The following is a 115,343-nucleotide window of genomic DNA, read 5'->3' as shown; positions in this document are numbered from 1 at the left end:
TCGTCCGGGGTGCCCGGCGCGACGCGGTGGAACGCGACCTTGTGGAAGTGGCCCGGGTAGTCGCGCGCCTCGAGCTCGGCCTGCGCGACGGCGGTCTGGAACGTCACGTCCCACAGGCCGGGGGCCTCGGCCTGGTACGCCTCGCCGCGCGCGAGGTTGCGCAGGAACGCACGCTGCGCCGCGGTGCGGGACCGCGCGTCGATCGTCTGGTAGTGCTGCGCCCAGTCGACCGAGAGCCCGAGCCGGCGCCACAGCGCCTCGAACTGCTTCTCGTCCTCGGCCGTGAGCCGCTCGCACAGCTCGATGAAGTTGCGGCGGCTCACCGGCACCTGGTCGGCGGCCTTGACGGACTTGCCCTCGCCGCCCTCGTGCGGGGGCTCGAAGCCCTCGACGTAGGGGAGCGTGGGGTCGCAGCGGACGCCGTAGTAGTTCTGGACGCGCCGCTCGGTGGGCAGGCCGTTGTCGTCCCAGCCCATGGGGTAGAACACCTCGAGGCCGCGCATGCGCTGGAACCGCGCGACGACGTCGGTGTGCGTGTAGGAGAACACGTGGCCCACGTGCAGCGAGCCCGAGACGGTCGGCGGCGGGGTGTCGATGGAGAAGACCTGCTCGCGGGTCTTCGAACGGTCGAACGCGTACGTCCCCTGCTCGGCCCAGCGCGCGTCGTAGGTGTCCTCGAGCCCGTCGAGGCTCACCCGGTCGGGTACTCCCGCGACCACCGCGCGGACGACGTCACCGGCTACGTGCCCGGCGGAGGAGGTCGTTGCTGCAGCGGGTTCGGCCGCGCCCGTCGGCGCGTTCGTCGGGAAGTCGCTCATGGTCGCCCATTCTCCCAGATCCCGGGGCCGTGCCGGACGCCGTCTCGGCGTCCGGCGGCGTCGGCGAGGGCCGTCCGCGGCGTGCGGACCGAGACGGGCCGAAGGTCCCTGGGTCGAATGGTCATCGAGTCGTAATCTGCACGCAAAGCGACAGGTGCTCGTGGGCGCACCTCGACCCGATCCCCGCGCCGACCCCTGGAGCACCCATGACCGCCACGACCACCGACCGCACGCGCGCCGACGGGGCGCTCCCGCCCGGCGTCGTCCTGCCGCCCGCCCTCGCCGCCGCGCTCGCGGCGTGCCCGCGCCTCGTCGTCCCGGCCTCGCGCGAGGAGCTCTACCGCCTCGCGCTCGGCCCCGACGGCGGCCCGCGGTTCGCCGTCGAGTACGACGCCGGGGGCGAGCGCGTCGTCGAGGCGGAGGTCGTGCGGTGCCGCAACGGGATCGCCGTGAACTACCCCGAGGACTACATGCGCCGCCGGGACCCGGACTGCATGCGGATCGCCGACGACCTGCCGACCGACAAGCCGCGCTACCGGGACGTCTTCGGTGCGGAGTTCGGCCCGGTCAAGGACGAGACCCTCGCGTGGCTCGCCGCGCAGGAGCTCGTCGTCGTGCCGTTCCGCGCCGGCGGGCGCACGCACGGCTACCCGTCGCTCGCCGTCTGCCCCGTCAACGCGGCGTTCTTCGCGCTCGCCCTCGTCGACCTCCAGGGCTGGGCCACGTTCGACGAGCTCGGCCCGTTCGCGCCGCGCTCGATCCTCTACGTCGCGCCGCCGCTGCGCCACACCCGGTTCGACGGGCGCCAGGTCGTCGTGCACGACCGCTCTGAGACGCTCCACGAGGTGTTCGCCTACAACCTCTACCCGGGGCCGAGCGCCAAGAAGGGCGTGTTCTCGGTCCTGCTCGACGTCGGCGAGCGGGAGGGCTGGGTCACCGCGCACGCGTCGTCGGTCCGCGTCACCACGCCGTACGAGAACGAGACCGTCATCATGCACGAGGGCGCCTCGGGCGGCGGCAAGTCGGAGATGTGCCAGGACCTGCGCCGCCAGGAGGACGGCAGGATCCTGCTCGGCACGAACGTCGTCACGCGCGAGCCGTACGTCATCACGCTGGGGGAGACGAGCGCGCTCGCCCCGGTCACCGACGACATGACCCTGTGCCACTCCGCGCTCCAGACCGGCGACGGCCGCCTCGTGGTGACCGACGCCGAGGAGGGCTGGTTCGTGCGTGTCGACAACCTCACCGGGTACGGGCAGGACGCGCACCTCGAGCGCGCGTGCATCCACCCCGACGTGCCGCTCGTGTTCTTCAACATCGACGGCGTCCCCGACGCGACCGTGCTGCCCTGGGAGCACTCGCTCGACGCCGACGGCCGGCGGTGCCCCAACCCGCGCGTCGTCGTGCCGCGGCACCTGCTCACCGACGTCGCCGGGCCGGCCGAGGTCGACGTGCGCACGTTCGGCGCCCGGATGCCCGCCTGCACGCGCGACCACCCCACCTACGGGATCATGGGCATGACCCACGTGGTGCCCGCGGCGCTCGCCTGGATCTGGCGGCTCGTCGCGCCGCGCGGCGACAAGAACCCGTCGATCGGCGAGTCGCGCACGGCGACGGAGGCGCTCGCCCACGGGGGCATGGTCGCCGAGGGCGTCGGGTCGTACTGGCCGTTCGCGACGGGGACGAAGGTCGCGGCGGCGAACCTCCTGCTGCGCCAGCTGGTGGAGACTCGCCGGACGCGCTACGTACTCACGCCCAACCAGCACATCGGCGCCTACCGGGTGGACTTCGCGGCCGAGTGGCTCACGCGCGAGTACCTCGCGCGCCGCGGCGGGGGCCGGCTGCGGCCGGACGAGCTGACGCCCGCCCGCTGCCCCCTGTTCGGCTACACGCTCACGGAGATGAAGATCGACGGCCAGCTCGTGCGCCCGACCTTCCTGCGGCCCGAGCTGCAGTCCCAGGTGGGGGTCGAGGCCTACGACGCCGGGGCGCGGATCATCACCGACTTCTTCGCGAGCGAGCTCCGGCAGTTCCTCACCGACGACCTCGACCCGCTGGGTCGGCGGATCATCGAGGTCTGCCTGCGCGGCGGCTCGGTCGAGGAATACGCGGACCTGACGCCGCTGTACGTCTGACGCGCCCGGTCCGGTCCTCTTCCCGCGAGGACCGGACCGGTGCGGGACGGGCGCCGGCGCCCGCTCGCCCAGGACGGTCCGCGGAGGGTTAAGGTCGGCCCATGGGTCTGACGATCGGCTACGCCGCCATGCTCGAGCAGTTCCACCCGACCGAGGCCGTCGCGCTCTCGGCCTACGCGGAGGAGCACGGCTTCTCCGGGACCATGGCGGCCGACCACTTCCAGCCGTGGGTCCCGGCGCAGGGCGAGTCGTCGTTCGTGTGGAACGTGCTCACGGCGCTCGGCGAGCGGACCCGGGGCGACCTGGGCCCCGGGGTCACCGCGCCGACGTTCCGCTGGCACCCCGCGATGGTCGCCCAGGCGTCGGCGACGCTCGCCGCGATGTACCCCGGCCGGCACTGGCTCGGGCTCGGCTCGGGCGAGGCGCTCAACGAGCACGTCGTCGCGGGCTACTGGCCCGAGGCGCCCGAGCGCATCAACCGCATGTTCGAGGCGATCGACGTCATCAAGAAGCTGTTCCAGTCCGGGCTCGACAACAAGGACGTCAAGCACTCCGGGCAGTTCTACAAGATGGAGTCCACGCGGCTGTGGACCATGCCCGAGGTCGCGCCCGAGATCCTCGTCGCGACCGCCGGCCCCGTGACCGCGAAGCGCGCGGGCCGCCACGCCGACGGCCTCATCACCGTGGGGGCGCCGCTCGAGAAGATCTCCATGCTGTTCGGCAAGTTCGACGACGGCGTGCGCGAGTCCGGCCGCGACCCCGAGGCGATGCCCAAGGTGCTCCAGCTCCACCTCTCCTGGGCCGCGACCGACGAGGAGGCGCTTGCGAACGCGATGACCGAGTGGCCCAACGGCGGCATGAAGTTCCCCAAGGCGGACATCCGCTCGCCGCACGACTTCGAGCAGATGGCCAAGCTCGTGCGCCCGGAGGACTTCGAGGGCCGCATGGTCATCTCCGCCGACCCGGACGAGCACCGCGCGTACATCCAGAAGTTCGTCGACCTCGGGTTCGACCGCATCTACCTGCACAACGTCGGCCGCAACCAGCGCGAGTGGATCGAGGTCTTCGGCCGCGAGGTGCTCCCGAAGCTCACGCGATGAGCGAGCACGACGCCGCACCCGGCGGGCCCGACGGCGGCGCGGGCCCCGACCGGTCCGCGCGCCTCACGGTGTGGGCGCCCGAGGGCCTCGGCGAGGTCCGTCCGGGCGACGACCTCACCGCGCTCGTGGGCGACCTGCTCGCGAGCGAGGCGCTCGCGGACGGCGACGTCGTCGTCGTGACGAGCAAGATCGTCTCGAAGGCCGAGGGACGCGTCGTCGCCGCGGCGGACCGCGAGCAGGCGATCACGGACGAGACGGTGCGCGTCGTCGCGACGCGCGAGCGTCCCGGCCAGCCGCCGCTGCGCATCGTCGAGAACCGGCTCGGCCTCGTCATGGCCGCGGCGGGCGTCGACGCCTCGAACACCCCGGAGGGCACGGTCCTGCTGCTCCCGCTCGACCCCGACGCCTCCGCGCGGGCGCTGCGCGGCGCGCTCCGCGAGCGGTTCGGCCTCGACCGGCTGGGCGTCGTCGTGACGGACACCTCCGGCCGGGCGTGGCGCGACGGCCTCGTCGACATCGGCATCGGGGCCGCCGGGGTCGTCGTCGCGGAGGACCTGCGCGGCGGCGTGGACTCCCACGGGCGGCCGCTGTCGGTCACCGTGACCGCCGTCGTCGACGAGGTGGCGGCCGCGAGCGAGCTCGTGCGCGGCAAGGCGGCGGGGCGGCCCGTCGCCGTGGTGCGCGGGCTCGGGCGGTACGTCGGGAGCGAGGACGGTCCGGGCGCCCGCGTGCTCGTGCGCGGCTCGGGCGACGACCTGTTCCGCGAGGGCAGCGCCGAGGCGTACGCCCGCGGGCAGGCCGACGCCCGCCGCGACCAGGAGGGCGACGCCGCGCGGGAGGCCGCGTACGCCGACGGCTACCGCGCCGGGTTCGCCGAGGGGTACCGCGAGGGCTCCGGGAACGAGCCGGTCGCGGACTGAGGCGGGGTGCGCCCCGCGGCGGCGAATCCCCTGGCGTGCGCCCCGTCGTCGTCGCTAGCCTGCCCGGATGCTCCCCTCCGACTGGATCGCGCACCGCCGCCCCGACGACCGCGAGCACGTGGGCTGGATCCGCCCCGAGGGCGACGCCTGGGTGGCCGTGTCGCTGCTCGGGCACGAGCTCACCGGACCGGTCGACTGGCTCGAGGCCGAGGAGGCGCTCGACGCGAGCAGCCTCGCGTGGCTCGCCGACGTCTGGATGCTCGAGCAGGACGACGCGCCGCCGCTGCGGGTCCGGCTCGTCGAGGTCACGCCGGACGGCGTCGTCGTGCAGACGGACGACTTCGGGGCGATCGACGTCCCCGTCGAGCGCTACGACCTCCCGTGGCCGCCCCCGCCCACGCTGCGACCGCGCCGGCCCGACGACCCGGACGGCCGCGTCCTGTCGTCCCGACCCTGACGGCCGTGCGGCTGAGCGCCGCGCGCGGTCAGCCCGCGTCCGTCGTGCCTTCGTAGAGGCCGATCTGGTTCCCGTCGGCGTCCTCGAACGCGGCCCACCACGAGGTGGGGCTGATCTGCGACTTCTCCAGCACGACGCGCCCGCCGAGCTCACGGACCTTGGCGAGCGTCTCCTCGATGGAGTCGACCTCGACGTAGCTGCGCGGGCTCGTGAAGCCCTCGGAGCGTGGGGCGAGGCCGCCGCCGCTGATCTTGTTCGGGGCCTGCCACATGGGGTAGCCCTCGAAGCCGGGAACCTCCGCGATCTGCCAGCCGAAGAGCTCGCCGTAGAACTGCGTGGCCCTGCCGTTGTCGCTCACCGGGATGTCGATGTGCGTGATGTCTCCGTGCGCCATGGTTCCTCCCCGTGCCGGTGACGGGCGGACACCCGCCGAGCACCAGCCTAGGGACGGCGGTGCCGCGCGCACCAGGGCCCGGCCGGACCGTGCGACCGGGGTCAGCGCTCGTCCGGCGCCGGGGAGCGCTCGACGGCGGAACCCTCAGGCTCCACCTGAGGGTCGGCCTCGGGGTCCGCGGGCTCCGACGGAGCGGCGTCGTCCCCGTCCGGCACGGCGTCGGCGGCGGGAAGGGAGTCCGTGCCGCGCAGGTCCTCGGCGGGCCGCGGCGCGTCGTCGCCGGAGAGCCACCGCAGCCAGCCCGAGCCCGGGTCGGGCTCCAGCACGAGCGCACGGACGAGCAGCGTGAGCGGGATCGCGAGGATCGCCCCGAGCGGCCCGATGACGAACGTCCAGAAGACGACGGACACGAAGCTCAACGTGAGGCTGAGGTTCACCGCGTCGGCGACGAACTTCGGCTGGACGAGCACCTGGAGCACGACGTTCACCACGCAGTAGACCGCGACGACGGCGAGCGCGAGCTGCCAGCCCCCGACCACGAACGCCATGACGACGGGCGGCACGAGCCCCAGGACGAAGCCGATGTTCGGGATGAAGTTCGTGACGAACGCGAGGATCGCCCACACGGTCGGGGCCGGCACCGACAGGAGCCACAGGGCGACGCCGTCGATCACGGCGACGACCGCGCCGAACGACGCGTTGACCACGAAGTAGCGCCGCACCCCGCCGCTGAACCGGGTCGCCCGGTCGACCGTCGCGGCGCGCTCGGCGCCGAACACCGAGCCGGCGGTGGAGTACCGCGCGGCGTCGGCGGCCATGAAGATCGCGTAGGCGAGCACGAAGAAGAACGCGGTCGCGATGCCCAGGGCCATGCCGGACACGTTGCCCGCGAGGCTGACGACGCGTCCCGGGTCGAGCCACGACGTGGCCGCCTCGGCGATGTCCGTGTCGATGCCGACCGCGGCGAGCTGGTCCACCACGTCGTCGACCGCGCGCACGAGGGCGGGGAGATACTCGCGGACGAGATCCACGAACCGGACGCCCGCGAACGCGAGCATCGCGACGAGCGCCGCGAGGATGAGGTACGCGACCGTGACGACGGCGGACGTCGCGGCCCACCGCGGCCAGCCCCGACGCTCCAGGGGGTAGCGCACGGGGTGGCAGATGATGACGATGACTGCCGCGAGGAACATCGGGGCGAGGACCTCGCGGGCGGCGTGGACCCCGGCGAGGACGACGACGCCGGCGGCGAGGGCCAGGAGCGTGCGCGTGGCGGGAGGGAGCCCCGGGGCGGGAGGCGTCGTCGTGGTCACGCGCCGACGATAACCGCCGGGGTGCGTCGCGCACCCGGGCGTCCGCGCGCGGCGCGGCGGGTCAGCCCTTCGCGGCCTTGGCGGCGGCCTTCTGGGCCTTCTTGAACGTGCGCACCTCGGCGAGCGACTCGGGGCTCGTGACGTCGGCGATGGACCGGCGGGAGCCCTCGTCCCCGTAGTGGCCGGCGGCCTCGCGCCACCCCGCGGGCCGCACGCCCCGCTGCTTGCCCAGGAGCGCGAGGAAGATGCGCGCCTTCTGGTCGCCGAACCCGGGCAGCGCCCGCAGGCGCGCGAGCACCTCCTCGCCCGTCGGCTCGCCGTCCGCGCCCGGCGCGGTCCAGATCCGGGTCGCGTCGCCGTCGTACTCGTCGACGACGACGCGCGCGAGCTCCTGCACCCGGCCCGCCATCGACCGCCCGTAGCGGTGGATCGCGGGCGGCGTCGTGGCGAGCGTGACGAACGCGTCGGGGTCGGTGTCCGCGACGGTGCGCGGGTCGATCGAGCCGAGGCGGTCGCGGATCTTGCGGGGCCCGGCGAACGCGTGCTCCATCGGGTACTGCTGGTCGAGCAGCATCCCCACGAGGAGCGCGAACGCGTCGTCGCTGAGCAGCGCGTCCGCGTCGGGGTCGCCGGTGATCCAGAGCTGGTCGGTCATGCCCCCATCATGGCAGCCGGCCGCCGGGTGCCCGGCGCGGCCGTCCGGTCCGGAACTCGTCGACGCCCGCGCGCCGGAGGATCGCGCTCGTCCAGCCGGGCAGGAGCCGCAGGCCGTCCGCGCCGGTCACGCGACGCACGTCGTCGACGACGTACTCCACGCCGCGCCGCTCGAGGACGAGCTCCCCGGCCGCCTCGACGTTGCGGACCCAGTCCACGTCGGGGCCGTACGTGAGGGCGAACGCGACGCGGACCGGACCGGTCGGGTCGTCGCGGTAGGCGAACGCGAAGACCGGGGTGCGGTACTCCCGCCCGCTGCGCCGCCCGACGTGGCGGACGACGGCCATCGGCCCGACGCCCGTCGCGACGCGAAGCATGACGGGGTTGAGGAAGCGCCTGTTGCTGCGGGTCACCCAGCGCGGGATCGGCATGGGCCCATCGTCACCCGGCGTGCCCCCGGACCGCGACCTATCGTGGCGGCGTGCCCACCCGACTCCTCCTGCTCAGCGACACGCACGTCCCGGTCCGCGCCCGGGCGCTCCCGGACCAGGTGTGGCGCGCGGTCGACGACGCGGACGTCGTCGTGCACGCGGGCGACTGGGTGAGCGCCGACCTGCTCGACGCGCTCGAGGCCCGCGCGGCGCGCCTCGTCGGGGTCGCGGGGAACAACGACGGCCCCGACCTGCACGCGCGCCTGCCCGAGGTGGCGCGCACCACGGTCGAGGGGCTGCGGCTCGCCGTCGTGCACGAGACGGGCGGGAAGGACGGGCGCGAGCGTCGCGCCGACGCCGCGTTCCCCGACGTGGACGTGCTCGTGTTCGGGCACAGCCACATCCCCTGGGACACCACGTCGCCGGGCGGCCTGCGCCTGCTCAACCCCGGCTCGCCGACGGACCGCCGTCGGCAGCCGGTCGGGACGTTCCTCACGGCTGTCGTCGACGACGGCGCGCTGCGGGACGTCGAGCTCGTGCCCGTCCCGCGCTGAGTGCTCACGCCGCGCCGGCGCGCGCCCGGTGCTCCGCCGGGCTCACGCCGCGCACGCGCTTGAACGCGGCGCTCAGCGCGAACGGCGTCGCGTACCCGACGGCGCGCGCGACCGCGGAGAGCGTCGCGTCCGGCTCGAGGAGGAGGTCGGCGGCCAGGTCGAGCCGCCAGCCGGTGAGGTAGCCCATCGGCGGCTCGCCGACGAGCGCCGCGAAGCGGCGCGAGAACGCCGCGCGCGACAGCCCCACCTCCCGCGCCAGCGCGTCGAGGGTCCAGGCGCGCGCCGGGTCGTGGTGGATGAGCCGCAGCGCGGCCCCGACGACGGGGTCGGCGTCGGCGCGGTACCAGCCCGGCGCGTCGTCGCGCGAGAGCCACGTGCGCAGGCACGAGATGAGGAGGAGGTCGAGGAGGCGGTCGAGCACCGCCTCCTGCCCCGGGAGGTCCTGCACGACCTCCCGGGCGAGCATCTCGACGAGCGTCCCGTCCACGTCCCCGCGGCGCAGGACCACGCGCTGGGGCAGCACGCGCAGCACCCGGCGCCCGACCTCGCCGTCGAGCGGGTACGTGCCCGTGACGATGACGGTCTCGCCGTCCGGGTCGTTCCCCCACGACCGCACGCCGAGCACGGTCATGGGGGAGGGGCCGCCGTCGACCGCCCGGCACATGTCGGACGCCGGGCCGACGACGACCTGGGGCGCCGTGGTCGGCGCGTCGGCGACGACGTAGTGGTCCGGGCCGCGCAGGAGCACGACGTCGCCCGCGGCGACGTGCTCGCCCGGGTCGGACGACGTGCCGCCGGCCCCGGGGCCGACCCACCCGGACCCCCGCAGGACGGGCACGATCGTCAGCGGCGCCTCGTCCTCGATGCGCATGCCCCACGGCGCGCGCAGGTGGCTCCGCAGGAGGAAGGCGCCGCGGGCGCGCGGCCCGTCGAGCAGCCCGGCGACGACGTCCATCGCGCCAGCGTACGCCGGGGCGTGGCGAGACGATCGCGTATGCGCGCGAGCCGGTCGGCCATGGAACGTCTCGCGGCGGGGCGGTTGGGTGGGACCCGTACCGCTCCACCACTCGCACCTCGGGAGACACCATGCCTGCCTCGACCCCGCCCACCGCCACCCCGTCGGCGGCGCCCGCCCGTACGTCGACGCCGACCGCCGCACCGGCACCGGCACCGGCACCTGCGCCCGGGACCGTGCTCGTGCTCGGTGCGACCGGCAAGACCGGCCGCCGCGTCGCCGACCGGCTCGACGCGGCCGGCGTCCCCGTGCGCCGGGCGTCGCGCTCGGGCGACGTGCGCTTCGACTGGGACGACGACACGACGTGGGAGCCCGCGCTCGCGGGGGCCGCGGCCGTGTACGTCGCGTACGCGCCCGACCTCGCGGTCCCCGGCGCCCCGGAGACCGTGGCCCGGCTCGCGGCCCGCGCGCACGACGCCGGTGCGCGCCGCCTCGTGCTGCTCTCGGGGCGCGGCGAGGACGAGGCGCAGCGCGCGGAGGAGCTCGTCGGCGCGGCGTTCCCGGCGCGCACGGTCGTGCGGTGCGCGTTCTTCGACCAGAACTTCAGCGAGAGCTTCCTCCTCGAGCCCGTGCTCGACGGCGTCCTCGCGCTCCCGGTCGACGACGTCGCGGAGCCGTTCGTCGACCTCGAGGACGTGGCCGACGTCGCGGTCGCGGCCCTCACGGACGATGCCCTCGCGGGGCGCGTCCTCGAGCTCACCGGGCCGCGCGCGCTGACGTTCCACGAGGCGGTCGCGGAGATCGCCGCCGCGAGCGGGCGCGGCGTCCGCTACGAGCCCGTCCCTATGGAGGCGTTCGTCGCGGGCCTCGCCGCGGCCGGTCTGCCCGACGACGTCGTCGGCCTCATGCGGTACCTCTTCACCGAGGTCCTCGACGGGCGCGGGACCCCCGTGGCCGACGGCGTCCGCGCCGCGCTCGGCCGCGAGCCGCGGGACTTCCACGAGTACGCGGCGCGCGAGGCGGGCGCGTGGGTCGCGGGCACCGGCGCCGGCACACGCACGGTGGGGACCGCGCCGTGACCGCGTTCGCGACCCTCGTCGTGGCGGCCGCCGTCGCGACGGGGCTCGCGGGCGGCGTGCTCTTCGCGTTCTCGACGTTCGTGATGGGCGGGCTGCGCCGCCTCCCGCCGGGCGAGGGCGGAGCCGCGATGGTCGCGATCAACCGCGACGCGCTCCGGCCGCCGCTGGTGCTCCTGCTCGCCGCGAGCGTCCTGCTCCCCGCGGCGGCGGCCGTCGTCGGTCTCGTCGCTGGCGCGGCCGGGGCGGGGTGGGCCCTCGCGGGCGCGGTCGTCGCGCTCGTCGGGATCCTCGGCGTGACGGCCGTGGGCAACGTCCCGCTCAACGAGCGCCTCGACGCCGCAGCGCGCGAGGGCGACCTGGCGGCGGCGTGGACGGCGTTCCTGCCGCGCTGGCTCGCGTGGAACCACGTGCGGACGGCGGCCGGCGCGGCGTCCAGCGCGCTGCTCGCCCTCGCGCTCGTCTGAGGCGTGGCTCCAGGTGCGCGCGTGCGAGCGCCGGGTCCCGCCGCGGAATAGCCGGGGCCGGGACCCGGTTGCGCACGACATGAGCGACGTCACAGCGGCCGTGCCGGCCGACGAGCAGGACACCGTCCGTCGGGTCCTGGAGGGCACCGAGACCTGGGCCGTCGTCGGCCTGTCGAACAACACCGCGCGCGCCGCGTACGGGGTCGCGCGCGTGCTGCAGCAGCACGGCAAGCGGGTCGTGCCCGTGCACCCGTCGGCGGAGACCGTCCACGGCGAGCAGGGGTACGCGAGCCTCGCGGACGTCCCGTTCCCCGTCGACGTCGTCGACGTGTTCGTGCGGTCCGAGCTCGCGGGCGACGTCGCCGACCAGGCGATCGCGATCGGCGCGAAGGCGGTGTGGTTCCAGCTCGACGTGATCGACGAGGACGCCGCGCGGCGCGTGCGCGACGCGGGCCTCGACATGGTGATGGACCGCTGCCCCGCGATCGAGCTGCCGCGCCTCGCCGCGGCCGAGGAGGCCTGACCGTGCCCGCGGTCGACACCACGACGCGCCTCGGCTCACGCGCTGCGGCGCGGCTCGCCGACGAGCAGGTCGTGTGGCTCGTCACCGTGGACCCGCACGGCACGCCGCAGCCGACGCCGGTCTGGTTCCGCTGGGACGGTGCCGACGAGATCGTCGTGAAGTCCCAGCCGCGCACGGCCAAGCTGCGCAACGTCCGCGCGAACCCCCGCGTCGCGGTGCACCTCAACAGCACCCCGTCGGGCGGCGACGTCGTCGTGCTCACCGGCACGGCGTCGGTCGACGACGACGGTCTCTCGGCCGCGGAGCGCGCGGCGTACGACGCGAAGTACGACGACGGCATCCGCGGCCTCGGCACGACGCCCGACGGCTTCCACGACGACTACGCCGTGACGCTGCGCGTGCGCCTCGAACGGCTGCGCGGCTTCTGAGGGTCCCTCAGGCCGGGGGCTCGAAGGTCAGCACCGGCCTGCCGGTGCGCGGGTGCCTGAGGACCTCGCACCGCACGCCGTAGACGGGGTCCAGCACGTCGGGCACGAGCACGTCGTGGACGTCGCCCGCCGCCACGACGCGGCCGTCCGCCAGCACGACGACGTGGTCGCACGTCTGGGCCGCGAGGTTGAGGTCGTGGAGCGCGGCGAGCACGGTGACGCCGTCGTCCGCGAGGTCGCGCAGGACGCGCATCGTGTCGAGCTGCGCGGCGATGTCGAGGTGGTTGGTCGGCTCGTCGAGCAGCAGGAGCGCGGGCTCCTGCGCGAGGGCGCGCGCGAGGTGCACGCGCTGGCGCTCGCCGCCGGAGAGCGTCGCGACCTCACGGTCCGCGAACCCCGCCATCCCGACGCGGGCGAGCGCTGCGCGGGCGAGGTCGCGGTCGGTCGCGGAGTCGCCCGCGAGGAGCGAGCGGTGCGGGATGCGGCCGAGCAGCACGGCGTCGAGCACGGAGAGCGGGAGGTCGGTCGTCGCGTCCTGCTCGACGAGCGCGAGCACCCGCGCCCGCTGCCGGCGCGGCAGCGCGAGCAGGTCGGCGCCGTCGAACCGCACGCGGGCGCCGTCCCGGCCCGGGTCCGCCGACGGCGCCCGGACGCCCGCGAGCACGCGCAGGAGCGTGGACTTCCCGGAGCCGTTCGGGCCGAGCAGCCCGCTCACCGCCCCCGCGGGCGCGGTGCAGTCGACGCCGTCGAGGACGAGGCGACCGTCGACCGACCACGACACGCGCTCCGCGTCGAGCCCGGTCGTGCCCACGACGGCGGGGGCGCTCACGCGGTCCTCCGTCCGCGCCACAGCAGCAGGGCGAACACCGGAGCGCCGATCGCGGCGGTGACGATGCCGACGGGCAGCTCGCGCGGCGCGAAGACCGTGCGCGCGAGCGTGTCGGCCCAGACGAGGAACGTCGCGCCGAACAGCGCGGAGAGCGGGAGGAGCAGCCGGTGGCGCGCGCCGGTGAGGAGCCGGACCGCGTGCGGCAGGATCAGGCCGACGAACCCGATGGACCCCGACTGGGACACGAGCGCGCCGGTGAGCAGCGCGACGCCCACGAGGAGCGTCCAGCGCACGCGCGCGACGTCGACCCCGAGCGCGGAGGCCGCCGTGTCGCCGAAGGTGAAGGCGTCGAGCACCGAGCCGGTCGACGCGAGCAACGTCCCGAGCACGAGCGTCGCGCCGCCCGCGACCGCGACGGAGGTCCACGTCGCGCCCGCGACGGACCCCATGAGCCACGACAGGATCTCGCGGTACGAGTCGCCGGTCGCGGACCAGAAGATGACGAAGCTCGTCGCGGCCGCCGCGAGCTGGCTCACCGCGAGCCCGGCGAGCACCGTCCGCGTGGGCGTGAGCGCCCCGAGCGCGCCCGCGAGCCCGAGCGCGGCGACGAGTGCGAGCACCGCGCCGCCGAAGGCCGCGACGGGGAGCAGGACCGTCCAGCCCGCGACCAGCACGAGCACGGCGCCGAGCGACGCGCCGGACGACAGCCCGAGCAGGTACGGGTCGGCGAGCGGGTTGCGCGTGAGCGACTGCATGACGACGCCGCACACGGCGAGACCGGCCCCCACGGCCGCGGCGGTGAGCACGCGGGGGAGCCGCAGCTGCCACACCATGCCGTCCTGCAGGGCGCCGAGCGGCTCCAGGCCCAGCGGCCCGCCGAGCCCGAGGTGCGTCGCGACCGAGCGCCACACCTCGCCGACGGCGAGGTCGGCCGGCCCGATCGTCACCGTGACGAGCACCGTCGCGACGAGCGCGACGACGCCGGCCGGCACCCACCAGGCCGCGCCGCGCCGCGCGCGACCGGCCGGGCCGGTGCCGTCCGGGCGACGGTCGGCCGCGGCGGGCGCGGGCCGGGTGCGCAGGGTCGTCACAGGTCGAGCGCCTCCAGCTGCGCGGCGAGGTCGACGACGGCGTCGACGTTGCGCACGCCCGCCTCGGTCGCCGGGAACGGGATCGTCAGGTAGCGGCCCTCGCGGACGGCCGTCATCTCGGCCGTGGCCGGGTTGGACTCGAGCCGCTCGATCTTCGCCTCGGCGGTGTTCCAGGCGGCGTCGACGAGGACGAGCACGTCCGGGTCGGCGGCGACCGCCTCCTCCCACGCGTACGACGTCCAGGTGTCGTGCACGTCGCCCGCGACGTTCTCGAGCCCGACGGCGTCCATGATCATCTGCGGCGCGCCGATGCCCGCCCCGACGTACGGGATGTCGTCGCCCGACGAGTACCACAGGGCGGTCAGGCCGCGGTCGTCGCGGACGACGCCGTCGAGCGTCGCGCGCTGCTCCGCGACGAGGTCCGCCGCGGCGTCCTGCGCGTCGAAGATCGTGCCCACCTCGGTGATCTCGGCAAACACGTCGTCGAACGTCAGCGGGTCGGGCATGTACTCCGGCGCCTTGCACGCGGCGGGGGAGACGTAGGTCGCGACGCCGAGCTGCGCGAGCGTCTCGCGGTCGCCGGCGCCGTCGGCCGTGAGGTTGGACTCCCAGCCCGCGTAGACGAGGTCGGGCTCGGTCTCCAGGACCGCCTCCGCGCCCGGGACCTGGTCCGAGAGCGGCTCCGCGACGGCGGGGACGTCCGCGGCGGCGTCGGCCAGCGAGTCGGGCACCGGCCCGTCGGCGAACGCGCTCGCGACGATCCGGTCGCCGAGCCCGAGGGCCAGGAGCATCTCCGTGGTGCTCGACTTGATCGTCACGACGCGCTCGGGCGCAGCGTCGAACGTCACCTCGAACCCGCAGTCGTCGAGCGTGAGCGGGTACGCGGTGCTCCCGGGCGTGCTCGACGACGTCGCGCCGCCCGCAGAGGTCGGGTCGCCCCCGGGCGTGGTGCCGGACGAGCAGGCGGCGAGCACGAGGGCGAGGGCCGACGCGCCGACGGCGGCGCGGACGGGTCGGCGGGAGACGAGGGACGGCGTGGGGCGCGAGGGCACGGAGCTGCTCCGGGTGCGAGACGGGGAGAGAGCCGGACGGCGGTCCCCGGGCGGGGACGCGGGCTCTCCAGGGTCGGACGCGCCATCTCGCGTCGGGCGGACCCGCGACCCAAGGACGAGGTCGCTCCGGCGAACGATCGAGGGGTTCGCGGTCCGTCGTCCAGCCTACACACGCGACCGTGACAGAGTGTGCGTCGTGACCGAGACGTCGAACCCGCCCGCCCCCGCTCCTGCGACCCCGCCCCTGCGCGCCGTGGTGACCGGTGCGTCGTCGGGCATCGGGGAGGCGTGCGTGCGGTTCCTGCGGGCCCGCGGCTGGGACGTCGTGGCGTTCGCGCGCCGTGCGGACCGGCTCGCCGAGGTCGCGGAGCGCACGGGCGCCCACCCCGTGGTGGGCGACGTGACCTCCGACGACGACGTCGCGCGCCTCGTCGCCGAGGCGGGCGCTCGCGGGCCCGTGCACGCGCTGCTCAACATCGCGGGCTTCGGCCTCGGCGTCGACCCCGTCGACGAGGCGAAGATCGACGAGTGGCGCGCGATGTACGAGACGAACGTGCTCGGCACGGTGCGCGTGACCCGGGCGTTCCTGCCGCTCCTGCGCGCGTCGCGCCGTGGCGACATCGTGCTCATGACGTCGACCGCGGGCCACGACACGTACGTCGGCGGCTCCGGCTACGTCGCGTCCAAGCACGCGCTGCTCGGCGTCGCGAAGACGCTCCGCCTCGAGCTCGTGGGCGAGCCGATCCGCGTCATCGAGATCGCGCCGGGCCTCGTGCACACGCCCGAGTTCTCGCTCAACCGCTACCACGGGGACCAGGCCGGGGCCGACGCCGTCTACGCGGGCGTCGTGGACCCGCTCACCGCCGACGACGTCGCCGACGTCGTGACGTTCGCCGTCACGCGCCCGCACCACGTGAACATCGACTCGCTGATCCTGCGGCCCGTCGCGCAGGCCTCCACGTACTCCCTGTGGCGCGCGCCGCTCGTCCCGAAGGGCGTGGAGCCCGCGCCCGACGCCGACGCGTCCGCCCGCTGACCCCGACCCGTCCGGGAGCGGAGCCGCTCCGAACCGACGATGGCGCCCGGGGCCGGCCCGGCGTCTACTGGACCACGGGAGGACGCGCATGACGGGGCAGCGGCAGGCAGCCGGGCACGCGGGTGCACGGGCGGCGCTCGCGGGCGTCGTCGCGGCGGCCGTCGGGTTCGCCGTCGCCGAGCTCGTCGCGGCCGTCGTCGCGCCCGGGTCGAGCCCGCTGTTCGCCGCCGGGGCGGGCGTCGTCGACGCGGTGCCGGGGCCCCTCAAGGACTGGGCCGTCGCGACCTTCGGCACCGCGGACAAGGCGGTGCTGCTCGGGGTCATGGGCGTCGTGCTCGCCGCGGGCGCGGCCCTGAGCGGCTGGCTCGAGCTGCGCCGTCCGCCGTCCGGCGCGCTGCTCCTCGCCGCCGTCGGGGTGGTCGGGGCGGTCGTCGCCGCCTCCCGGCCGGGCGGGGACGTGGCCTGGGCGCTGCCGAGCCTGGTCGGCGTGGGGGTCGCCGTGCTGCTGCTGCGCGCGACGCTCCGGACGCTGCGCGGCCCGGCCGGGCCCTCCGGCTCCGACGACGCGACGACGACGTCCGGCGGCCTCGACCGCCGCCGGTTCCTCCTCGTCACGGGCCTGGCGGCGGTGGCGGGCGTCGTCGCGCTCGCGACGTCGCGCGCGGTGTCCGCCGGCTCGCGTGCGGTGACGGCCGCGCGCGACGCGCTGCGGCTGCCCGCCCCCGCGACCCCGGCCCCCGCCGTGCCCGCCGGAGCGGACCTGCGGGTCCCCGGGCTCGCGCCGTACGTCACCCCGAACGCGGACTTCTACCGCATCGACACGGCGCTGCGCGTGCCGCAGGTCGACCCGGCGTCGTGGACGCTGCGCGTCTCGGGGCTCGTCGACGACCCGTTCGAGATCGCGCTCGACGAGCTGCTCGCGCTCCCGCTCGTCGAGCACGACCTCACGCTCACGTGCGTGTCCAACGAGGTCGGCGGGGACCTCGTGGGCAACGCGCGGTGGCTCGGGTACCCGGTCCGCGAGCTGCTCGCGCGCGCCGGAGTGCAGGACGGCGCCGACATGGTGCTCTCCACGAGCGCCGACGGGTGGACGGCGAGCACGCCGCTCGACGCCCTCACCGACCCCGACCGGGCGAGCCTGCTCGCCGTCGGGATGAACGGCGAGGCGCTGCCGGCCGAGCACGGGTTCCCCGCCCGGCTCGTCGTGCCCGGGCTGTACGGCTACGTGTCCGCGACGAAGTGGGTCACCGAGCTCAAGGTCACGACGTTCGCCGACGACGTCGCCTACTGGTCCACGCGCGGGTGGTCGGAGCGGGGACCGATCAAGCTCGCGTCGCGCGTCGACACCCCGCGCGACGGCGCGTCGGTGGAGGCGGGGGACGTCGTCGTCGCGGGCGTGGCCTGGGCCCAGCACACGGGCGTCGAGGGCGTGGAGGTGCGCGTGGACGACGGCCCGTGGCGCGCCGCGACGCTCGCCGCCACGGTCGGCCCGGACACGTGGCGGCAGTGGTCGTACGCGTGGGACGCGACGCCGGGGGAGCACCGGCTGACGGTCCGCGCGACCGACGCGGACGGGCGCACCCAGACGGCCGACGTCGCCCCGCCCGCGCCCGACGGCGCATCGGGCTGGCACGAGGTCGCCGTCCGCGTCCGGTGACCGGCCCGGCCCGTGCCTGGAACAGGGGAGCAGGCGAGGGGCAGGCGAGAGGCCCGGGTCCTGGACCGGAGGTTGTCCCGCGACGGGCGTGCTGGCACCATGTGCGGGTGACCTCCGCGCGCCCCACGAGCAGCACGCTCGTCCTCGCGCGCCCGCTGGTCCTCACCGCCACCTGTTGTTGAGGGCTCGCGGCGCCCTGCGCAGCCTCGACCTGGTGTCCGTGAGCAGCCTCCCGCCCCTCCCTCCCTGCGACGGGGCGTGACGGTCGCCGGTCCCGCGCCACGGCTCAGCGATGAGTCCGACGCCACGACCGGGTCTGCACCCACGGACGCCAGCCGAGCACAGGACGCGAGACCACCATGTACGTTCCCCCGCACTTCCCCCGCTACCGCCCGACCACGGTGCCGTCCCCGGCGCCCGTCCTCGCCGCGCCGCCCGCGGACGCGCCGCCGCTCACGCTCGAGTGGCTCGTCGCGCGCGACATCGACGCCTACACGGCGCGCCGCCGGGCGGCGGCTACCATGGAGGCACAGGCGTCGACCCGGCCATCACCGGCGAGCCTCCGGAAGAACGGGAACCCCGCCGCGGGGCAGGCCTGACGGCCCGCGGCAGGTCCTCACTAGACCCGGACGGGTGGGCCCGTCACAGCCTGCGACGAGCGGTCGGCGACCGCCCGTGGTGCCCGACGGCGTCGGGCGCCTGCGGGCACGGCGCCGGCAAGCGAGGTGGTACCGCGGCGAGCCCGCCCCAGGTGGGGGAGTCGTCCTCGCAGGAGAGCACGACCGACCCGTACCACCACGGCGGACACCCCGCCGACCGCTACCTCACCGGAGTCCTCGAGACCATGGCCTACCCGCTGCACCGCGCACCCTCGTCCGCCGCCGACGCGCACCCCGGAGCCGCGTTCGGCGTCCCCGCCTCCCCGGACCTGCCCGCGATCGAGCGCGAGGTCCTCGCCTACTGGGAGGCGGACGACACGTTCCGCGCCTCGGTCGAGCGCAACCCCGCCGGGGAGAACGGCAGCAACGAGTTCGTCTTCTACGACGGCCCGCCGTTCGCCAACGGCCTGCCCCACTACGGGCACCTGCTCACGGGCTACGCGAAGGACGTCGTGCCGCGCTACCAGACGATGCGCGGCAAGCACGTCGAGCGTCGCTTCGGCTGGGACACGCACGGCCTGCCCGCCGAGCTCGAGGCGATGGACCAGCTCGGGATCAAGACCAAGGAGGAGATCCTCGAGCTGGGGATCGAGCGGTTCAACGACGCGTGCCGCGCGTCGGTGCTCAAGTACACGAGCGAGTGGCAGGACTACGTGACCCGCCAGGCGCGCTGGGTCGACTTCGAGCACGACTACAAGACGCTCGACCCGACGTTCATGGAGTCGGTCCTGTGGGCGTTCAAGCAGCTCTACGACAAGGGCCTCGTCTACGAGGGCTTCCGCGTGCTGCCCTACTGCTGGAACGACCAGACGCCGCTGTCCAACCACGAGCTGCGCATGGACGAGGACGTGTACCAGGTCCGCCAGGACCCGGCGGTCACCGTCGGCTTCCGGCTCGAGACGGGCGAGCTCGCGCTCATCTGGACGACGACGCCCTGGACGCTGCCGTCGAACCTGTTCGTCATGGTCGGCCCCGACGTCGAGTACGTCGTCGTGGAGTCGTCGGTCACGGGCGTCAAGGAGCGCTACGTGATCGCCGCCGAGCGCCTCGGGGCGTACGCGCGCGAGCTCGCCGACGAGGGCGTCGAGGACGTGACGACGCAGGTCGTCGAGCGGCTCACGGGCGCCGACCTCGTCGGGCGGTCGTACACGCCGCCGTTCTCGTACTTCGCCGGGCACGCCGGTGCGCACCGGGTCGTCGAGGCGGACTTCGTCACGACCACGGACGGCACCGGGCTCGTGCACAACGCCGGCGCGTTCGGCGAGGAGGACAAGGTCGTCTCCGACCGCGAGGGCGTCGAGCCGGTGCTGCCGGTCGCGTGCGACGGCAAGTTCGTCTTCCCCGTCGTCGACTACGAGAGCCTCCAGGTCTTCGACGCGAACGCGCTCATCATCGACCACCTCAAGGGCCGCACGCGCCACGACGCCGCGGCCGCGCAGGGGGAGGAGACGCCGGACCTCCCGCTCGGCGCGACGAGCCCCGGCACGGTGCTGCTGCGCCGTGAGTCGTACGCGCACTCCTACCCGCACTGCTGGCGCTGCCGCAAGCCGCTCATCTACATGGGCGTGTCGTCGTGGTTCGTCGCGGTGTCGAAGTTCAAGGACCGCATGGTCGAGCTCAACGAGCAGATCTCCTGGACGCCCGACCACATCCAGCACGGCCAGTTCGGCAAGTGGCTGGAGAACGCGCGCGACTGGTCGATCACGCGCAACCGGTTCTGGGGCAGCCCGGTGCCGGTCTGGCGCTCGGACGACCCGCAGCACCCGCGCGTCGACGTGTACGGCTCGTTCGCCGAGATCGAGCGGGACTTCGGCACCCTCCCGCGCAACGAGAAGGGAGAGCCGGACCTGCACCGGCCGTTCGTCGACCGCCTCACGCGCCCCAACCCGGACGACCCGACGGGCCGCTCGACCATGCGCCGCGTCGAGGACGTCATGGACGTCTGGTTCGACTCGGGCTCCATGCCCTACGCGCAGGTGCACTACCCGTTCGAGAACACCGACTGGTTCGAGCACCACAACCCCGGCGACTTCATCGTCGAGTACATCGGCCAGACGCGCGGCTGGTTCTACACGCTGCACGTGCTCGCGACCGCGCTGTTCGACCGTCCGGCGTTCCGCTCGGCGGTCTCGCACGGCATCGTGCTGGGCTCCGACGGCCGCAAGATGAGCAAGTCGCTGCGCAACTACCCGGACGTCAACGAGGTCTTCGACCGCGACGGCTCCGACGCGATGCGCTGGTTCCTCATGAGCTCGCCCATCCTGCGCGGCGGCAACCTCGTCGTCACCGAGGACGGGATCCGCGACGCGGTGCGCCAGGTGCTGCTGCCGCTGTGGAGCACGTACTACTTCTTCAGCCTGTACGCGAACACGTCGAAGGCGCAGGCGCGGGCGGGCGAGCCCGTCGAGCCCGCCGGGTACGTCGCGCAGAAGGTGGCGCCCGAGCGCGTGGCCGGGCTCCCGGCCCTCGACCGCTACCTGCTCGCCCGGACCCACGACCTCGTCGTGCGCGTCACGGGGCAGCTCGACGCGTACGACATCGCCGGCGCGTGCGAGACCGTGCGCGAGCACCTCGACGTCCTGACCAACTGGTACGTGCGCACCCAGCGCGACCGGTTCTGGGCGGAGGACGCCGACGCGTTCGACACGCTGTACACGGCGCTCGAGACGCTCACGCGCGTCATGGCGCCGCTCGCCCCGCTGCTCGCGGAGGAGGTGTGGCGCGGCCTGACCGGCGGGCGCTCGGTCCACCTCACCGACTGGCCGGCGTCCACCGAGGAGGTCGGCGAGCGGTTCGTCGGCGAGGACGGCTCGTCCGCCGTGGCCGTGCGTCACGTCCCGGACGCGTCCCTCGTCGCCGACCCGGCGCTCGTCGCCGCGATGGACGAGGTCCGCGCCGTCGCGTCGGCCGCGCTCGGCCTGCGCAAGGCGCACCAGCTCCGGGTGCGCCAGCCGCTCGCGCGGCTCACGGTCGTCGTGGACGACCCGGGGGCGCTCGCGCCGTACACGGACCTGCTGGCGCGCGAGCTCAACGTCAAGGCCGTCGAGCTCGAGTCCACCGACTCGGACGCCGCGGAGCGCTTCGGCATCACGCAGCGCCTCGCGGTCAACGCCCGCGCCGCGGGCCCGCGCCTGGGCCGCGGGGTCCAGGCCGTCATCAAGGCCGCCAAGGCCGGTGCGTGGCGCGTGGACGACGCCGGGGAGGTCGTCGTGACGACGGACGACGGCGACGTCGCGCTCCTGCCCGCGGAGTACGAGCTGACGACGGTGGTCGCCGACCGCGGCGTCGCCGAGGGGGAGGCGCCGAGCATCGCCGCCGCGGTGCTCGCGAGCGGCGGGTTCGCCGTCCTCGACCTCGCGCTCGACGACGCGCTGCTCGCCGAGGGCTACGCGCGCGACGTGATCCGCGACGTGCAGGACGCGCGCAAGGCCGCCGGGCTCGACGTCGCCGATCGCATCCGGCTCTCGCTCGACGTGCCGGGCGAGTGGCTCGCGGCCGTCGAGGAGCACCGCGACCTCGTCGCGCGCGAGACGCTCGCGCTCGAGGTCGTCGTCGAGACGTCGCCGACCGACGTGCGCTCCGTGCGCGTCGAGAAGGCCGACGGCACCGTCCCGGACGCTGGCCCCGTCGAGGAGGCGAACCTGTGAGCGCCGCACGCAAGGACTCCGGCGCCGCACGACGGCAGAGCGCGAAGGACGCCCGCGCGGTGGCGGAGGGCGCCGCCGCGCAGGCGGACCTCGAGCGCGTCTACCAGCACATCGTGTCCCGTGCTCCCGAGCACGACTTCGACCCGACGATCGACCGGGTGCGGCGCCTGTTCGAGCTGCTCGGCGACCCGCAGCACGCGTTCCGGACGATCCACCTCACCGGGACCAACGGCAAGACGAGCACCGCGCGCGTCGCGGAGCGTCTCGTGCGCGAGCACGGCCTGCGCACCGGCCTGTTCACGAGCCCGCACCTGACGAGCGTCACCGAGCGGATCGTCGTCGACGGCGAGCCGCTCTCGGCGCGCCGGTTCGTCGAGGTGTGGGAGGACGTCTACCCCTACGTGCAGGTCGTCGACGCGGAGCTCGCGGAGAGCGGGCAGTCACAGCTCAGCTTCTTCGAGGTCCTCACGGGCGTGGCGTTCGCCGCGTTCGCGGACACGCCCGTCGACGTCGCGATCGTCGAGGTCGGCATGGGCGGCGAGTGGGACTCGACCAACGTGGTCGACGCGGAGGTCGCCGTCGTGACGCCCGTCGCGCTCGACCACGAGCGGTGGCTCGGGAGCACGCTCGAGGAGATCGCGACGGTCAAGTCGGGCATCGTGAAGGAGGGCGCGACCGTCGTCTCGGCGGCGCAGCGCCCCGAGGTCGAGGAGGTGCTTCGGGCCCGGGCGGAGCGCGTCGGCGCGCGCCTGCTGCGCGAGGGCGTCGACCTCGACGTCGCCGCGCGCCAGGTCGCGGTCGGCGGCCAGCTCCTCGACCTGCGCACGCCCGCTGCGCTCTACACCGAGGTGTTCCTCCCGCTGCACGGTGAGCACCAGGCGCACAACGCGCTGCTCGCGCTCGGCGCGGTGGAGGCGTTCCTCGGCGGCCGGGCGCTCGACGGCACGCTCGTCGAGGCGGCTTTCGCGGACGTCACGTCGCCGGGACGGCTCGAGGTCGTGCGGTCCAGCCCGACCGTCCTCGTCGACGCGGCGCACAACGCCGCAGGGGCCGAGGCGCTCGCGACGGCGCTCGGCGAGGCGTTCGACCTGCGCCACCTCGTCGGCGTCGTCGCGATCATGGCCGACAAGGACGCCGAGCCGCTCCTCGCGGCGCTCGAGCCGGTGCTCGCGGAGATCGTCGTGACGCGCAACAGCTCGGAGCGCTCGGCCGACCCGACGGAGCTCGCCGAGCTCGCGGCCGACGTCTTCGGCGAGGACCGCGTGCACAGCACCGAGCGCCTCGACGAGGCGCTCCAGGTGGCGGTCGACCTCGTCGAGCGCGACGACGCCGTGGGCGTCGGCACGGGCACGGGCGTCCTGGTCACCGGCTCGGTCGTGACGGTGGCCGACGCGCGCGTCCTGCTCGGTCGCGGCTGACGCCCGGACGCCGCGCGGCGCGCGGCGGCCGGGTGTTTGATGGAGGCGACGACGGCGGCGGGCACGCCGGGCGCGGCCTGCCGACGTCGCGGGGGCTGTCGGCGCCCGGAGCACCGGGCGCACGGACCGATGGAGGGATGACCGGTGAAGAAGCTGCTCAACGATCCCCAGGACGCGGTGACGGAGTCCCTCGAGGGCTTCGGCCAGGCGCACGCCGACCTCGTGCAGGTGCACCTCGCGCCCCCGTACGTGTCGCGCGCCGGCGGCGCGGTGGCCGGCAAGGTCGGGCTGGTCTCGGGCGGCGGCTCGGGCCACGAGCCGCTGCACGCGGGCTTCGTCGGGCCGGGGATGCTCGACGCCGCGGTGCCGGGCGCGGTGTTCACCTCGCCGACGCCCGACCAGATCGTCCCGGCGATCCTCGGCGCCGACTCGGGCGCCGGCGTGCTCGCGATCGTCAAGAACTACACGGGCGACGTGCTGAACTTCGAGACGGCGGTCGAGCTCGTCGAGGCCGAGGGCACCGAGGTCACGAGCATCCTCGTCAACGACGACGTCGCGGTCGAGGACTCGCTCTACACCGCGGGTCGGCGCGGCGTCGCGGGGACGGTCGCGGTCGAGAAGATCGCGGGCGCGGCGGCCGAGCGCGGCGACGACCTCGGCACCGTGACGGAGATCGCCGGGCGCGTCGTGGCGAACGTGCGCTCGATGGGCGTCGCCCTCACGGCGTGCACCGTGCCGCACGTGGGCAGGCCGAGCTTCGACCTCGGCGACGACGAGGTCGAGATCGGCATCGGGATCCACGGCGAGCCCGGGCGGCACCGGATCCCGCTCGCGTCGGCGGACGAGATCACGCAGCGGCTGGTCGATCCCGTGGCCGACGACCTGGGCCTCGCCGACGGCGAGGACGTGTTGCTGTTCGTTAACGGAATGGGCGGTACCCCGCTGTCCGAGCTGTACGTCGTCTATCGTCAGGCGAGGAGGCTGCTCGAAGGGCGCGGCGTACGCGTGACGCGCTCGCTCGTCGGCAACTACGTCACGTCGCTGGAGATGCAGGGTGCGTCGGTCACCGTGCTGCGCCTGGACGACGAGCTCACCGCCCTGTGGGACGCTCCCGTCCACACGGCCGCGCTGCGCTGGTGAGCGGGTGCCCTTTCGTGCAGTCTCCTGGAGCCGGCGCACCGCCGGCTCGACGGCGAGGAGAGGTGGGGCATGACGCTGGACGTGGCCTGGGCCGAGCGATGGACCCGGCTGAGCGCGGAGCGGATCGCGGCGGCGCGGGACGAGCTGACGGAGCTGGACCGCCAGATCGGTGACGGCGACCACGGCGAGAACCTCGACCGGGGTTTCCGCGCGGTGGTCGCCAAGCTCGACGGGGCGGCCGACGGCGAGCAGCCGCCCGGCCAGATCGGCGACGTGCTCAAGCTCGTGGCCACGACGCTCATGTCGTCCGTCGGCGGCGCCTCGGGCCCGCTCTACGGGACCGCCTACCTGCGCGCCGCGAAGGTGACCGGCCTCGCGGAGCTCGACGCGCACGGCGTCGTCGCGCTGCTCGAGGGAGCGCTCGAGGGCATCTCCGCGCGCGGCAAGGCGCAGGTCGGCGAGAAGACGATGGTCGACGCCTGGCAGCCCGCGGTCGACGCGGCGGAGGCCGCGGCCGACGCGGGCGGCTCGACGGCCGACGTCCTCGGTGCCGCCGCCCGGGCCGCGCGCGAGGGCGCCGAGGCCACCGCGCCGCTCGTGGCGACGAAGGGCCGGGCGAGCTACCTCGGCGAGCGCAGCGCGGGCCACCAGGACCCGGGCGCGACGTCGACCGCGATCCTGCTCGAGGCCGCGCGCGACGCGGCGACGGCGTGAGCGGCGTGGCCGGACCGGTCGGAACCCGGGCCCGGGTCGCGCTCGTCCTCGTCTCGCACTCGCAGCGCCTCGCGCAGGGGGCCGTCGAGCTGTCCGCGCAGATGGCGCCCGGCGTCCTGCTGCTCGCGGCGGGCGGGACGGACGACGGCGGCCTCGGCACGAGCTACGACCGCGTCTCCGGCGCGATCGACGAGGCGCTGTGCGTCGCGGACGGCGTCGTCGTGCTCGCGGACCTGGGCTCGGCCGTGATGACGGTCGAGTCGGTGCTGGACCTGGAGGACGGCTTCGACGGGCGCGTGCTGCTCGCGGACGCGCCGTTCGTCGAGGGCGCCGTCGCGGCGGCCGTCACCGCGCACGGCGGCGGCGACGTGGCCGAGGTCCTCGCGTCCGCGGAGCACGCGGGCGGCACGTTCGCCGTCCCCGCCGCGGCACCGGAGGCGGGGGAGGAGAACCCTGCGGACGGCGCCCCGCCGGCGGGGGAGGCCCGCGCCGTCGTGACGTTGCGCAACCCGCTCGGCCTGCACGCCCGGCCCGCCGCCGTGCTCGCCCGCCTGGTCGCCGGGTTCGACGCGAGCGTCGCGATCGACGGCGTCAACGGGGCGAGCGTCCTCGAGCTCATGAAGCTCGGCGCGACCGGCGGGCAGGAGCTCACGGTCACGGGGGAGGGCCCGCAGGCCGCGGACGCCGTGCGCGCGGTGGTCGAGGCGGTGGAGGGCGGGTTCGGCGAGGTCTGACGCCGCGGAGGTGTGACCTCCGTCACCCGATATTGCAGTTGGTGCAAAATTGCAGAGGATGCAAGAATGCTCCTCGTGCCGACGACTCCGCCTGACGTGCCCGCTCGCCCCTCCGTGGCCGAGCGGGCCGCGGCATGCCTCGTGCCGTCGCCCGGCGGGCTGCGGGAGCGCAAGAAGCGCGCGCGCCGCGAGGCCCTCGTCGACGCCGCGCAGACCCTCGTCCTCGACCGCGGCCTCGACGCCGTGACGGTCGAGGACATCTGCGCGGCCGTCGGCGTCTCGCCCCGCACGTTCTTCAACTACTTCCCCGCGAAGGACGACGCCGTGCTCGGCCTCGAGGAGTTCTCGGTCCGACCGGACGTCGTCGCGGCCTTCGTCTCCGGCGGTCCGACGGGCGCGCTCCTCGACGACCTCGAGGTCGTGGTGGCCGACGTGCTCGCGCACGAGGTCGTCACTCCCGAGCGCATGGCGCGCACGCTCGAGCTCGTGCAGCGCGAGCCGCACCTCGTCGCGCGTCACGTCGCGTGGGTCGAGGGCCACCGCGCGGAGCTCGTCGAGATGCTCGTCGCGCGTCGCGCGGTCCGGCCGTTCGTCCCGGACCCCGAGCTCCTGGCGCTCGTCGTCATGAGCCTCCTGCGGGCGAGCACGGTCGAGTGGCAGCAGCGGGGCCGCGAGGGCGAGCCGGTGGACCACCTGCCCGGCGTCGTCGACCAGCTCCGCGCGCTGCTCCGCGACACGCGCGCCCCTGATCCCGCGGCCCCCTGACCGCACCCCTCGCCCCGCGCGAGGACTCCACCGGCTCGGGCCTCCCACCCGACCGGCCGCACCTCCAGCCCCCACCCGACGACGGGCCGCGCCCGTCGGCGCGCGCCCGTCCGTCCCGACCGAACCGGATCCTCATGGCCTCCTCCACCGCAGCACCACCCGTCGACGGCGGCAAGCCGCTCGTCGTGCTCACCCCGCGCACCGTGTGGGTGATCTTCGGCGCGCTCATGGCGTCGATGTTCCTGTCCTCGCTCGACCAGTCGATCGTCGGCACCGCGATGCCGACGATCGTCGGCGAGCTCCACGGCGTCGAGCACCAGGGCTGGGTCATCACGGCCTACATCCTGGCGATCGCCATCGTCATGCCGCTCTACGGCAAGTTCGGCGACCTCTGGGGCCGCCGCTGGCCGTTCCTCGTCGCGATCGGCCTCTTCACGGTCGCGTCGGCCGGCGCCGGGTTCGCGCAGTCGTTCCCCGAGCTCGTCGCCTGGCGCGGCGTCCAGGGCCTCGGCGGCGGCGGTCTGATGATCCTGTCGCAGGCGATCATCGCCGACATCGTCCCCGCCAAGGACCGCGGCAAGTACATGGGGCCCATGGGCGCGCTCTTCGGCATCGCCGCGGTCATCGGGCCGCTCCTCGGCGGCTGGTTCACCGAGGGCCCGGGCTGGCGCTGGGCGTTCTGGATCAACGTGCCCATCGGCGTCGCCGCGTTCGTCGTGGCGTGGGTCGCGCTCAAGCTCCCCTCGCACCGCGCGGGCCGCAAGATCGACGTCGCGGGCATCTTCTTCCTCGTCGTCGCGACGTCCGGCATCGTCCTGGTGACGAGCTGGGAGTCCCTGACGACGTCGTCGGGCTACGACTGGTCCGACCCGTGGCTGCTCGGCCTCGTCGCGGCCGTCGTGGTGTCGGTCGTCGCGTTCGTCCTCGTCGAGAACCGCGCCGAGGAGCCGCTGCTCCCGCTGCACCTCTTCAAGAACCGGACCTTCACCATCGCGACGCTCATCGGCCTCGTGCTCGGCATGGGCATGTTCTCGGCGCTCGCGTTCCTCCCGACGTTCCTGCAGATGTCCACGGGCGCCGGGGTCACCGAGTCCGGGTTCCTCATGCTCCCGATGATGGTCGGCGTCATGATCACGGCCATCGGGTCCGGTATCGCCATCACCAAGACCGGGCGGTACAAGATCTACCCGGTGGTGGGGCTCGCGATCACCGCGGCCGGGATGGTCTGGCTCACGCGCATCACGGGCGACATGTCGATGTGGCTCTTCGGCGCGATGATCTTCGTCATGGGCGCCGGGATGGGCCTCGTCATGCAGACGATCGTGCTCGCCGTGCAGAACTCGGTCGACCCGCACGAGATCGGCACCGCCACGAGCGCGAACAACTTCTTCCGCGAGATCGGCGCGGCCGTCGGGACGGCGCTGTTCAGCACCATCTTCACGTCGCGGCTCGCCGACAACCTCGAAGGCGTCTTCGCGGGCGTGCCGGGCGGTGCGGCCCCCGCCGGCGCGGAGGGCTCCTCGCTCACGCCCGAGCTGGTGCAGCAGCTCCCGGAGCCGATCCACACGGGCGTCGTCGACGCGTTCACCGACGCGCTCGCCCCCGCGTTCTGGTACCTGGTCCCGCTCGTCCTCGTCGGGTTCGTGCTCGCGCTGTTCCTGCGCGAGGTCAAGCTCTCCGACGTCGCGGGGATGGTCGCGCGCGGCGAGGCCGTCGCGGACCACGGCGACCTGCGCGAGGACGCCCCCGCGACGGGCCAGGTCGACGGTGCCGCGGTCGTCGTGCCCGCGGGCGGCGGTGGACCGGACGACGAGCGCCCCGGGAGCCGGGAGCGCGACGGCGCGCCGGTATCCTGACCGGGTGAGCACCTCGCCGTCGCAGCCCGCCGCGCAGCCGTCCCGCCACGGCCGCGCGGCGGGCCCGGTGCGCCCGTCCCCGGGCGACCGCATCAAGCCCAAGAAGCCCGCGAAGGTCCAGTTCGCGTCGACCACGCTCCTGCTCGAGGCGTTCCTCGTCGTGTTCGCGACGCTCGTGGCCTACGGCCTGCGCGACGTGCCGTACTCGCGCGGCCCGCTCGAGCTGCCCTCCGCGACGTCGATCTGGGTCGTGGGCGGCGTGCTCGCCGTCGTGCTCGTCGTGCTGTCGCGGATGGTGGGCACGCCCGGCGGGTACGTCGCCGGGTCCGTGGTCCAGGTGCCCGTGCTCGCGCTCGGGCTGGTCGTGCCCATGATGTTCCTCGTGGGCGGCCTCTTCGTCGTCCTGTGGATCGTCTCGATCCGCCTCGGCGGGCGCATCGACCGCGAGCGCGCGGCCTACGACGCCGAGCACCCCGAGACCGCGCCCAACGCCGGCTGACGGCACGGCGCGCACGCGGCCGGGCGGCCACCCGCGGGGCGCGGCGCACGGTCCGACGGCCGGTAGGCTCGGCGACCATGACCGACGTCGCACCCGCACTGACCGAGACCATCGAGCGCACCCTCATCCTCGTCAAGCCCGACGGCGTCCGCCGCGGCCTGTCCGGCGAGATCCTCCGGCGCGTCGAGGCCAAGGGCTACACGCTCGCCGCCGTGCGCCTGCTCGACGCGACGCCCGAGCTGCTCGCCGCCCACTACGCCGAGCACGAGGGCAAGCCGTTCTTCCAGCCGCTCGTCGACTTCATGCTCTCGGGCAAGATCCTCGCGGTCGTGGCCGAGGGCCAGGGCGTCGTCCCCGGCTTCCGCTCGCTCGCCGGCGCGACCAACCCGACCGAGGCGCTGCCCGGCACGATCCGCGGCGACCTCGGCCGCGACTGGGGCCTCAAGGTCCAGCAGAACCTCGTGCACGGGTCGGACTCGCCCGAGTCCGCCGCGCGCGAGATCGCGCTCTGGTTCCCCGAGCTCGGCTGACCCGCACGCGCACGTCCGCCCCGTCCCGGGCCTCCGGGGCGGGGCGTTCGCGTGCCCGCCGCGGTGTGCGCGGTCCGCCACGGCCGGTCGCGGACGTCCGCAGGATCGTGGGAGCGCCGCACTAGGCTCGGGTCCGTGCACCTCAAGACCCTGACGCTGCGCGGCTTCAAGTCGTTCGCGTCCGCGACGACGCTGAGCTTCGAGCCCGGCGTGACGTGCGTCGTCGGGCCGAACGGCTCGGGCAAGTCGAACGTCGTCGACGCGCTCGCGTGGGTGATGGGGGAGCAGGGCGCCAAGACCCTGCGCGGCGGCAAGATGGAGGACGTCATCTTCGCCGGCACCTCCGGCCGGCCCCCGCTCGGGCGCGCCGAGGTGTCCCTGACGATCGACAACACCGACGGCGCCCTGCCGATCGACTACACCGAGGTGACGATCTCCCGCACGCTGTTCCGCAGCGGCGGGTCCGAGTACGCGATCAACGGCAGCGCGTGCCGCCTGCTCGACATCCAGGACCTCCTCTCCGACTCGGGCCTCGGCCGGGAGATGCACGTGATCGTCGGCCAGGGACAGCTCGACGCCGTCCTGCGCGCGACGCCCGAGGACCGCCGCGGCTTCGTCGAGGAGGCCGCGGGCGTCCTCAAGCACCGCAAGCGCAAGGAGAAGGCGCTCCGCAAGCTCGACGCGATGCAGGCCAACCTCACGCGGCTCGCGGACCTCACGACGGAGATCCGGCGCCAGCTCGGCCCGCTGGGGCGGCAGGCGGAGATCGCGCGCAAGGCCGCCACGATCCAGGCCGACCTGCGCGACGCGCGGGCCCGGCTCCTCGCCGACGACCTCGCCCAGCTCACCGCGACGCTCGAGCAGGAGATGGCCGACGAGGCGGCCCTGCGCACGCAGCAGGCGGAGGTCGAGCGCGCGCTCGCGACGGCGCGCGACACGCTCGGCCGGCTCGAGCGCGAGGCCGCGGAGGCCGCGCCCGCCCTCGGGGCCGCGACCGACGTCTGGTTCCGGCTCTCGTCGCTGCGCGAGCGGCTGCGCGGCACGCGCACGCTCGCCGAGGAGCGCGTGCGTCTCCTCGGGCGCCCCGAGGCGGCGCCCCGCGGGCAGGACCCGGACGAGCTCGAGGCGCAGGCCGAGCGCGTGCGCGCGACCGAGGCGGAGCTCGAGGCGGAGGTCGCCCGCGCGCGCGACGCGCTCGCCGCCGCGGTCACCGACCGGGAGGACGCCGAGCAGGCCGCGGGGGAGGCGGAGCGGGCCGTCGCGACGCTGCTGCGCGGTGCCGCGGACCGCCGCGAGGGTCTCGCGCGGCTCGCGGGGCAGGTCGCGGCGCAGCGCACGCGCGTCGAGGCGGCGGAGGCCGAGATCGGACGGCTGCGCGAGTCGCTCGCGGAGGCCGAGCACCGGGGCACGCAGGCGCGCACCGAGTTCGCGGTGCTCGAGACCCAGGTGGTCGGCGCCGAGGAGGGCGAGGAGGGCCTCGACGCCGAGCACGAGGCCGCGGCGGACGCGGTCGAGCGCACGAGCGCCGCCGTGACGGGCCTGGAGGCGGACGCGACGGCCGCGGACCAGGAGCGCGCGACGTGGAGCGCGCGCATCGAGGCGCTCGAGCTGAGCCTCGACCGCAAGGACGGCGCGGGCGCGCTGCTCGCGGCGGACGGCGTCGGCGTCGTGGGGTCGCTCGCGGCCCTGCTCGGCGTCGAGGCGGGCTACGAGGACGCGGTGGCCGCGGCGCTGGGCCCGGCCGCCGACGCGGTCGCGGTCGAGTCGGTCGACGCCGCGGTCGACGCGCTGCGGTACCTGCGCACGGAGGACGCCGGGCGCGCGGGCCTCCTCGTGGCGACCGCGGAGCCCGGACCCGGCCCCGCCGCCGTCGACCTGCCCGACGGCGCGCGCTGGGCCGTCGACGTCGTCACCGCCGCCGGGGGCGTCGGCCAGGCGGTGCGGTCCCTGCTCGCGGGCGTGGCCGTCGTCGACGACCTGGGCCAGGCGCGCGCGCTCGTGGCGCGGCACCCGGGCGTCGCCGTCGTGACGCGGGGCGGTGACCTCCTCGCGACGACGCGCGCGTGGGGCGGGTCGGCGTCGGCGCCGAGCGTGCTGCACCTGCAGTCGGCGCTCGACGAGGCGCGCACGGCGCACGCCGACGCGACGGCCCGCGCCGAGCGCGCCCGGTTCGCCCTCGTGGGCGCGCGCGAGGCGGCGCAGCAGGCGCGCGCCCGGTACGAGGACACGCTCGACCGGCTCAACGAGTCCGACGCGCAGCTCGCCGCGGTCGCGGAGCAGCTCGGGCACCTGGGGGCGACCGCGCGCTCGGCCGCCGCGGAGGCCGAGCGCGTGCGCGCGTCGCTGGAGCGGGCGTCCCAGAGTCTCGACGACGCACGCGAGACGCTCGCCGGGCTCGTCGAGCGGCTCGAGGTCGCGGAGGCGGCGCCGGAGCAGTCCGAGGACGCGGTGGCGGAGGCGAGCGCCGAGCGCGACCGCCTCCTCGCACGTGCCTCGGCGGCGCGCACGGCCGAGACCGAGGCACGGCTCGCCCTGCGCACGAGCGAGGAGCGGTCGCGGGCGGTCGCGGGCCGGGCCCAGTCGCTGGCCCGGGCTGCCGCCGCGGAGCGCGACGCGCGCGAGCGGGCCGCGCGGCGCGAGGCGGCGCGGGTGCGGCAGGCGGGCCGCGCGTCCGCGGTGCGCGACGGCGCGACGCTCGCCCTCGCCGCGATCGACCGGTCGCTGGGCCGGGCGGGCGCGGAGCGGGACGCCGCAGAGGCGGCACGGGCCGAGCGCGACACCGCGGTGACCGCCGCGCGCCGCGAGGTCGACGACCTGGCGGCGCGCCTGCGCGAGCTCACCGACGTCGCGCACCGCGACGAGGTGGCGCGCGCGCAGCAGCAGCTCCGCATCGAGCAGCTCCAGGCGCGCAGCGTCGACGAGCTCGGGCTCGACCCGGCCGTCCTGGTCGAGGAGCTCGGCCCGCACCGCGAGGTCCCCGTCCCCTCCGACGACGGCGAGCCCCGCACGGTCCCGTACGACCGCGCCCAGCAGGAGAAGCGCCTGCGCGCCGCGGAGCGCGACCTCGGCCGCCTCGGCAAGGTGAACCCGCTCGCGCTCGAGGAGTTCGCCGCGCTCGAGGAGCGGCACAAGTTCCTCGCCGACCAGCTGGCCGACCTCAAGAAGTCGCGCGCCGACCTGCTGGAGATCGTCAAGGAGATCGACGAGCGCGTCGAGCGGGTGTTCTCGGACGCGTACCGCGACACCGCCGAGCAGTTCGAGCGCGTGTTCGCCCGCATGTTCCCGGGCGGCGAGGGGCGCCTGGTCCTCACCGACCCGGACGACATGCTGACCACGGGCATCGAGGTCGAGGCCCGTCCCGCGGGGAAGAAGGTCAAGCGCCTGTCCCTGCTGTCCGGCGGCGAGCGCTCGCTCACGGCGGTCGCGCTCCTCGTCGCGATCTTCAAGGCGCGGCCCTCGCCGTTCTACGTCATGGACGAGGTCGAGGCCGCCCTGGACGACGTGAACCTCGGCCGCCTGCTCGAGATCTTCCGCGAGCTCCAGGAGGACTCGCAGCTCATCGTCATCACGCACCAGAAGCGCACCATGGAGATCGCCGACGCGCTCTACGGCGTGACGATGCGCGGCGACGGCGTCACGACGGTCATCAGCCAGCGCATGTCCGAGGCGCGCGAGGAGGTCCCCGTCTGACCGGCGCGGGGCGGTCCGTCCGCCTCGTCCGGACCTGGGCGGAACCTCCAGGATCGTTGCAATTCCGGGCCTTGTGAAGATGTGGTGCTGATCGCCGAGCCCCGGCGTGGCTGCGGTCGCGACGCGTTCGGGCGCCCGGATACTGGAGGGCATGGTCTGGATGTTCGTGTGGCTGGGGCTCACGCTCGGCGTCGCCGCCGTCGTGTTCCTGTTCGCGAGCGTCGTCGCGCGCGCCGAGGCGCAGTCGACCGGTGCGGCGGGTGACCGACGGGACGGCGAGCAGGGGATGCGCGCCTTCTGGCGGGACTTCCGCTCGGGGCTGCGGCGGCGTCGCCGCCGCGGTGACAACCCGGGCCAGCACGTCGCGACCGTGCGCATGCCGCGGCCGGTGGACACGAGCATCGACGACTTCTTCACGGCCACGCAGGTGTCGTCCAACGCGTACGTCGACGCCGAGGAGCTCACCGACGTCCTGCACCGCGCGCGCGAGCGCGTGCGCCCGCTGCACCCGGGGGAGCGCCCTCCCGAGGCGTGAGCACCGCGTCGGTCTGAGAGACTTCCGGGGTGAACGACCTCCTCCCGCTCTGGATCGTCCTCGGCGTCCTCCTGGTCGTCGGCCTCGTCACCGCCGGGACCGTGTCGGCCCGTCGCCGCGGTCGCCGCGACCGCGTCGAACCTCCGCCCTCGGCCACTGCCGCGCCCCCCGCGACCGCGCCGGACGTCGTGGAGGCGCCGCCCGGCACGGCGACCGTGGAGGCGCCGCCGGAGCCCGACGTCGCCGCCCCGCCCGCGCTCGAGCGCCCGGAGCCGGTCGGTGGTCGGCTCGTCCGGCTGCGGGAGCGCCTCGCGCGCTCCGGGTCGCCGCTCGGCGCCCGCCTGCTGTCCGTCCTCTCGCGGGACCACCTCACCGAGGACGACTGGGACGAGCTCGAGGAGACCCTCCTCCTCGCGGACGTCGGCGCCGGGCCGGCCGGCGAGCTCATCGACGCGCTGCGCACCAAGGTCCGCGTCCTCGGGGTGCGCGACGCCGCGAGCGTGCGCGACCTCCTGCGCACCGAGCTCGTCGCGCTCGTCGACCCGACGCTCGACCGCTCGCTCGCGACGTCCCCGCGCACCGCCGAGGACGGGTCCACGGTGCCCGCCGTCGTGCTGGTCGTGGGCGTGAACGGCACCGGCAAGACGACGACCGTCGGCAAGCTCGCGCGCGTGCTCGTCGCCGAGGACCGCAGCGTCGTGCTGGGCGCTGCCGACACGTTCCGCGCCGCAGCCGCCGACCAGCTCGAGACCTGGGGCTCGCGCGTCGGGGTCCCGACCGTGCGGTCCGACCGTGACGGCGCCGACCCGGCGGCCGTCGCGTTCGACGCGGTGCGCCGCGGCCGCACCGAGGGCGCGGACGTCGTGCTCGTCGACACCGCCGGGCGCCTGCAGAACAAGCAGGGCCTCATGGACGAGCTGGGCAAGATCCGGCGCGTCATCACCAAGGAGGCCCCGCTGTCGGAGGTGCTCCTCGTGCTCGACGCGACGACGGGGCAGAACGGCCTCAACCAGGCACGCGTCTTCGGCGAGGTCGCGGGCGTCACGGGCATCGTCCTGACGAAGCTCGACGGCACCGCGCGCGGCGGCATCGTGGTCGCGGTCCAGCGCGAGCTGGGCGTGCCCGTCAAGCTCGTCGGCCTGGGGGAGGGGCCCGACGACCTCGCCCCGTTCGACCCGGAGCAGTTCGTCGACGGGCTCCTCGGCGCCTGAGGCGCGGGCGCGGCCGGGCGCGACGCCCGGCCTCAACGCCCGGCCATAGTGCCCGGCCGGGTGCCGGTCCGGGTCGCCCGGCGGGTCACGGTCGTGTCACGGCGCGATCACGGCCCGGTCGCGGCGCCGGGCTCCGGGCGCCCGCGCGGTGCGGCGAAACCGAACGTTTACGTCCGGGCCGCCCTTGTCACGCCGGCGTAACGCGGCGACACCGCCGGGGAAACCCGCCCGCACCACCGTAGTCCCCGACCGGCCGCCCGGCCGGCGAGGGGAGATGATCCGATGGAGTGGGACACCGGGGCGACCGCGTGGATGCTGACCTCAGCATCCCTCGTGCTCCTGATGACGCCCGGACTGGCGTTCTTCTACGGCGGCATGGTCCGCGCCAAGTCCGTGCTGAACATGATGATGATGTCCTTCGGCGCGATGGCCGTCGTGGGCGTCGTCTACGTGCTGTGGGGCTGGTCGATGTCCTACGGCGAGGCCGGGACGGGTGGCCTGTTCGCCAACCCGTTCGCGCAGTTCGGTCTCTCGGGGGCGATCACGGACGCCGACGGCAGCGCCGTCGCGAGCACGCTCGGCAACTACCCGAACGTGGTCGACATCGCGTTCCAGGTGACGTTCGCGATCATCACGGTCGCGCTCATCTCGGGTGCGCTCGCCGACCGCGTCAAGTTCGGCACGTGGCTGGCGTTCACGGCGATCTGGGTCACGGTCACGTACTTCCCGCTCGCCCACATGGTGTGGGGCGGCGGCTTCCTCTCGGCCAACGAGAACGGTCTCGCCGCGAAGGTGTTCGGGGTGACCGACGGCGCCGCCACGGTCGCGCCGATCGACTTCGCGGGCGGCACCGTCGTCCACATCAACGCCGGTGTCGCGGCGCTCGTGCTCGCGCTCCTCATCGGCAAGCGCAAGGGCTTCGGCACCGAGCCGATGCGCCCGCACAACCTGCCGTTCGTCATGCTGGGCGCGGCCCTGCTGTGGTTCGGCTGGTTCGGCTTCAACGCGGGCTCCGCGTTCGGCGCGAACGAGACGGCCGGCCTCGCCTGGATCAACACCACGAGCGCCACGGCGGCCGGCATCATCGGCTGGCTCGTCACGGAGAAGATCCGCGACGGTCACGCCACGTCGCTCGGCGCCGCGTCCGGCGTCGTCGCGGGCCTCGTGGCGATCACGCCCGCCGCCGGCGCGCTCAACCCGGTCACGTCGATCGTCCTGGGCCTCGTCGCCGGCGCGCTCTCCGCGCTCGCGGTGGGCCTGAAGTACCGCTTCGGCTACGACGACTCGCTCGACGTCGTCGGGGTCCACCTCGTCTCCGGCCTCTGGGGTACCGTCGCGATCGGCTTCCTCGCGACCGACAGGGGCCTCTTCTTCGGGGGCGGCGCGCAGCAGCTCGTCGTCCAGGTGCTCATCGCGCTGGTCGCGATCGTCTTCACCGCGATCACGACGACGGTCATCGGCCTGATCCTCAAGGTCACGATGGGCTGGCGCGTGAGCGAGGACGCGGAGGTCGGCGGCATCGACCTCGCGGTCCACGGCGAGACGGCGTACGAGTCCATCCAGCAGGGCAGCGTCATCAGGGAGGTGCGGGCATGAAGCTCGTCACGGGAATCATCCAGCCGCACCGGCTCGACGACGTGAAGTCGGCGCTCGAGGCCGCGGGCGTGCGGGGCATGACGGTCAGCGAGGCCAGCGGGTACGGCCGCCAGAAGGGCCACACCGAGGTCTACCGCGGCGCCGAGTACACGGTGGACCTGGTCCCCAAGGTCCGCATCGAGGTCCTCGTCGACGACGCCGACGCCACCGCGGTCACCGAGGTGATCGTCAAGGCGGCGCAGACCGGCAAGATCGGCGACGGCAAGGTCTGGACGGTGACCGTGGACGACGTCGCCCGGGTGCGCACGGGCGAGCACGGCCCCGGCGCCCTGTGAGGAGACGGACCCTCGGATGACCCACCACGCCGACACCCCGACCACGGGCGGGGTCGCAGGGGGATCGGCGGGGCGCCCGGCAGGGCCGGGAGAGCACGGCACGCAGGTCCCGCACCCCGAAGGGGTGCGGGACCTGCGTGCGCGGATGCTCGACGTCGCACGGTCCATGAGCGGACCGGGCCGCAGCGGGGTCGCGCGCCGCGCCGCCGTCGTCGACCTCGTCACGTCCTCGCTCGCGGGCCTCTGGCTCGAGGCGACCGGCGGTGTCGCGCCCGAGGGGCTCGCGCTCGCCGCGGTCGGCAGCCTCGGGCGGGGCGACATGGGCCCCGCGAGCGACCTCGACCTCGTCCTCGTCCACGACGGCCGCACCCACACCGCCGACGACGTCGCGCGCGTCGCCGAGCGGCTCTGGTACCCGCTGTGGGACGCGGGCGTCGACCTCGACCACGCGGTGCGCTCCCTGTCGCAGTGCCGCCAGGTGGCGTCGAAGGACGTCCCCGCCGCCGTCGGGTGGCTCGACGTGCGCGCGGTCGCGGGGGACGCGCTCGTCGTGCACCGCGCCTCGTCCGCGGTGCTCACCGACTGGCGCTCCGCGTCGCGCCGCCGCCTGCCCGACCTGCTCTCCTCGACGCGCGAGCGCGCCGAGCGGTCCGGCGAGCTCGCCTACCTCATCGAGCCCGACCTCAAGGAGTCGCGTGGCGGCATCCGGGACGCGGTCGTGCTCTCGGCGCTCGCGGCGACGTGGCTCACCGACCGCCCGCACGGGTCGGTCGACCGGGCGCACGCCCACCTGCTCGACGTCCGCGACACGCTCCAGGTCGTCACGGGCCGGCACACGAGCCGCCTCCTGCTCGCCGACCTCGACGAGGTCGCCGCGCTGTCCGGGTACGACGACCCCGACGAGCTGCTCGCGAGCCTCGCCGCGGCGGGCCGGGAGATCTCCTACGCGCTCGACACCACGGTCCGGCGCGCCCGCCAGGCGCTCCAGCGGCCGTCGGTCGCCCGCCGCCCGGTGCTCGTGCGGGGACGCCGCGCCGCGCCGCGGCTGCGGCCGGTCGGTGACGGGCTCGTCGAGCACGACGGCGAGCTCGTGCTCGCCGTGGACGCCCACCCGGAGTCGGACCCGCTCCTGTCGCTGCGCGCCGCGGCGACCGCGGCGCGCACGGGCCTGACGCTCTCGCCCGTGTCCGTCGCCAGCCTCGCGCGCTGCCCCGCCCTGCCGGAGCCGTGGCCGCGCGCCGCGCGGGCCGCGTTCCTCGCCCTGCTCGGGTCCGGCCAGGCGCAGGTCGCGGTGTGGGAGGCGCTCGACCTCGCGGGCGTCGTCACGACGTGGATCCCCGAGTGGGCGGGCGTGCGCAACCGGCCGCAGCGCGCGGCCGTGCACCGGCACACCGTCGACCGGCACCTCGTCGAGGTCGTGGCGCGCGCCGCGCGCGCCCGCAAGGAGGTCGAGCGCAGCGACCTGCTGCTGCTCTCCGCGGTGCTGCACGACATCGGCAAGCGGGCCGGCGCCGCCGACCACTCCGTCGAGGGCGCACGGCTCGTGCCCGCGATCCTCGGCCGCATGGGCTTCGAGCCGGACGTCGTGGCCGACGTCGAGCGCCTCGTGCGCCACCACCTCACCCTCTCGCGCCTCGCCGTGAGCGAGGACCCCGACGACCCGGCGACGGTCGCGGAGCTCGCGGACGCCGTCGACCACCGCGCCGACCTGCTCGTGGTGCTGCGTGCGCTCACGGAGGCGGACGCGTCGTCGCTCGGCCCGAGCGCGTGGACGGCATGGCGCGCGCGCCTCGTGGACGACCTCGTGGGCGAGACGCTCCGTGCGCTGGGCGCCGTGCCGGGGGGACCGGGCGCCGCCGGGTAGGCTGGACCCTCGCGGACGGCCCGTCCCGTGCCCGCTCCACGTCTGCCGGGGAGCGGGGACGACGGAGGGCCGACGCGCACGAGACTTCCGACGACTGGTGAGGATGACGCGGTGTTCAACACGCTGTCGGACCGACTGACTTCGACCTTCAAGAACCTGCGTGCGAAGGGCCGGCTGTCCGAGGCGGACATCGACGCGACGATCCGGGAGATCCGGCGCGCGCTGCTCGACGCCGACGTCGCGGTGCCCGTCGTGCGCGAGTTCAGCGCGACCGTGCGCGAGCGCGCGCTCTCGGCCGAGGTCTCGGGGGCGCTCAACCCGGCGCAGCAGGTCGTCAAGATCGTCAACGAGGAGCTCGTCGGCATCCTCGGCGGCGAGAGCCGCGGGCTGCGCTTCTCCAAGACGCCCCCGACCGTCATCATGCTCGCGGGCCTCCAGGGCGCGGGCAAGACGACGCTCGCGGGCAAGCTCGCCCTGCACCTGCGTGAGCAGGGGCACACGCCGCTCCTCGTCGCCGCCGACCTCCAGCGCCCGAACGCCGTCACCCAGCTCTCGGTCGTCGCCGAGCGCGCCGGCGTCCCCGTGTTCGCGCCGCACCCCGGCAACCAGAGCGGCGTCGAGGTCGACGACGTGATCGGCGACCCGGTCGCCGTCGCGCGCGAGGGCGTCGAGACGGCGCGGCAGCGCCAGCACGACGTCGTCATCGTCGACACCGCGGGCCGCCTCGGCCTGGACGCCGTCCTCATGCAGCAGGCGTCGGACATCCGCGACGCCGTGCAGCCCGACGAGGTCCTGTTCGTCATCGACGCGATGATCGGTCAGGACGCCGTCGCGACCGCGAAGGCCTTCGAGGAGGGCGTCGACTTCACCGGCGTCGTGCTCACCAAGCTCGACGGCGACGCGCGCGGCGGTGCCGCGCTCTCCGTCCGCGGGGTCACCGGTCGCCCGATCCTCTTCGCGTCCACGGGCGAGAAGCTCACCGACTTCGAGGCGTTCCACCCGGACCGCATGGCGTCGCGCATCCTCGACATGGGTGACGTCCTCACGCTCATCGAGCAGGCCGAGAAGGCGTTCGACGCCGAGCAGGCCGCGAAGATGGCCGAGAAGGTCGCCACGGGGCAGGACTTCACGCTCGCGGACTTCCTGGTGCAGATGCAGCAGATGAAGAACATGGGCTCGATGAAGAAGATGCTCGGCATGCTGCCGGGCATGGGCCAGATGCGCGAGGCCATCGAGAACTTCGACGAGCGCGAGGTCGACCGCATCGAGGCCATCATCCGGTCGATGACGCCCGCGGAGCGGGACAACCCGAAGATCATCAACGGCTCGCGGCGCGCGCGCATCGCCCGCGGCTCCGGCGTGACGACGAGCGACGTGAACCAGCTCCTCGAGCGCTTCGCGGGCGCGCAGAAGATGATGCGGCAGATGAGCCGCGGCGGCGGCATGCCGGGGATGCCGGGCATGGGCAGCCTCCCGGGCATGGGCGGCAAGAAGGCGCGGGGCCGCCAGGCGCCGCAGCGCAAGGTCAAGGGCAAGTCGGGCAACCCGGCGAAGCGGGCCGCGCAGGAGCGCGCGGCCGCCGCGCGCGCGGCGGGCGAGCTCACCGGTCCCGCGGCGCCGTCGGGCTCCGCGTTCGGCGTGCGGGGCACGGACGCGCCGTCCTCCCCGACGCCGGACGACCTCCAGCTCCCGCCCGGCTTCGAGAAGCTGCTCGGCGGCCGCTGAGCAGCGGCCGTCCCGGACGGCCGTCCTCCAGCCCGGGTGCGACCCGCAGCCGCCCGGGCGCTAGGTTATGTCCGTGGCACCGCCCGGTGCCGCACCGCGCCCCCGACCGGGCCGTCTCCCCGTCCCGTCCGTCCTCACCCAGGAGCCGCATGTCCGCGCTGGAAGGCCCCACGCTGCACGTCCGCGGCCACGTCATCGTCGGCGACGACCGCGAGGTGGGCGACCTGTGGGTCAAGGACGGGCGGATCAGCCTCACCCGGCCGTCGGCGCAGGGCACCAACATGGTCGAGCTCGAGGGCTGGGCCCTGCCCGGCCTCGTCGACGTGCACTGCCACGTCGGGCTGGGCGCCCAGGGCGCCGTCGACGCGACGACCGCACAGGAGCAGGCGCTGACGGACCGGGACAGCGGGGTGCTCCTGGTGCGCGACGCCGGCTCGCCGCTCGACACCCGGTGGGTGCACGGCCGTCGCGACCTGCCGCGCCTCGTGCGGGCGGGGCGCCACCTCGCCCGGCCCAAGCGCTACCTGCGCCACTACGGGCTCGAGCTCGACGACGTCGCCCAGCTCCCCGAGGCCGTGCGCCGCGAGGCGCGCCAGGGCGACGGGTGGGTCAAGATCGTGGGGGACTGGATCGACCGCGACCTCGGTGCGCAGGGCGACCTGCGGCCGCTGTGGCCCGACGACGTCCTCGCCGAGGCGGTCGCGGCCGCGCACGCCGAGGCGGCCCGTGTGACCGTTCACGCGTTCTCCGACGAGGTGATCCCGTCGCTGCTCGCCGCGGGCGTCGACGGCATCGAGCACGGGACGGGGATCCACCCCGACCTCATGTACGAGATCTCCGAGCGCGGCGTCGCGGTCACCCCGACGCTGCTCCAGATCGGGCAGTTCGAGAACATCGCGCGCCAGGCGGACGCCCGGTACCCGGTGTTCGCGGCGCGCATGCGGCGCCTGCACGAGCGCCGGTACGAGCAGGCCCGGTCGCTGTACGAGTCCGGCATCCAGATCCTCGTCGGCACCGACGCGGGCGGGACGATCGGGCACGGCCGCCTCGCCGACGAGTGCGCCGAGCTCGTCGCCGCGGGCATCCCCGACGCCGCCGTCGTCGCGGCCGCGAGCTGGCAGGGTCGCGAGTACCTCGGCTACACGTCGCTCGTCGAGGGTGCGTCGGCCGACTTCGTCGTCTACCCGCAGGACCCGCGCAAGGACGTCGGCGTCCTGCGCGCCCCCACCGCCGTCGTGCTGCGCGGCGAGATCGTCGCGCCCGCCGCCTGACGCGGTCCGGCGCCGCCCGCAGGTTGGTCGATGCCCTCGCCGTCTGGCACAATGTCCCGGTACTCGGCGTGCCCCGGCCCCTCTCTCCGGCGCGTGCCGTGTCCTGAACCCCTTCCTCGTCCTGTCCCCACGGGACGATCGCGGGTTCGCCCGAAACAGAACCAGGAGAGACCACCACTGTGGCCGTCAAGATTCGTCTGAAGCGTCTCGGCAAGATCCGTGCGCCGTACTACCGTGTCGTCGTCGCCGACTCGCGCACCAAGCGCGACGGTCGTGTGATCGAGGAGATCGGCAAGTACCACCCCACCGAGGAGCCCTCGTTCATCGAGATCACCTCGGACCGCGCCCAGTACTGGCTCGGCGTCGGCGCGCAGCCGACGGAGCAGGTGCTCGCGCTCCTCAAGGTCACCGGCGACTGGCAGAAGTTCAAGGGCCTGCCCGGCGCCGAGGGCACGCTCAAGGTCAAGGGCGAGAAGGTCGACCCGACCGCCGCCATCGAGGCCGCCGCCGCGGACGCCGAGAAGGTCAAGGCCAAGGCTGCCGAGAAGAAGACCGAGGCTCCGGCCGAGGAGACCGCCGACGCGGCCGACGAGGCCGCTGCCGACGAGCAGGCCTGATGATCGCCGAGGCCCTCGAGCACCTCGTGCGCGGCATCGTGGACAACCCGGACGACGTCCGCGTGGCCACGAAGACGCTGCGTCGCGGTGACCTGCTCGAGGTCCGGGTGCACCCGGAGGACCTCGGCCGCGTCATCGGTCGCGGCGGGCGCACCGCCCGTGCCCTGCGCACGGTCGTCGGCGCGCTCGCGACCGACGGGCCGGTCCGTGTCGACGTCGTGGACGTCGACCGCCGCTGAGGCCCGCACGACGACGCCCCGCGAGGGGCGACGGGCAAGGCCCGGCCCGCCACCGGCGGGCCGGGCCTTCCTGCGTCCGTCGTCGGAGGACCGGCGCGCACCGTCCCATCCCGCACCACACGAGGAGTCACGACGATGGAGCTGACCGTCGCGCGCGTCGGCAAGGCGCACGGGCTGCGGGGCGAGGTAGCCCTCGACCTGCGCACCGACGACCCCGAGGAACGCCTCGCGGTGGGTGAGCGTCTGGAGACGCGGCCCGCCGACGCCGGCCCCCTGACCGTCGCCACCGTGCGCGTCCACCAGGGCCGCTGGCTCGTCGGGTTCGAGGGCGTGCGCGACCGCACGGGCGCCGAGGCGCTGCGCGGCGTCGAGCTCGTCGTCGAGGCCGAGGCGTCCGACGAGGAGGACGCGTGGTACCCGCACGAGCTCGCCGGGCTGCGCGCCGAGGGGACGGACGGCCGCGTGCTGGGCCGCGTCGAGGGCCTCGAGCACCTGCCCGCGCACGACGTCCTCGTGCTGCGCGAGCCGGACGGCGCCCGCACGCTCGTGCCCTTCGTCCGGCAGATCGTGCCGGTCGTCGACGTGGCCGGCGGCCGGGTCGTGCTCGACCCGCCCGGCGGGCTGCTCGCGTCGGACGCGGAGCACCTGGAGGTCGCGGCGCCGAGCGCCGGCGACGCGGCGGGCGGGCCCGGGCCGCAGGACGCCTCCACCGACGGCGAGGCCTGACGTGCGGATCGACGTCGTCACGATCTTCCCCGACTACCTCGCCGCGCTGGACCTGTCGCTCGTCGGCAAGGCCCGCACGGCCGGGATCCTCGACCTGCGCGTCCACGACCTGCGCGACTGGACGACGGACCGGCACCGCACGGTCGACGACACGCCGTTCGGCGGCGGCGCGGGCATGGTCATGCGCCCTGACGTGTGGGGCCGGGCGATCGACGACGTGTCCGGTCTGTCGACCGACGCGGTCGCGGGAGAGGCGAGCGCGGTGCACCTGGTCGTGCCGACGCCGTCGGGCGCGACCTTCACCCAGCGCACCGCCGAGGAGCTCGCGACGGAGGAGCACCTCGTCGTCGCCTGCGGACGCTACGAGGGCATCGACGCGCGCGTGGCCGAGCACTACCGTGCCGCCGGGATGCGCGTCAGCGAGCTCTCGATCGGCGACTACGTGCTCAACGGCGGCGAGGTCGCGGCACTGGTGATGATCGAGGCCGTCGGGCGGCTGCTGCCGGGCGTCGTGGGCAACCCGGAGTCGCTGGTCGAGGAGTCGCACGGGGCCGCGGGGCTCCTGGAGTACCCGGTCTACACGAAGCCGCCCGTGTGGGACGGCCTCGAGGTGCCCGACGTCCTGCTGTCCGGGCACCACGCCCGGATCCGGCGCTGGCGCAGGGACCAGGCCCTGCGTCGTACCGCCCGCCGCCGCCCGGACATGGTGCGCGCGCTCGACGTCGCCGCCCTCGACCGGTACGACCTGGAGGTCCTCGCGGGGGCCGGCTGGGGCGTCGTCGACGGCCACCTGGAGCGCACCGCCCCTGCCGACGGCTGAGCGGGTACCCTCCCGGCGCGCGCCCGTGACCCGCGAGGACTGCCGCCCGGGCCGACGGGTGTGGCAGAATGGTCGATCGGTGTGTGCCGCCCCGGACCTCTGCCACAGGGGAGCCCGCGCCCGATCCTCGGGCGGACTGGCACGACGGACCCGACGACCGCGAGGTCGACGACCGTCCACGCGCAGCACGGCACACCCCACCGATACGACGACGGCCCGGTCTGCCCGGGCCACGAGCACGCGTCCGACCTGTGGCGGGCGAGGAGAAGCACCATGCACACGCTGGACAGCGTCGACGCAGCATCGCTGCGCAGCGACGTCCCGGAGTTCCGCCCCGGTGACACGCTCAAGGTCAACGTCAAGGTCGTCGAGGGCACCCGCTCCCGCGTCCAGGCGTTCCAGGGTGTCGTCATCGCCCGTCAGGGCAGCGGCGTCCGCGAGACGTTCACGGTCCGCAAGATCAGCTTCGGCGTGGGTGTCGAGCGCACGTTCCCCGTGCACTCGCCCTCCATCGAGTCCGTCGAGGTCGTGACGCGCGGTGACGTGCGTCGCGCCAAGCTGTACTACCTGCGCGCGCTGCGCGGCAAGAAGGCGAAGATCAAGGAGAAGCGCGAGACCGCGCCCAACCGCTGATCGGCTGTCGGCGACACCGCCGCTCCGCTCGTTCCGACGGCGGCCGTCCCTCCCGGGGCGGCCGCCGTCGGCGTACCCCGGGGCCGCTGTCCGCGGGCCGGTTCCGTTTCCCGGATCGCCTCCCGAGGTGGCATTGTGAACGCGTGACCGACAGCGCCCCGCCCCGCGGCCCGCACCCCGACGCCGGCACCGAGCGCGCGGCGCTCGGCCCCGAGGACGACGGGCGCCCCCCGCACGGCCAGCACCTCGCGGCCGAAGGGGACGAGGTCGCTCCGCGCGAGCGCCCGCGCAGGTCGTCGCTCCTGCGCGAGACCGCGATCATCGTGGTCAGCGCGCTCGTGCTGTCCCTGCTCATCAAGACGTTCCTCGTCCAGGCGTTCTTCATCCCGAGCGCCTCGATGGAGGACACGCTCGTCGAAGGCGACCGCGTGATGGTGTCCCGTCTCGTGCCCGGCGCGTTCGACGTGCACCGGGGCGACATCGTCGTGTTCAAGGACCCGGGCGGCTGGCTGCCGCCGCAGGAGCCCCAGGACGAGAGCCCGGTGTCCGAGGCCGTCCGTGCGGCGCTGACGTTCGTCGGCCTGCTGCCGCAGGACACGGGGGAGCACCTCATCAAGCGCGTCATCGGCGTGCCGGGCGACCACGTCGTGTGCTGCGACGCGGAGGGCCGCGTGAGCGTCAACGGCGTGCCGATCGACGAGACGTACATCAAGCCGGGGTCGATCCCCAGCCAGGACGCGTTCGACCGCACGGTCCCCGCCGACATGCTGTTCGTCATGGGCGACAACCGGCAGAACTCCGCGGACTCTCGCTACAACCAGGGCAAGCCCGGAGGCGGGTTCGTGCCGATGAGCAACGTCGTGGGGACGGCGTTCGTCAAGGTGTGGCCGCTGTCGCACGTCGGTCTGCTGCGCAACCCCGGCGACGTGTTCGCCGACGTCCCCGAGGTGGAGCCGTGACGCTCGACGCCGTCGCGCGTCCGGAGCCCGCGCGGGCACCGGCGCGCCGGGCACCCGCGCGTCGCCGGCCCGACCTGCGCCAGGAGCGCGCCATGCTGCGCGACGGCGCCCGCCTCGTCGCCGGGATGGACGAGGTCGGTCGCGGCGCGCTCGCCGGGCCGGTGTCGGTCGGGGTCGTGGTCGTCGACCTCGCGACGAAGCCGTGCCCGCCCGGGCTCACGGACTCCAAGCTCCTCACCGCGGCGGCGCGCGAGGCGCTCGTGCCCCTCGCGCGCTCGTGGTGCGTCGCGTGGGCGGTGGGCCACGCCGGCCCGGCCGAGATCGACGCGCACGGGATCGTGGGCGCGCTGCGGCTCGCGGGCCGCCGTGCGCTCGCCCAGGTGCGCCGGACGGTCGGCGACGTCGACGCGGTCCTGCTCGACGGCAAGCACGACTGGCTGAGCCGCCCCTCGGCGGTGGACCTCTTCGAGGCGTTCGACCTCGACCCGCACGACGACGTCCGGCTCGTCGACCCGCGTGTGCGCACGCTCGTCAAGGCGGACCTGCAGTGCGCGTCGGTCGCCGCCGCGAGCGTGCTCGCGAAGACGGAGCGCGACGGCCTCATGACGAGCCTGGCGCGCCAGTACCCCGCCTTCGGGTGGGACCAGAACAAGGGCTACGGGGCGGCGGCGCACGTCGAGGCCCTGCGCGAGCACGGCCCGACGCCGCAGCACCGGCGGTCGTGGCGCCTGCCCGAGCGCGGTGACGAGGGCATCGGCGTCCCGGCGTACGGCGACCCGGTCGACGTGCTCGAGCTCGACCCCGAGGCCGGTCTGCCGACGAGCTGACCGGGGTCCCCCGTCCGGTCCGGCGGCCGCCGATGGTCCATGATGGAGCCGTGAGCGCCGAAGACCTGGAGAACTACGAGACCGAGATGGAGCTCGCGCTGTACCGCGAGTACCGCGACGTGGTGGGCCTGTTCTCGTACGTGGTGGAGACCGAACGCCGCTTCTACCTGGCGAACCAGGTCGACCTGCAGGTGCGTTCCGCCGCGGGTGAGGTCTACTTCGAGCTGCGGCTCGCCGACGCGTGGGTATGGGACGTGTACCGCTCCGCGCGGTTCGTGAAGTCGGTGCGCGTCGTGACGTTCAAGGACGTCAACGTCGAGGAGCTCGCGAAGGCCGAGCTCCAGCTCTGACGCCCTTCGTGGCCGTGCACAGGACCACTGTCTGACGGCGGTCCCACAGGCCCCCCGGCGCACCTGGCGCCGCTCCCGCGCCGTGCCCCACGGTGGGCCGCGGAGGTGAGCCCATGGGAGCGAACGACGCCGTCGGGCGGTACGGGGAGAAGGTGGCCGCGGCCCACCTGGTCGAGGCGGGCTGGACGCTCCTCGACCGCAACTGGCGCGGGACGCGCGGCGAGCTCGACGTCGTCGCGCTCGACGGCGACGTGCTCGTGGCCGTCGAGGTCAAGACCCGGCGCGGCACGGGGTTCGGGCACCCGGCGCAGGCCGTCACGCCCGCGAAGCTCGGCCGTCTGCGCCGGCTCACGGGGGAGTGGCTCGCGACGCACGACGTCCGCGCCCGGTCGGTCCGGATCGACGTCGTCGCGGTCCTCGTGGCTCGCGCCGGCGCGGCACGGGTCGAGCACCTCGTCGGGGTGAGCGCCTGATGGGGCTCGGGACCACGCGCGCGGTCGCGCTCGTCGGGCTCTCCGGTCACGTCGTCGAGGTGCAGGCCCACCTCGCGGCGTCCGTCCCCGGCTTCGTCCTCGTCGGGCTGCCGGACACCGCGCTCAGCGAGTCGCGCGACCGCGTGCGCGCGGCCGTGACGTCGTCGGGCATCGCGTGGCCCCAGCGCAAGGTCACGATCAACCTCTCGCCGGCGGCGCTGCCGAAGTCCGGGACGGGCTTCGACGTCGCGATCGCCGTCGCGCTGCTCGCCGGTGCCCAGGTGCTGCCCGCGGGCGCGGCGGACGGCGTCGTACACCTGGGCGAGCTGGGCCTCGACGGTCGGCTCCAGCCCGTGCGCGGCGTCCTGCCCGCCGTGGCGGCCGCGGTCGCGGCCGGGTTCCCGGACGTCGTGGTGCCGGCGGCCGACGTGGCGGAGGCGCGCCTCGTGCCCGGGGCCCGGGTGGTCGGGGCGGCGAGCCTCGCGGACGTCGCGCGGCTCCACGGCGCGTCGCTCGAGGGCGCAAACGAGGCGGCCGCGCCGGTCGTGGTCCCGCGCCCCGTCGTGCCGGCGGCCCGTCCGGGAGACCTCTCGGAGGTCGTCGGCCAGGACGAGGCGCGGCACGCGCTCGAGGTGGCGGCCGCGGGCGGCCACCACCTGCTCCTCGTCGGGGCGCCGGGCGCAGGCAAGACGATGCTCGCGTCGCGGCTCCCCGGGATCCTGCCGGACCTCACGGAGAGCGAGGCGGTCGAGGTCACCGCCGTCCACTCCGTGGCCGGGGTGTTCGACCCGGGCGCGGGACTGGTCCACCGCCCGCCCTACGAGGACCCGCACCACACCGCGACGCCCGCCGCCATCGTCGGCGGGGGCAGCGGTCTGCCCCGACCCGGGGCCGCGTCGCGGGCGCACCGGGGCGTGCTCTTCCTCGACGAGGCGCCCGAGTTCGGCGCGCGCGTGCTCCAGACGTTGCGCCAGCCGCTCGAGCACGGCGAGCTCGTCATCCACCGGGCGGGCGGGACGGCGCGCTACCCCGCCCGTTTCCAGCTCGTGCTCGCCGCCAACCCGTGCCCGTGCGGCCAGGGCGTCGGCAAGGGGCTCGAGTGCACGTGCTCGTCCGTGGCGCAGCGACGGTACTTCGGTCGGCTCTCCGGCCCGCTCCTCGACCGCGTGGACGTGCAGGTCGAGGTCCGGCCGGTGACGCGGGTCGAGCGCGCGCGAGCCGCCGCGCCGGAGCCGAGCGCGGTCGTCGCGGCGCGCGTGGCCGCGGCCCGGGAGGCGGCCGCGTCCCGGCTTGACGGCACGCCCTGGCGCACGAACGGTGAGGTGCCCGGCACGTGGCTGCGCGAGCAGCTCGGCGCCGACGCGAGCCTCCTGACCGACGTGGACCGCGCGCTCGACCGCGGCACGCTCAGCCTGCGCGGCGCGGACCGCGTCCTGCGCCTGGCCTGGACCGTCGCGGACCTCGCCGGGCGCGCCGCGCCCACCCGGGCGGACGTCGGGACCGGGCTCGCGCTGCGCACGCGGGGCTACCGTGCCTGACCGCGGGTCCGGGGACGGACGACCGGTGTTCGACGTCCTCGACGAGCGCCTCGCGCGCGCGGCGTGGTCGCGCGTCGCGGAACCGGGGGACCAGGTCGCGGTCGCGCTCGTGGAGCAGCTCGGCGCCGGTCCGGCGCTCGAGTGGCTCCACGAGGCGGCCCGTGACCCGGCCGGCGCGCGCCGCGCGCTGGTCCGGCTCGCCGACGACGGCGCGCCGGGCGGTGCCTCTCCGGCACGGGAAGGGCCGACGGGTGTCCCCGTGGTCGGTCCCGCTCCCGGCGCCCGCGAGGACGCGCCCGACCCGGCGGCACGGTCGGCCGGCCGGCGCGTGGCGGAGCGCGACGCGGTGGGACGGTCGACCGACGCACGCGTGACGGACCACGACCCGCGCGCCCGGTCGGTGGCGCGGCTCCTGCGGGCCGTCGGGCGCTGGGCTCCCCGCCTCGACGGGCTGGACCCGCGCCGTGAGCTGCGCGTGCTCGAGCGCCTCGGCGGCACGCTCGTCGTGCCGGGCGACGACCGGTGGCCGTCCGGCCTCGACGACCTCGGGCCCGTCCGCCCGCTCGCGCTGTGGGTGCGGGGGAGCGCCGCGGTGCAGGACCTCGCGGCGCGCTCGGTCGCGGTGGTCGGCGCCCGCGCCTGCACCGACTACGGCCGCCACGTGACGGGCGAGATCGCAGCAGGCCTCGCGGCGCGAGGGTTCACCGTCGTGTCCGGGGGCGCGTACGGGATCGACGCGGCGGCGCACCGGGCGGCGATCCTCTCGGGTGGACCGACGGTCGCGTTCCTCGCGGGGGGCGTGGACCGGTTCTACCCGGCCGGGAACGTCGAGCTGCTCCGCTCGGTCGTCGAGTCGGGCGGCGCGGTCGTCTCGGAGGTCCCGCCCGGGTCCGTCCCGAGCCGGGTGCGGTTCCTGCTGCGCAACCGGCTCATCGCGGCGTTCGCGCGGGCGACGGTCGTCGTGGAGGCGGCCTGGCGCTCGGGCTCGCTGAGCACGGCGTCGCGCGCCGCGGAGCTCTCCCGTCCGGTCGGTGCCGTGCCGGGCCCCGTGACGTCGATGGCGTCGACCGGGTGCCACCGGCTGCTGCGCGACGGCGTGGCGGTGTGCGTCACCGACGCGGACGAGGTCGTCGAGCTCGCGGGCGACCTCGCGCGCGACGCGGCGCCCGCCGCGCCCGCCGCGACCTCGTGGCGAGCACCCCACGACGCCCCGTACGACGACCTGGACCCCGTCGAGACGCGCACGTGGGACGCGCTCCCGCTGCGTGCGGGAGCCTCGACCGAGGCGATGGCCCGCGCCGCGGGTCTTGCCGTGGCGGACGTGGTCGGTGCGCTGGGGAGGCTCGAGGCCCGGGGGCTCGCCGAGCGGTCGCCCGTCGGCTGGCGGCGCGTGCGTGAGCCATGAGTCATGGGCCGTGCGAGGTGCGCTGAGCGTGCGTGGGCCCTGAGCGGCGAGCAGAGCGGAGCGCCTCCCCGGGCCAGGGCTCGCCGCGCGCGAGACTGGGGGCGTGACACGAGCAGACACCTCCGAGGAGCACCCCGCGGACGAGCGCGTCGCGGAACCCGCCGTCGCGCTGCCCGAGGCGATGCGTGCGGCGCTCGCGGACTTCGCGGTGCACCTCGAGGTGGCACAGGGGACGTCGGCGCACACGGTCCGCGCCTACACCGGCGACGTCGAGTCGTTGCTGCGGCACGCCGTCCGCCACGGCGCGGCGGCCCCGCGCGACGTCGACCTCGCCGCGCTGCGTGCGTGGCTCACGACGCAGTCGGAGCGCGGGCTGGCCCGGGCGACCCTCGCCCGACGCGGCGCGGCGGCGCGCGCGTTCTTCGACTGGGCGCGGCGCACGGGGCGTGTCGACTCCGACCCGGCGGCGCGGCTCGCGAGCCCGCGCGTGCCCCGCACCCTGCCGACCGTCCTCGCGGTCGACGCGGCGGCGCGCCTGCTCGACGACGCGCGCGAGGCCGCCGTCGAGGGTGAGCCGGCCCGGCTGCGCGAGTGGGCCGCCGTCGAGCTCCTCTACGGGGCCGGGATCCGCGTCGGCGAGCTCGCGGGAGTCGACGTCGACGACGTGGACCTCGCGCAGCGCGTGGTCCGGGTGCTCGGGAAGGGCGACAAGGAGCGCGTCGTGCCGTTCGGCGTGCCGGCGGCGCGCGCGGTGACCCGCTGGCTCGACGTGGGCCGGCCCGCCCTCGTCACCGCGCGCTCGGGCCCCGCGCTCCTGCTGGGCGACCGCGGGGGACGCTGGGGGCAGCGGCAGGTCCGCGAGGCGGTGCACCGCCTCGCCGCGGCGGCGGGCGTCGACGACGTCGCCCCCCACGACCTGCGGCACAGCGCCGCGACGCACCTCCTCGCCGGGGGCTCGGACCTGCGCAGCGTGCAGGAGATCCTCGGGCACTCCTCGCTCGCGACGACGCAGCGCTACACGCACGTGACCGCGGAGCGGCTGCGCACCTCGTTCGAGCAGGCGTTCCCGCGCGCCTGACGGGACGCGCGATCCGCCCTGATCTGGCGCGATCCGCCGTGAACCGCCGCAGCCCGCGCGGTCAGCCCTCCCCGAGCGGCAGCAGCACGATCGGCGGCCGGTCGCCGAGGAGAGCCAGCGGGTCGAGGTAGCGCTCGCCGCGCCGCACGCCCCAGTGCACGCACGTGGCGGCGCAGTGGCTCCCCGCGGCGCTCTCCGCGGCCTGCACCGTGCCGAGCACGGACCCGGACGTCACGCGCTCGCCGCGCTCGACCGACGCCGTCACCGGCTCGAGCGAGGTGCGCAGACCGTCGTCGTGCAGGACGACGACCACGCCGCGCCCCGCGACGGGCCCGGTGAACGACACCACGCCGGGGGCGGGGGAGCGGACGGTCTCCGCAGGGGCGGCCGCGAGGTCGACGCCCCGGTGCCCCGGCAGCCAGTCGTGCTCCGGCGGGTCGAACGGCGCCAGCACGCCCAGCCGGTCGAGGCTCCGGTCGAGCGGGGGGACCCACCCGCCCGTCGCGGCTCCCTGCCCGGCGTCGGGGGGCGTCGCCGCCCCGGCCACGGGCGCGCCGAGCACGACGACCGCGCCGAGCACCAGGGCGGCGCCGCGGAGCCGGGCACGTCGCGAGACCGCGCGGCCGCGCGTGCGGTCGGCGGGGCGGACCGCCCGGCGGCCGGACGGGCAGGCGGACGGGAGGCGGGCGGACGGGAGGCGGGCGCGGTGCGAGGTCACGGCGCCAGCGTGCCGGAGGGGCGCGAGCGGGCGCGTCCGCGGCAGGCCCGGCTGTGGACGAGCGGTCCGCGCGACGGCGCACGACGGCGGCTGTGGTCGGCCCTGCCGTCGGGTAGACTTGCCGCTGCGACCGGCGCGTTCGCCGTGCCCGGCCCGAGGGACCACCTCGGCCGAGGACGGAGCCGGTCGACTTCGCGCGTCACGTCCTCGCCCTCGTCTCCCGGTCCGTCCGGGTCGGGGTGGGGCCGCGTCCGGCGTCGGTCCTGCTCGCACCGTCCACGGTGCGTCGCAGGCGTCGGCACGGGTGGCGCCAGGGGTGCGACCACCAGGGTCGTCACCGACAACCGCACCGCGGTCCGTCCCACGGGAGGGGCCGCCAGAAGCGTGCGCGCACCGGGTGGATCCCGGGCCGCACGGCGAAAGGACGTGTCATGGCCGTCGTGACCATGCGCCAGCTCCTCGAGAGCGGTGTCCACTTCGGGCACCAGACCCGCCGTTGGAACCCGAAGATGAAGCGCTTCATCTTCACCGAGCGCAACGGCATCTACATCGTCGACCTCCAGCAGTCGCTGTCGTACATCGACCGCGCGTACGAGTTCGTCAAGGAGACCGTCGCGCACGGCGGCTCCATCCTCTTCGTCGGCACCAAGAAGCAGGCCCAGGAGCCCGTGGCCGAGCAGGCCGCGCGCGTCGGGATGCCCTACGTGAACCACCGCTGGCTCGGCGGCATGCTCACCAACTTCACCACGGTGCACAAGCGTCTCCAGCGCCTCAAGGAGCTCGAGGAGATCGACTTCGACGACGTCGCCGGCTCGGCGCTCACGAAGAAGGAGCTCCTCGTCCTGCGTCGCGAGAAGGACAAGCTCGCCCGCACGCTCGGCGGCATCCGCGACATGGCGAAGGTCCCCTCCGCCGTGTGGATCGTCGACACGAACAAGGAGCACCTCGCGGTCGACGAGGCGCGCAAGCTCCACATCCCGATCGTCGCGATCCTCGACACGAACTGCGACCCGGACGTCGTGGACTACAAGATCCCGGGCAACGACGACGCGATCCGCTCCGTGACGCTGCTCACGCGGGTCATCGCGGACGCCGTCGCCGAGGGTCTGCTCCAGCGTCACTCGGGCCGTTCGGGCGCCGAGGCCGAGGCGGGCGCCTCCGCCGAGCCGCTGGCCGAGTGGGAGCGCGAGCTCCTCGCCGGCGCCGAGCAGCAGCTCGAGGCGGACGAGAAGGCCGCCGAGGCGAACGTCGAGGCCGCCGCGGCCGAGGGCGTGGCCGAGGCTGCCGCCGAGGTCGCCGCCGAGGAGCCGGGTGACGCCACCGCCGAGGTCGTCGAGGAGGCCGCCGCCGAGGCTGCCGTCGTCGCGGACGCCGAGGCCGTGGTCGCCGACGCCGAGGCCGACGAGACCAAGTGACGTCCCGGGGTGCGCGACGGGCGACCGTCGCGCACCCCGTGCCGTACCACCGGCGTACCGGGCACCCACGCGGTGCCGCCAGCACGTCGCTTGTGACGAAGTACCCGTGACGAACCACGAGTGAGGAACCACCATGGCGAACTACACCGCCGCTGACATCAAGGCCCTGCGCGAGCGCACCGGCGCCGGCATGCTCGACGTCAAGAAGGCTCTCGACGAGGCGGGCGGCGACGCGGACAAGGCGCTCGAGATCATCCGTGTGAAGGGTCTGAAGGGCGTCGCCAAGCGCGAGGGCCGCTCGACCTCCGAGGGCCTCGTCGCCGTCGACATCCGCGACACCGAGGGTGGCCAGGTCGCGACGCTCATCGAGCTCAACTCCGAGACGGACTTCGTCGCGAAGAACGACACGTTCATCTCCCTCGCGGACCGCGTGCTCAAGGCCGCGGCCGAGGCCGGCGCGCGCGACGCGGACGCGGCGCTCGCCGCGGACGCGGACGGCGAGACCGTCCAGCAGGTCATCGACAACCAGGCCGCGACGCTCGGCGAGAAGATCGTCCTGCGCCGCGTGACCCGCGTCGCGGGCGAGCGCGTCACCGCGTACCTCCACCGCACCGCGCGCGACCTGCCGCCGTCGATCGGCGTCGTCGTCGCCACGGACGCCGCGGGCGAGGCCGTCGCGAAGGACGTCGCGCAGCACGTCGCCGCGATGTCCCCGACGTACCTCTCGCGCGACGAGGTCCCGGCCGAGACGGTCGAGAACGAGCGCCGCATCGCCGAGGAGACCTCGCGCAACGAGGGCAAGCCCGAGGCCGCGCTGCCGAAGATCGTCGAGGGTCGCCTCAACGGCTTCTTCAAGGACGTCGTCCTCGTCGACCAGCCGCTCGCGAAGGACCCGAAGAAGACGGTCGGCCAGGTCGTCTCCGAGGCCGGCGGCACCATCACGGAGTTCGTGCGCTACCGCGTCGGCGCCTGACGCCCCCGTCGGCCCGGCCCCGTCGTCTCGTGGACGGCGGGTCCGGGCCGACCGCGCACCCGGGCCCGGCCCGGGCGCGCGACGACCGCCGACGTGCCGCACCATCAGGTGGACGACGGCGGAGCAGGACCACCCCGCCCCACCGGGCCAGGACGAAGGACAGGTGTCGACAGTGACGGCAGGCGAGCAGACCGAGCCCCGGACGGGGACCGAGCACCGGCGGGTGCTCCTCAAGCTGTCGGGCGAGACGTTCGGCGGCGGGCAGATCGGCCTCGCGCCCGACGTCGTCCAGCGCGTCTCCCAGGAGATCGCGGCCGCGGTCGAGCAGGGCGTCCAGGTCGCCATCGTGGTCGGTGGCGGCAACTTCTTCCGCGGGGCGGAGCTCTCCCAGCGCGGGCTCGACCGCGCACGTGCCGACTACATGGGCATGCTGGGCACGGTCATGAACTGCCTCGCGCTCCAGGACTTCCTCGAGCAGGCGGGGGTGAAGACGCGCGTGCAGACCGCCATCGCGATGGGCCAGGTCGCCGAGCCGTACATCCCGCTGCGCGCGATCCGGCACCTCGAGAAGGGCCGCGTCGTCATCTTCGGCGCCGGCGCCGGGATGCCGTACTTCTCGACCGACACGGTCTCCGTGCAGCGCGCCCTCGAGACGCACTGCCAGGAGGTCCTCATGGGCAAGAACGGCGTGGACGGCGTCTACACGGCGGACCCGCGCACGGACCCGTCGGCCACGAAGCTCGACCACCTCACGTACACCGACGCGCTCGTCAACGACCTCGGGGTCATGGACGCGACGGCGCTGAGCCTGTGCCGGGACAACGACGTGCGCATGCGCGTGTTCGGCATGAGCGAGCCGGGGAACGTCACGCGCGCCCTGGTCGGCGAGAATATTGGCACACTGGTCACGACCGACTGACACCGGTGCGACCAGGCCGGTGACCCCGGCCACGACCGCACGGACCGACCCACGACGAACGACGAAGGAGCACTGGTGATCGACGAGACCCTCCTCGAGGCCGAGGAGAAGATGGACAAGGCCGTCGAGGTGGCCAAGGAGGACTTCGCCGCGATCCGCACGGGCCGTGCGAACGCCGCGATGTTCAACAAGATCACGGTCGACTACTACGGCGCCCCGACCCCGCTGCAGCAGCTCGCGTCGTTCACGGTGACCGAGGCGCGCACGATCCTCGTCTCGCCGTTCGACAAGAGCTCGATGACCGCGGTCGAGAAGGCGCTGCGCGACTCCGACCTCGGGGTGAACCCCTCGAACGACGGCAACGTCGTCCGGGTCGTCCTGCCCGCCCTCACGGAGGAGCGTCGTCGTGACTTCGTGAAGCTCGCGAAGTCGAAGGCGGAGGACTCACGCGTCGCGATCCGCAACGTCCGCCGTCGGGCGAAGGAGGAGCTGGACCGCATCGCGCGCGACGGCGAGGCCGGCGAGGACGAGGTCGCGCGCGCCGAGAAGGAGCTCGAGGTCCTTACGAAGGCGCACGTCGACCAGGTCGACGCGCTGCTCGCGGGCAAGGAGAGCGAGCTGCTCGAGGTCTGAGCACCTCGTCCGGCGAGCTCCTCCACGCACCGATGACCGACACCTCCTCGACGTCCGCAGGCGAAGGCACGACCGCGGCGCGCGCACCCAAGGCGGGCCGCAACCTCCCCGTGGCGATCGCGGTGGGCCTCGGCCTGCTCGCGCTCGTCGCGGTCAGCCTCGCCTTCCGGCCCGAGCTCTTCGTGCTGTTCGCGACCGTCGCGGTGGGCGCGGCGCTGTGGGAGCTCGCCCAGGCGTTCCGGCGCCGCGACCTGCACCTCCCGCTGCTCCCGCTCCTCGTGGGCACGGTCGGCATCCTCGTCTCCTCGTACTACTCGGGGCCCGAGGCGCTGCTCGTCTCCTTCATGCTCACCGTGGCGGGGGCGGTGGTCTGGCGCGTGATCGACGGGTCGGGCACGGCCGCCGTGCGCGACGCCGCCGCCGCGACCTTCGCGGCGGCGTACCTGCCGTTCATGGCGGGCTTCGTCATGCTCATGCTCGCCGCACCGGACGGGCGCGTGCGGGTCCTGCTCTTCATCCTGCTGGCGGTGGCGAACGACGTCGGCGGGTACGTCGCGGGCGTCCTGTTCGGACGGCACCCGCTCGCCCCGTCCGTCAGCCCCAAGAAGTCGTGGGAGGGGCTCGCCGGGTCGTTCGTGCTGGCGACCGCCGTCGGGGTCGTCGGCGCGGTGGTGGGGCTCGGCGCGAGCCCGCTGCTCGGCGTCGCGCTGGGCGTCCTGGCGCCGCTCACGGCGACGATCGGCGACCTCGCCGAGTCCATGATCAAGCGGGACCTAGAATTGAAGGACATGGGGTCGCTCCTGCCCGGCCACGGAGGCATCCTCGACCGGCTCGACTCCATGCTCCTCACCGCCCCGTTCGTGTACGTGCTGCTCGCCCTGGCCGTCTGACGGCCCGGCTCACGGCGCGGCGCACCCGTCCGCACCGCCCCCCACGCTTGGACCTCCTCATGACCGTCCGTTCCGTCCGCCCGTCCGCGGAGTCGAAGCCGCTGCCGCTCGTCATGTCAGCGCCGCGCCGCGGCAAGCCGCCGCGCCACTTCGCCGACCTCGCGCCCGAGGAGGTGCGGGACGTCGTCGTCGAGCTCGGCGAGAAGCCGTTCCGCGCCAAGCAGCTCGCGACGCACTACTACGCGCACCTCACGCGTGACCCCGAGGCGATGACGGACCTGCCGAAGGCGACCCGCGACGTGCTCGCCGAGGCGCTCTTCCCGCCGCTGCTCACGGCGGCGCGGCGCATGGAGGCCGACGGCGGCACGACCGTGAAGACGCTGTGGCACCTCTTCGACGGCGCGAAGGTCGAGTCGGTCCTCATGCGCTACCCGCAGCGCTCGACCCTGTGCGTGTCGAGCCAGGCGGGCTGCGGCATGGCGTGCCCGTTCTGCGCGACGGGGCAGCTCGGCCTGACGCGCAACCTCTCGGTCGCGGAGATCGTCGAGCAGGTGCGCTCCGCGGCCCGGTCGCTCGCGGACGGCGAGATCCCGGGCGGCCCGGCGCGCCTCAACAACCTCGTGTTCATGGGCATGGGCGAGCCGCTCGCGAACTACAAGGCCGTCATGGGCACGGTGCGCCGTCTGGTCGCCCCCGCGCCCGACGGGCTCGGGATGTCCGCCCGCAACATCACGGTGTCGACGGTCGGGCTCGTGCCCGCGATGCGCAAGCTCGCCGACGAGGGGATCCCGGTGACCCTCGCGCTGTCGCTGCACGCCCCGGACGACGACCTGCGCAGCGAGCTCGTGCCGATCAACACCCGGTGGAGCGTCGACGAGACGCTCGACGCGGCCCGGCACTACTTCGAGGTCACGGGCCGCCGCGTGAGCATCGAGTACGCGCTCATCAAGGACATGAACGACCACGCGTGGCGTGCCGATCTCCTGGGCGAGAAGCTCAACGCGCGCGGCCGCGGCTGGGTCCACGTCAACCCGATCCCGCTCAACCCGACGCCCGGATCGATCTGGACGGCCAGCGACCCTGCCGTCGAGGCGGAGTTCGTGGCACGATTGCGCGGTCACGGGATCCCGACGACGATCCGTGACACCCGCGGCAGCGACATCGACGGCGCCTGCGGGCAGCTCGCTGCAGAGGAGGACGAGTGAGTTCGCTGTTCACCACGGTGTCGAAGACCCGGAACGGGTACGACCCCGAGGAGGTCGACGACTTCTTCGAGCACGCTCGTGACGTCTACGAGGGCCGGGTGTCGGAGCGGCTCACGAGCACCGAGATCCAGGCGTCGGTCTTCGACCTGGTCCGTGGCGGCTACGACACGCACGAGGTCGACGCCGCCCTCGACCGGCTCGAGGGCGCGTTCATCGCGCGCCAGCGGGCCGAGTACGTCGCGGCGCACGGGCAGCAGGCGTGGATGAACGCGCTCGCCGAGCGCGCGCGGACGCTCTACGGGCGCCTCGGTCGTCCCGACGGCGAGAAGTTCGCGCTCGCGGAGCGCGGCAAGCCGGCCTACGACATCGACGACGTCGACGACCTGTGCGACCGGCTCGTCGCCTACTTCGACCGCCAGGTCCCGATCACGGCGGCCGAGATCCGGTCCGCGACGTTCGGCCGGGCGCGCGGGCGCGACGGCTACGCGGAGGGCCCGGTCGACGCGTTCTTCGCGCGCGCCATCGAGGTGCTGCTCGGCGTCGAGTGACGACGCCCCACCGCGCGTGAGCCTCGATCCCCGGGCGACGTCGATCCGCCCGCTGCGGCGCGCGGTCGCGTCGCTCGCGGCGTTCAACGCCCGCCACCCCTGGAACCACAACGAGCACTTCCACAGCTGGGTCGTGCGGCGCGTGCCGCACGACGCCCGCGTCGTGCTCGACGTCGGCTGCGGCGCCGGCGTGCTCCTGGGCCGGCTGCGGGCCCGGGTCGCCGAGGTGCACGGGATCGACGCCGACGCGGGCATGGTCGCCCAGGCCCGGGCGCGGCACGCTGCCGACCCCGCCGTGACGGTGCGCCGGCTCCGGTTCGACGACGTCCGCTCGCCCGACGACGTCCGCTCGCCCGACGACGTCCGCTCGCCGGGCGGGACGCCCGGGCCGGGGGCCGGATCCGCGGAGCACCGCGGGTACGACGCGGTGACGATGGTCGCGGTGCTGCACCATCTCGAGCTCGACGAGGCGCTCCGGCACGCGCGGGACCTCCTCGCGCCGGGCGGCCGTCTGCTGGTCGTGGGGCTCGCCCGGGTCGCCACGGCCCGGGACCTCGCCGTCGACGTCGCGTCCGCGCTGCTCAACCCGCTCGTGGGCCTCCTGAAGCACCCCCGCCGCGCCCGGCCCGAGGACCCCGGGCCCGACGCGCCGGGCATGCCCGTCCGGGACCCGCGGCACACCGTGGACGAGGTCGCCCGCACGGCCCGGGCGCTGCTGCCGGGCGCGCGCGTGCGTCGTCGGCTGTTCTTCCGGTGCACGCTCGAGTGGACGGCGCCGCGCTGACCGGACGACGAGCCGGTGCGGTGCCACGCACCGCCCGCGGCCTGGAAGGATGGGAACCATGCCCGACGGACCTGCACCCACCCCGCGCACCGTGACGATCCTCGGCTCGACCGGGTCGATCGGCACGCAGGCGATCGACGTCGTCCGGGCCCACCCCGACCGGTTCCGGGTCGAGGCGCTCTCGGCGGGCGGGAGCGACGTGGACCTGCTGGCGCGCCAGGCCGCCGACCTGGGCGTGCGCGCGGTCGGCGTGGCGGACGCGACCCGCGCGGCGGACCTGGCCGAGGCGCTGTCGACGGCCTGCGCCGGTCGCGAGGAGGTCCCCGAGGTGCTCGCCGGACCCGATGCCGCGGCCGAGCTCGCGGCGCGGGGGAGCGACGTCGTCCTCAACGGGGTCACGGGGTCGGTGGGCCTCGGCCCGACGCTCGCCGCGCTGCGCGCCGGGTCGACGCTCGCCCTCGCGAACAAGGAGTCGCTCGTCGCCGGGGGAGCGCTCGTCCGCGCGGCCCAGCAGCGCCCGGACCAGATCGTCCCGGTGGACTCCGAGCACTCGGCCATCGCCCAGTGCCTGAGGTCGGGGACGCGACCGGAGGTGCGCCGGCTGATCCTCACCGCCTCGGGCGGCCCGTTCCGCGGCTGGGAGGCCGACGCGGTCAAGGCCGCGACCGTCGACCAGGCGCTCGCGCACCCCACCTGGGCCATGGGCCCGGTCGTCACCGTGAACTCCGCGAGCCTCATGAACAAGGGTCTCGAGCTCATCGAGGCGCACCTGCTCTTCGACGTCCCGGCCGACGACATCACGGTCGTCGTGCACCCGCAGTCCGTCGTGCACTCGATGGTCGAGTTCGTCGACGGCTCGACGATCGCGCAGGCGTCGCCGCCGGACATGCGCCTGCCCATCGCGCTCGGGCTGTCGTGGCCCGACCGGCTCGACCCCGTGACGCCGCCGTGCGACTGGTCCGCCGCGACGTCGTGGACGTTCGAGCCGCTCGACGACGCGGCGTTCCCCGCGGTGAACCTCGCGCGTGCGGCCGTGGCGGCGAGCGCCACGCACCCGGCGGTGTACAACGCGGCGAACGAGGAGGCCGTCGCGGCGTTCCTCAGCGGACGCGCAGGTTTCGGTGACATCGTGGCGACGGTCGAGCGCGTGCTCGCGGCGCACGACGGAACCCCCGCGGACGCGCTGACGTTGGAGCACGTGGCGGAGGCGGAGACCTGGGCGCGCGCGCGAGCCCACGAGCTGCTGGACCGCCGGTGACGAGCAACCGTCGGGGCGGGACGACCGCCCTGGACGTCGAGAGGGAGCAGAGGGAACGATGGCCACGCTGATCGGCATCCTGGTGATCGTGGTCGGGATCGTCGTCTCGATCGCGCTGCACGAGGTGGGGCACATGGTGCCCGCGAAGAAGTTCGGCGTCCGCGTGAGCCAGTACATGGTCGGCTTCGGCCCGACCCTGTGGTCGCGCACCAAGGGCGAGACCGAGTACGGCCTCAAGGCGATCCCGCTCGGCGGCTACGTGCGCCTCGTGGGCATGTACCCGCCCGCGCCCGCGGGCGCCCGTCCCCGCGGCGGCGGGTTCTTCTCCCAGGTCGTGGCCGACGCGCGGGACGCCAGCACGGAGGAGATCCGGCCGGGCGAGGAGCACCGCGCGTTCTACAACCTCTCCGCGCCCAAGAAGGTCGTCGTCATGCTCGGCGGCCCCTTCATGAACCTCCTCATCGCGTTCGTCCTCATGGCGATCGTGTGCGTCGGCATCGGCCTGCCTGCGGTCACCACCACGGTCGGTTCGGTGAACGCGTGCGTCCCGTCCGCGGTGACGGACGAGGAGCAGGAGTGCGCCGCCGACGCCGACCCCTCGCCGGCCGCCGCCGCGGGGCTCCAGCCGGGCGACACGATCGTGGCGTTCGACGGCGAGGACGTCACCTCGTGGGACCAGCTCTCCGGCATGATCCGCGGCGCCGCCGGGCAGGCCACGCCGGTCGTCGTCGAGCGCGACGGCGAGCAGGTCGACCTCACCATCACGCCGGTCGACGTGGAGCGCCAGGTCGTCGCCGAGGACGGCACGCCCGTCGTCGACGACGACGGCGAGCCGGTCACGAAGCCCGCCGGGTTCGTCGGGTTCGCGCCGACCGTCGAGCGCACGCCCGCCGGGATCGGCGTGGCCGCGGAGGCCACGTGGCAGCAGGTGAGCGGCACGGCGGGCATCATCGTCACGCTCCCGGTCAAGGTCTACGAGGCCGCCCAGGCCGCGTTCACCGACGCGCCCCGCGGGCAGGACTCCGTGATGAGCGTCGTCGGGGTCGGCCGCGTCGCGGTGGACGTCGCGGGCGCGGAGAGCCCGGTGCTCGACCGCGTGGTGACCATGCTCCTGCTGCTCGCCGCGCTGAACGTCGCGCTGTTCGTCTTCAACCTCATCCCACTCCTGCCGCTCGACGGCGGGCACGTGGTCAACGCGCTCTACGAGGGAGCCAAGCGCACCGTCGCGCGCGTCCGCGGTCGCCCGCGCCCGGGACCGGCCGACCTGGCGCGCATGATGCCGGTCGCGTACGTGATGTTCGTGGTCCTCGTCGGCGTCGGCGCCCTGCTGATCCTCGCCGACATCATCGACCCCGTCCGCCTCACGTAGCCCGGCGCGTCGCCCGAGGCCTCTGCTCCACCGGGAGGCGTGCGTGGAGGTGCCGCGAAGATGTGCGGGACCGCACGGGAAGGTGACGTCCCGGACACCCGGCGGTGCCCCGTTCGACGCTCGCCGGGGGATACTAGGGGCGTGAGCGTACCCATCAGTCTCGGAATGCCTGCCGCGCCGCCGCCGGTCCTCGCGCCGCGCCGCAAGAGCCGCAAGATCAAGGTCGGCAAGGTGGACGTCGGCGGCGACGCGCCGATCAGCGTCCAGTCCATGACGACGACGCCGACGACGGACATCAACGCCACCCTCCAGCAGATCGCGGAGCTCACGGCGTCGGGCTGCGACATCGTGCGCGTCGCGGTGCCGAGCGCGGACGACGCGCTCGCGCTGCCGGCGATCGCGAAGAAGTCGCAGATCCCGGTGATCGCCGACATCCACTTCCAGCCCAAGTACGTGTTCGCCGCGATCGACGCGGGCTGCGCCGCGGTGCGCGTGAACCCGGGCAACATCCGCAAGTTCGACGACCAGGTCAAGGAGATCGCGAAGGCGGCGTCCGACGCGGGCGTGTCCCTGCGCATCGGCGTGAACGCCGGCTCCCTCGACCCGCGCCTGCTCGCGAAGTACGGCAAGGCGACGCCCGAGGCGCTGGTCGAGTCGGCCGTGTGGGAGGCGTCGCTGTTCGAGGAGCACGGCTTCCACGACTTCAAGATCTCGGTGAAGCACAACGACCCGGTCGTCATGGTGCGCGCGTACGAGCTGCTCGCGGAGGCGGGGGACTGGCCGCTGCACCTCGGCGTGACCGAGGCCGGCCCCGCGTTCCAGGGCACGATCAAGTCGGCCACGGCGTTCGGCGCGCTGCTGAGCAAGGGCATCGGCGACACGATCCGCGTCTCGCTGTCCGCGCCCCCGGTCGAGGAGGTCAAGGTCGGCAACCAGATCCTCCAGGCGCTCAACCTGCGCCCCCGCAAGCTCGAGATCGTCTCCTGCCCGTCGTGCGGCCGCGCCCAGGTGGACGTGTACACGCTCGCGGAGAAGGTCACGGCCGGGCTCGAGGGCATGGAGGTGCCCCTGCGCGTCGCCGTCATGGGCTGCGTCGTCAACGGCCCGGGCGAGGCGCGCGAGGCGGACCTCGGCGTCGCGTCGGGCAACGGGAAGGGGCAGATCTTCGTCAAGGGCGAGGTCGTCAAGACGGTCCCCGAGTCGCTCATCGTCGAGACCCTCATCGAGGAGGCGCTGCGCATCGCGGAGACCATGACGCCGGAGAACGACGCGCAGGCCGGTCCGCCGGTCGTCACGGTCGGCTGACGCCCTCGTGAGCCGCTGGCGCCCGTCCGTCCCGGCACTGCGGCCACGGGCGCGCGCCGGGTCGGGCGACGACGCGGCCGAGCGGGCCCGCGTCCTGTCCGACGCGGACGTCCCCGAGGCGCTCGCGGTGTGCGCGGGCGACCCGGTCGCGTCGACGCTCGCGGCGGCGCGGCTCGCCGTCGCGCAGCACGCCGGCCTGCACGCCGCGGGCGGCCAGGCGTGGGGCTTCCCCGCCGTCGGCCCGCTCGAGGCGGTGTGCTGGGCCGGGGCGAACCTCGTGCCGGTCGTGCCGGCGTCGCTCGACCCCGACCGCGCGCGCACGGCGGTCGCCGCGTTCGCCGCGCTCGCGCGACACGCGGGGCGGCGGTCGTCGTCGGTCGTGGGGGAGCGCGACGCCGTCCTGGCGCTGTGGGAGCTGCTCGCCCCGCACTGGCCGGCGCCGCGCGAGATCCGGGCGAACCAGCCGTCGCTCGCGATCGACCGCGACCCGGACGTCGAGCCCGACCCGCACGTGCGCCGCTCCGTCCCGGCGGAGGTCCCCGTGGTGCTGCCCGCGTGCGTGCGCATGTTCACCGAGGAGGTCGGCTACTCGCCGGTCGAGGGCGGGGGCCGCGCGTACGAGGAGCGCGTCCGCTCGCTCGTGCTCGCGGGCCGGTCCTTCGTCCGCACGGCCGCGGAGCCCGGCCGCTCGCCGCACGTGGTCTTCAAGGCGGAGCTCGGCGCGGTGACGCCGCGCGTCGCGCAGGTGCAGGGCGTGTGGGTCGACCCGCGGTACCGCGGGCAAGGGCTCGCCGCTCCGGGGATGGCCGCCGTCGTGCGTCTCGCGCGCGAGCCCGGGCTCGCGGACGCGGCGCGCGGCGCGGCGCCTCCCGTGGTGTCGCTGTACGTCAACGACTACAACGCGGCCGCGCTCGCGACGTACCGCCGGGTCGGGTTCGAGCAGGTCGGGACCTACGCGACCGTGCTGTTCTGACGGCGCCCGCCCCGCAGGGCGCGCCCCGCCCGGCGGGTCCTCACTTGAGCAGGCGCGACATCCGCCGGTCGGCGAGGACCTGGCCCCCGGTCTGGCACGTCGGGCAGTACTGGAGGCTGCGGTCGGCGAAGCTGACCTCGCGCACGGTGTCACCGCACACGGGACAGGGCAGACCCGTGCGCCCGTGCACGCGCATCCCCGCGCGCTTCGCGTCCTTGAGCTCGGCGGCCGGCTTGCCCGACGCCGCCGCCACGGCCTCGGCGAGCACCTCGCCCACGGCGGCGTGCACGCGCGCGACCTCGTCGGGCGTGAACGAGCGCGTGAGCTTGAACGGGCTCGTGCGCGCCGCGTGCAGGATGTCGTCGGAGTAGGCGTTCCCGATCCCGGCGATCGACGACTGGTCGCGCAGCAGCCCCTTCACCTGCTGGTTGCGCGCCGCCATGAGCGCCCCGAGCGCCTCGGGCGTGAAGGCCGGGTCGAGCGGCTCCACGCCCAGCGTCTCGATCGCCCGGACCTCCTCCGGGTGCCGCACGACGTGCACCGCGAGCCGCTTGCGCGTCCCGGCCTCCGTGAGGTCGAACCCGGAGCCGTCGTCGAACCGCACGCGCAGCGCGAGCACCGCGGCCTTCCCGCCACCGCTGCCGCCGAGGCGCGGGCGGACGGGCGTCGTCGGCGCCTTCTCGGACCAGCGCAGCCACCCGCCCCGGGCGAGGTGGAACACGAGGTGGACCTCGGCGTCGGGCCCGGGCGCGCCGGTCCCGACGCCGGTCTCGGCGAGCACGAGGTCGAGCCACTTGCCGTGCCGTCGGGCGCCCGTGACGACCCGCCCCACCAGGGCCGAGATCGGCGGGTCGAACGTCTTGAGCGCGGCGATCTGCGCGACGTCCGCGGCCACGACGGTGCGACCGGTCGCGCGGTCGTCGAGGAACCGGACGAGGGCCTCGACCTCGGGCAGCTCGGGCATGGGGACATCCTCCCCGCCGGTAGGGTGGGGCGCATGTCTTCCGTCACGTCCGGCGCGCCCGCCGCGGCTTCCACCCGCGTCCGGGGCGCCGACCTCCTGCGCCTGTCCACCCTGTTCGTCCGGACGCTGCGCGAGGACCCGGCCGACGCCGAGGTCGCGAGCCACCGGCTCCTCGTGCGGGCGGGCTACATCCGTCGCGCCGCCCCCGGCATCTACACCTGGCTCCCGCTCGGACTGCGCGTGCTGCGCAAGGTCGAGGACGTGGTCCGCGAGGAGATGGCGGCCGCGGGCGCGCAGGAGGTGCACTTCCCGGCGCTGCTGCCCAAGGAGCCGTACGAGGCGACGGGCCGCTGGACGGAGTACGGGCCGAACATCTTCCGCCTCAAGGACCGCAAGGACGGCGACTACCTCCTGGCGCCCACCCACGAGGAGATGTTCACGCTCCTCGTCAAGGACCTGTACTCGTCGTACAAGGACCTGCCGTTGACGATCTACCAGATCCAGACGAAGTACCGCGACGAGGCGCGTCCCCGCGCGGGCCTCATCCGCGGCCGCGAGTTCGTCATGAAGGACGCGTACTCGTTCGACACGACGGACGAGGGCCTCGAGCGCTCGTACGAGGCGCAGCGCGCGGCCTACCGGCGCATCTTCGACCGGCTCGGGCTCGAGTACGTCATCGTCGCCGCCACGTCCGGCGCGATGGGCGGGTCGCGCTCCGAGGAGTTCCTCACCCCGACCGCGATCGGCGAGGACACGTTCGTGCGCTCGCCCGGGGGCTACGCCGCGAACGTCGAGGCCGTGGTCACGCCGGTGCCCGAGGCGGTCGACTACGCCGACGCCCCGGCCGCGCACGTCGAGGACACGCCCGACACCCCGACCATCGCCTCGCTCGTCGAGCTCGCGAACGCGCGCTACCCCCGCGAGGACCGCGCGTGGACGGCGGCCGACACGCTGAAGAACGTCGTGCTCGCCCTGACGCACCCGGACGGCCGCCGCGAGGTCGTCGTCGTCGGGCTGCCGGGCGACCGCGAGGTCGACCTCAAGCGCGTCGGCGCGGCGTTCGAGCCCGCCGAGGTCGAGCCGGCCACGGACGCCGACTTCGCCGCCCACCCCGAGCTCGTCAAGGGCTACATCGGCCCGCAGGTGCTCGGCCCGAACGCGCGCCGGGAGGCACCCGCGGACGCCGACGCGCCCGACGCGTCGGCGGGGGAGGCCCCCGAGCGGCACTCGGTGCGCTACCTGCTCGACCCGCGCGTCGTCGCCGGCACGCGCTGGATCACCGGCGCGAACGCGCCCGGCCGCCACGTGTTCGACCTCGTCGCCGAGCGCGACTTCGCCGCCGACGGCACGGTCGAGGCCGCGGAGGTGCGCGCGGGCGACCTCGCGCCCGACGGCTCGGGCCCGCTCGAGCTCGCGCGCGGCATCGAGATCGGCCACATCTTCGCGCTCGGCCGCAAGTACGCCCAGGCCCTCGGCCTCACGGTGCTCGACGAGAACGGCAAGCAGGTCGTCGTGACGATGGGCTCCTACGGGATCGGCGTCACGCGCGTCCTCGCGGCGCTCGCGGAGGCGAACCACGACGACGCCGGGCTCGCGTGGCCCGCGCACGTCGCGCCCGCGCAGGTGCACGTCGTCGCGACGGGCAAGGACGCGAGCGTGTTCGAGGAGGCCGAGCGACTCGCGACCGAGCTCTCCGGCCGCGGCGTCGAGGTGATCTACGACGACCGGCCCAAGGTCTCGCCCGGCGTGAAGTTCAAGGACGCCGAGCTCCTCGGCGTGCCCCTCCTGCTCGTCGTGGGCCGCGGCCTGGCCGACGGCGTCGTCGAGGTCCGCCCGCGCGCGGGCGAGGCGGCGCAGGTCGCCGTCGAGGACGCCGTCGAGCACGTCGCGGGCCGGGTCGCCGAGCTCCTCGGCTGACCGTCCGCGCAGCCTCGGGGCGCCCCGGTCCGGACCTCCGGGCCGGGGCGCTCTGCTGCGCTCACGGCCGTGCGGTGTGGCGCTCCGGGTGCGCGCTGCGCGGGGTCGTCGGTGCACCAGGGCGCCAGCGAGAGTCGGCGTCGCGCCCGTGCGTGCGAGCCGGGCGCGCTCAGCCTGCCGTCTGCTCCGGCAGGCCCGGGAACGCGACGGGCGCCTCGCCCCACGCGACGGCGCTCGCCCACGCATCGGCGAGGAGCGCGACGGCCTCGGTCCGGGACGTCGGTGCCGCCGCGGCGACGAGGCTCGCGTACGTCTGCGCGAGCCCCGACTCGACCTGGCGTGCGAGCGCGGCCGCGTCCGTGCCGTCGGGCAGCGCGTAGGCGACGCGACGCGGGTCCTGCGGCGTCCCGTCGGTGCCCGCGGCGAGGGCCCAGCCCTGCGCGCGGGCGCGGTGCTGGGCGGCGCGCGCGACCGCGGCGGTTCGCACGTCGCCCTCCGACTGCGCGGCGCGCACCTCGTAGCCGTACCCGGCCGCGTCCTCCGCCTCGACGAGCGTCGCGAGGTCCGCGGCGCCGACCCCGCCGGGCGCCTCGTCGACGGGCGGAGGCTCGGCGAGGCCCGCCGCGGCCGTCGAGCCCGTGGCCGCGGCGAGCCGCTGCGCCGAGACGTGCTCCGAGGCGGCGACCGACGCGAGGAGCCGCGCGAGCCGGGCGTCCGGCGAGGCGTCCGCCGCCGCGCCCGTGCGCTCGGCCGCGCCCACGAGCGCGGTGATGACGTCGTCCGTCGTCGCGGTGCCGGGGGCGGGCGTGCCCGCCGTGTCGGTGCTCGCCTCCGTGCTCGTCCCGGTGCTCGTCCCCGTGCTCCCGGGGTCCGACGTCGTCCCGTCCGTGCCGGTCCCCGGGGCGTCGGTCCCCGCGGTGCCGGTCCCGGCGTCGCCGGCGACGTCGCCCTCGGGCTCCGCGGGGTCCTCGAGGCCGGAGTCGTAGACCCCGCCGAGCGCGTCGACGTGCTGCTCGGCGAACGCGGCGGCCTCGCCGAGCACCGCGAGCGCGGTCGGGTCGGTCACCCGGGGCGTGACGTCCGCCACCAGCGCGGCGACCGCGAGCGCGTCGTCGACCGCCCCGGAGCGGAGCACCTCGACCGTGTCGGGGGAGGGCTCCGTGGGTGGCTCCGTGTCCAGCCGGACGCCGCACCCGGCCGCCAGGACGCCCGTCGCGAGCACCGTGACGACCGCGAGCAGACGGCCGGCACGGGCCGCGGGACGGGTCCGCCGGGCTCGGGGGGCGGCGTCGGCCGCGGTCGCGTGGGGAGTCATCGGGGGCGATGATGTCACGTCCGGGGCCCGCGAGTCGTTAGGCTGGTCCCCGTTCCGACGTCCCGCGAGCGGGGCTCGGAGCACCCGAGACAACAACACACCGGTCGTCTGGCGTACCCGGCGTGGGACACGGACAGGAGCTGAGTCATGGCAGGGCAGGCGGGCGGTCAGTCCGGCAGAGGGTCCGGAGGCGACGCGGCGGCGCACGCGCTCCGGGAGAGCGTCCGCGAGGCGGTCGAGCCCGCGGTCCGCGACGCCGGGCTCCACCTCGAGGACGTCACGGTGTCGCGCGCGGGTGCCCGTTCGGTGGTGCGCGTCGTGCTGGACCTCCCCGACGACGTCGAGGGCAGCCTCGACCTGGACGCGGTGGCCGAGGCCACGCGCCCGATCTCCGCGGCGCTGGACACGGTGGACCCGCTCCACGGCGCGTACACGCTCGAGGTCTCGACGCCGGGCACGGACCGTCCGCTCACCGAGCCGCGCCACTTCCGGCGCGCCCGTGGCCGTCTCGTGCGGCTCGTCCTAGCCGACGGCGGCACGCTCGAGGGTCGCCTGCGCTCCGGTTCCGAGGTCGAGACCGAGCTGGTCCTCGACGTCCCCGGCGCGCGCGGCGCGGTGACGGAGCGCGTGGTGCCGCTCGCCGACGTCGTACGCGGCGAGGTGCAGGTCGAGCTCAAGCGCGCCCTCGAGGCGGACCTGCCCGAGCTCGACGGCTCCGCCGACGAGACGACCGACCACGACGAGGAGGCCTGACGATGGACGTGGACATGAGCGCGCTGCGCCTGCTGGAGCGCGAGCGGGACATCAGCCTCGACGTGCTCGTCGCGGCGATCGAGCAGGCCCTGCTCTCGGCGTACCACCGCACCCCCGACGCGTACACCCGTGCGCGCGTCGAGCTCGACCGCAAGACGGGCCACGTGACGGTGTGGGCGCGCGAGGAGCTTCCGGCTCCCGAGACCGACGACGAGGACGCTCCGCGCGGCCCCGTGGAGTACGGTCCCGAGTTCGACCACACGCCCGCCGACTTCGGGCGGATCGCGACCTCGACCGCACGCCAGGTCATCGTCCAGCGCCTGCGCGACGCGGAGGACGACCAGATCCTCGGCACGTTCCGCGGCAAGGAGGGCGAGGTCCTCGCGGGCGTCATCCAGCAGGGCCGCGACCCGCGCGTCGTGCTCGTGGACGTGGGCGGCACGGAGGCCGTGCTCCCGCCGCACGAGCAGGTCCCCACGGAGGAGTACGTGCACGGCGAGCGCCTGCGCGCCTACGTGCTCGAGGTCGCCCGGGGAATGAAGGGCGCGCAGATCACGTTGAGCCGCACGCACCCGAACCTCGTCCGCAAGCTCTTCGAGCTCGAGGTCCCCGAGGTCGCCGACGGCTCGGTCGAGATCACGGCCATCGCGCGCGAGGCGGGGCACCGCACCAAGGTCGCCGTCCGCTCGCGCGTCCCGGGGCTCGGAGCCAAGGGCGCGTGCATCGGGCCCATGGGTTCGCGCGTGCGCGCGGTCATGGCGGAGCTCCACGGCGAGAAGATCGACATCGTCGACCACAGCGACGACCCGGCCCAGTTCGTGGCCAACGCGCTGTCCCCGGCGCGTGTGTCGTCGGTCACGGTGGTCGACGAGGTGGCGCGCGCCGCGCGCGTCGTCGTCCCGGACTTCCAGCTCTCCCTCGCGATCGGCAAGGAGGGGCAGAACGCCCGCCTGGCCGCGAAGCTCACGGGGTGGCGCATCGACATCCGTTCGGACGAGGGCGGCGCCCCGGCCGAGGGGTCGGACGGTGCCGCTCCCGCAGGTCCTCGCGCTGCCGACCGGTAGCCGCGGGGCGTGGGACGGTCACGGATGACGGACCGGCGCGGTAGACTGTCATCGACCGGGCCGCGAGCCCGCACCTCGACCATGCCCCCGGACTCCACGACCCGCCCCGTTCCCACGGGATCGGGTCCGGTCCGCACGTGCGTCGGGTGCAGGCAGCGCGACCTGCGGTCAGCTCTTCTCCGTCTGGTCCTCGACCGGTCCGGCGCGGGCACCGACGAGCCACGGCTCGTGGTGGACGCCGGGCGGTCGCTGCCGGGTCGCGGTGCGTGGCTCCACGCGTCGACCCGGTGCCTCGAGACGGCGGAACGCCGGCGGGCCGTCCCGCGGGCCCTGCGTGTCGCCGGGCCCCTCGACCTCGCCGCGGTCCGCGCCGCGATCGAGGCCCGTCCGGGAGAGCACCTCTGAGCCATGCGTCACGGCCCCGTCCGTACGGGGCCGCCAGCACGACACGTCGACAAGGAAGCGGGTTAGAAGCCGATGGGCACCCGATGAGTACCCAGCGATGAGCACCCAGCACTAACGACGGTCCTCCCTGTCCGGGGCGGGCCGAGACAGGAGAGTTGTGGCAAAGGTCCGCGTCTACGAGCTCGCGAAGGAGCTCGGGGTGGAAAGCAAGACCATCATGACCAAGCTGACGGAGCTCGGTGAGTTCGTCCGCTCGGCATCCTCGACCATCGAGCCACCGGTGGTCCGCAAGCTGCGCGACGCCTTCCCCGCCGGGGGCGGCGGCGCGAGCAAGCCCGCGGCACCCGCCGCGCGTCCGGCCGCGCCGAAGCCGGCCCCGAAGCCGGAGGTCAAGGCCGAGCCGGCCCCGCAGGCCCCGCAGGCCGCTGCCCCCGCCGAGCCGGCCGCGCCGGCCCCGAAGGCTCCGGCACCCGCGGCGCCGGCCCCGAAGGCTCCGGCACCCCAGGCTCCCGCGGCGCAGCGTCCGACGCCCGCGCCCGCGCAGAAGCCCACCGCCTCGCCCAAGCCGGGCGGCGGCACGAACGCGCCCGCCCCGCGCCCCGGTGGCTCGGGCGGACGTCCCGGCGCACCGCGTCCGGGGAACAATCCGTTCGCGACCAGCCAGGGCATGCCCCGGCAGGGTGGCCCGCGTCCGGGCGCCCCGCGCCCGGGCAACAACCCGTTCGCCCCGAGCCAGGGCATGCCCCGGCCCGGGTCGCGCCCCGAGCGCACCGAGGGTGCGGCGGCGGCGTCCGGCGAGCGCTCGGGCGGTCCTCGCCCGGGCGGCCCGCGTCCCGCGCCGCGTCCCGGCGGCCCGCGCCCCAACCCGGGCATGATGCCCGGCCGCACCTCGATCGGCCGTCCCGGTGAGCGTCCTGCTCCCGGTGGTCGTCCCGGTGGCGGTGGCGGCGGTCGTGGCGGCGGCTTCGGCGGTCGTCCCGGCGGTGGCGGTGCTCCCGGCGGTGGCGGCGGCTTCGCCGGCCGTCCCGGTGGCGGTGGCCGCGGTGGCGCCGGTCGTGGCTCGACGCAGGGCGCCTTCGGGCGCGCCGGCGGTCGCCCGGTCCGTGGGCGGAAGTCGAAGCGCGCGAAGCGCCAGGAGTTCGAGCAGATGCAGGCGCCGTCGCTCGGCGGCGTGCAGGTTCCCCGCGGGAACGGCTCGACCGTCGTGCGGCTGCGTCACGGCTCGTCGCTCAACGACTTCGCCGACAAGATCGACGCGAACCCCGCGAGCCTCGTGACCGTGCTGTTCCACCTCGGTGAGATGGCCACGGCGACGCAGTCGCTCGACGAGGACACGTTCGGTGCCCTCGCGTCCGAGCTCGGCTACGTCATCGAGATGGTCTCGGCCGAGGAGGAGGACCGCGAGCTGCTCGGGTCGTTCGACATCGACCTGGACGCGGAGCTCGAGGCCGAGGGCGACGACGAGCTCGCCGCCCGCCCGCCGGTCGTCACCGTCATGGGTCACGTCGACCACGGAAAGACCAAGCTCCTCGACGCCATCCGCCAGACGGACGTCGTCGCGGGCGAGGCCGGCGGCATCACCCAGCACATCGGTGCGTACCAGGTGCGCCACGAGCACGAGGGCGTCGACCGCGCCATCACCTTCATCGACACCCCGGGTCACGAGGCGTTCACCGCCATGCGTGCCCGTGGTGCCCAGGTGACGGACATCGCGATCCTCGTCGTGGCCGCGGACGACGGCGTGATGCCGCAGACCATCGAGGCGCTCAACCACGCCCAGGCGGCGAACGTGCCGATCGTGGTCGCGGTGAACAAGGTGGACAAGGAGTCGGCGAACCCGGCCAAGATCCGCCAGCAGCTCACCGAGTACAACCTGGTGGCCGAGGAGTACGGCGGCGACACGATGTTCGTCGACGTGTCCGCGAAGCAGAACATGGGCATCGACGACCTCCTCGAGGCCGTCCTGCTCACGGCCGACGCCTCGCTCGACCTGCGTGCGAACCCCGACAAGGACGCGCGCGGCGTCGCCATCGAGGCGAACCTGGACAAGGGCCGCGGCGCCGTCGCGACCGTCCTCGTCCAGTCCGGCACGCTGCACGTCGGTGACGCGATCGTCGCCGGCACGGCCCACGGCCGTGTCCGCGCGATGTTCGACGAGCACGGCAACGCCGTGACCGAGGCGGGCCCCGCCCGTCCGGTCCTCGTGCTGGGTCTCGCGTCCGTGCCGAGCGCGGGCGACACGTTCCTCGTGGCGCCCGACGAGCGCACGGCCCGTCAGATCGCCGAGAAGCGCGAGGCCGCCGAGCGCGCCGCCCTCCTGGCCAAGCGCCGCAAGCGCATCAGCCTCGAGGACTTCACGCAGGCTCTCCAGCAGGGCAAGGTCGAGACCCTCAACCTCGTCCTCAAGGGCGACGTGTCCGGTGCCGTCGAGGCCCTCGAGGACGCGCTGCTCAAGATCGACGTGGGCGACGAGGTCGAGCTGCGCGTCATCCACCGCGGTGTCGGTGCGATCACGCAGAACGACGTCAACCTCGCGACGGTCGACAACGCGATCATCATCGGCTTCAACGTGAAGTACGGCGAGCGCGTCGAGGACCTGGCCGAGCGCGAGGGCGTCGACGTCCGCTTCTACTCGATCATCTACCAGGCGATCGAGGACGTGGAGGCCGCGCTCAAGGGCATGCTCAAGCCGGAGTACGAGGAGGCCCAGCTGGGCACGGCGGAGATCCGCGAGATCTTCCGCTCCTCCAAGTTCGGCAACATCGCCGGCTCGATCGTCCGGTCGGGCGAGATCCGCCGCAACGCCAAGGCGCGCGTCCTGCGCGACGGCAAGGTCGTGGGGGACAACCTCACGGTCGAGTCGCTCAAGCGGTTCAAGGACGACGCCACCGAGGTCCGCGAGGGCTTCGAGTGCGGTATCGGTCTGGGCTCGTTCAACGACCTCCAGGTCGGCGACACCATCGAGACGTTCGAGATGCGCGAGAAGCCGCGCTCCTGACGCTCGTCACGCCCGGGGGCGGTCACGGTCATCGTGGCCGCCCCCGGGCGTTCGTCACCCCGCGGTCGTCATCACCCGCAGTCGTCAGTCAGCACCCCACCGCGGTCACCCACCCGGCCGGTGGGCGCCGTTCGACGTACGGTCGTCGGGACCGTCGCCGGAAGGCTCGGCACGAAAGGAAGAAGACATGGTCGACCACCCCCGGGCGAGGAAGCTCGCCGACCGCATCAAGGAGATCGTCGCGCAGATGCTCGACACGCGGATCAAGGACCCGCGCCTCGGGTTCGTCACGGTCACGGACGTCCGTGTCACGGGCGACCTGCAGAACGCCTCGGTGTTCTACACCGTCTACGGGACGGACGAGGAGCGGGCCGGGACGGCCGCCGCGCTGGAGAGCGCGAAGGGCCTCATCCGGTCGGAGGTCGGCAAGCAGACCGGCATCCGCCTCACGCCGGCGATCGAGTTCCACCTCGACGCGGTGCCCGAGACGGCGGCGCACCTCGACGCCGCGCTCGTCGAGGCCCGCCGGCGCGACGCCGAGCTCGCCGCCCTGCGCGAGGGCAAGCCCTTCGCCGGGGACGCCGACCCGTACCGCACGTCGGAGGACGCGGACGCCGTCGCCGACGACGACCGGGCCTGACCGCGTGGGCGCACGCCCGGCCGCGACCGACCGTCGGGAGCGACGCCCCGTCGCTCCCGACGGTCTCGTCGTCGTCGACAAGCCCGCCGGCTGGACGAGCCACGACGTCGTCGGCCGTGGCCGACGCCTCGCCGGCACGCGCAAGGTCGGCCACGCGGGCACCCTCGACCCCATGGCCACGGGCGTGCTCGTGCTCGGCGTCGGGCGCGCGACGAAGCTGCTGACGTACGTCGTCGGCGCCGACAAGGACTACGACGCGACGATCCGCCTCGGTGCGGCGACCACGACCGACGACGCGGAGGGCGAGGTGCTCTCGCGGGCGGACGCGTCCGCCGTCGTGCGGGCCGACCTCGACGCGGGGATCGCCGGCCTCACCGGCGAGATCCTCCAGGTGCCGAGCACGGTGAGCGCGATCAAGGTCGACGGGCAGCGCGCGTACGCGCGGGCCCGCGCGGGCGAGGAGGTCGCGCTGGCGGCGCGGCCCGTCGTCGTCTCGCGCTTCGACGTGCTCGCGGTGCGGCCCGTGGCGCCGGGGGAGCAGGGCGTCCCCGACGACGCGCCGCCCGCGCTCGACGTCGACGTCACCGTGACCGTGTCGTCCGGGACGTACGTGCGTGCGCTCGCGCGCGACCTCGGGTCGGCGCTCGGCGTCGGCGGCCACCTCACGGCGCTGCGGCGCACGCGGGTGGGCGGGTACGGGCTCGACGTCGCCTCGACGCTCGAGGAGCTCGAGGCCCAGGCGGACCGAGACGGCGTGCTCGCGACGCTGCCGCTCGCCCAGGCGGCCCGTGCGACGTTCCCCGTGCGCGAGCTGACCCCGGAGCAGGCGACCGCGCTGTCGTACGGGCAGTGGGTCGACGCGAGCGGGACGCCCGGTACGACGGCGGCGATCTCCCCGACGGGCGAGCTCGTGGCGCTCGTGGAGGACACCCGCCGCGGCGGCAAGGACCTCGCCCGGCCGGTCCTCGTGCTCGCCCCTGCCTGACGCGTCCGGTTCGGCGTCGTGCCCGGGGCGTGGCAGTCTTGTCCAGCGCGGTCCCGGTGCCTCCCCGTCCGGTCCGCCGCCCCCCGTCGGCACGGGCGGCCGCCCCGGGCGGCACCCGCAGCCTTCCTGCTCACCTGAGGAGTTCTCGCGTGCACCTGTGGACGGACCTGAGCCAGGTTCCCCCGGGTTTCGGCCCGTCGGTCGTGACGATCGGCAACTTCGACGGCGTCCACCGCGGGCACGCCCAGGTGCTCGGACGCATCGTCGACCTGGCGCGCGAGCGCGACGCGCGCGCCGTGGCCGTGACGTTCCACCCGCACCCGTCGGCCGTGCACCGCCCGGACAGCGCGCCCGAGCTCATCACGGGCATCGCGGACCGGGTCGAGCTGCTCGCCGCGACGGGCCTGGACGCGGTCCTGCTCGTGGAGTACACGCTCGAGTTCGCGCGGCAGACGCCGGAGGAGTTCGTGCGCACCTACCTCGTCGACGGCCTGCACGCGGGGGCGGTCGTCGTCGGGCACGACGTCCGCTTCGGCCGCGACAACGCGGGCACCATGGAGACGATGGTCGCGCTCGGCGCGCGGTACGGCTTCGACGTGGTGGCGATCGACGACGTCGGCCAGCACCAGGGCGTGCCGGTCACCGACGAGGAGACGCCGGGCGACTCGCAGGTGCGCTGGTCCTCGACGGGCGTGCGCGCGCTGCTCGCGGCGGGCGACGTGCGCGAGGCGGCCCGCATCCTCGGCCGGTCCCACCGCGTGCGCGGCACCGTCGTGCACGGCGACGCGCGGGGGCGCGAGCTGGGCTTCCCGACGGCCAACCTCGGGTCGATCAGCGGCATGGTCCCCGCCGACGGCGTCTACGCGGGCTGGCTCGAGCGCCCGCAGCTCGCGGGTGCCGATCCCCGCCACGCGGACGTGCGCCTGCCGGCGGCGATCTCGATCGGCACGAACCCGACGTTCGACGGCGTCGAGCGCCGCGTCGAGGCGTACGTCCTCGACCGCGCGGACCTCGACCTGTACGACGAGGACGTGGTCCTGGAGCTCGTCGAGCGGCTGCGCCCGACGCTGCGCTTCGACGGCATCGAGCCCCTCGTGGCGCAGATGCACGACGACGTCGCGCGCGCCCGGGAGCTCCTCGCCGCCCCGGGCGGGGAGCCGGTCGCGACGACGCCGGGCGCCTGACCGTGGCCGCCCCGGCACCCGTGCTCGAGGCGCGCGCGCTGCGCGTCGGCTACGCGGACGTCGCGGTGTGCGCGCCCGTCGACCTCGCCGTGGCGCCGGGCGAGCTGGTCGTGGTGATCGGCGCCAACGGGAGCGGCAAGTCGACGCTCCTGCGCACGCTGCTCGGTCTCCAGGCGCCGCTCGGCGGTGCGGTGCGCGCGTTCGGGCGCGACGTGGACGAGCGCGAGCGCGACTTCCGGGCGCGCGTCGCGGGCGTTCTCGACGACGACGCGTTCTTCCCGGCGCTCACGGTCCGTGAGCACCTCGTCCTCGTCGCGCGGGGGCACGGCGTGCCGGGGGCCGGGGCCGTCGTGGACGAGCTGCTCGACCGGTTCGGGATCGCCGAGCAGGGCCGGTCGCTCCCGTCGGCGCTCTCCTCCGGCCAGCGGCGACGCTTCCTGCTCGCCTCGGGCTTCGTGCGGCCCCGCGAGCTGCTCGTCCTCGACGAGCCCGAGCAGCGGCTCGACCCGGGGATGCGCGAGCGCCTCGCGGCGCTGCTCGTCGAGGACGCGCGCAGCGGCGTGGCCGTGGTCCTCGCCACGCACGACCCCGAGCTCATCGAGCGCACGGGCGCGCGCGGCCTGCTCGTCGGCGACGACCGGTGCGTCCCGCTCGCCCCGGCCGACGTCCACGCGGCGCTCCTGGCGGTGCGCTGACCGTGACGCACGGAGCGAGCGCGCTGCGCTCCGACCCGGACGAGCTGCTGACGGGCCGCGAGCTGCGCCGTCTCACCGCCCGTGCCGCGGCCGCGCGGGCCGACGCCGGGCCGGGCGAGATCGTCGTCGACGTCGCCTACGCCGTGGTGTCCGTCGCGCTCGCGACGGGCTGGGTCGTCGGGCTCGCCTCGATGCTGCGCTCGACGCTCGCGACCGCCGCGCCGGCGGGCGGGCCCTCCGTGCTGGGACCGGGGGCCGTCCAGGCGCTCGGGACGACGGCGCTGCTCGCGTTCCTCACGGGCACGGCCGTGCGCCTGGGCCCGGTCGGCGCCGGCGGGGGCGGGGTGCGGTGGTGGGTGCCGACGCCCGCCGACCGGCGGGGGCTCGTGTCGCCGTCGTTCGCGCGCGCCGTCGTGCTCGGGGCCGTGCTCGGCGCGCTGGGGAGCGCCGTCGTCGCGGTCGCGGCCGGGCTGGACGCGGTGCCCGCGCTGCGCGCCGGTGCGACCGGCGGCGCCCTCGGCCTGCTCCTCGTCGCGGTCGCGGGACTCGCCCAGCCGTCGGCCCGCGCCGCTGGGGTGCTCGCGCGGGCGAGCGACGTCGCGGTCGCGGCCGTGCCGGTCGCGGGCCTCGCGCTCGTCGTCGCCGGGCGCCCCGGTCTCCCGCCGCTCGGTGCGCCGCTCGTCGTCGTGCTCGGCCTGCTCGCCGTCGCGGCGCTGCTCGTGCTGCGGTGGTGGCGCGGGCTGGAGTCCCTCGGCGCGACGGTGCTGCGCGCGCAGAGCGCGGTCGCGGACCAGGTGGGCGGCGCCGTGCTGTCCTTCGACACGCGCGACCTCGGTCGGGCCCTGCGCCGGGCCGGCGCCGCCCGGGTCCGGGTCCGCCGGCCGCACCGGTTCGCCGCGGTGCGCGGTCCCGTCGGCGCGGTGGTCGCGGCCGACCTCGTGCTGCTGGGCCGCAGCCCGTCGGCGCTCGCCCAGCTCGTCGGTCTCGCCGCCCTCACGGTCGTCGCGCAGCAGGTGCCCGGGCTGGGCTCCGGCTTCGGTCTCTTCGCCCTGCTCGTCGTGGCGGGCCTCGGCGCGGCGGTGCTCGGCGCGGAGGGGGCGCGCACGGCCGAGATGGCCCCGGTCGTCGACGCGCTCGTGCCCCTCCGCGCGCGCTGGACGCGGCTCGCGCGCGGCGTCGTCCCGACGCTCACCGCGACGGCCTGCCTCGTCGCGGGCGCGGCCCCGCTCGCGCTCGGGACGGGGGACGCACGCTGGGTCGGGGTCGCGGTGCTCGCGGCGGTCGTCCAGGGCGCCGCCGCCGTGCGCAGCGCCTACCGCGAGCCGCCGGACTGGGGCGGGCCGCTGCTCGCGACACCCTCGGGCGGCCTGCCGACGGGCGCCGCGGCCGTGCTGCGCAAGGGGCCCGACGTCGCTGTGCTCGGCGCGGTCCCGCTCGGGGTCGCGCTGCTCGTCGGTACGCCCGGGTGGGGCGTCGTGGTGGCCCAGGCGGTGGCCGCCGTCGTGGCGGTCGCGGTCGCGACCCGCGTGCGCGCGGTCCGCTGACCCGACGGCGGCACGAGCGCGCCCTCAGGCCGCCGCGGGCGCCGGGACGAGGCGGCCGTCCGCGAGGTGGACCCGCGCGTCGACCGGGTCGAGCGTCGCCTCGTCGTGCGAGACGAGCAGCGTCGCGGCGTCGAGCTCGCGCGCGAGCCGCACGACCAGCTCCACCACCTGCACGCCCCGCTCGTGGTCGAGCGCCGACGTCGGCTCGTCCACGAGGAGCACCTCGGGGTCGTTCATGAGGGCGCGGGCGATCGCGACGCGCTGGCGCTGCCCGCCCGAGAGGTGCTCGGGCCGGCGGCCCGCGCGGTCGGCGACCCCGACCGCGTCGAGCAGCGCGAGGGCGTGCGCGCGGCGCGACGCGGGGGAGCGCCCCCGCAGGTGGCTCATGAGCTCGAGCTGCTCGAGCACGGTGAGCGACGCGACGAGCTGCGGCTGCTGGAACACGAGCCCGATGCGCTCGCGGCGCAGCGCCGCCGCCCGGTCCGCCGCGCGCCGCGCGCGCCGCCGGCCGCGCCGTCCGGCCGCGTCCCCGGGCTTGGTGCCGGGGTCGAGCGGTGCGCTGACGACGTCGGGACCCACCCGCACGACGCCCGACGTCGGCGGCGTGAGCGTCGCCGCGACGGCGAGCAGGCTGGACTTGCCGGCGCCGGACGGGCCGAGCAGCGCTGTCGTGGTGCCCGAGGGCACGGTGAGGGAGACGTCGTCGACGGCGACGAGGACGCCGTCGCCGTCGGGGTAGGTGAGACGGACACGGTCGAGGACGAGGTCCACGGGGAGCTCCTGAGGGTCGGTACGGACGAGAGGGAGAAGGGTCAGCGGGCCGCGAGCGCCGCGTGCGGGTCGACGCGCGCGACGCGCGTCACGGCGAGGACCGCGCCGAGTCCGCCGAGCACGACGAGCACGACGGCGGGCACGAGGGTCGTCGAGAGGTCGACGACGACCGGCATGACCTGGGACGCGAGCAGTCCCGCGCCGGCCGCGAGGGCCGTGCCGACGCCGACGCCCACGCCCAGCACGACGCCGGCCTGGCCGATCGCGTCGCGCAGCAGGTAGCGCGTCGAGGCACCGAGCGCGCGCAGCACCGCGACGTCGCCCGCGCGCTGGATGGTCCAGACGGTGAAGAACGCGCCGACGACCAGCGCCGAGATCGCGAGGAGGAAGACCTGCATGAGGGTCAGGGAGAGGTTCTCGGCGGTGAACGACGAGATGGCCGAGCGCGCCTCGCGCGGCGTCGCGGTCACGGTGCCGACGTGGGCGTCCGTGGCGGCGAGCGCGTCCGCGGCCGGTGGGTCGTCGCCGAACCGCAGGGTGACGACGGTGGCCACCTGCCCGTCCGTCGTTTCGTCGGTCGAGGCGCCCGCGGGCGAGGCGCCGCCCCGCGCGCCGACGGCCTGCCAGTCGTCGAGGGCCACCCAGACGACCGGCGTGTGCGCGTAGTCCGCCTCGACGTCCGCGACGGCGGAGACCGTCAGGTCGAGCGGCCCGGCGTCCACCGGGTCGCCCACGTCGGCGCCGAGCGCGTCGGCCGCGCCGCGGGAGAGCACGACGGCGCCGGGGGAGACGTCGGCGCCGCCGTCGTCGGTGCCGGGCACGAGCCCCGCACCGGGCCGCACCCCGAACGCGGTGACGGCGGCGGTCGCGTCGCCGGAAGCACGCACGGTCGCGACGCCGAGCGGCTCCGCGGCGTCGACACCGGGGACGGCGGCCCAGGCGTCCGTCTGCGCGGCGGTCACCTCGGACTCCGTGAAGGTGGGGGACGCGCCCTCGGCCGGGGGCGCGAAGGCGACGCGGTCGACCGGCAGGTCGGTGACCGCCGAGGTGCTCGCGCGGCCGAGGCCCGCGGTGAGCGCCGCGAGGAACGCGACGAGGAACGTGATGAGTGCGACGACGACCGTCATGAGCGCGAAGCGACCGCGCGCGTGGCGCAGGTCGCGCAGGGCGAGGAACACGGGGAGACCTCCGGGGTCCGAGGGGCAGTGAGAGACAGGGAGCGGGGGCGGGTACACGGTCCGGCGAGCGCGAGTGTCGTGCGCCGCAGGGCCCGTCCCGACGTCCCGTCCACCGTCCCGCGTCGAGGCGCGCCGCGGATCACCGGTCCGGCCGGTCCTGGGGCGCCGCAGGGACGATCACGGGATCGACCGTTCGGACGATGCCGGGCCGCGGCGCCGTGGCTAGGGTGACGGCGTGACCCCGCCCGGACCCGAGGCCGCCGAGCCTGCCGCGCTCGCGGGCCGTGCTGCGCCGTCGGGCCGTGCGTCGTCGGGCCATGCATCGGTAGCCCCCGCGATGTCGGTGGCCGGTCGCGTCGCGCCGGTCGTGCCGACCGCGACGCGGTGGCTGCGGCGTGGTCTGGACGTGCTGCTCGTCGGGCTGGTCGTGCTCGCGGTCGCGGGCGCGCTCGTCACGTCGACGGCGCGGGGCGTGGGCGCCGTGCTGCTCGGCGCGGCCCTGCTCGCGCTGTACGTGGTGGGCCGTCGTCGCGTCCCCGTGCCCGTCGACGTGCGCGCGCCGCGCGGTGGGTGGTGGCCCGCGGGGGCGTGGGTGACCGGTCTCGTGGCCCTCTGGGTCGGGCTGTCGCTCGTCACGACGACCGCCGTCTGGGTCGCGTTCCCCCTGATGTTCGTGGCGATGCACGTCCTCGGCCCGCGCCGGGGCCCGGTCGCGGTCGCGGTGGTCGTCGTGCTCGTCGTGGGCGTCATGGCCGCGTGGACCGCGCGCGTCGCGCTGCCGTTCGTGCTCGGGCCGGCCATCGGCGGGGCCGTCGCGGTCGTCGTCGTCCTCGCGCTGGAGGCGGTCGTGCGGGAGTCCCAGGAGCGCCAGCGCACGCTCGACGAGCTCGTGCGCACCCGGGACGAGCTCGCGGCGTCGGAGCGGGAGCGGGCGGTGGCGGCCGAGCGCGAGCGCCTGGCGCGCGAGATCCACGACACGCTCGCCCAGGGGTTCTCGTCCGCCGAGCTGCTCCTGCGCGCGGCCCGGACCGCGCTCGACGCCGGCGACGCGGAGACCGCGCGCGGGTACGTCGAGCAGACGCGCGAGGTCGCGCGGCACAACCTCGCCGAGGCGCGCCGCGTCGTGCGCGCGCTGGCGCCGGCCGACCTCGCGTCGTCGAACCTCGTCGGGGCCCTGCGCCGCGTCGCGGACCGGGCGTCCGGACGCGCCGCCGAGGGCGGGCCGCGCGTCGTCGTGCGGGTGAGCGGCGAGCCCGTCCCGCTGCCGACCGAGGTCGAGGCCGCCCTGCTGCGCGTGGCGCAGTCCGCGCTCGCCAACGTCGAGCGGCACGCCGGTGCGACGCGCGCCGCCGTCACCGTGAGCTTCCTCGCGGGCACCGGGCCGGGGGACGACGCGGTCGCGCTCGACGTGGTCGACGACGGGCGCGGCTTCGACCCGGACGCCGTCCCCGCGCCGGCGGCGGACCGGCCCGGCGGCTTCGGCCTCGGCGCCATGCGCGCGCGGGTCGCGGACCTCGGGGGCACGCTGTCCGTGGAGTCCGCGCCGGGGGCGGGCACGGCGGTGGCCGCGTGGGTGCCGCTCGCGGCGACCACCGGGACCCGGTCGGGCGCGGCTGCCGACCACCGGGCCGACGACCCGGCCGACGACCCGGCCGACGACCCGGCCGACCGCCCCGCCGACCGCCCGGCCGACACCCGGACCGAGACCGACGCCGGCACCGAGGAGGAGCGATGACCGGGCCCGCCGTGGACGTCGTCCTCGCGGACGACCACCCCGTCGTGCGGACCGGCCTGCGCGCCGTCCTGGAGGCCGAGCCGGACGTGCGGGTCGTCGCCGAGGTCGGCTCCGCCGAGGAGCTGCTCGCCCGGCTGCGCGCCGGGCTGCGGGCCGACGTCGTGCTGCTCGACCTGCAGTTCGGCCCCGGCCGCCTCGGGGGCGTGGACGCGGTCCGCGAGATCGTCGCGACGGACGGTCCGCCCGTGCTCGTCGTCACGACCTACGACGCGGACGCCGACATCCTCGCCGCGGTCGAGGCGGGCGCTCGCGGCTACCTGCTCAAGGACGCGCCGACCCACGAGCTCGTCGCCGCCGTGCGCGCGGCCGCGGCGGGCGAGGTCGCCCTCGGCCCGGCGGTGCAGCGGCGGCTGCTCGGCCGGCTGCGCAGCCCGGGCACGGCGCTCACGGCGCGCGAGCTCGAGGTCCTCGCGCTCGTCGCCGAGGGGCGCACGAACGACGAGATCGCGCACGAGCTGTTCCTCTCGCGCGCGACCGTGAAGACGCACCTCGTGCACGTCTACGACAAGCTCGGCGCGCCGTCGCGCACGGCCGCGGTCGCCGAGGCCCGGCGCCGCGGCCTCCTGCGGGGCTGAGCCCGGCCGGGTCCGTCGCGGCGCGTCCTCGCCGGTACTCGCCCGAGCCGTCGGACGGGCGTCGTCGGGACCGTCCTCGAGACCGTCACCGCACCGTCCTGCGGGCGCTGCCCGGCCGTGTCACGACACCGGCGCCGGGCCCTCCCTCCGGGTGAGCGGCGCCGTCGTGCACGGCGCCCAGGCGGCCGCGCGGTCCTCGGGCTGCGGCCCGGGGGCGGTCGCACCCGTCCCCGCGCGCGCACGCCCGCGGGGGCGCCGGCGGCCCGCCGCGCGGGCCGCACGAAGACCTCCGACAGAGAGGGCAGAGCCATGGAGGCTCAGCAGCACACGGCGGCTCCCGTCGCCGAGACCGTCGTCGACGACGTCGCACCCGACGCCGTCGACCAGGCGTCCACCCCGGTCGGCCGGACCGTCCGCAGCGTCGGGCACGGGTCGGCCGTCGTCCCCGACGAGGTCGCGACCGACGCGGACGTGGACCCGGCGGAGTCGGACGCACCGCTCCTGCCCGCGGCCGAGGCCGCGGTGGCGCGCGACCTCGAGCACCACCGGTACGACTCCACGACCGCGTTCGACTACCTGTTCCCGCAGCTCGCGGAGCGCTTCCCGCGGTTCCACCTCCCGGTCGGGAACGGCGCGACGGCCGCGACCGTCGCCGCGCTGAAGACGCTCGGGGCGGCGATGGTCGCCCGGCCCGTCACCCCGCCCGGGCAGCCGCCGCGCAGCCTCGACTCGCACGTGCCGGCCGTGTACACGTACTGGGGCCAGTTCATCGACCACGACATCACGCTCAACACCAACGGCCCCGACACGACGACGGGCCGCGACGGGGACCAGGCGCTCGGCGACGTCGACGCGGTGCCCTTCCGGGTCTTCGCGCCGTGGGTCGTGGTCCGTTCGCTCCACAACGGACGCCACCCGGCGCTCAACCTCGACTCCCTGTACGGCAGCGGGCCGCGGTTCGAGGGCGAGCGCGGGTACCGCACGACGCGCAGCGAGGCGTCGTACGTGCCGGGCTCGGCGAAGCTGCGGCTCGGCCGCATCTCGACCGAGCCGCTCGTCATCCCGGGCGGTCCGTCGTTCTCGCTCGTGGCGCCCGGCGACGACGCGCAGCGCGACCTGCCGCGCGACGACGGCGGCGCGCCGCTGATCCCGGACGGGCGCAACGACGAGAACCTCGTGGTCGCCCAGCTCCACCTCGCGATGATCCGGTTCCACAACGCCGTCGTGGACTGGGTGGACGACGTCGAGCCCTGGACCCGGCTCACGGGCGGGGAGCGCGGCGTGTTCGAGCGCGCGAGCCAGCTCGTGCGGTGGCACTACCAGTGGCTCGTGGTCAACGACTACCTGCGCACCCTCACCAAGCCGGGCGTGCTCGACGCGACGCTCCTGCGCGACACGTCGTTCTTCCGGCCCCGGTACCCGATCTCCATGCCGCTCGAGTTCGCGGTCGCGGCGTTTCGGTTCGGGCACTCGATGATCCGCGACTCCTACGACTTCAACGTCAACTTCACGGGCCCGCCGCCCGCGAACGCGAGCCTCACGCAGCTCTTCCAGTTCACGGGGAACGGCGGCAGCCTGCGTCCGGGACCGCAGGGCACCCCGGTCCTGCCGTCCAACTGGCCGATCGAGTGGGCCCGGTTCGTCGACAAGGGCGACCCGCGGACGTTCCGCGCGGCGGAGAAGATCGACACGTTCCTCGCGCCGAGCCTGGGCACGATGGTCAAGGAGGGGAACCTGCCGCCCGAGCCGCCCGCGCACACGCCGGCCCAGCTCGTCGCGAGCGCGCTCCAGAAGCAGCTCGCGCAGCGCAACCTGCTGCGCGGCTACATGCTCGCGCTGCCCACGGGCGAGGCCGTCGCGGCGGCCTTCGGCGTCGTCCCGCTCACCCCGGCCCAGCTCGAGGACCGGGCGGGCGACGACGTGAAGCAGGCGCTCGCGGCCCTGCGGGACGGCGACCACGGCGGCACCCCGCTGTGGTACTACGTCCTCAAGGAGGCCGAGCTCCAGGGCGACGGCAGCTTCCTCGGCGAGGTCGGCAGCCGCGTGCTCGCGGAGACGTTCGTGTACCTGCTGCGGCAGGACGACACGCCGTACGTGCGCACGAGCAACCACTGGACGCCCGCGCAGGGCGTGCACTTCGAGGACGGGTCGCTCGTCCTCACGCTGCCGGACCTGCTCCGGTTCGCCGGGGTGCTGCCCGACGCCGCGGGCCGGTTCCGCGGTGACGGCACGGCCGGGCACGACGGCGCCCCCTGAGGCACGACGCGCGGTCCGGCCGGGACGACGGGGCCGCGGCGGGCGACGGCGCGTCCACCTGGTAAGATGGATGCGCCGTCTGACCGGCCGCGGACAGAGAGAGCCCGGGAGATCCGTCCCGGCGCACCGCGCAACGAACCCGAAGGAGAACCGTGCCGCTCGACACTGCCACGAAGCAGCGCATCATGACCGAGTACGCGACGAGCGAGGGCGACACCGGTTCGCCCGAGGTCCAGGTCGCGCTCCTCACGCAGCGCATCAAGGACCTCACCGAGCACCTCAAGGAGCACAAGCACGACCACCACAGCCGTCGTGGTCTGCTCCTCCTCGTCGGCCAGCGCCGTCGCCTGCTCGGCTACCTGCAGAAGGTCGACATCAACCGCTACCGGAGCCTCATCGAGCGCCTCGGTCTGCGTCGCTGACACGACACCGCCAGCCCGGTCCCTGCGGGGACCGGGCTGGTCTGGTGTGATGTACCCGTCACACCCCGGCTGAGCACCACCCAGCCGCACACCACCCACCGCGCCGCCGGCCTCTCGTTCGGTCCTCGGTAGTGGCTCACGGACCCCCACGGCACCGTCCTCGGACGGACCGGTGCGGGAACCGCCGTGGACCTCGATCGAAGACCGCCGAGCGTCGAGTGCGACCGGAGCCCCTGCGCCACGCGCCGGGGCGCGGACCGGAACCCTCGACAGGGCTACCCGGGCGGCGCTTCGAGAAAGGGAGGGCACCCGTGGAGGGTCCCGAGATCCAGTTCGCCGAGGCCACGATCGACAACGGTCGCTTCGGCACCCGCACCGTCCGGTTCGAGACCGGGCGCCTCGCCCGTCAGGCCGCCGGCTCCGTCGCCGCGTACCTCGACGACGAGACCATGCTCCTGTCGGCCACGACGGCCGGCAAGCACCCCAAGGAGCAGTTCGACTTCTTCCCGCTGACGGTGGACGTCGAGGAGCGCATGTACGCCGCGGGCCGCATCCCCGGCTCGTTCTTCCGCCGCGAGGGCCGCCCCTCGACGGACGCGATCCTCGCGTGCCGCCTCATCGACCGCCCGCTGCGCCCGCTCTTCGTCAAGGGCCTGCGCAACGAGGTCCAGGTCGTCATCACGGTCCTCGCGCTCCACCCGGACGACGCGTACGACACGCTCGCGATCAACGCCGCGTCGGCGTCGACCCAGATCTCCGGCCTGCCGTTCTCCGGCCCGGTCGGCGCGGTCCGCATCGCGCTGGTCGACGGCCAGTGGGTCGCGTTCCCCAAGTACTCCGACAAGGAGCGCGCGGTCTTCGACATGGTCGTGGCCGGTCGCGTCGTCGGTGACGACGTCGCGATCGCGATGATCGAGGCCGAGGCGACCGACGGCGCCTGGGGCCTCGTCAAGGACGAGGGCGTGGCCGCGCCGACCGAGGAGGTCGTCGCCGAGGGCATCGAGGCGGCCAAGCCGTTCATCAAGGCGCTGTGCGACGCGCAGTCGGCGCTCGCCGCGCAGGCCGCGAAGCCCGTCAAGGAGTACCCGGTCTTCCTGGACTACCAGGACGACGCGTTCGCCGCGGTCGAGGCCGAGGTCGCGACGGACCTGCGCGAGGCGCTCGCCATCGCGGACAAGCAGGACCGCGAGAACCGTCTCGACGAGATCAAGAACGAGATGGTGGGCAAGCTCCAGGCCGGGTTCGACGGCCGCGAGAAGGAGCTCTCCGCCGCGTACCGCGCGCTCCAGAAGAAGCTCGTGCGCCAGCGCGTGCTCACCGACGGCGTGCGCATCGACGGTCGTGGGCTCGCGGACATCCGCACCCTCTCGGCCGAGGTCGAGGTGCTGCCGCGCGTGCACGGCTCCGCGCTCTTCGAGCGTGGCGAGACCCAGATCATGGGCGTCACCACGCTGAACATGCTCCGCATGGAGCAGCAGATCGACTCGCTCGGTCCGGAGACGCGCAAGCGCTACATGCACAACTACAACTTCCCGCCCTACTCGACCGGCGAGACCGGCCGCGTGGGCAGCCCGAAGCGCCGCGAGATCGGCCACGGCGCGCTCGCCGAGCGTGCGCTCGTGCCGGTGCTGCCGAGCCGCGAGGAGTTCCCCTACGCGATCCGCCAGGTGTCCGAGGCCCTCGGCTCCAACGGCTCGACGTCCATGGGCTCCGTGTGCGCCTCGACGCTCTCGCTCCTCAACGCGGGCGTGCCGCTGCGCGCCCCCGTCGCGGGCATCGCGATGGGCCTCATCTCCGACACGGTGGACGGTGAGACCCGCTACGCGGCGCTCACCGACATCCTCGGTGCCGAGGACGCGTTCGGCGACATGGACTTCAAGGTCGCCGGCACGCGCGAGTTCGTCACGGCCATCCAGCTCGACACCAAGCTCGACGGCATCCCCGCCTCGGTGCTCGCCGGTGCGCTGACCCAGGCGCGCGACGCGCGCCTGACGATCCTCGACGTGCTCGCCGAGGCCATCGACGTGCCCGACGAGATGTCCCCGAACGCCCCGCGCGTCATCTCCGTGAAGGTGCCGGTCGACAAGATCGGCGAGGTCATCGGCCCCAAGGGCAAGATGATCAACCAGATCCAGGAGGAGACGGGCGCGGACATCTCCATCGAGGACGACGGCACCGTGTACATCGGCGCCGTCGACGGCCCGTCGGCCGAGGCCGCCCGCGCGGCGATCAACGCGATCGCCAACCCGCACGTCCCGGAGATCGGCGAGCGCTTCGTCGGCACGGTCGTCAAGACGACGTCGTTCGGCGCGTTCATCTCGCTCTCCCCGGGCAAGGACGGTCTGCTGCACATCAGCCAGATCCGCAAGCTCGTGGGCGGCAAGCGCGTCGAGAACGTCGAGGACGTGCTGTCCATCGGCCAGAAGGTCCAGGTCGAGATCGGCGAGATCGACCCGCGCGGCAAGCTCTCGCTGCACGCCGTGGTCGAGGACGAGGCTCCGGCCGACGCTCCCGCGACCGAGGACGCGGACGCCTGACGTGCCGTGGGACCTTCCGCTCGTCCCGGCGGGTGACGCCGGGGCCGAGCTGACCGCCGGGCAGGACGGCGCGACGATCCGTCGCTCCGTCCTGCCCGGCGGGGTCCGCGTGCTCACCGAGTCGATGCCGGGCCTGCGCTCGGCGACGGTGGGCGCGTGGGTCGGCGTCGGCTCGCGCGACGAGACCGACGGCCACTTCGGGTCGACGCACTTCCTCGAGCACCTGCTGTTCAAGGGCACGGCTCGCCGCTCCGCGATGGACATCGCCGAGGCGTTCGACGCCGTCGGCGGCGAGGCCAACGCGGCGACGGGCAAGGAGCACACGTGCTACTACGCGCGCGTGCTCGACGCCGACCTCCCCATGGCGGTCGACGTCATCACCGACATGGTGACCTCCGCGCGCCTGGACCCCGACGAGCTCGAGACCGAGCGCGGCGTGATCCTCGAAGAGCTCGCGATGAACGACGACGACCCCTCGGACGTCGTGCACGAGGAGTTCGCCGCGGCGGTCCTCGCCGGCCATCCGCTCGGGCGGCCCATCGGCGGCACCCCGGACACGATCAACGCCGTGCCCCGGGACGCCGTGTGGGAGCACTACCGCTGGCACTACCGCCCCGAGACGCTCGTCGTCGCGGCGGCGGGCGGCGTCGACCACGACACGCTGGTCGAGCAGGTGGGCACGGCGCTGCGCGACGGCGGCTGGACGCTCGACGCGTCGGGCGCACCCCGGGCGCGGCGCGACCCCGCGGACCCCGCCCTGGCGGGCGTCGGGGCCGCGAGCGTCGAGCTGTCGGTCCACCGGGCGGTCGAGCAGGCGAACGTCGTCATCGGCGGCACCGGTCTCGCCGCGACGGACGACCGCCGCTTCACGCTCTCCGTGCTCAGCGCCGTCCTCGGCGGCGGCATGAGCTCGCGGCTCTTCCAGGAGATCCGCGAGCGGCGCGGCCTCGCATACTCGACCTACTCGTTCGCGTCCGGCCACGGCGGCATCGGCACGTTCGGCCTCTACGCCGGGTGCGCGCCGTCGAAGGTCGACGAGGTGACCGCGCTGCTGCACAGCGAGCTCGACCGCCTCGCGGCCGACGGCATCACCGGCGCGGAGCTCGACCGCAGCATCGGCCAGCTCTCGGGCGGCATGGTCCTCGGCCTCGAGGACTCCGGCTCGCGCATGAGCCGGCTCGGCAAGGCCGAGCTCGTCTACGGCGAGCTCCTGAGCGTCGAGGAGTCGCTCGACGCGATCCGCTCCGTCACGGCCGACGACGTGCAGAAGCTCGCCGACGACCTCGCGTCGCGCCCGCGCTCCGTCGTGCGCGTCGGGCCGTTCGGCGACTGAGCCCGCCTCCACGCGTCTCGCGGCGGCCGTCCTCCTCGCGGAGGGCGGCCGCCGTCGTGCTGTGGGCAGACCCACTGCCCGGTGCGGCGGACGCGGCACCGCTCGGCGCGCGCTCCGGCGATAGGGTGACGGGCGTGAGCGAGCAGAGCACCCCCGCGCCCGATCCCGCACCGACCGCCCCCGGCAGGCAGCCCGGTCGCCCGCTGCGGGTCGCCGTCCTGGGCGCCGCCGGACGCATGGGCGCGACCGTCTGCGCCGCCGTCGAGGGCGCCGCGGACCTCGAGCTCGTCGCGCGCCTCGACGCGGGCGACGAGGTCGCCGCCGCCACGCTCGGCGGCGCGGACGTCGCCGTCGACTTCACGGTCCCGGCCGCGACCGAGGCGAACGTCCACGCGCTGATCGACGCGGGCGTGCACGCCGTCGTCGGGACCACGGGCTGGACGGAGGAGAGCCGCGGTCGCGTCGTCGCGCACCTCGGTCGTGCCGCCGCGGCCGGCGCGCCGGGGCTCGGCGTGCTCATCGCGCCCAACTTCGGGCTGTCCGCCGTCCTCGCGATGACGTTCGCCGCCAAGGCCGCGCGCTACTTCGAGTCGGCCGAGGTGATCGAGCTCCACCACCCGGACAAGGTCGACGCGCCGTCCGGCACCGCGCGGCACACCGCCGCGGCGATCGCCGCCGCGCGCGCCGACGCCGGTCTCGGGACGGGCCCGGACGCGACCGAGACGGGCTGGGAGGCGCGCGGCGCCGACGTCGACGGCGTGCGCGTGCACGCCGTCCGTCTGCGCGGCCTCGTCGCGCACGAGGAGATCCTGTTCGGCAACACGGGCGAGCAGCTCGTCATCCGGCAGGACTCGTTCGACCGGGTCTCGTTCATGCCGGGCGTCCTGCTCGCGGTGCGCGAGGTCGTGGGCCGACCCGGGCTGACCGTCGGCCTCGAGAACGTGCTGGACCTCGCGTGAGCGTGCCCGGCGGGTCCACCGGCCCGGACGGCCCCGGGCCCGGGGACGGCGGCTCGCGCGCGCGGTCGCGCGCCGGGCGCCCATGGAAGGCGATCGTCGGGGCGGTCCTCGTCACGCTCCTGCTCGCGCTCTACGTGTGGCAGGTCGCGGGGCGGTCCGCCGCCCTCATCGGCACGGGCGAGCCCGTGGCCATGGCGATCGGGGCCGGCGTGCTCGTGCTGCCGCTGCTCGTCGTCGGCCTGGTCGGGCGCGAGTTCCTGCTCGCCGGCACCGTGCAGCGCATGGCCGACGACCTCGCGGACCGCGGCCGCCTGCCCGTCGACGACCTACCGCGCTCGCCGGGCGGCCGGATCGACCGGGACGCCGCCGACGCGGCCTTCGGCCCGTACCGGGACGCGGTCGACGCCGACCCGACGAGCTGGGAGGCGTGGTACCACCTCGCGTTCGCCTACGACGCGGCGCGCGACCGCCGTCGGGCCCGGGAGGCGCTGCGCAAGGCCGCGGCGCTTTACCGCGCGCGCCGCCGGGCCTGACGGCGCCCGGGCGCGCGCGTCACAGGCTCGTCCAGCAGTAGAGCCGGTGCCCCGCGTCGTCGGCGCGGACGCACAGCGCCGCGAGCCGGTGCAGCGCGTCGGCGAGGCCCGCGGGGTCCGACCCCTCGAGCTCCTCCGTCGCCGCCCACCGCACGGCGACCTCGTCGAGCGCGGCGGGCGTCGCGGAGGCGAGCGCCCCGACGAGCACGTCCGTCACGGAGACCACCCACGGCCCCTCGTCACCCCCGGTCGCGACGAGCGAGCCGTGGCGGGCGTCCGCCGTGACCTCGGCGTACGGGCGGTCGGTGAGCAGGCTCGCCAGGGTGCCGAGGACGACGAACGGGTCGATGCCCCGGAGCTCCACGGTCGCGAAGCCCGGCTGCGTGGTCAGCGGGTCGGGGGAGGCCGGTCCCGCCTGCGCGGCGAGCGCGGCCCGTGCGTCGTCCGGTGCGGCGAAGTAGTCGGTGAGGATGCCCATGGCGGACGATCCTCGCAGGTCACGGGGACGGGCGGGTCACGGGCGTGTCACGGCTGAGTGACGCGGGGTCCCGCGGTCGTCAGATCTCGGCCGTCCAGCGCCGCTCGACGACGTCCCGCAGCCCGGTCGCGAGCGTCCGGGTGCGCCCGTCGGGACCGAGCCCGGACCCGGCGAGGAACGCCTCGCGCGCGGCGTCGCCGTCGAGGACCCACGTGACGACCTCGTCCGCGCCGTCGCGCCGCAGCCGGTCGACCGCCGCCGCCAGCAGGCGCGACCCGTGCCCGCCGCGCTGGTGGCGCGGCTCGACCTCGAGCGCGAGGACCTGGCCGGGCGCGACCGCGGCGAACCCCACGACGTCGGCCCCCGCGCACGCGACGAGCACCGCGAAGCCGGGGCCGGGCGGCGAGGAGATCGCGGCGGCCCACTGCTCGCGCATCCGCACGGTGTCGAGCGCGTCGAGCACGTCGTCGCCGAGCACGTCGGCGTGCGAGGAGCGCCACGCCCCGACCTGGATCGCGGTCATCGCGACGTCGTCGCCGGGCACGGCAGGGCGGACGGAGACGTCGGCGGTCTCGCGGAAGAGGCTCACGGGTTCACCCTACGAGACCCGGCCGGGCGCCGGGACGGCCTCAGCCCCAGCCGAGCGCGCGCAGGCCCGCGGCCGTGACCGCGGCGAGGACCACGACGACGATGAACGGCGCGCGCAGCGCGAGCGCGACGGCCGCGACGCCCAGCGCGGGCAGGCGTGCGTCGACGACGAGGGCCTGCCCGTCGCCGACGGTCTGCACCGTGACGAGCGCCGCGAGGAGCGCGGCGGTGACGAGCGCGGCGGTGCGCGCGACGCGCTCGTCGGCGAGCCAGTGCTCGGGCACGAGGTGGCCGGCGAGCTTGAGCGCGAAGCACACCGCGGACGCGGTGAGCACGACGACCCAGACGGTCGCTGAGGTCACGAGGGCTCCTCTCCGCAGGGACCGACCGCGGTCCCCGCACGGTCGGCGGCCCGTCGGCGCCGCGCGTCGACCTGGCCGATGACGACGGCGACCGCGGCCGCCGCGAGCACCGGCACGCCGCCCGGTGCGACCGGGACGAGCGCCGCCGCGACGACCACCGCCGCGGCCGCGGTGAGCTGCATCGCGCGCGTCGCGAGCCGCGGCCACAGCAGGCCGAGGAACGCGGCCGCCGCGGCGGCGTCGAGCCCCCACGCGCGCGGGTCGCCCAGCGCGTCGCCCGCGAGCGCCCCGACGAGCGTCATCGCGTTCCAGAGGACGAAGATGCCGACGCCCGTCCACCAGAACCCGGCCCGGACGGCGCGTCGGGACCGATGCGCGGTCGCGACGGCGGTCGACTCGTCGATCGTGAACTGGGCGGCGACGACCTTGTGCCACGAGCGCAGCGCGAGCAGCGGGCCGAGCTGCGCGCCGTAGAGCGCGTTGCGGACGCCGAGGAAGCCCGCCGTGGTGATCGCGGCGACCGGCGCGCCCCCGGCGCCCACCACGCCGATGAGCGCGAACTGCGAGCCGCCCGAGAACATGAGCAGGCTCAGCGCCATGGTCTGCGCGACGTCGAGGCCCGCGACGACCGACAGCGCGCCGAAGGAGATGCCGTACAGGCCCGTCGCGACGGAGACGGACACGGCCTGGCGGACCGCGGCGCGGACCTCGTCCTCGACGGCCTGCTCGGCCACGTGCTCGACGGCATCCGGCACCTCTTCGGCGTCCGGCACGCCGACGACGTCCGGCACGTCCGCGGCGGCCGCCCGCGCCCCCTCGGGCGCGGGGTCGGCGCGGGGGCGGGGGACGTCGTCGGGCCGGCTCATGCGTGCGGGTCGGCCGGGCCCTCGCCCGCGGCGGCGGCGTTCGCCGCGCGCTGGTGCGCGGTGAGGGACATGCGGTCGATGAGCGCGAGGGCGAGCGCCGAGAGGACGAACGCGAGGTGGATGAGCGTCTGCCACATGAGCTGCGTCGGCGTGTACCGGCTGCTGTCGATGAACGTGCGCAGCAGGTGGATCGACGAGATGCCGACGATGGACATCGCGAGCTTCGTCTTGAGCACGTTCGCGTTGACGTGGCTCAGCCACTCGGGCTGGTCGGGGTGGCCCTCGAGCCGGATGCGCGAGACGAACGTCTCGTAGCCGCCCACGATGACCATGATGAGCAGGTTGGAGATCATGACGACGTCCACGAGCCCGAGCACCGCGAGCATGATCTCCTCGGCGCCGAAGCTGACCACCTCGTGCGTCGCGTGGTCCGTCGCGCGGCCCGTGAAGCCGCCCACGACGAGCAGCCACAGCTCCTTGAGGAACTGCCACACGTAGACCACCTGGGCCACGATGAGGCCGAAGTACAGCGGCGCCTGGAGCCACCGCGACGCGAAGATCATGTACCCGACGGTGGTGACGCGGGCGCTGGGCGAGGGGACGTTCGGGCTGGTGGTCAACGCGGGCGTCGAGGGCACGGGCGTGGGCTCTCCGGGAGTCGGTGACGGCGGACGGCGACGACCGTCCGGCGCGCGGGGCACCGGTCACCGGTCGTCACCGGGGCGTCAGGGTACCAACGCCCCGTGAGGGCCCCGCAGGCCCGCCCGCACTGCCGGTGACGAGGACGGCTCACCCGCCCGTCGAGCACGGGGACGGCGACCGGGATCGTCGGATCCCGGTCCGTGACCCCGTGCTCGACGGCGGCGGGGGAGAAGGGAGAAGGGAGGGGGGACGTCAGAGGGCCACGTAGACCGTCTCCAGGTACTCCTCCAGGCCGGCCTCGCCGCCCTCGCGGCCGAGGCCGGACTGCTTGAGCCCGCCGAACGGGGCGCTCGCGTCGGAGACGAGGCCGCGGTTGACGCCGATCATGCCGGCCTCGACCTCCTCGGAGACGCGCACGGCCCGGTCGAGCGACGTCGTGTACGCGTAGGCGGCGAGCCCGTACTCGGTCGCGTTCGCGAGCGCGATGCCCTCGTCGTCGTCGCCGAACGCGACGACGGGGGCCACCGGGCCGAAGATCTCCTCGCTGACGACGCGCGCGTCCGGGTCGACGCCCGACAGGACGGTGGGGGAGTAGAAGTACCCGGGGGAGCGGGGCCGCTCCGCGCCGGTGAGCACCTGGGCCCCGCCGTCGACGGCCGCGTCGACGAGCTCGGCGACCTTGTCGACGGCCTTCGCCTCGATGAGCGGCCCGACCTGCGTCCCGTCCTGGGCGCCCGGCCCGACCCGCAGGTCCGCGAACGCGGCGGCGAGGCGCTCGGAGAACTCCCGCGCGACGGCGTCGTGCACGAGGAAGCGGTTCGCCGCCACGCAGGACTGCCCCGCGTTGCGGAGCTTCGCGACGACGGCGCCCTCGACCGCCGCGTCGAGGTCGGCGTCCGCGAAGACGAGGAACGGGGCGTTGCCGCCGAGCTCCATCGAGGTGCGCAGCACCTGGGCGGACGCCTTCTCGAGCAGCGTGCGCCCGACGGGCGTCGAGCCGGTGAACGACAGCTTGCGCAGGCGCTCGTCCGCGAGGAGCGGCTCGGTGACGTCGGCGGCGCGCGACGACGGGACGACGTTGACGACGCCCGTCGGCAGGCCGCGGTCGGCGAGCTCGGAGCGGATCACCTCGGCCACGAGCGCGGTCGTGAGCGGGGTGAGCCGCGCCGGCTTGACGACGACCGTGCACCCGGCGGCCAGCGCCGGGCCGATCTTGCGCGTCGCCATGGCGATCGGGAAGTTCCACGGCGTGACGAGCAGCGCGGGCCCCACGGGCCGGCGGAAGACGAGCTGGCGGTTGCCGCCCGCGGGCGCCGTCCGTGCGAGCCCGTCGGCGCGGACCGCCTGCTCCGCGTACCAGCGCAGGAAGTCGGCGCCGTAGAGCACCTCGGCGCGCGCCTCGGCGAGCGGCTTGCCGCACTCGGCCGTGATGAGCGCCGCCACGTCGTCGGCCCGCGCGACGACCCGGTCGTAGACGGCGCGCAGCACCTCGCCCCGCTCGCGCGGGGGCGTCGCGCGCCACGCGGGCGCCGCACGGTGCGCGGCGTCGAGCGCGCGCAGCGCGTCCGCCGGGCTCGCGTCCGCGACGTCGAACAGCGACTCCTCGGTCGCCGGGTCCTCGACCTCGAAGGTCCGCCCGCCCTCCGCAGGACCCCAGTGGCCGTCCACGAGCAGCCCGGTGGGCACGTGGGCGACGAGCGCGGGGGAGAGGTTCGACGTCGAGGCGGGGCGGGACATGCTCCGAGTATCGCCCTGGGGGTCGCGGGGACGCACCCGGGCGAGCGGTGCGGAGCGCCGGGCCCCCGCCGCGTACGCCGCCCGGCCGCTGCCGGACGGGCGCGGTGCGACGACCCGCCGCACGGTAGTTTGTGCACATGGTCCTTCCCGCCACCCCCGCGCGCCCGTTCGGTGCCGTCCTCACGGCCATGGTCACCCCGATGACGCCCGACGGCGCCGTCGACCTCGAGGCGGCGGCCCGGCTCGCGAAGCGCCTGGTGGACGACGGGAACGACGGCCTCGTGCTGAGCGGCACGACGGGCGAGTCGCCCACGACCCACGCCCCCGAGAAGCAGGACCTCGTGCGCGCCGTCGTGGAGGCGGTCGGCGACCGCGCGGCGGTCCTCGCGGGCGCCGGGTCCAACGACACCGACCACGCGCTGCGCATGGCCGAGCAGGCCGCCGAGGCCGGGGCGGACGGGCTCCTCGTCGTCACCCCGTACTACTCGCGCCCCGGCCAGGAGGGCGTCTACCGCCACGTCGTCGCGATCGCCGAGGCGGCCGACCTCCCCGTCATGCTGTACGACGTCCCCGGCCGCACCGGGGTGCGCATCGCCCCGGACACGTACGCGCGCCTCGCGGCGCACGAGCGGGTCGTGGCGACCAAGGACGCGACGGGCGACGTCTACGCCGCCGCGAAGCTCGCGGCATCGACGGGCCTCGCCTTCTACAGCGGCGACGACGGGCTGCTGCTCCCGTTCCTCGCGCACGGCGCCGCGGGTATCGTCTCCGTGTCGGCGCACGCCGTCGCGCCGCAGTTCGCGGAGGTCGTGCGCCGCTTCGACGCCGGCGACCCGGCGGGCGCGCTCGAGGTCTTCCTCACCACGACGCCCGTCATCGACGCGCTCAACGGTGCCGGCTTCCAGGCCGTCATGGCCAAGGCCGCCGTCGAGCTGCTCGGCGTCACCGACAACCGTTTCCTGCGCCTGCCGAACGTCGCGGCGACCGAGGACGACGTCGCGCTCGTGCGCGACGCCCTCGCCGCCGCGGGCGTGCTCGCGGGCGCGACCACCGCGGCAGACGCTGCCGCACCCACGAACTAGCGAGGGCAGGAGCCCTCGAAACCCCCGGCTCAGCCACGACAGGAGGCCCCGTGAGCCATCCCCACCCCGAACTCTCCCTGCCTCCCGAGCTCCCCGCCGGAGGGCTGCGCATCGTCGCCCTCGGCGGTCTCGGTGAGGTCGGCCGCAACATGGCCGTCCTCGAGTACGACGGGCGCCTGCTCGTCATCGACTGCGGCGTCCTCTTCCCCGAGGACAACCAGCCCGGCGTCGACCTCATCCTCCCGGACTTCGACTACATCGCGGACCGGCTGGACGACATCGAGGCGATCGTCCTCACGCACGGCCACGAGGACCACATCGGCGCCGTGCCCTACCTCCTGCGCCTGCGTCGCGACATCCCGCTCGTCGGGTCGCAGCTCACGCTCGCGTTCGTCGAGGCGAAGCTCAAGGAGCACCGCATCTCGCCCGTGACCCTCGCGGTCAAGGAGGGGCAGGTCGAGCAGCTCGGCGTGTTCCGCTGCGAGTTCGTCGCCGTGAACCACTCGATCCCCGACGCGCTCGCGGTCGCGGTGACGACCGGCGCCGGGACCGTGCTGCACACGGGCGACTTCAAGATGGACCAGCTCCCGCTCGACGGGCGCATCACCGACCTGCGCGCGTTCGCGCGCCTGGGCGAGCAGGGCGTCGACCTGTTCATGGTCGACTCGACCAACGCCGAGGTGCCCGGGTTCGTCACGCCCGAGGTCGAGATCGGCCCGGTGCTCGACAACGTCTTCGCCGCCTCCGAGAAGCGCATCATCGTCGCGTCGTTCTCGTCGCACGTGCACCGCGTGCAGCAGGTCCTCAACGCCGCGCACCACCACGGACGCCGCGTCGCGCTCGTCGGGCGGTCGATGGTCCGCAACATGACGATCGCGTCCGAGCTCGGGTACCTCCACGTGCCCGAGGGCGTGCTCATCGACCTCAAGAAGGTCGACTCGCTGCGCGACGACGAGATCGTGCTCATGTGCACGGGGTCGCAGGGCGAGCCCATGGCCGCCCTGTCGCGCATGGCGAACGGCGACCACAAGGTCCAGGTCGGCCACGGCGACACCGTCATCCTCGCGTCGTCGCTCATCCCGGGCAACGAGAACGCCGTCTTCCGCATCATCAACGGCCTCACGCGCCTCGGCGCGCGCGTCGTGCACGGCGGCAACGCCAAGGTGCACGTGTCCGGCCACGCGAGCGCGGGCGAGCTCCTCTACTGCTACAACGTGCTCAAGCCCAAGAACGTCATGCCGGTGCACGGCGAGGTCCGCCACCTCGTCGCCAACGGGGCGCTCGCGGTCCGCACGGGCGTGCCGGCCGACCGGGTCGTCCTCGCCGAGGACGGCGTCGTCGTCGACCTCGTCGACGGGCGCGCGTCCGTCGTGGGTGCCGTGCCGTGCGGGTACGTGTACGTCGACGGGTCGAGCGTCGGCGAGATCACGGACGCCGAGCTCAAGGACCGCCGCATCCTCGGCGAGGAGGGCTTCGTCTCCGTGTTCGCCGTCGTCGACTCCGCGACGGGCAAGGTCCTCGCGGGGCCGCAGATCCTCGCGCGCGGGTTCGCCGAGGACGACAAGGTGTTCCAGGACATCCAGCCCGAGGTCGTCAAGGCGCTCGAGGACGCGATCGCCGGCGGCGCGACGGACACGCACCAGCTCCAGCAGGTCATGCGCCGCGTCATCGGCCGGTGGGTCTCCAACCGCCTGCGCCGTCGTCCGATGATCGTCCCGGTCGTCGTCGAGGCGTAGCCTCCGCGACCGGCGTCGGACCGGTCTCCGCCCAGGTCGGGGCGCCAGTATGCTGGCGCCCCGACCAGCGCAGGAGGCACCCTTTGACGCACCACGACCCCTCCGGGGTCCCGCCCTACGGACAGCCCGGCGGCCCCGTCCCCGGACAACCTTCGGCGCCCGGCCGGCCGGTACCGCAGTATGGCGCGTACGGCACCGCGTCCGTCCCCGCGTACGGGCAGGCGGCGCCCCCGTCCGCGGGTCCCTCCGCGCTGACGCCGCCCTCGGCACCCGTGTACGGGCAGCCGACGGCCCCGGTGTACGGCGCGTACGGCGGCGGGTACGGCTACGTCCCGCGACCGCCCGTCCCCGGCGGCCTCGCGACGGGGACGATCGCGCTCGCGGTCGCGGTCACCGCCGTGCAGGTGCTGGCCTGGGTCACGTCGTTCGGCGCGGCCGAGGAGTTCGAGCGCGCCGCCCGAGCCGGCACCCCGAGCGCCGAGGTCCTCACCGGGTACGACGCCGTGGGCCTGCTGCTCCTTCCCGTCCAGCTCGCCGCGGCGATCGTGACGTGCCTGTGGCTGTGGCAGAGCCGCGTGCTCGCCGAGGCCGTGTCGCCCGCGCGCGGGCACGCGCGCAGCCGGGTGTGGGTCTGGCTCGGGTGGATCGTGCCGGTCGTCGCGTTCTGGTTCCCGTACCAGGTCGTGCGCGACGTGCGCGCCGCGACCGTCGTCGCCCCGCGCCGCGGCCTCGGGTGGTGGTGGGCCGGGTGGCTCCTGTGGAGCGTCGCGACGAACGTCGCCACGCAGCTGACGACGCTCTCCTCGGCCGGTGCGGCCGGGACCTTCGCGCTGCTGCCCGTCGCGGAGACGGTGGGCACCGCGGGCGTCGTCCTCGCGCTCGTCCTGTGGGTGCGCACCGTCCGCGAGATCACCGCGGGCCAGCGTGCCGCCACGGGAGTCGACGCCCGGTGACCGCGCGTCCGCTCGCCGTGGGCAGGCGGACGGGCCTGCTGCTCCCGGCCTAGGTGTCGGCGTCGCGCCGCACGAGCCCCGGACCGACGGCGGCGAGCGTCGCGGCGTAGCGCGCCGCCCGGGCGTCGTCCCCGCCGGGCACGAGGCCCGCGAGCTCGAGCGAGACCAGGCCGTGCACGAGCCCCCAGAGGCCGAGCGCGACGTCGGCGGCACCCGCGCCCTCCGGGACGAGCCGCGCGACGGCGTCGCGCAGCACGCGGAACGTGGGCTCCTCGACCGCCTCGGGCCGGTCCGGCCCCGGCCGGACGCCGCGCGCGAACATCACGGCGTAGAAGTGCGGGTCCGCCAGCGCGAAGTCGCGGTACGCGCGGCCGAGGGCCGCCAGGTCGGCAGCGGGGTCGTCGGTGCGGGGGACCGTGGCGAGGTGTGCGGCGAAGCGCCGGAAGCCCTCCGCGGAGACGGCGGCGACGAGCTCGTCGCGGCTGCCGAAGAGCGCGTAGACGGCCGATGCGCTCGTCCCGGCCTCGGTCGCGATCGACCGGACCGTCACCGCGGCCTCCCCGTGCGTGGAGACGGCGCGCGACGCCACGTCGAGGAGGCGGTCGCGCAGGGCGTCGTCGTGCAGTCGAGGTCGTGCCACGCGCCGAGTCTAGAGGCCTTGACGAGCGTTCGCGAACGATGTTCTATAACAGTGTTCGTAAATCGGTGCGCGAGTTCTCGCGTCGCTCCTGGAGGTCCCCGTGCTCGAGCTCACCGACGCCGCCCGCCTCACCGCCGGCATCGTCCTCCTCACCGTCGTCGGCATCGAGTCCGGCGGGGCCTTCCTCGTCCGGGTCGTGACACGGCGGGTCCCGGCCACCGCGTTCCAGACGTCGTTCTTCCGCGCCGGGCACGCGCACGCCGGGGTGCTCGTCATCCTCGGCCTGGTGTGCCTGCTCCTCACGGAAGCCACGGGCCTCGTCGGCCTCTGGCGGTGGCTCGCGGCGACCGGCGTGCTCGTCGCGGCGATCCTGCTCCCGGCCGGCTTCTTCCTGTCGGCCGTCGGCCCCGGTCGCGAGACGCCGAACCGGGCCGTCGCGCTGCTGCCCGCGGGGGCCGTCGTCCTCGCGGCGGGCGTCGTGACCCTCGCCGTCGGCCTCTTCCTCGGCTGACCGAACCCGGAGCCCGGACGTGGGTGGCTCTCGCTACGGTTCCGGCATGACCACCGCCGAGGACTTCGTCCCGCTCGACCCCGTCCGTCTCGTCACGCTGGCGCAGGGGTGGAGCATCATCTACTCGCCCGGCGGGCCGGAGTGGCACCACCACCAGGGTGCGCTCGAGCGGCACGGCGTCGAGGGCTCGGGCTACGACTTCTCCGGCGCGCTCCAGGCCACGCTGACCGACCACGAGCCGGACGTGCTGGGCGCCGTCGGATTCGACCCCGAGGGGGGCATGGTGAGCGTGTACGGCTCCGACCTGGACGCCCTGCACGTCGCGGCGCGGCACCTGCACCGCCTCGTCACCGACGAGCGGGCCCTCGACGCCGCGCTCGCGCGGTCGGTCGAGCTCGGGCTCGACGACTGAGCCCGGAGCCGTGGGACGTCAGCGCGCGCGGAGCGCGGCGAGCTGCTCCTCGTGCCACGTCGCGACGTAGCCCGTGAGCCGGTCGTCGCGCACCACGGCGTCGGCGTGCGCGACCGCATGCTCGAGCGCGTCGAGGTAGGCGCGGTCGGCCGCGAAGCGCGCGGCGACGGCGGCACGGCCGACGGCCGGGCTCCCGTGGCCCGGGACGAGCGCGTCGACGTCGCGCGCCGCGAGCTCGAGCGCGTCGAGCGCCCCACGGTACGTGCGCACCGGGTCGCGCGACCCGGTGTCGACGAGCGGCACCTCCACGTCCGAGAGCATGTCGCCCGCGAGCAGCACGCCCCGCACGACGAGCGCCGCGTGCCCCGGCGCGTGGGCGTCGTGCTCGACCACGACGACGTCGGTCTTCCCGTCGGCCCGCGCGTCGGCTCGCTCCTCGGCCTGCCCGGGGTCCGGTGCTGTCGGCCACGGCAGGCGTCGTGCGCCGCGGGGGAGCGGCGTGAGCGCGCCGACGAGCGTCGGGTCGTGGCCGGGCGCCGCGGCGTCGGTCGCGGCGACCAGGTCCGCTCCCCGCGCCCGGACGGCGTCGGCGCCGCGGGCCGTGGCGTAGCGCGGGGCGTCGCCCAAGGAGCGGGACCACAGCACGTGGTCCCAGTGCGGATGGGTCGCGAACCCGGCCGTCACGCGCCAGCCGCGGCCGTGGACGGCGGCGGCCAGCGCCTCGACCTCCTCGACCGTGACCGCGGGGTCGACGACGAGCGCCGCGCCGTCGGGCGCGACCACGACCGTCGACGTCGTCGTCCAGATCGTCGCGGTGGCCACCCAGACCCCCGGGCGGACCTCCACGAGGTCGCGCGCGTGCGCCTGCTCGCCGTCCGTGGTCGCGTCGGCGGTGCTGCGCCGCACGCCCGCGTGATCGTCCATCGGTCCTCCGCTCGTCCTCGCGGGAACGGGTCGCGGGCACGTGCCCGCACCCCGGTCCGCCGGGGACACGCGCCCCGGGGTCCCGGGCGCCGTCGTCCCTCGCAGGTAGGTTAGGACCACTATGGCGACCCGCACGTCCCCGCAGGCACGTCGGACCGCGAGCAACCGCACACCAGCGCCCCGCACCGCGGCGCGCGGCGGTTCGTCCACGGCCCGCGGCACGTCGCGCGCCGGAACCGGTCGCGGACGGTCCTCCTCCTCCAGCGCGCGCCGCCCGGCGCGTCGCCCGGCGGCAGGGCCGCCGTGGCCCGTCCGGGCGGTGCGGGGGGTCTGGCTCGGCGCCGCGCACGGCGTGGGATCGCTCGTGCGCACCATCGGAAGAGGAGCAAGAGAGCTGGACCCGGCACACCGGCGCGACGGCGTCGCGTTCACCCTCATCGCCCTCGCGGTCGTCGTCGCGGCCCGCGAGTGGTGGGGCATCCAGGGCACGTTCGGCAAGGTCGTCCACGGCGTCGTCGCGGGGACGTTCGGTCTCGCCGGCGTCGCGGTCCCGGTCCTGCTGCTCTGGCTCGCGGTGCGCATCATGCGGCACCCCGAGCGCGCCCAGGCGAACTCGCGCGTCGCGATCGGGCTCACGCTCATCGTCGTGTCCGTGTGCTCCCTCGTGCACATCTCGGAGGACCTGCCCGCGCCGCGGGACGGCTTCGCGGCGGTGCAGGACGCGGGGGGCATCGTCGGCTACCTGGCGGCCACGCCCGTGACCGCCGGGCTGACGCCGTGGTTCGCCGTCCCCATCTTCCTGCTCCTCGGGTTCTTCGGGCTGCTCGTCGTCACCGCGACGCCCGTGCACCGCATCCCGAGCCGGCTGCGCGGCCTCTACGACGTGCTCACCGGCAACCACCGCACCGAGGACGACGCGCTCGACGCCGACGGGCTCCCGCTCGCGGAGGGCGTCTCGCGCCACGACGGCAGCGAGCCGCCGACGGGTCGCCGACCGCGCAAGCCGCGGCGCACCAAGGCCCAGCGCGCGGCGGAGGCGGCCGAGATCGAGAAGCCCGAGGGCGGCTTCTCGGGCGACGAGGCGTTCGAGACGGCCGCGTTCCTCGACTACGAGGACGACGCGCCGCGCGGCCGGGGGAAGAAGCGTCGCGCGGAGGAGCCGGCCGCCGGCACCGCCGCCACGGAGGTGGTCCCCGCCGTCGGGCAGGGGACCGCGCAGGACACGGCGGCGGCCGCGATGGGCGCGGTCGCGCCCTCCCCGGAGGACGGCGCCGGCAGCGTGCCGCCGCCCCCGCCCGCCCCGATGCCGCGGGGCGTGCAGCCCATGCTCGAGGGCGACACGGTCTACCTGCTCCCCGACGAGGACGCGCTCGTCAAGGGCGCGCCGCACAAGGTGCGCTCCGCCGCGAACGACCGCGTGGTCGAGGCGCTCACGCAGACGTTCGAGCAGTTCGAGGTCGACGCGAAGGTCACCGGGTTCACGCGCGGCCCGACGGTCACGCGCTACGAGGTCGAGGTCGGGCCCAAGGTCAAGGTCGAGCGCATCACGTCGCTGTCCAACAACATCGCGTACGCGGTGGCCAGCGCCGACGTGCGCATCCTCGCGCCGATCCCCGGCAAGTCGGCCATCGGCATCGAGATCCCCAACACGGACCGCGAGACGGTCGTGCTCGGCGACGTCCTGCGGTCGTCGGCCGCGCGGCGCACCGAGCACCCCATGGTCATGGGCGTCGGCAAGGACGTCGAGGGCGGCTACGTCGTCGCGAACCTCGCGAAGATGCCGCACATCCTCGTCGCGGGCGCGACGGGCGCGGGCAAGTCGAGCTTCATCAACTCCATGATCACGTCGATCCTCATGCGCTCGACGCCCGAGCAGGTGCGGCTCGTGCTCGTGGACCCCAAGCGCGTCGAGCTGACGATCTACGAGGGCATCCCGCACCTCATCACGCCCATCATCACGAACCCGAAGAAGGCCGCGGAGGCCCTCGACTGGGTCGTCCGCGAGATGGACGCCCGCTACGACGACCTCGCCGCGTTCGGGTTCAAGCACATCGACGACTTCAACGCCGCCGTCCGCGCCGGGAAGGTCAAGCCGCTGCCCGGCTCCGAGCGCAAGATCGCGACCTACCCGTACCTGCTGGTCGTCGTCGACGAGCTCGCCGACCTCATGATGGTCGCCCCGCGCGACGTCGAGGCCTCGATCCAGCGCATCACGCAGCTCGCGCGCGCGGCGGGCATCCACCTGGTGCTCGCGACGCAGCGTCCGTCGGTCGACGTCGTGACGGGCCTCATCAAGGCGAACGTTCCGTCGCGGCTCGCGTTCGCGACGTCGTCCCTCGCGGACTCGCGCGTCGTGCTCGACCAGCCCGGCGCGGAGAAGCTCATCGGCCAGGGCGACGCCCTGTTCCTGCCCATGGGCGCGGCCAAGCCCATGCGCGTGCAGGGCGCGTGGGTCTCGGAGTCCGAGGTGCACGCCGTCGTCGAGCACGTGAAGAGCCAGCTCAAGCCCGTCTATCGCGAGGACGTCACGCAGGCGGCCACGAAGAAGCAGATCGACGAGGACATCGGCGACGACCTCGACCTGCTGCTCCAGGCGGCCGAGCTCGTCGTGACGTCGCAGTTCGGCTCGACGTCGATGCTCCAGCGCAAGCTGCGCGTCGGGTTCGCCAAGGCGGGTCGCCTCATGGACCTCCTGGAGTCGCGCGAGATCGTCGGGCCGTCCGAGGGGTCCAAGGCCCGCGAGGTGCTCGTGACGCCCGAGGAGCTGCCGTCGGCGCTCGCCCTCATCCGGGGCGAGCCCGCGCAGGACGTCTTCGACGGCCAGGCGCCCGCCGCGGCCCCCGCGCCCCCGGGCGCAGGGGGCGGCCACGACTACGGCGAGGGCACCGACGGGCACATGCCCCCGGTCGCGACGGAGTACCACGACGGCGCCGACGTGGAGTCGGGCTGGCGGTGACCCGGGCGGCCGGTGGTGCTGCCGACGGTCGGCGCACCCCGGACGACCCCCTAGGCTGGTGACGTGGTCAACGCCGTCCCCTCGCCGTGGAACTCCGCGAACCTCGTCACCATGGCGAGGATCCTGCTCGTCCCGTTCTTCGCGTGGGCGCTGCTCGTCGACGGCGGGGAGTCCGTCACGTGGCGCCTCGTCGCGACGGGCATCTTCGTCCTCGCCGCCACGTCGGACCGCCTCGACGGCTACCTCGCGCGGCGCTACGACCTCGTCACGGACCTGGGCAAGCTCCTCGACCCCATCGCGGACAAGCTGCTCGTGGGCACCGCCCTCGTGCTGCTGGCGTGGCCGCTCGGCGAGCTGCCCTGGTGGGTCCCCGTCGTCGTGCTCGCGCGCGAGCTGGGCGTCACGCTCCTGCGGTTCGCCGTCCTCAAGTACGCGGTCATGCCCGCGTCCCGCGGCGGGAAGCTCAAGACCGTGCTGCAGACCGTCGCGATCACGCTCTTCGTGCTGCCGCTCGCGCACCTGCCGGCGTTCGTCGGCGTCGTCGCCTGGATCGTCCTCGCCGCGGCCATCCTCGTCACCGTCGTGACCGGCCTGGAGTACGCGTACCAGGGCTGGCGCCTGCGCCGCGACGCGGTGCGCGCGGCCCGGGTCGTCGAGCGGGGTCCGAGCACGGACGGCGCGCCCGTCTCGTGACCGACGCTCCGGTCCCGCCGGGGAGCTCGTCGGTCACCGGCCCGGACGTCCGGCCCGACGTCGTCGAGCTGCTCGGCGCTCTGGAGGCCCGCGGGTGGACCCTCGCGACGGCCGAGTCGCTCACGGGCGGCCTGCTCAGCGCGACGATCGTCGACGTGCCCGGCGCCTCGCGCGTGCTCCGGGGCGCCGTCGTCGCGTACGCGACCGACGTCAAGGAGTCGGTCCTCGGCGTCGACGGCGACCTGCTCGCGGCGCACGGGGCCGTGCACCCGGAGGTCGCACGCCAGATGGCCGAGCGCGTGCGCGGCGTGCTGGGGGCCGACGTCGGGGTCGCGACCACGGGCGTCGCGGGCCCCGACCCGCAGGACGGCCGGGCCCCGGGGACCGTCTTCGTCGCCGCGAGCGGACCGGGGGGCACGGAGGTGCGAGAGCTGCACCTGGCGGGCGACCGCGCGGCCGTCCGCGCCGCCACCGTGGCCGCCGCGGTGGCGCTCGCGCGCGCGGCGGTCGGGCTCCGGCCACCGAGGGCGTGACGATGCCCCGTGCCGGGTGAAATCGTCGGCGGGAGCGTCGGCCGCCCGGCCGGGCGTGGACCGGGCCGGAGGCGTCGTGGAGACGTCGTGAACGTGCCGCGGGGGAGCGGCCGGGAGGCCCGGCGCGGGAACAACACCCCACGTCGCGACGTTGCACAGCACGTGATCGCCAACAGGACCGTCAACCGACCGGTGGGACGCACGGACAACGCGCCCGCGCCCCGTCCCGCACGGGGCACCGGCGACGTGAGCGGACCGCGGGCGGGGTACGGTAGGACGACCCCGTCACGCGGGGCAGTGAACAGGAAGACCGGCACGAGCAGTTCGCGCACCCAGGTGGGGGCCTCTCCGGCTCCCGGGGGCGCACGGGACACGGAAGGGGGTCGCCAGATGATTGTTCTTCGACGAGAGATCGGGGACGTGCTGCGAGACGCTCGCCAGCGACAGGGGCGCACCCTGCGAGAGGTGTCCTCCGCCGCACGGGTCTCGCTGGGCTACCTCAGCGAGGTCGAGCGCGGTCAGAAGGAAGCGTCGTCGGAGCTCCTCGGCTCGATCTGCGAGGCGCTCGACATCCCGATGTCGTTGGTGCTGCGCGAGGTCAGCGACCGGGTCGCCGTCGCCGAGGGTCTGCTGATCCCCGACACCATCCCGGCCGACTTCGCGACGGCCGTGCTGGGTCGCCAGCATCCCGAGGGCACGGCACGCCGCGAGGACCTGCAGCCCGTCGGCTGACGGTCGGGCCGGGACCGGCCGCACCGGGAGCGGGGGCAGCGACGCCCGCCGTCATCCTGCTGCGGGCGGTGCCTGGCAGGTCGGACACCAGAAGATCGGACGGTCGTACGGGGGCTCGTTCGCCGTACCTTCCGCGACAGGCGTGCCGCACACGTGGCACGCCTTTCGTGTGCGCCCGTGCACGTGCCGCACGACGCCGGCGCGCGGGTCGAACCCGTGCCGCACCGTGCGCTGCATGAGCGTGCGCGCCGTGAGCAGGAGGCCCTCGAGGTCCTCGACGTCGCGGACGGGCGTCCACGGGTAGACGTGCTCGGCGAAGAGCGACTCGGCCGTGTAGATCGTGCCGATGCCGGCGACGAGGTGCTGGTCGAGCAGGGCCTCCGCGACGGGCACGCCCGTCGCGGCACGCTCCGGCCGGTACCGGGGGCCGCTCCCGCCCGCCGCGTCGTCGGCCCGCATCCGCGCGGCCGCCTCGGGCAGCCCGGTCTCCCGGAAGTCGTCGCCGAGCACGTCGGGACCCAGCGGCCCGACGATCACGCGCTCGTCCGCGGTGCGCAGCACGTGCAGCATGCCGATCCGGTTCCCGACCGCCGTCCACCACTCGTTCGCGAGGACGACGCGCACGTTCGGCTCCGCCCCGCGCGCGTCGTGGGTGCCCGTCCGGGCGAGCCGCCACGACCCCTCCATGCGCAGGTGCGTGTGCAGGGACCGGCCGTCGTCGAACCGCGTGAACAGGTGCTTCCCGTAGGCCTGGTTCCCGACGACCGTCCGCCCGACCAGGTCGATCTCCGCCGCGCTCGGCCACCGCAGGTCCGAGCGGACCAGCACCCGGTCCTTGAGCGCCTCGTCGAGGCGGGCCGAGACGAGACGCAGGATGTCACCCTCGGGCACGCGACCGCCTCCCGTGGCCGGGGGCGCGCGACGACCGCCGCACGTCAGGCCGCCCGCAGGCCGCGCGGCGTCGCGCGGAAGCCGGCGTCGAGCAGCGCGCGCACCGCGTCGTCCGCCGGGGTCCGGGTCGTGCCGGCGCCCGCGAGGGCCTCGACGCCGTCGACGCGCTGCACCACGATCTTCCCGAGCGTGCCCGCCCGTACGGCGCGGACCAGCGCCGCGCTCGCCTCGGCGAGCCGCGGGCCGTCCACGAAGGACAGCACGGACCGCCCGCCGCGCTCGACGTAGAGCGCGAGGTCGCCGTCGCTCAGCACGACGACGGCGCCCGCCTTGCGGCCCGGGCGGTGGCCGCGCGAGCCCTCGCCGGTCGTGCCGTCCGTGCCGGGCGCGCCGGGTGCGCCCGGTCCGGTCGACGGGCGGGCGGGCCACGGCAGCGCCGCGCCGTAGGGGTTCGCCGGGTCCGTCGCGGCGAGCAGCACGGCGCCGGGACGCGGACCGCCGCGCGACGTCCGCGCGTCGGGGAGCGGGGCGAACGGGTCGGACGCTGCCGCCGCGGCGTCGGCCTCGAGCGCGCGCTCACGGTCCTGCGCGTCGGTCCGGAGCTGGTCGACCGCGCCGGGGAGCGCGAACTGCGAGCCGCCGAGGTGCTCGACGAAGTACCCGCGCCGCGCCGCCCCCGTGGCCTCCAGCTCGCTCAGCACGCGGTACACCGCGCGGAACGACCCCGCGACGCCCTCGGCGGGCGCGACGGCGCGCGTGAGCACGCCGTGGCGGTCGAGCAGGACGCGGGCGAGCGCGTGCGCCCGGCGGGTGGGGTCGGGCTCGCGCGGGGGCAGCGCCGACCACCGCCCGGCGCCGCCGCGCAGGGCCGTCTCGGGCGACGTCGGCGGTCGCAGGCCCGCGAACCGGCCGCGCGCGAGCGGCCGGGCCCGCGCCGGGGCGCGCGGCGCGCGGTGGGTCCCCCCGGCGGCGCCGAGCCGTGCGCGGAGCGAGCCGAGGCCGTCGTTCGTCACGTGGCCCGACCACACGAGGTCCCACAGCGCCTCGAGCGTCGGGACGGTCTCCGCGCCGGCGCGCTCGGCCAGCCGCGGGAGGAAGTACCCGCCCGAGCCCTCCAGCAGGTCGAGCAGCGTGGCATGGAGGCCGGTCTCGGGCGCCGGGCCCGGGTCGGGCAGCGTGAGCGGCGCCCACTCCGCGAGGTGCAGGCTGACGAGCCCGTCGCCGCCCGAGCCGGGCAGCGGGGCGTGCCCGCACCACACGACCTCGCCGGTCGTCGTCAGCTCGTCGAGCATCGTGGGGGTGTAGTCGCTGACGCGCGCCGGGAGCACGAGGGTCTCGAGCGCCGACGCGGGGACGGCCGCGCCCGAGAGCTGCTCGACGACGCGCAGCAGCCCGTCGACGCCGCGCAGCGCGCCGAGCCCCTGCCAACGCGGGAGGAAGACGCCCAGCGTCTCGGCGGGGACGGGCTCCACCTCGGCGCGCAGCGCGGCGAGCGAGCGCCGGCGCAGGACGCGCAGCACCTCGGCGTCGCACCAGTCGTCGCCCGTGCCGCCGATCGCCTCCGGCCGCAGCCGCCCGCGCACGACGAGCCGGGCCGCCTCGAGCCGCTCGAGCGTCTGCACGACGACGGCGACGCCCAGCCCGAGGCGTGCGGCGAGGTCGGCGGCGGTGAACGGGCCGTGCGTGCGGGCGTGGCGGCGCACGAGGTCGCCGAGCGGGTCGGGGACGGGCTCGGTGAACACCTCGGGGATGCCGACGGGCAGCGCGACGCCGAGCGCGTCGCGCAGGCGGCCGGCGTCCTCCACGACCGCCCACTGCTGCGCACGCTCGGGCGCGACCCCCGCGAGCCGCACGGGCATGATGCGGCGCGCGGCCTCGAGCTCGCGCAGCCAGGCCGCGACGTCGGCGCGCACGTCCTCGCGGGTCCGTGCCGCGACCTCGGCCTCGGTGAGCGGGCCCAGCCGGCGCAGCACGTCCCACACGTCCTCGGCGTGCCGCGCCTGCCGCTCGGGCGCGAGCGCGCCGAGCTCGGCCTCGGTCCGCTCGATCTGGGCGGGGTCGAGCAGGTCGGCGAGCTGGGCCGCGACGCCGTCGCCGCCCAGGAGCTCGGCGAGGAGCGTGGGGTCGAGCGACAGCGCGGCGGCGCGGCGCTCCGCGAGCGGGGCGTCGCCGTCGTAGAGGAACTGGGCGGTGTACCCGAAGAGGAGGGACTGCGCGAAGGGCGACGGCGTCGGGGTCGTCACCTCGACGAGGCGCACGCGCCCGGCGGCGAGGTCGCGCATGAGGTCGGTGAGCGCCGCGACGTCGAAGTCGTCCTGCAGGCACTCGCGGGCGGCCTCGAGGACGATCGGGAACTCCGGGTACTCCGACGCCACCGACAGGAGCTGCGCCGAGCGCTGCCGCTGCTGCCACAGCGGCTGGCGCCGGTCCGGACGACGCCGGGGCAGCAGGAGCGCGCGGGCGGCGGCCTCGCGGAACCGCGACGCGAACATCACCGACCCGCCGAGCTCGTCGCGCACCGCGTCGAGCACGTCGTCCGGGTCGAGGAGCAGGTCCTCGACGCCGACGACGGGCGCGTCCCCGCCGAGGCCGCCCGAGCCGTCGGCCGCTCCCTCGAGCCACGAGTCCCCGGTGTCCGGGAGCCGCAGGACGATGCCGTCGTCGGCGTGCATCGCGGCGGCGTCGACCCCGTAACGCTCGCGCAGGCGCGCGGCGAGCACGAGCGCCCACGGCGCGTGCACCTTCGCGCCGTACGGCGAGTGCACGACGACGCGCCAGTCGCCGAGCTCGTCGCGGAAGCGCTCGACGACGACCGTGCGGTCGTCCGGGACGCGCCCGGTCGCGTCGCGCTGCTCGCGCAGGTAGGCCAGCAGGTTGTCGCTCGCCCACGCGTCGAGGCCTGCCGTGCGGAGCCGGTCTGTCGCGGCGTCGGGGTCGGTGGCGGCGAGCGCGTCCGTCTCGCGCACCCACGCGCCGAGCGCACGGCCGAGCTCGGCGGGTCGGCCGGGGGAGTCGCCCTTCCAGAACGGCAGCCGCCCCGGGATGCCCGGCGCGGGCGTGACGAGCACGCGGTCGGGCGTGATGTCCTCGATGCGCCACGTGCTCGACCCGAGCGTGAACGTGTCGCCGACGCGCGACTCGTAGACCATCTCCTCGTCGAGCTCGCCGACGCGCTTGCCGCCGCGCGGGGCGCGGCCGCCCGCGGTGTCCGGGTCGCCCGCGACGGTCCCGGTCCCGGCGTCCGTCGCGAGGAACACGCCGTACATCCCGCGGTCGGGGATCGTGCCGCCGCTCGTCGCGGCGAGCCGCAGCGCGCCCGGCCGCCCGGTCAGCCGGCCCGACGCGCGGTCCCACACGATCCGCGCGCGCAGCTCGCCGAAGTCCTCGCTCGGGTAGCGGCCCGCGAGCATGTCGAGGACGGCGTGCAGCGACGCGTCACCGAGGTGCGCGTAGGGCTCGCTGCGCCGCACGAGCGTCGCGAGCTCCGCGACCGTCCACTCGTCGACCGCGACCATCGCGACGACCTGCTGGGCGAGGACGTCGAGCGGGTTGGCGAGCACGTGGAGCTCCTCGATGCCTCCGGAGCGCATGCGCTCGGCGACGACCGCCGACGGCACGAGGTCGCCCCGGTGCGTGGGGAACACCACGCCGTGCGACACGGCCCCCACCTGGTGGCCCGCGCGCCCGATCCGCTGCAGGCCCGACGCGACCGAGGGCGGCGCCCCGACCTGGACGACGAGGTCCACCGCGCCCATGTCGATACCGAGCTCGAGGCTCGACGTCGCGACCACCGCGGGCAGCCGGCCGTCCTTGAGCTCGGTCTCCGTGCGCGTGCGCTCGGCCCGGCTCATCGACCCGTGGTGCGCGCGGGCGATGACGGGCTCGACGCCCGAGCTCGCGCCCGACTGCGCCTGCACCTGCGCCGCGGTGACCGTGCCCGGGTCGAGCACGTCCTCGCCCTGGCGCTCGGCCCACAGCTCGTTCATGCGCGCCGTGAGGCGCTCCGCCCCGCGGCGAGAGTTCGTGAAGACCAGCGTGGAGCGGTGGTCGGTGACGAGGTCGACGACCCGCTCCTCGACGTGCGGCCAGACCGACGGGCGCGGCGGCCGGACGTCGGGCGCGCCCGTCGGGCGCGACGTCGCCGGGCCCGTGAGGTCGCGCTCGCCGGGGGGCAGGGGCGGCAGGCCGCCGTCCGACCGCGACCCGGCGTCCGGCACGAGCGCCGCCGTCCCGAGGTCCGAGAGGTCCGGGACGGGCACGACGACGTCGACCTCGATGCGCTTGCTCGACGGCGGCTGCACGACGACGACCTCGCGCCCGCCCTCGGCCTCGGGCCGGTGCCCGCCCAGGAAGGTCGCGACCGCCTCGACGGGACGGACCGTGGCCGAGAGCCCGACGCGCTGCGCCGGGGGCCGCTCGTGCGCCTCGAGCAGCGCGTCCAGGCGCTCGAGCGACACGGCCAGGTGAGCGCCCCGCTTGGTGCCCGCCACCGCGTGGATCTCGTCGACGATCACCGTCTCGACGCCCACGAGCCCCGCGCGCGCCTGCGACGTCAGCACGAGGAACAGCGACTCGGGCGTCGTGATGAGGATGTCGGGCGGGTGGGTCGCGAGCCGGCGGCGCTCGCTCGTGGGGGTGTCCCCGGTGCGGGTGCCGACGACGACGTCCGGCACGTCGAGCCCGAGCCGCACCGCGGCCTGGCGGATGCCCGCGAGCGGCGAGCGCAGGTTCCGCTCGACGTCCGCGGCGAGCGCCTTGAGCGGGGAGACGTAGACGACGCGGCAGCGCGCCTCGCGAGCCGGGGCCTCGTCCGGGGGCGCGGCGAGGATCCGGTCGAGCGACCAGAGGAACGCGGCGAGCGTCTTGCCCGAGCCCGTCGGCGCGACCACGAGGGCGTGCCGGTCGCTCGACACGGCCTCCCACGCACCGGCCTGCGCGGCGGTCGGCGCGTCGAACGCGCCCGAGAACCACGCGCGCGTGGGCGCGGCGAAGCGGGCGAGCGGGTCCGAGGTCACGCGCCCATTCTGGGGCTGCCCACCCACACGCGCCCGCCGCAGCGTGCCGGCGCCCCGGCGGCCCGCCCGTGCGCCCTCGGAGAGACCTGGTGCGACCCCGGGCGACTTCGGTGCGACCCGGGGCGACCCCGGGCGACGCGGTGCGGCCCGCGCGTCCCGGCGCGCGACCGGGCGGCCACGGATCCGTGCAAGGCTTGGTCCGTGCGCTACCGCGAGTTCTCCGAGCTGGTCGACGAGGTGTTCGGTGCGGCCCTGGGCCGCGCCTACGTGCGCGAGCAGGTGCTGTCCGCGCTCGACGACCGGACCGCCGCCCAGGCGCTCGAGGACGGGGTCGAGCCGCGCGTCGTCTGGCACGCGCTGTGCGACGCGCTCGACGTGCCCGACGCGCGGCGCTGGGGGAACGACGACCACCGCCAGGCACCGCCGCGCCGCTGACCGGCCCCGACCTGCCCGGCCCCCACCTGCCCGGCCTCGACCTGCCCGGGACCCGGGGACGCCCGAGGGGCGTACCCTGCCGTGCCCCGCGATGATGGCGGCATGAGCGTTCCCGCCCGCGGCCGCCTCGCCACGCTGCGCCTCACCGCCGCCGACGTGCGCGGCGCGGCCTGGTCGCTCGTCTCGACGGCGGCCGGGCTGGGGCTCGCGATCTGGCTCGTCCCCGGGGTCGAGGTGACGAACCCCTGGTCGCTCGTCCTCGCGGCGCTCGCGGTGGCGGTGGGCGACGCGCTGCTGCGCCCGGTGCTGCGCGGGGTCGCGCGCCGGTCCGGCGTCGTCGGCGCGCTCGTGTCGGGCGTGGTCGCCCAGGTCGCGGTCGCGTGGGCCGCGCTCACCTACCTCCCGGGGTTCCGCAGCGGGACGTGGACCGACGTCGTCGCCGTCCTCGTCATCGCGGCCGTGCTCATGGCGCTCGGGCGCTGGGTCGTCGGGGCGAGCGACAACGAGTACGTGATCGGGGACCTGCTCCGGCGCGCGCGACGTCAGGCGGGCGTGCCCCGGGGCGCCGCCGCGGGCGCCGCCGCGGAGCGCCCGGCGGGCCTGCTCGTCGTCCTGCTCGACGGCGTCGCGCGCCCCACGCTCGACTACGCCCTCCAGGCCGGCCTGGCCCCGACGCTCGCGCGGTGGCTCGGCGACGGCAGCCACCACCTCACGACGTGGTGGGCCCGCGTGCCCGCGACGACGCCGGCCTCGACCGTCGGGCTCCTGCACGGGTCGACCGAGCACGTCCCCGCCTTCCGGTGGTGGTCGCGCGCGCTGGGGCGGCTCGTCGTGACGAACCGGCCCGCGGACGCGGCGGCGGTCGAGGCGCGCACGAGCGACGGCGCGGGTCTGCTCGCGGGCGGCGGCGTCGCCGTCTCGACGATGTTCTCCGGGGACGCGGCGACGAGCCTGCTCGTCATGAGCCGGGCGCGCGAGGGCCTGGGGCCCGGGCAGATGTTCGTGCACTTCTTCGCGAGCCCGTTCGTCCTCGTGCGCGCCGTGGTCGTCGCGCTCGGCGAGCTGCTCAAGGAGCTCTACCAGGGCTGGCAGCAGGCCGTGCGCGGCGTCGAGCCGCGCGTCTCGCGCCTCGGCTGGTACCCGGTGCTGCGCGCCGTGACGAACGTCGTGCTCCGCGACCTCAACACGACGCTCGTCGCGGAGCAGCTCGTGCGCGGGGCGCCCGTCGTCTGCGTCGACCTCGTGGACTACGACGAGATCGCGCACCACGCCGGGCCGCTGCGGCCCGAGTCGCTGCGCGCGCTCGAGGGCCTGGACCGCGTCGTCGGGCTCTGGGAGCAGGTCGCGGCGGTCGCGCCCCGGCGCTACGACGTCGTCGTGCTCTCGGACCACGGGCAGTCGCTCGGCCCGACGTTCGAGCAGGTCACCGGGCGGTCCTTCCTCGACGAGGTGCGACGCCTCATGGCGCTCGACCCGCCCGCTGACGGGGCTCGTGCGGACGACGACGGCCGCGCGCGGGACGGCGCCGGGTCCGCCCGGGGCGAGGGCCGGCGTCGGGCGACGGCCCCGGACAGCGAGGCGTGGGGCCCCGCGAACACGG

At 75.4% G+C, this 115,343-nt stretch carries 106 protein-coding genes (2 of these 106 only partly in view); 82 read left to right on the top strand and 24 right to left on the bottom strand.

Annotated elements, in window-relative coordinates; all coding sequences use genetic code 11:
- Nucleotides 1–818 carry the start of a valine--tRNA ligase gene (valS, locus tag MT994_RS14710; RefSeq protein WP_354806851.1) on the bottom strand. It extends 1,990 nt beyond the left edge of the window, so only the first 818 of its 2,808 coding nucleotides appear in the window; its start codon is at nt 816–818; its stop codon lies beyond the left edge, outside the window.
- Between the two features lie 206 nt (nt 819–1,024).
- Between valS and MT994_RS14705 the strand changes: the two genes are divergently transcribed.
- The 4 genes from MT994_RS14705 (at nt 1,025) to MT994_RS14690 (ending at nt 5,430) form a co-directional block, all read left to right on the top strand.
- A complete protein-coding gene (locus MT994_RS14705) occupies nt 1,025–2,953 on the top strand; it encodes a DUF4914 family protein (protein WP_354806850.1) in 1,929 nt (642 codons plus the stop codon).
- A 101-nt stretch (nt 2,954–3,054) separates the two neighbouring features.
- The gene (locus MT994_RS14700; RefSeq protein WP_021482522.1) at nt 3,055–4,053 is read left to right on the top strand and encodes a TIGR03557 family F420-dependent LLM class oxidoreductase; all 999 of its coding nucleotides are present in this window, start codon (nt 3,055–3,057) and stop codon (nt 4,051–4,053) included.
- Nucleotides 4,050–4,973 (top strand): coenzyme F420-0:L-glutamate ligase, encoded by a 924-nt coding sequence (gene cofE, locus MT994_RS14695; protein ID WP_354806849.1) that lies wholly within the window; start codon nt 4,050–4,052, stop codon nt 4,971–4,973. The genes MT994_RS14700 and cofE overlap by 4 nt, the downstream gene beginning before the upstream one ends.
- Nucleotides 4,974–5,040: 67 nt before the next feature.
- Nucleotides 5,041–5,430 carry a hypothetical protein gene (locus tag MT994_RS14690; RefSeq protein WP_043654766.1) on the top strand — a complete coding sequence of 130 codons (390 nt, stop codon included), beginning with the start codon at nt 5,041–5,043 and terminating at the stop codon, nt 5,428–5,430.
- Nucleotides 5,431–5,458: 28 nt separating this feature from the next.
- Here the strand turns inward: MT994_RS14690 and MT994_RS14685 are convergent, their stop codons facing one another.
- The 4 genes from MT994_RS14685 to MT994_RS14670 all read right to left on the bottom strand — a co-directional run bounded on the left by MT994_RS14685 (nt 5,459) and on the right by MT994_RS14670 (nt 8,222).
- Nucleotides 5,459–5,824: a VOC family protein gene (locus tag MT994_RS14685; RefSeq protein WP_061268999.1), complete on the bottom strand. Its 366-nt coding sequence runs from the start codon at nt 5,822–5,824 to the stop codon at nt 5,459–5,461.
- Nucleotides 5,825–5,925: 101 nt separating this feature from the next.
- Complete coding sequence (locus MT994_RS14680) at nt 5,926–7,137, bottom strand: AI-2E family transporter (protein ID WP_354806847.1); 1,212 nt, start codon at nt 7,135–7,137, stop codon at nt 5,926–5,928.
- A gap of 61 nt (nt 7,138–7,198) precedes the next feature.
- Complete coding sequence (locus MT994_RS14675) at nt 7,199–7,792, bottom strand: HhH-GPD-type base excision DNA repair protein (protein ID WP_076406397.1); 594 nt, start codon at nt 7,790–7,792, stop codon at nt 7,199–7,201.
- Between the two features lie 7 nt (nt 7,793–7,799).
- Nucleotides 7,800–8,222 carry a nitroreductase family deazaflavin-dependent oxidoreductase gene (locus MT994_RS14670; protein ID WP_354806845.1) on the bottom strand — a complete coding sequence of 141 codons (423 nt, stop codon included), beginning with the start codon at nt 8,220–8,222 and terminating at the stop codon, nt 7,800–7,802.
- A 50-nt stretch (nt 8,223–8,272) separates the two neighbouring features.
- On the opposite strand from MT994_RS14670, the gene MT994_RS14665 reads away from it, so the two are divergent.
- Complete coding sequence (locus MT994_RS14665; protein ID WP_194522456.1) at nt 8,273–8,776, top strand: metallophosphoesterase; 504 nt, start codon at nt 8,273–8,275, stop codon at nt 8,774–8,776.
- Between the two features lie 4 nt (nt 8,777–8,780).
- On the opposite strand, the gene MT994_RS14660 is transcribed toward MT994_RS14665, so the two are convergent.
- Nucleotides 8,781–9,731 (bottom strand): AraC family transcriptional regulator, encoded by a 951-nt coding sequence (locus MT994_RS14660; protein WP_354806843.1) that lies wholly within the window; start codon nt 9,729–9,731, stop codon nt 8,781–8,783.
- 131 nt (nt 9,732–9,862) lie between these two features.
- On the opposite strand from MT994_RS14660, the gene MT994_RS14655 reads away from it, so the two are divergent.
- The 4 genes from MT994_RS14655 (at nt 9,863) to MT994_RS14640 (ending at nt 12,225) form a co-directional block, all read left to right on the top strand.
- Nucleotides 9,863–10,810 carry an NmrA family transcriptional regulator gene (locus MT994_RS14655; protein ID WP_354806842.1) on the top strand — a complete coding sequence of 316 codons (948 nt, stop codon included), beginning with the start codon at nt 9,863–9,865 and terminating at the stop codon, nt 10,808–10,810.
- Nucleotides 10,807–11,274 carry an anthrone oxygenase family protein gene (locus MT994_RS14650; RefSeq protein WP_354806841.1) on the top strand — a complete coding sequence of 156 codons (468 nt, stop codon included), beginning with the start codon at nt 10,807–10,809 and terminating at the stop codon, nt 11,272–11,274. The genes MT994_RS14655 and MT994_RS14650 overlap by 4 nt, the downstream gene beginning before the upstream one ends.
- A 79-nt stretch (nt 11,275–11,353) precedes the next feature.
- On the top strand, nt 11,354–11,797 hold the full coding sequence (locus MT994_RS14645; protein ID WP_021483339.1) for a CoA-binding protein: 444 nt from the start codon (nt 11,354–11,356) through the stop codon (nt 11,795–11,797).
- A gap of 2 nt (nt 11,798–11,799) precedes the next feature.
- Nucleotides 11,800–12,225 carry a TIGR03667 family PPOX class F420-dependent oxidoreductase gene (locus tag MT994_RS14640; protein ID WP_076406409.1) on the top strand — a complete coding sequence of 142 codons (426 nt, stop codon included), beginning with the start codon at nt 11,800–11,802 and terminating at the stop codon, nt 12,223–12,225.
- Between the two features lie 7 nt (nt 12,226–12,232).
- On the opposite strand, the gene MT994_RS14635 is transcribed toward MT994_RS14640, so the two are convergent.
- The 3 genes from MT994_RS14635 to MT994_RS14625 form a co-directional block, all read right to left on the bottom strand.
- Nucleotides 12,233–13,054 carry a putative F420-0 ABC transporter ATP-binding protein gene (locus tag MT994_RS14635; RefSeq protein ID WP_354806840.1) on the bottom strand — a complete coding sequence of 274 codons (822 nt, stop codon included), beginning with the start codon at nt 13,052–13,054 and terminating at the stop codon, nt 12,233–12,235.
- A complete protein-coding gene (locus MT994_RS14630) occupies nt 13,051–14,046 on the bottom strand; it encodes a putative F420-0 ABC transporter permease subunit (RefSeq protein ID WP_137280390.1) in 996 nt (331 codons plus the stop codon). The genes MT994_RS14635 and MT994_RS14630 overlap by 4 nt, the downstream gene beginning before the upstream one ends.
- A gap of 95 nt (nt 14,047–14,141) precedes the next feature.
- Complete coding sequence (locus MT994_RS14625) at nt 14,142–15,197, bottom strand: putative F420-0 ABC transporter substrate-binding protein (RefSeq protein ID WP_354806838.1); 1,056 nt, start codon at nt 15,195–15,197, stop codon at nt 14,142–14,144.
- A gap of 196 nt (nt 15,198–15,393) precedes the next feature.
- Here MT994_RS14625 and MT994_RS14620 point away from each other — a divergent pair, with 196 nt between their 5' ends.
- From MT994_RS14620 to MT994_RS14465, 32 genes are all read left to right on the top strand, one after another.
- Complete coding sequence (locus tag MT994_RS14620) at nt 15,394–16,233, top strand: SDR family NAD(P)-dependent oxidoreductase (RefSeq protein WP_354806837.1); 840 nt, start codon at nt 15,394–15,396, stop codon at nt 16,231–16,233.
- Nucleotides 16,234–16,321: 88 nt separating this feature from the next.
- Nucleotides 16,322–17,890 (top strand): molybdopterin-dependent oxidoreductase, encoded by a 1,569-nt coding sequence (locus MT994_RS14615; RefSeq protein WP_354806836.1) that lies wholly within the window; start codon nt 16,322–16,324, stop codon nt 17,888–17,890.
- Between the two features lie 359 nt (nt 17,891–18,249).
- Nucleotides 18,250–18,489, top strand: coding sequence for a hypothetical protein (locus MT994_RS14610; RefSeq protein WP_194522462.1), 240 nt, complete (start codon nt 18,250–18,252; stop codon nt 18,487–18,489).
- A gap of 245 nt (nt 18,490–18,734) precedes the next feature.
- On the top strand, nt 18,735–22,196 hold the full coding sequence (gene ileS, locus MT994_RS14605; protein WP_354806929.1) for an isoleucine--tRNA ligase: 3,462 nt from the start codon (nt 18,735–18,737) through the stop codon (nt 22,194–22,196).
- Nucleotides 22,193–23,614, top strand: a complete 1,422-nt coding sequence (locus tag MT994_RS14600) for a folylpolyglutamate synthase/dihydrofolate synthase family protein (RefSeq protein WP_354806834.1) — start codon at nt 22,193–22,195, stop codon at nt 23,612–23,614. Before ileS ends, MT994_RS14600 begins: the two co-directional genes overlap by 4 nt.
- Before the next feature lie 144 nt (nt 23,615–23,758).
- Nucleotides 23,759–24,754 carry a dihydroxyacetone kinase subunit DhaK gene (dhaK, locus tag MT994_RS14595; protein WP_076406418.1) on the top strand — a complete coding sequence of 332 codons (996 nt, stop codon included), beginning with the start codon at nt 23,759–23,761 and terminating at the stop codon, nt 24,752–24,754.
- Nucleotides 24,755–24,823: 69 nt separating this feature from the next.
- The gene (gene dhaL, locus MT994_RS14590) at nt 24,824–25,468 is read left to right on the top strand and encodes a dihydroxyacetone kinase subunit DhaL (protein ID WP_354806833.1); all 645 of its coding nucleotides are present in this window, start codon (nt 24,824–24,826) and stop codon (nt 25,466–25,468) included.
- Nucleotides 25,465–26,202 carry a dihydroxyacetone kinase phosphoryl donor subunit DhaM gene (dhaM, locus tag MT994_RS14585; protein WP_354806831.1) on the top strand — a complete coding sequence of 246 codons (738 nt, stop codon included), beginning with the start codon at nt 25,465–25,467 and terminating at the stop codon, nt 26,200–26,202. Before dhaL ends, dhaM begins: the two co-directional genes overlap by 4 nt.
- A gap of 66 nt (nt 26,203–26,268) precedes the next feature.
- A complete protein-coding gene (locus MT994_RS14580; protein ID WP_163188542.1) occupies nt 26,269–26,967 on the top strand; it encodes a TetR/AcrR family transcriptional regulator in 699 nt (232 codons plus the stop codon).
- A 134-nt stretch (nt 26,968–27,101) separates the two neighbouring features.
- Complete coding sequence (locus MT994_RS14575) at nt 27,102–28,823, top strand: MDR family MFS transporter (RefSeq protein WP_061269008.1); 1,722 nt, start codon at nt 27,102–27,104, stop codon at nt 28,821–28,823.
- 4 nt (nt 28,824–28,827) lie between these two features.
- A complete protein-coding gene (locus tag MT994_RS14570; protein WP_306303334.1) occupies nt 28,828–29,322 on the top strand; it encodes a DUF4233 domain-containing protein in 495 nt (164 codons plus the stop codon).
- Between the two features lie 77 nt (nt 29,323–29,399).
- Nucleotides 29,400–29,852: a nucleoside-diphosphate kinase gene (gene ndk / locus MT994_RS14565; protein WP_031317103.1), complete on the top strand. Its 453-nt coding sequence runs from the start codon at nt 29,400–29,402 to the stop codon at nt 29,850–29,852.
- A gap of 135 nt (nt 29,853–29,987) precedes the next feature.
- A complete protein-coding gene (smc, locus tag MT994_RS14560) occupies nt 29,988–33,542 on the top strand; it encodes a chromosome segregation protein SMC (protein ID WP_354806828.1) in 3,555 nt (1,184 codons plus the stop codon).
- Between the two features lie 151 nt (nt 33,543–33,693).
- A complete protein-coding gene (locus MT994_RS14555; protein ID WP_055725692.1) occupies nt 33,694–34,077 on the top strand; it encodes a hypothetical protein in 384 nt (127 codons plus the stop codon).
- A gap of 29 nt (nt 34,078–34,106) precedes the next feature.
- Complete coding sequence (gene ftsY, locus MT994_RS14550; RefSeq protein WP_076406428.1) at nt 34,107–35,288, top strand: signal recognition particle-docking protein FtsY; 1,182 nt, start codon at nt 34,107–34,109, stop codon at nt 35,286–35,288.
- 282 nt (nt 35,289–35,570) lie between these two features.
- Nucleotides 35,571–36,884, top strand: a complete 1,314-nt coding sequence (locus MT994_RS14545; RefSeq protein WP_354806826.1) for an ammonium transporter — start codon at nt 35,571–35,573, stop codon at nt 36,882–36,884.
- Nucleotides 36,881–37,219, top strand: coding sequence for a P-II family nitrogen regulator (locus tag MT994_RS14540; RefSeq protein WP_021483028.1), 339 nt, complete (start codon nt 36,881–36,883; stop codon nt 37,217–37,219). The genes MT994_RS14545 and MT994_RS14540 overlap by 4 nt, the downstream gene beginning before the upstream one ends.
- Before the next feature lie 16 nt (nt 37,220–37,235).
- Complete coding sequence (locus MT994_RS14535) at nt 37,236–39,083, top strand: [protein-PII] uridylyltransferase (RefSeq protein WP_354806825.1); 1,848 nt, start codon at nt 37,236–37,238, stop codon at nt 39,081–39,083.
- Between the two features lie 111 nt (nt 39,084–39,194).
- Nucleotides 39,195–40,808 carry a signal recognition particle protein gene (gene ffh / locus MT994_RS14530; RefSeq protein ID WP_308820415.1) on the top strand — a complete coding sequence of 538 codons (1,614 nt, stop codon included), beginning with the start codon at nt 39,195–39,197 and terminating at the stop codon, nt 40,806–40,808.
- Nucleotides 40,809–40,957: 149 nt separating this feature from the next.
- Complete coding sequence (locus MT994_RS14525; protein WP_354806824.1) at nt 40,958–42,079, top strand: amidohydrolase family protein; 1,122 nt, start codon at nt 40,958–40,960, stop codon at nt 42,077–42,079.
- 179 nt (nt 42,080–42,258) lie between these two features.
- On the top strand, nt 42,259–42,696 hold the full coding sequence (rpsP, locus tag MT994_RS14520; RefSeq protein WP_021482888.1) for a 30S ribosomal protein S16: 438 nt from the start codon (nt 42,259–42,261) through the stop codon (nt 42,694–42,696).
- A complete protein-coding gene (locus tag MT994_RS14515; RefSeq protein ID WP_021482889.1) occupies nt 42,696–42,935 on the top strand; it encodes an RNA-binding protein in 240 nt (79 codons plus the stop codon). Before rpsP ends, MT994_RS14515 begins: the two co-directional genes overlap by 1 nt.
- 135 nt (nt 42,936–43,070) lie before the next feature.
- Nucleotides 43,071–43,661, top strand: a complete 591-nt coding sequence (rimM, locus tag MT994_RS14510) for a ribosome maturation factor RimM (protein ID WP_354806822.1) — start codon at nt 43,071–43,073, stop codon at nt 43,659–43,661.
- A 1-nt stretch (nt 43,662) separates the two neighbouring features.
- Nucleotides 43,663–44,481 (top strand): tRNA (guanosine(37)-N1)-methyltransferase TrmD, encoded by an 819-nt coding sequence (gene trmD, locus MT994_RS14505; RefSeq protein WP_021483308.1) that lies wholly within the window; start codon nt 43,663–43,665, stop codon nt 44,479–44,481.
- Between the two features lie 273 nt (nt 44,482–44,754).
- A complete protein-coding gene (rplS, locus tag MT994_RS14500) occupies nt 44,755–45,114 on the top strand; it encodes a 50S ribosomal protein L19 (RefSeq protein ID WP_021483307.1) in 360 nt (119 codons plus the stop codon).
- A 143-nt stretch (nt 45,115–45,257) separates the two neighbouring features.
- Nucleotides 45,258–46,073: a signal peptidase I gene (gene lepB / locus MT994_RS14495; RefSeq protein ID WP_114553592.1), complete on the top strand. Its 816-nt coding sequence runs from the start codon at nt 45,258–45,260 to the stop codon at nt 46,071–46,073.
- Nucleotides 46,074–46,165: 92 nt separating this feature from the next.
- Nucleotides 46,166–46,900 carry a ribonuclease HII gene (locus MT994_RS14490; RefSeq protein ID WP_081599879.1) on the top strand — a complete coding sequence of 245 codons (735 nt, stop codon included), beginning with the start codon at nt 46,166–46,168 and terminating at the stop codon, nt 46,898–46,900.
- A gap of 50 nt (nt 46,901–46,950) precedes the next feature.
- Nucleotides 46,951–47,250 carry a DUF2469 domain-containing protein gene (locus MT994_RS14485; protein WP_024840525.1) on the top strand — a complete coding sequence of 100 codons (300 nt, stop codon included), beginning with the start codon at nt 46,951–46,953 and terminating at the stop codon, nt 47,248–47,250.
- Between the two features lie 113 nt (nt 47,251–47,363).
- Nucleotides 47,364–47,723: a YraN family protein gene (locus tag MT994_RS14480; RefSeq protein WP_021483325.1), complete on the top strand. Its 360-nt coding sequence runs from the start codon at nt 47,364–47,366 to the stop codon at nt 47,721–47,723.
- On the top strand, nt 47,723–49,261 hold the full coding sequence (locus MT994_RS14475) for a YifB family Mg chelatase-like AAA ATPase (RefSeq protein WP_354806820.1): 1,539 nt from the start codon (nt 47,723–47,725) through the stop codon (nt 49,259–49,261). The genes MT994_RS14480 and MT994_RS14475 overlap by 1 nt, the downstream gene beginning before the upstream one ends.
- A gap of 25 nt (nt 49,262–49,286) precedes the next feature.
- The gene (gene dprA / locus MT994_RS14470) at nt 49,287–50,666 is read left to right on the top strand and encodes a DNA-processing protein DprA (RefSeq protein WP_354806818.1); all 1,380 of its coding nucleotides are present in this window, start codon (nt 49,287–49,289) and stop codon (nt 50,664–50,666) included.
- A 181-nt stretch (nt 50,667–50,847) separates the two neighbouring features.
- Nucleotides 50,848–51,744 carry a tyrosine recombinase XerC gene (locus MT994_RS14465; RefSeq protein WP_061268943.1) on the top strand — a complete coding sequence of 299 codons (897 nt, stop codon included), beginning with the start codon at nt 50,848–50,850 and terminating at the stop codon, nt 51,742–51,744.
- Nucleotides 51,745–51,805: 61 nt separating this feature from the next.
- On the opposite strand, the gene MT994_RS14460 is transcribed toward MT994_RS14465, so the two are convergent.
- Nucleotides 51,806–52,462 carry a M23 family metallopeptidase gene (locus MT994_RS14460; protein WP_228485296.1) on the bottom strand — a complete coding sequence of 219 codons (657 nt, stop codon included), beginning with the start codon at nt 52,460–52,462 and terminating at the stop codon, nt 51,806–51,808.
- A 431-nt stretch (nt 52,463–52,893) separates the two neighbouring features.
- On the opposite strand from MT994_RS14460, the gene rpsB reads away from it, so the two are divergent.
- The 12 genes from rpsB (at nt 52,894) to MT994_RS14400 (ending at nt 64,734) form a co-directional block, all read left to right on the top strand.
- The gene (rpsB, locus tag MT994_RS14455) at nt 52,894–53,877 is read left to right on the top strand and encodes a 30S ribosomal protein S2 (protein ID WP_034652460.1); all 984 of its coding nucleotides are present in this window, start codon (nt 52,894–52,896) and stop codon (nt 53,875–53,877) included.
- Between the two features lie 133 nt (nt 53,878–54,010).
- Nucleotides 54,011–54,850 (top strand): translation elongation factor Ts, encoded by an 840-nt coding sequence (gene tsf / locus MT994_RS14450; RefSeq protein WP_034652463.1) that lies wholly within the window; start codon nt 54,011–54,013, stop codon nt 54,848–54,850.
- 163 nt (nt 54,851–55,013) lie between these two features.
- Nucleotides 55,014–55,769 (top strand): UMP kinase, encoded by a 756-nt coding sequence (gene pyrH / locus MT994_RS14445; protein ID WP_061268933.1) that lies wholly within the window; start codon nt 55,014–55,016, stop codon nt 55,767–55,769.
- A gap of 75 nt (nt 55,770–55,844) precedes the next feature.
- Nucleotides 55,845–56,402: a ribosome recycling factor gene (gene frr, locus MT994_RS14440; RefSeq protein ID WP_021482015.1), complete on the top strand. Its 558-nt coding sequence runs from the start codon at nt 55,845–55,847 to the stop codon at nt 56,400–56,402.
- 32 nt (nt 56,403–56,434) lie between these two features.
- Nucleotides 56,435–57,292: a phosphatidate cytidylyltransferase gene (locus MT994_RS14435; protein ID WP_354806817.1), complete on the top strand. Its 858-nt coding sequence runs from the start codon at nt 56,435–56,437 to the stop codon at nt 57,290–57,292.
- A 59-nt stretch (nt 57,293–57,351) separates the two neighbouring features.
- Nucleotides 57,352–58,497 carry a 23S rRNA (adenine(2503)-C(2))-methyltransferase RlmN gene (gene rlmN, locus MT994_RS14430; RefSeq protein WP_061268935.1) on the top strand — a complete coding sequence of 382 codons (1,146 nt, stop codon included), beginning with the start codon at nt 57,352–57,354 and terminating at the stop codon, nt 58,495–58,497.
- On the top strand, nt 58,494–59,045 hold the full coding sequence (locus tag MT994_RS14425) for a DivIVA domain-containing protein (protein ID WP_021482018.1): 552 nt from the start codon (nt 58,494–58,496) through the stop codon (nt 59,043–59,045). Before rlmN ends, MT994_RS14425 begins: the two co-directional genes overlap by 4 nt.
- Nucleotides 59,046–59,061: 16 nt before the next feature.
- Nucleotides 59,062–59,829, top strand: coding sequence for a class I SAM-dependent methyltransferase (locus tag MT994_RS14420; RefSeq protein ID WP_354806815.1), 768 nt, complete (start codon nt 59,062–59,064; stop codon nt 59,827–59,829).
- Nucleotides 59,830–59,887: 58 nt separating this feature from the next.
- Nucleotides 59,888–61,087: a 1-deoxy-D-xylulose-5-phosphate reductoisomerase gene (gene dxr / locus MT994_RS14415; RefSeq protein ID WP_194522473.1), complete on the top strand. Its 1,200-nt coding sequence runs from the start codon at nt 59,888–59,890 to the stop codon at nt 61,085–61,087.
- Between the two features lie 58 nt (nt 61,088–61,145).
- Nucleotides 61,146–62,456: a site-2 protease family protein gene (locus MT994_RS14410; protein WP_354806813.1), complete on the top strand. Its 1,311-nt coding sequence runs from the start codon at nt 61,146–61,148 to the stop codon at nt 62,454–62,456.
- A gap of 165 nt (nt 62,457–62,621) precedes the next feature.
- Nucleotides 62,622–63,761: a flavodoxin-dependent (E)-4-hydroxy-3-methylbut-2-enyl-diphosphate synthase gene (gene ispG / locus MT994_RS14405; protein ID WP_021482273.1), complete on the top strand. Its 1,140-nt coding sequence runs from the start codon at nt 62,622–62,624 to the stop codon at nt 63,759–63,761.
- Between the two features lie 7 nt (nt 63,762–63,768).
- Nucleotides 63,769–64,734, top strand: a complete 966-nt coding sequence (locus MT994_RS14400; protein ID WP_354806811.1) for a GNAT family N-acetyltransferase — start codon at nt 63,769–63,771, stop codon at nt 64,732–64,734.
- A 40-nt stretch (nt 64,735–64,774) separates the two neighbouring features.
- Here the strand turns inward: MT994_RS14400 and MT994_RS14395 are convergent, their stop codons facing one another.
- On the bottom strand, nt 64,775–65,698 hold the full coding sequence (locus MT994_RS14395; RefSeq protein ID WP_354806809.1) for a DNA-formamidopyrimidine glycosylase family protein: 924 nt from the start codon (nt 65,696–65,698) through the stop codon (nt 64,775–64,777).
- 33 nt (nt 65,699–65,731) lie between these two features.
- Here MT994_RS14395 and MT994_RS14390 point away from each other — a divergent pair, with 33 nt between their 5' ends.
- Nucleotides 65,732–67,615, top strand: a complete 1,884-nt coding sequence (locus tag MT994_RS14390) for a proline--tRNA ligase (RefSeq protein ID WP_354806807.1) — start codon at nt 65,732–65,734, stop codon at nt 67,613–67,615.
- Nucleotides 67,616–67,784: 169 nt separating this feature from the next.
- Here the strand turns inward: MT994_RS14390 and MT994_RS14385 are convergent, their stop codons facing one another.
- Nucleotides 67,785–68,930, bottom strand: coding sequence for a DUF4439 domain-containing protein (locus MT994_RS14385; protein WP_354806806.1), 1,146 nt, complete (start codon nt 68,928–68,930; stop codon nt 67,785–67,787).
- Between the two features lie 147 nt (nt 68,931–69,077).
- On the opposite strand from MT994_RS14385, the gene rimP reads away from it, so the two are divergent.
- From rimP to MT994_RS14340, 9 genes are all read left to right on the top strand, one after another.
- Entirely contained in the window at nt 69,078–69,683 is a 606-nt protein-coding gene (gene rimP, locus MT994_RS14380; RefSeq protein ID WP_354806804.1) for a ribosome maturation factor RimP, read from the top strand.
- Nucleotides 69,684–69,685: 2 nt separating this feature from the next.
- Nucleotides 69,686–70,747 carry a transcription termination factor NusA gene (gene nusA, locus MT994_RS14375; protein ID WP_021482697.1) on the top strand — a complete coding sequence of 354 codons (1,062 nt, stop codon included), beginning with the start codon at nt 69,686–69,688 and terminating at the stop codon, nt 70,745–70,747.
- Between the two features lie 24 nt (nt 70,748–70,771).
- The gene (locus MT994_RS14370) at nt 70,772–71,152 is read left to right on the top strand and encodes a YlxR family protein (protein ID WP_086151331.1); all 381 of its coding nucleotides are present in this window, start codon (nt 70,772–70,774) and stop codon (nt 71,150–71,152) included.
- 157 nt (nt 71,153–71,309) lie between these two features.
- Complete coding sequence (gene infB, locus MT994_RS14365) at nt 71,310–74,150, top strand: translation initiation factor IF-2 (RefSeq protein ID WP_354806802.1); 2,841 nt, start codon at nt 71,310–71,312, stop codon at nt 74,148–74,150.
- Between the two features lie 187 nt (nt 74,151–74,337).
- On the top strand, nt 74,338–74,790 hold the full coding sequence (gene rbfA / locus MT994_RS14360; RefSeq protein ID WP_043659091.1) for a 30S ribosome-binding factor RbfA: 453 nt from the start codon (nt 74,338–74,340) through the stop codon (nt 74,788–74,790).
- Between the two features lie 4 nt (nt 74,791–74,794).
- Nucleotides 74,795–75,775, top strand: coding sequence for a tRNA pseudouridine(55) synthase TruB (truB, locus tag MT994_RS14355; protein WP_354806800.1), 981 nt, complete (start codon nt 74,795–74,797; stop codon nt 75,773–75,775).
- Nucleotides 75,776–75,924: 149 nt separating this feature from the next.
- Nucleotides 75,925–76,959, top strand: coding sequence for a bifunctional riboflavin kinase/FAD synthetase (locus MT994_RS14350; protein WP_354806799.1), 1,035 nt, complete (start codon nt 75,925–75,927; stop codon nt 76,957–76,959).
- A 2-nt stretch (nt 76,960–76,961) separates the two neighbouring features.
- Nucleotides 76,962–77,654, top strand: coding sequence for an ABC transporter ATP-binding protein (locus tag MT994_RS14345; protein WP_354806798.1), 693 nt, complete (start codon nt 76,962–76,964; stop codon nt 77,652–77,654).
- Between the two features lie 2 nt (nt 77,655–77,656).
- Nucleotides 77,657–79,198 carry a DUF6297 family protein gene (locus MT994_RS14340; protein ID WP_354806797.1) on the top strand — a complete coding sequence of 514 codons (1,542 nt, stop codon included), beginning with the start codon at nt 77,657–77,659 and terminating at the stop codon, nt 79,196–79,198.
- Nucleotides 79,199–79,222: 24 nt separating this feature from the next.
- Here the strand turns inward: MT994_RS14340 and MT994_RS14335 are convergent, their stop codons facing one another.
- The gene (locus MT994_RS14335) at nt 79,223–79,969 is read right to left on the bottom strand and encodes an ATP-binding cassette domain-containing protein (protein ID WP_354806795.1); all 747 of its coding nucleotides are present in this window, start codon (nt 79,967–79,969) and stop codon (nt 79,223–79,225) included.
- A 41-nt stretch (nt 79,970–80,010) separates the two neighbouring features.
- Nucleotides 80,011–81,147 carry an ABC transporter permease gene (locus MT994_RS14330; protein ID WP_354806794.1) on the bottom strand — a complete coding sequence of 379 codons (1,137 nt, stop codon included), beginning with the start codon at nt 81,145–81,147 and terminating at the stop codon, nt 80,011–80,013.
- A 235-nt stretch (nt 81,148–81,382) separates the two neighbouring features.
- Between MT994_RS14330 and MT994_RS14325 the strand changes: the two genes are divergently transcribed.
- The 8 genes from MT994_RS14325 (at nt 81,383) to MT994_RS14290 (ending at nt 91,557) form a co-directional block, all read left to right on the top strand.
- Nucleotides 81,383–82,882, top strand: a complete 1,500-nt coding sequence (locus MT994_RS14325) for a sensor histidine kinase (RefSeq protein ID WP_354806793.1) — start codon at nt 81,383–81,385, stop codon at nt 82,880–82,882.
- Nucleotides 82,879–83,517, top strand: a complete 639-nt coding sequence (locus MT994_RS14320) for a response regulator transcription factor (protein ID WP_074810003.1) — start codon at nt 82,879–82,881, stop codon at nt 83,515–83,517. The genes MT994_RS14325 and MT994_RS14320 overlap by 4 nt, the downstream gene beginning before the upstream one ends.
- Before the next feature lie 309 nt (nt 83,518–83,826).
- Nucleotides 83,827–85,773 (top strand): heme peroxidase family protein, encoded by a 1,947-nt coding sequence (locus MT994_RS14315; RefSeq protein ID WP_354806792.1) that lies wholly within the window; start codon nt 83,827–83,829, stop codon nt 85,771–85,773.
- 152 nt (nt 85,774–85,925) lie between these two features.
- A complete protein-coding gene (rpsO, locus tag MT994_RS14310; RefSeq protein WP_021479897.1) occupies nt 85,926–86,195 on the top strand; it encodes a 30S ribosomal protein S15 in 270 nt (89 codons plus the stop codon).
- Nucleotides 86,196–86,506: 311 nt separating this feature from the next.
- Nucleotides 86,507–88,732 (top strand): polyribonucleotide nucleotidyltransferase, encoded by a 2,226-nt coding sequence (locus tag MT994_RS14305; RefSeq protein ID WP_021479898.1) that lies wholly within the window; start codon nt 86,507–86,509, stop codon nt 88,730–88,732.
- Nucleotide 88,733: 1 nt separating this feature from the next.
- Nucleotides 88,734–90,065 (top strand): pitrilysin family protein, encoded by a 1,332-nt coding sequence (locus MT994_RS14300; RefSeq protein ID WP_194216875.1) that lies wholly within the window; start codon nt 88,734–88,736, stop codon nt 90,063–90,065.
- Nucleotides 90,066–90,268: 203 nt separating this feature from the next.
- Complete coding sequence (gene dapB / locus MT994_RS14295; RefSeq protein WP_034656111.1) at nt 90,269–91,024, top strand: 4-hydroxy-tetrahydrodipicolinate reductase; 756 nt, start codon at nt 90,269–90,271, stop codon at nt 91,022–91,024.
- A 92-nt stretch (nt 91,025–91,116) separates the two neighbouring features.
- Nucleotides 91,117–91,557, top strand: a complete 441-nt coding sequence (locus tag MT994_RS14290) for a hypothetical protein (protein WP_061267601.1) — start codon at nt 91,117–91,119, stop codon at nt 91,555–91,557.
- Between the two features lie 19 nt (nt 91,558–91,576).
- Here MT994_RS14290 and MT994_RS14285 read toward each other — a convergent pair whose 3' ends face one another.
- From MT994_RS14285 to MT994_RS14260, 6 genes are all read right to left on the bottom strand, one after another.
- Complete coding sequence (locus MT994_RS14285) at nt 91,577–92,035, bottom strand: hypothetical protein (RefSeq protein WP_043658080.1); 459 nt, start codon at nt 92,033–92,035, stop codon at nt 91,577–91,579.
- A 79-nt stretch (nt 92,036–92,114) separates the two neighbouring features.
- The gene (locus MT994_RS14280) at nt 92,115–92,624 is read right to left on the bottom strand and encodes a GNAT family N-acetyltransferase (RefSeq protein WP_043658083.1); all 510 of its coding nucleotides are present in this window, start codon (nt 92,622–92,624) and stop codon (nt 92,115–92,117) included.
- Between the two features lie 40 nt (nt 92,625–92,664).
- Nucleotides 92,665–92,985: an AzlD domain-containing protein gene (locus MT994_RS14275; protein WP_043658086.1), complete on the bottom strand. Its 321-nt coding sequence runs from the start codon at nt 92,983–92,985 to the stop codon at nt 92,665–92,667.
- Nucleotides 92,982–93,851 (bottom strand): AzlC family ABC transporter permease, encoded by an 870-nt coding sequence (locus tag MT994_RS14270; protein WP_354806791.1) that lies wholly within the window; start codon nt 93,849–93,851, stop codon nt 92,982–92,984. The genes MT994_RS14275 and MT994_RS14270 overlap by 4 nt, the downstream gene beginning before the upstream one ends.
- Nucleotides 93,848–94,471, bottom strand: coding sequence for a TIGR00645 family protein (locus MT994_RS14265; protein WP_051028262.1), 624 nt, complete (start codon nt 94,469–94,471; stop codon nt 93,848–93,850). The genes MT994_RS14270 and MT994_RS14265 overlap by 4 nt, the downstream gene beginning before the upstream one ends.
- A gap of 274 nt (nt 94,472–94,745) precedes the next feature.
- Entirely contained in the window at nt 94,746–96,230 is a 1,485-nt protein-coding gene (locus tag MT994_RS14260) for an NAD-dependent succinate-semialdehyde dehydrogenase (RefSeq protein ID WP_354806789.1), read from the bottom strand.
- Nucleotides 96,231–96,367: 137 nt separating this feature from the next.
- Here MT994_RS14260 and dapA point away from each other — a divergent pair, with 137 nt between their 5' ends.
- The 3 genes from dapA to MT994_RS14245 all read left to right on the top strand — a co-directional run bounded on the left by dapA (nt 96,368) and on the right by MT994_RS14245 (nt 100,001).
- Entirely contained in the window at nt 96,368–97,312 is a 945-nt protein-coding gene (gene dapA, locus MT994_RS14255) for a 4-hydroxy-tetrahydrodipicolinate synthase (protein ID WP_021482387.1), read from the top strand.
- Between the two features lie 50 nt (nt 97,313–97,362).
- Nucleotides 97,363–99,048, top strand: a complete 1,686-nt coding sequence (locus MT994_RS14250; protein WP_034655491.1) for a ribonuclease J — start codon at nt 97,363–97,365, stop codon at nt 99,046–99,048.
- Nucleotides 99,049–99,320: 272 nt separating this feature from the next.
- Nucleotides 99,321–100,001 (top strand): DUF4328 domain-containing protein, encoded by a 681-nt coding sequence (locus tag MT994_RS14245; protein WP_354806788.1) that lies wholly within the window; start codon nt 99,321–99,323, stop codon nt 99,999–100,001.
- A gap of 49 nt (nt 100,002–100,050) precedes the next feature.
- Here the strand turns inward: MT994_RS14245 and MT994_RS14240 are convergent, their stop codons facing one another.
- On the bottom strand, nt 100,051–100,641 hold the full coding sequence (locus tag MT994_RS14240; RefSeq protein WP_354806787.1) for a TetR/AcrR family transcriptional regulator: 591 nt from the start codon (nt 100,639–100,641) through the stop codon (nt 100,051–100,053).
- Nucleotides 100,642–100,741: 100 nt separating this feature from the next.
- Here MT994_RS14240 and MT994_RS14235 point away from each other — a divergent pair, with 100 nt between their 5' ends.
- Entirely contained in the window at nt 100,742–101,152 is a 411-nt protein-coding gene (locus MT994_RS14235; RefSeq protein WP_108051232.1) for a hypothetical protein, read from the top strand.
- Between the two features lie 46 nt (nt 101,153–101,198).
- Nucleotides 101,199–101,564, top strand: coding sequence for an Imm51 family immunity protein (locus MT994_RS14230; protein ID WP_061267556.1), 366 nt, complete (start codon nt 101,199–101,201; stop codon nt 101,562–101,564).
- Between the two features lie 18 nt (nt 101,565–101,582).
- On the opposite strand, the gene MT994_RS14225 is transcribed toward MT994_RS14230, so the two are convergent.
- A complete protein-coding gene (locus MT994_RS14225) occupies nt 101,583–102,488 on the bottom strand; it encodes an MBL fold metallo-hydrolase (RefSeq protein WP_354806786.1) in 906 nt (301 codons plus the stop codon).
- 121 nt (nt 102,489–102,609) lie between these two features.
- Here MT994_RS14225 and MT994_RS14220 point away from each other — a divergent pair, with 121 nt between their 5' ends.
- The 4 genes from MT994_RS14220 to MT994_RS14205 all read left to right on the top strand — a co-directional run bounded on the left by MT994_RS14220 (nt 102,610) and on the right by MT994_RS14205 (nt 107,402).
- A complete protein-coding gene (locus MT994_RS14220; protein ID WP_354806785.1) occupies nt 102,610–105,444 on the top strand; it encodes a DNA translocase FtsK in 2,835 nt (944 codons plus the stop codon).
- 63 nt (nt 105,445–105,507) lie between these two features.
- On the top strand, nt 105,508–106,137 hold the full coding sequence (pgsA, locus tag MT994_RS14215) for a CDP-diacylglycerol--glycerol-3-phosphate 3-phosphatidyltransferase (RefSeq protein WP_021483781.1): 630 nt from the start codon (nt 105,508–105,510) through the stop codon (nt 106,135–106,137).
- Nucleotides 106,138–106,205: 68 nt separating this feature from the next.
- Nucleotides 106,206–106,670 carry a CinA family protein gene (locus MT994_RS14210; RefSeq protein ID WP_354806926.1) on the top strand — a complete coding sequence of 155 codons (465 nt, stop codon included), beginning with the start codon at nt 106,206–106,208 and terminating at the stop codon, nt 106,668–106,670.
- Between the two features lie 390 nt (nt 106,671–107,060).
- On the top strand, nt 107,061–107,402 hold the full coding sequence (locus MT994_RS14205; RefSeq protein WP_021483863.1) for a helix-turn-helix transcriptional regulator: 342 nt from the start codon (nt 107,061–107,063) through the stop codon (nt 107,400–107,402).
- A gap of 51 nt (nt 107,403–107,453) precedes the next feature.
- Here the strand turns inward: MT994_RS14205 and MT994_RS14200 are convergent, their stop codons facing one another.
- Nucleotides 107,454–108,293, bottom strand: coding sequence for a DNA-formamidopyrimidine glycosylase family protein (locus tag MT994_RS14200; RefSeq protein WP_354806783.1), 840 nt, complete (start codon nt 108,291–108,293; stop codon nt 107,454–107,456).
- A gap of 44 nt (nt 108,294–108,337) precedes the next feature.
- Nucleotides 108,338–113,308, bottom strand: coding sequence for a DEAD/DEAH box helicase (locus MT994_RS14195; protein WP_354806781.1), 4,971 nt, complete (start codon nt 113,306–113,308; stop codon nt 108,338–108,340).
- A 201-nt stretch (nt 113,309–113,509) separates the two neighbouring features.
- On the opposite strand from MT994_RS14195, the gene MT994_RS14190 reads away from it, so the two are divergent.
- Both MT994_RS14190 and MT994_RS14185 read left to right on the top strand, forming a co-directional pair.
- Nucleotides 113,510–113,743 carry a DUF3046 domain-containing protein gene (locus MT994_RS14190; protein WP_034655650.1) on the top strand — a complete coding sequence of 78 codons (234 nt, stop codon included), beginning with the start codon at nt 113,510–113,512 and terminating at the stop codon, nt 113,741–113,743.
- Between the two features lie 102 nt (nt 113,744–113,845).
- Nucleotides 113,846–115,343 carry the 5' portion of an alkaline phosphatase family protein gene (locus MT994_RS14185; RefSeq protein ID WP_354806779.1) on the top strand. The gene runs 689 nt beyond the window's last position, so only the first 1,498 of its 2,187 coding nucleotides appear in the window; its start codon is at nt 113,846–113,848; the stop codon falls past the right edge of the window.

Source organism: Cellulosimicrobium sp. MI9406, from assembly GCF_040595865.1.
GTDB lineage: Bacteria > Actinomycetota > Actinomycetes > Actinomycetales > Cellulomonadaceae > Cellulosimicrobium > Cellulosimicrobium funkei.
This window is presented reverse-complemented; position numbering and strand designations above follow the sequence as displayed.

Excerpts from the sequence above, each read along its gene's own strand:
- MT994_RS14705 (WP_354806850.1), top strand. The coding sequence starts at position 1,025 with ATGACCGCCACGACCACCGACCGCACGCGCGCCGACGGGGCGCTCCCG.
- MT994_RS14700 (WP_021482522.1), top strand. The coding sequence starts at position 3,055 with ATGGGTCTGACGATCGGCTACGCCGCCATGCTCGAGCAGTTCCACCCG.
- cofE (WP_354806849.1), top strand. The coding sequence starts at position 4,050 with ATGAGCGAGCACGACGCCGCACCCGGCGGGCCCGACGGCGGCGCGGGC.
- MT994_RS14690 (WP_043654766.1), top strand. The coding sequence starts at position 5,041 with ATGCTCCCCTCCGACTGGATCGCGCACCGCCGCCCCGACGACCGCGAG.
- MT994_RS14685 (WP_061268999.1), bottom strand. The coding sequence starts at position 5,824 with ATGGCGCACGGAGACATCACGCACATCGACATCCCGGTGAGCGACAAC.
- MT994_RS14675 (WP_076406397.1), bottom strand. The coding sequence starts at position 7,792 with ATGACCGACCAGCTCTGGATCACCGGCGACCCCGACGCGGACGCGCTG.
- MT994_RS14670 (WP_354806845.1), bottom strand. The coding sequence starts at position 8,222 with ATGCCGATCCCGCGCTGGGTGACCCGCAGCAACAGGCGCTTCCTCAAC.
- MT994_RS14660 (WP_354806843.1), bottom strand. The coding sequence starts at position 9,731 with ATGGACGTCGTCGCCGGGCTGCTCGACGGGCCGCGCGCCCGCGGCGCC.
- MT994_RS14655 (WP_354806842.1), top strand. The coding sequence starts at position 9,863 with ATGCCTGCCTCGACCCCGCCCACCGCCACCCCGTCGGCGGCGCCCGCC.
- MT994_RS14645 (WP_021483339.1), top strand. The coding sequence starts at position 11,354 with ATGAGCGACGTCACAGCGGCCGTGCCGGCCGACGAGCAGGACACCGTC.
- MT994_RS14615 (WP_354806836.1), top strand. The coding sequence starts at position 16,322 with ATGACGGGGCAGCGGCAGGCAGCCGGGCACGCGGGTGCACGGGCGGCG.
- MT994_RS14610 (WP_194522462.1), top strand. The coding sequence starts at position 18,250 with ATGTACGTTCCCCCGCACTTCCCCCGCTACCGCCCGACCACGGTGCCG.
- ileS (WP_354806929.1), top strand. The coding sequence starts at position 18,735 with ATGGCCTACCCGCTGCACCGCGCACCCTCGTCCGCCGCCGACGCGCAC.
- dhaL (WP_354806833.1), top strand. The coding sequence starts at position 24,824 with ATGACGCTGGACGTGGCCTGGGCCGAGCGATGGACCCGGCTGAGCGCG.
- MT994_RS14580 (WP_163188542.1), top strand. The coding sequence starts at position 26,269 with ATGCTCCTCGTGCCGACGACTCCGCCTGACGTGCCCGCTCGCCCCTCC.
- MT994_RS14575 (WP_061269008.1), top strand. The coding sequence starts at position 27,102 with ATGGCCTCCTCCACCGCAGCACCACCCGTCGACGGCGGCAAGCCGCTC.
- ndk (WP_031317103.1), top strand. The coding sequence starts at position 29,400 with ATGACCGACGTCGCACCCGCACTGACCGAGACCATCGAGCGCACCCTC.
- MT994_RS14555 (WP_055725692.1), top strand. The coding sequence starts at position 33,694 with ATGGTCTGGATGTTCGTGTGGCTGGGGCTCACGCTCGGCGTCGCCGCC.
- MT994_RS14545 (WP_354806826.1), top strand. The coding sequence starts at position 35,571 with ATGGAGTGGGACACCGGGGCGACCGCGTGGATGCTGACCTCAGCATCC.
- MT994_RS14540 (WP_021483028.1), top strand. The coding sequence starts at position 36,881 with ATGAAGCTCGTCACGGGAATCATCCAGCCGCACCGGCTCGACGACGTG.
- MT994_RS14535 (WP_354806825.1), top strand. The coding sequence starts at position 37,236 with ATGACCCACCACGCCGACACCCCGACCACGGGCGGGGTCGCAGGGGGA.
- MT994_RS14525 (WP_354806824.1), top strand. The coding sequence starts at position 40,958 with ATGTCCGCGCTGGAAGGCCCCACGCTGCACGTCCGCGGCCACGTCATC.
- MT994_RS14515 (WP_021482889.1), top strand. The coding sequence starts at position 42,696 with ATGATCGCCGAGGCCCTCGAGCACCTCGTGCGCGGCATCGTGGACAAC.
- rimM (WP_354806822.1), top strand. The coding sequence starts at position 43,071 with ATGGAGCTGACCGTCGCGCGCGTCGGCAAGGCGCACGGGCTGCGGGGC.
- rplS (WP_021483307.1), top strand. The coding sequence starts at position 44,755 with ATGCACACGCTGGACAGCGTCGACGCAGCATCGCTGCGCAGCGACGTC.
- MT994_RS14490 (WP_081599879.1), top strand. The coding sequence starts at position 46,166 with ATGCTGCGCGACGGCGCCCGCCTCGTCGCCGGGATGGACGAGGTCGGT.
- MT994_RS14480 (WP_021483325.1), top strand. The coding sequence starts at position 47,364 with ATGGGAGCGAACGACGCCGTCGGGCGGTACGGGGAGAAGGTGGCCGCG.
- MT994_RS14475 (WP_354806820.1), top strand. The coding sequence starts at position 47,723 with ATGGGGCTCGGGACCACGCGCGCGGTCGCGCTCGTCGGGCTCTCCGGT.
- MT994_RS14465 (WP_061268943.1), top strand. The coding sequence starts at position 50,848 with ATGCGTGCGGCGCTCGCGGACTTCGCGGTGCACCTCGAGGTGGCACAG.
- rpsB (WP_034652460.1), top strand. The coding sequence starts at position 52,894 with ATGGCCGTCGTGACCATGCGCCAGCTCCTCGAGAGCGGTGTCCACTTC.
- tsf (WP_034652463.1), top strand. The coding sequence starts at position 54,011 with ATGGCGAACTACACCGCCGCTGACATCAAGGCCCTGCGCGAGCGCACC.
- MT994_RS14435 (WP_354806817.1), top strand. The coding sequence starts at position 56,435 with ATGACCGACACCTCCTCGACGTCCGCAGGCGAAGGCACGACCGCGGCG.
- rlmN (WP_061268935.1), top strand. The coding sequence starts at position 57,352 with ATGACCGTCCGTTCCGTCCGCCCGTCCGCGGAGTCGAAGCCGCTGCCG.
- dxr (WP_194522473.1), top strand. The coding sequence starts at position 59,888 with ATGCCCGACGGACCTGCACCCACCCCGCGCACCGTGACGATCCTCGGC.
- MT994_RS14410 (WP_354806813.1), top strand. The coding sequence starts at position 61,146 with ATGGCCACGCTGATCGGCATCCTGGTGATCGTGGTCGGGATCGTCGTC.
- ispG (WP_021482273.1), top strand. The coding sequence starts at position 62,622 with ATGCCTGCCGCGCCGCCGCCGGTCCTCGCGCCGCGCCGCAAGAGCCGC.
- MT994_RS14395 (WP_354806809.1), bottom strand. The coding sequence starts at position 65,698 with ATGCCCGAGCTGCCCGAGGTCGAGGCCCTCGTCCGGTTCCTCGACGAC.
- MT994_RS14390 (WP_354806807.1), top strand. The coding sequence starts at position 65,732 with ATGTCTTCCGTCACGTCCGGCGCGCCCGCCGCGGCTTCCACCCGCGTC.
- MT994_RS14385 (WP_354806806.1), bottom strand. The coding sequence starts at position 68,930 with ATGACTCCCCACGCGACCGCGGCCGACGCCGCCCCCCGAGCCCGGCGG.
- rimP (WP_354806804.1), top strand. The coding sequence starts at position 69,078 with ATGGCAGGGCAGGCGGGCGGTCAGTCCGGCAGAGGGTCCGGAGGCGAC.
- nusA (WP_021482697.1), top strand. The coding sequence starts at position 69,686 with ATGGACGTGGACATGAGCGCGCTGCGCCTGCTGGAGCGCGAGCGGGAC.
- MT994_RS14370 (WP_086151331.1), top strand. The coding sequence starts at position 70,772 with ATGACGGACCGGCGCGGTAGACTGTCATCGACCGGGCCGCGAGCCCGC.
- rbfA (WP_043659091.1), top strand. The coding sequence starts at position 74,338 with ATGGTCGACCACCCCCGGGCGAGGAAGCTCGCCGACCGCATCAAGGAG.
- MT994_RS14320 (WP_074810003.1), top strand. The coding sequence starts at position 82,879 with ATGACCGGGCCCGCCGTGGACGTCGTCCTCGCGGACGACCACCCCGTC.
- MT994_RS14315 (WP_354806792.1), top strand. The coding sequence starts at position 83,827 with ATGGAGGCTCAGCAGCACACGGCGGCTCCCGTCGCCGAGACCGTCGTC.
- MT994_RS14285 (WP_043658080.1), bottom strand. The coding sequence starts at position 92,035 with ATGGGCATCCTCACCGACTACTTCGCCGCACCGGACGACGCACGGGCC.
- MT994_RS14270 (WP_354806791.1), bottom strand. The coding sequence starts at position 93,851 with ATGAGCCGGCCCGACGACGTCCCCCGCCCCCGCGCCGACCCCGCGCCC.
- MT994_RS14260 (WP_354806789.1), bottom strand. The coding sequence starts at position 96,230 with ATGTCCCGCCCCGCCTCGACGTCGAACCTCTCCCCCGCGCTCGTCGCC.
- dapA (WP_021482387.1), top strand. The coding sequence starts at position 96,368 with ATGGTCCTTCCCGCCACCCCCGCGCGCCCGTTCGGTGCCGTCCTCACG.
- MT994_RS14230 (WP_061267556.1), top strand. The coding sequence starts at position 101,199 with ATGACCACCGCCGAGGACTTCGTCCCGCTCGACCCCGTCCGTCTCGTC.
- MT994_RS14225 (WP_354806786.1), bottom strand. The coding sequence starts at position 102,488 with ATGGACGATCACGCGGGCGTGCGGCGCAGCACCGCCGACGCGACCACG.
- MT994_RS14220 (WP_354806785.1), top strand. The coding sequence starts at position 102,610 with ATGGCGACCCGCACGTCCCCGCAGGCACGTCGGACCGCGAGCAACCGC.
- MT994_RS14205 (WP_021483863.1), top strand. The coding sequence starts at position 107,061 with ATGATTGTTCTTCGACGAGAGATCGGGGACGTGCTGCGAGACGCTCGC.